This window comes from Pannonibacter sp. Q-1 (genome assembly GCF_054073275.1).
In genome coordinates, this window is the sequence record NZ_JBSXNB010000005.1 from 1 (window position 1) to 113008 (window position 113008).

At 63.4% G+C, this 113008-nt stretch carries 104 protein-coding genes, 1 tRNA gene and 2 riboswitches; of the genes, 44 read left to right on the top strand and 61 right to left on the bottom strand.

Annotated elements, in window-relative coordinates:
* The first annotated feature begins 264 nt into the window (after positions 1-264).
* Complete coding sequence (locus ACVNHC_RS14920; protein WP_457167731.1) at positions 265-1179, top strand: glycosyltransferase family 2 protein; 915 nt, start codon at positions 265-267, stop codon at positions 1177-1179.
* Here the strand turns inward: ACVNHC_RS14920 and ACVNHC_RS14925 are convergent.
* From ACVNHC_RS14925 to gmd, 10 genes are all read right to left on the bottom strand, one after another.
* Complete coding sequence (locus tag ACVNHC_RS14925) at positions 1169-2230, bottom strand: glycosyltransferase family 2 protein (protein ID WP_457167733.1); 1062 nt, start codon at positions 2228-2230, stop codon at positions 1169-1171. The genes ACVNHC_RS14920 and ACVNHC_RS14925 overlap by 11 nt on opposite strands.
* Entirely contained in the window at positions 2227-3135 is a 909-nt protein-coding gene (locus tag ACVNHC_RS14930) for an alpha-1,2-fucosyltransferase (RefSeq protein ID WP_457167735.1), read from the bottom strand. The genes ACVNHC_RS14925 and ACVNHC_RS14930 overlap by 4 nt, the downstream gene beginning before the upstream one ends.
* Positions 3125-4096 (bottom strand): glycosyltransferase family 2 protein, encoded by a 972-nt coding sequence (locus tag ACVNHC_RS14935; protein ID WP_457167737.1) that lies wholly within the window; start codon positions 4094-4096, stop codon positions 3125-3127. Before ACVNHC_RS14935 ends, ACVNHC_RS14930 begins: the two co-directional genes overlap by 11 nt.
* Positions 4097-4107: 11 nt before the next feature.
* On the bottom strand, positions 4108-5157 hold the full coding sequence (locus ACVNHC_RS14940; protein WP_457167739.1) for a glycosyltransferase family 10 domain-containing protein: 1050 nt from the start codon (positions 5155-5157) through the stop codon (positions 4108-4110).
* A gap of 62 nt (positions 5158-5219) precedes the next feature.
* Positions 5220-6053 (bottom strand): glycosyltransferase, encoded by an 834-nt coding sequence (locus ACVNHC_RS14945; RefSeq protein ID WP_457167741.1) that lies wholly within the window; start codon positions 6051-6053, stop codon positions 5220-5222.
* Positions 6054-6055: 2 nt separating this feature from the next.
* On the bottom strand, positions 6056-7315 hold the full coding sequence (locus ACVNHC_RS14950) for an ABC transporter ATP-binding protein (RefSeq protein ID WP_457167743.1): 1260 nt from the start codon (positions 7313-7315) through the stop codon (positions 6056-6058).
* 3 nt (positions 7316-7318) lie between these two features.
* Positions 7319-8167 (bottom strand): ABC transporter permease, encoded by an 849-nt coding sequence (locus ACVNHC_RS14955; protein WP_050473580.1) that lies wholly within the window; start codon positions 8165-8167, stop codon positions 7319-7321.
* Positions 8168-8196: 29 nt separating this feature from the next.
* Positions 8197-9384, bottom strand: a complete 1188-nt coding sequence (locus tag ACVNHC_RS14960; RefSeq protein ID WP_050473579.1) for a DegT/DnrJ/EryC1/StrS family aminotransferase — start codon at positions 9382-9384, stop codon at positions 8197-8199.
* The gene (locus tag ACVNHC_RS14965; RefSeq protein ID WP_457167746.1) at positions 9365-10309 is read right to left on the bottom strand and encodes a GDP-L-fucose synthase family protein; all 945 of its coding nucleotides are present in this window, start codon (positions 10307-10309) and stop codon (positions 9365-9367) included. The genes ACVNHC_RS14960 and ACVNHC_RS14965 overlap by 20 nt, the downstream gene beginning before the upstream one ends.
* A 3-nt stretch (positions 10310-10312) precedes the next feature.
* Positions 10313-11380, bottom strand: a complete 1068-nt coding sequence (gmd, locus tag ACVNHC_RS14970) for a GDP-mannose 4,6-dehydratase (protein WP_050473577.1) — start codon at positions 11378-11380, stop codon at positions 10313-10315.
* Positions 11381-11640: 260 nt separating this feature from the next.
* Here gmd and asnB point away from each other — a divergent pair, with 260 nt between their 5' ends.
* Positions 11641-13587 (top strand): asparagine synthase (glutamine-hydrolyzing), encoded by a 1947-nt coding sequence (gene asnB, locus ACVNHC_RS14975; protein WP_457167748.1) that lies wholly within the window; start codon positions 11641-11643, stop codon positions 13585-13587.
* Between the two features lie 25 nt (positions 13588-13612).
* Here asnB and ACVNHC_RS14980 read toward each other — a convergent pair whose 3' ends face one another.
* Complete coding sequence (locus ACVNHC_RS14980) at positions 13613-14086, bottom strand: Lrp/AsnC family transcriptional regulator (RefSeq protein WP_050473575.1); 474 nt, start codon at positions 14084-14086, stop codon at positions 13613-13615.
* A gap of 118 nt (positions 14087-14204) precedes the next feature.
* Between ACVNHC_RS14980 and ACVNHC_RS14985 the strand changes: the two genes are divergently transcribed.
* The 5 genes from ACVNHC_RS14985 (at position 14205) to ACVNHC_RS15005 (ending at position 22729) form a co-directional block, all read left to right on the top strand.
* A complete protein-coding gene (locus tag ACVNHC_RS14985; protein ID WP_457167750.1) occupies positions 14205-15644 on the top strand; it encodes an aminotransferase class V-fold PLP-dependent enzyme in 1440 nt (479 codons plus the stop codon).
* Positions 15645-15722: 78 nt separating this feature from the next.
* Positions 15723-16634, top strand: coding sequence for a methylated-DNA--[protein]-cysteine S-methyltransferase (locus ACVNHC_RS14990; RefSeq protein ID WP_457167752.1), 912 nt, complete (start codon positions 15723-15725; stop codon positions 16632-16634).
* Between the two features lie 151 nt (positions 16635-16785).
* Positions 16786-19182: an ATP-binding protein gene (locus ACVNHC_RS14995; protein WP_457167754.1), complete on the top strand. Its 2397-nt coding sequence runs from the start codon at positions 16786-16788 to the stop codon at positions 19180-19182.
* 278 nt (positions 19183-19460) lie between these two features.
* A complete protein-coding gene (gene olsB, locus ACVNHC_RS15000) occupies positions 19461-20357 on the top strand; it encodes a l-ornithine N(alpha)-acyltransferase (RefSeq protein ID WP_457168248.1) in 897 nt (298 codons plus the stop codon).
* Positions 20358-20545: 188 nt separating this feature from the next.
* Positions 20546-22729: a transglycosylase domain-containing protein gene (locus ACVNHC_RS15005; protein ID WP_457167756.1), complete on the top strand. Its 2184-nt coding sequence runs from the start codon at positions 20546-20548 to the stop codon at positions 22727-22729.
* Here the strand turns inward: ACVNHC_RS15005 and ACVNHC_RS15010 are convergent, their stop codons facing one another.
* The 7 genes from ACVNHC_RS15010 to rph form a co-directional block, all read right to left on the bottom strand.
* A complete protein-coding gene (locus tag ACVNHC_RS15010; protein WP_457167758.1) occupies positions 22730-23467 on the bottom strand; it encodes a M48 family metallopeptidase in 738 nt (245 codons plus the stop codon). It lies immediately after the preceding gene.
* A 248-nt stretch (positions 23468-23715) separates the two neighbouring features.
* On the bottom strand, positions 23716-24129 hold the full coding sequence (locus ACVNHC_RS15015; RefSeq protein WP_050473670.1) for a DUF2852 domain-containing protein: 414 nt from the start codon (positions 24127-24129) through the stop codon (positions 23716-23718).
* A 289-nt stretch (positions 24130-24418) separates the two neighbouring features.
* Positions 24419-26023 carry a polyhydroxyalkanoate depolymerase gene (gene phaZ, locus ACVNHC_RS15020; RefSeq protein WP_457168250.1) on the bottom strand — a complete coding sequence of 535 codons (1605 nt, stop codon included), beginning with the start codon at positions 26021-26023 and terminating at the stop codon, positions 24419-24421.
* Positions 26024-26489: 466 nt separating this feature from the next.
* Positions 26490-26708, bottom strand: coding sequence for a hypothetical protein (locus ACVNHC_RS15025; protein ID WP_457167761.1), 219 nt, complete (start codon positions 26706-26708; stop codon positions 26490-26492).
* Positions 26709-27130: 422 nt separating this feature from the next.
* Positions 27131-28288, bottom strand: coding sequence for a radical SAM family heme chaperone HemW (hemW, locus tag ACVNHC_RS15030; protein WP_019964187.1), 1158 nt, complete (start codon positions 28286-28288; stop codon positions 27131-27133).
* Complete coding sequence (rdgB, locus tag ACVNHC_RS15035; protein WP_457167763.1) at positions 28285-28926, bottom strand: RdgB/HAM1 family non-canonical purine NTP pyrophosphatase; 642 nt, start codon at positions 28924-28926, stop codon at positions 28285-28287. Before rdgB ends, hemW begins: the two co-directional genes overlap by 4 nt.
* Positions 28927-28934: 8 nt before the next feature.
* Positions 28935-29648, bottom strand: coding sequence for a ribonuclease PH (gene rph, locus ACVNHC_RS15040; RefSeq protein ID WP_122522363.1), 714 nt, complete (start codon positions 29646-29648; stop codon positions 28935-28937).
* Positions 29649-29844: 196 nt separating this feature from the next.
* On the opposite strand from rph, the gene hrcA reads away from it, so the two are divergent.
* Both hrcA and ACVNHC_RS15050 read left to right on the top strand, forming a co-directional pair.
* Entirely contained in the window at positions 29845-30894 is a 1050-nt protein-coding gene (gene hrcA, locus ACVNHC_RS15045) for a heat-inducible transcriptional repressor HrcA (RefSeq protein ID WP_058898193.1), read from the top strand.
* Positions 30895-30924: 30 nt separating this feature from the next.
* Positions 30925-31731, top strand: a complete 807-nt coding sequence (locus tag ACVNHC_RS15050) for a HesA/MoeB/ThiF family protein (protein ID WP_457167765.1) — start codon at positions 30925-30927, stop codon at positions 31729-31731.
* Positions 31732-31801: 70 nt separating this feature from the next.
* On the opposite strand, the gene secB is transcribed toward ACVNHC_RS15050, so the two are convergent.
* Positions 31802-32296, bottom strand: a complete 495-nt coding sequence (gene secB / locus ACVNHC_RS15055; RefSeq protein ID WP_050473564.1) for a protein-export chaperone SecB — start codon at positions 32294-32296, stop codon at positions 31802-31804.
* A 215-nt stretch (positions 32297-32511) separates the two neighbouring features.
* On the opposite strand from secB, the gene ACVNHC_RS15060 reads away from it, so the two are divergent.
* The 4 genes from ACVNHC_RS15060 (at position 32512) to ACVNHC_RS15075 (ending at position 38667) form a co-directional block, all read left to right on the top strand.
* The gene (locus ACVNHC_RS15060; RefSeq protein ID WP_457167768.1) at positions 32512-33870 is read left to right on the top strand and encodes an ActS/PrrB/RegB family redox-sensitive histidine kinase; all 1359 of its coding nucleotides are present in this window, start codon (positions 32512-32514) and stop codon (positions 33868-33870) included.
* 60 nt (positions 33871-33930) lie between these two features.
* Positions 33931-34488: an ActR/PrrA/RegA family redox response regulator transcription factor gene (locus ACVNHC_RS15065; RefSeq protein ID WP_050473562.1), complete on the top strand. Its 558-nt coding sequence runs from the start codon at positions 33931-33933 to the stop codon at positions 34486-34488.
* A 244-nt stretch (positions 34489-34732) separates the two neighbouring features.
* A complete protein-coding gene (locus tag ACVNHC_RS15070; RefSeq protein ID WP_157757091.1) occupies positions 34733-36529 on the top strand; it encodes a hypothetical protein in 1797 nt (598 codons plus the stop codon).
* 452 nt (positions 36530-36981) lie between these two features.
* On the top strand, positions 36982-38667 hold the full coding sequence (locus ACVNHC_RS15075; RefSeq protein WP_457167771.1) for a methyl-accepting chemotaxis protein: 1686 nt from the start codon (positions 36982-36984) through the stop codon (positions 38665-38667).
* Positions 38668-38745: 78 nt separating this feature from the next.
* On the opposite strand, the gene coaA is transcribed toward ACVNHC_RS15075, so the two are convergent.
* The 3 genes from coaA to hisF all read right to left on the bottom strand — a co-directional run bounded on the left by coaA (position 38746) and on the right by hisF (position 40992).
* Positions 38746-39711 carry a type I pantothenate kinase gene (gene coaA, locus ACVNHC_RS15080; RefSeq protein WP_050473560.1) on the bottom strand — a complete coding sequence of 322 codons (966 nt, stop codon included), beginning with the start codon at positions 39709-39711 and terminating at the stop codon, positions 38746-38748.
* A gap of 124 nt (positions 39712-39835) precedes the next feature.
* Positions 39836-40159 (bottom strand): phosphoribosyl-ATP diphosphatase, encoded by a 324-nt coding sequence (locus ACVNHC_RS15085; RefSeq protein ID WP_094462661.1) that lies wholly within the window; start codon positions 40157-40159, stop codon positions 39836-39838.
* A gap of 53 nt (positions 40160-40212) precedes the next feature.
* Complete coding sequence (gene hisF / locus ACVNHC_RS15090; protein ID WP_457167774.1) at positions 40213-40992, bottom strand: imidazole glycerol phosphate synthase subunit HisF; 780 nt, start codon at positions 40990-40992, stop codon at positions 40213-40215.
* 45 nt (positions 40993-41037) lie between these two features.
* Between hisF and ACVNHC_RS15095 the strand changes: the two genes are divergently transcribed.
* Entirely contained in the window at positions 41038-41775 is a 738-nt protein-coding gene (locus ACVNHC_RS15095) for a DUF3800 domain-containing protein (protein WP_457167776.1), read from the top strand.
* 141 nt (positions 41776-41916) lie between these two features.
* On the opposite strand, the gene hisA is transcribed toward ACVNHC_RS15095, so the two are convergent.
* The 4 genes from hisA to hisB all read right to left on the bottom strand — a co-directional run bounded on the left by hisA (position 41917) and on the right by hisB (position 44480).
* Positions 41917-42654 (bottom strand): 1-(5-phosphoribosyl)-5-[(5-phosphoribosylamino)methylideneamino]imidazole-4-carboxamide isomerase, encoded by a 738-nt coding sequence (gene hisA, locus ACVNHC_RS15100; RefSeq protein ID WP_457167777.1) that lies wholly within the window; start codon positions 42652-42654, stop codon positions 41917-41919.
* Between the two features lie 63 nt (positions 42655-42717).
* Positions 42718-43371 carry an imidazole glycerol phosphate synthase subunit HisH gene (gene hisH / locus ACVNHC_RS15105; protein WP_457167779.1) on the bottom strand — a complete coding sequence of 218 codons (654 nt, stop codon included), beginning with the start codon at positions 43369-43371 and terminating at the stop codon, positions 42718-42720.
* A complete protein-coding gene (locus ACVNHC_RS15110; RefSeq protein WP_457167781.1) occupies positions 43368-43874 on the bottom strand; it encodes a DUF2628 domain-containing protein in 507 nt (168 codons plus the stop codon). The genes hisH and ACVNHC_RS15110 overlap by 4 nt, the downstream gene beginning before the upstream one ends.
* Positions 43875-43886: 12 nt before the next feature.
* Positions 43887-44480 carry an imidazoleglycerol-phosphate dehydratase HisB gene (gene hisB / locus ACVNHC_RS15115; RefSeq protein WP_457167783.1) on the bottom strand — a complete coding sequence of 198 codons (594 nt, stop codon included), beginning with the start codon at positions 44478-44480 and terminating at the stop codon, positions 43887-43889.
* Between the two features lie 212 nt (positions 44481-44692).
* On the opposite strand from hisB, the gene pyrF reads away from it, so the two are divergent.
* Positions 44693-45421, top strand: coding sequence for an orotidine-5'-phosphate decarboxylase (pyrF, locus tag ACVNHC_RS15120; RefSeq protein ID WP_457167785.1), 729 nt, complete (start codon positions 44693-44695; stop codon positions 45419-45421).
* Positions 45422-45429: 8 nt separating this feature from the next.
* On the opposite strand, the gene ACVNHC_RS15125 is transcribed toward pyrF, so the two are convergent.
* Entirely contained in the window at positions 45430-46218 is a 789-nt protein-coding gene (locus ACVNHC_RS15125; protein ID WP_457167787.1) for a dioxygenase family protein, read from the bottom strand.
* A 230-nt stretch (positions 46219-46448) separates the two neighbouring features.
* Here ACVNHC_RS15125 and dut point away from each other — a divergent pair, with 230 nt between their 5' ends.
* Positions 46449-46910 carry a dUTP diphosphatase gene (gene dut, locus ACVNHC_RS15130; RefSeq protein ID WP_457167789.1) on the top strand — a complete coding sequence of 154 codons (462 nt, stop codon included), beginning with the start codon at positions 46449-46451 and terminating at the stop codon, positions 46908-46910.
* A 488-nt stretch (positions 46911-47398) separates the two neighbouring features.
* Here the strand turns inward: dut and ACVNHC_RS15135 are convergent, their stop codons facing one another.
* Positions 47399-48313 (bottom strand): AbiTii domain-containing protein, encoded by a 915-nt coding sequence (locus ACVNHC_RS15135; protein ID WP_457167791.1) that lies wholly within the window; start codon positions 48311-48313, stop codon positions 47399-47401.
* A 758-nt stretch (positions 48314-49071) separates the two neighbouring features.
* Here ACVNHC_RS15135 and cysK point away from each other — a divergent pair.
* Positions 49072-50034, top strand: coding sequence for a cysteine synthase A (gene cysK / locus ACVNHC_RS15140; RefSeq protein WP_457167793.1), 963 nt, complete (start codon positions 49072-49074; stop codon positions 50032-50034).
* 256 nt (positions 50035-50290) lie between these two features.
* Here the strand turns inward: cysK and ACVNHC_RS15145 are convergent, their stop codons facing one another.
* From ACVNHC_RS15145 to ACVNHC_RS15180, 8 genes are all read right to left on the bottom strand, one after another.
* Entirely contained in the window at positions 50291-51406 is a 1116-nt protein-coding gene (locus tag ACVNHC_RS15145) for a siderophore-interacting protein (protein ID WP_123193246.1), read from the bottom strand.
* On the bottom strand, positions 51403-52692 hold the full coding sequence (locus ACVNHC_RS15150; RefSeq protein WP_457167795.1) for a RhtX/FptX family siderophore transporter: 1290 nt from the start codon (positions 52690-52692) through the stop codon (positions 51403-51405). The genes ACVNHC_RS15145 and ACVNHC_RS15150 overlap by 4 nt, the downstream gene beginning before the upstream one ends.
* 61 nt (positions 52693-52753) lie before the next feature.
* Complete coding sequence (locus tag ACVNHC_RS15155) at positions 52754-54964, bottom strand: TonB-dependent receptor (protein ID WP_457167797.1); 2211 nt, start codon at positions 54962-54964, stop codon at positions 52754-52756.
* Positions 54965-55119: 155 nt separating this feature from the next.
* Positions 55120-56904 carry an IucA/IucC family protein gene (locus tag ACVNHC_RS15160; RefSeq protein ID WP_457167799.1) on the bottom strand — a complete coding sequence of 595 codons (1785 nt, stop codon included), beginning with the start codon at positions 56902-56904 and terminating at the stop codon, positions 55120-55122.
* On the bottom strand, positions 56901-57857 hold the full coding sequence (locus ACVNHC_RS15165; protein WP_457167801.1) for a GNAT family N-acetyltransferase: 957 nt from the start codon (positions 57855-57857) through the stop codon (positions 56901-56903). Before ACVNHC_RS15165 ends, ACVNHC_RS15160 begins: the two co-directional genes overlap by 4 nt.
* A 16-nt stretch (positions 57858-57873) precedes the next feature.
* Positions 57874-59721, bottom strand: coding sequence for an IucA/IucC family protein (locus ACVNHC_RS15170; RefSeq protein ID WP_457167803.1), 1848 nt, complete (start codon positions 59719-59721; stop codon positions 57874-57876).
* Between the two features lie 88 nt (positions 59722-59809).
* Positions 59810-61156, bottom strand: coding sequence for a lysine N(6)-hydroxylase/L-ornithine N(5)-oxygenase family protein (locus tag ACVNHC_RS15175; protein WP_457167805.1), 1347 nt, complete (start codon positions 61154-61156; stop codon positions 59810-59812).
* Positions 61153-62442 (bottom strand): MFS transporter, encoded by a 1290-nt coding sequence (locus tag ACVNHC_RS15180; RefSeq protein WP_457167807.1) that lies wholly within the window; start codon positions 62440-62442, stop codon positions 61153-61155. The genes ACVNHC_RS15175 and ACVNHC_RS15180 overlap by 4 nt, the downstream gene beginning before the upstream one ends.
* 395 nt (positions 62443-62837) lie before the next feature.
* On the opposite strand from ACVNHC_RS15180, the gene ACVNHC_RS15185 reads away from it, so the two are divergent.
* The 3 genes from ACVNHC_RS15185 to ACVNHC_RS15195 all read left to right on the top strand — a co-directional run bounded on the left by ACVNHC_RS15185 (position 62838) and on the right by ACVNHC_RS15195 (position 64446).
* A complete protein-coding gene (locus ACVNHC_RS15185) occupies positions 62838-63608 on the top strand; it encodes a PRC-barrel domain-containing protein (protein ID WP_160318750.1) in 771 nt (256 codons plus the stop codon).
* 112 nt (positions 63609-63720) lie between these two features.
* Positions 63721-64023, top strand: a complete 303-nt coding sequence (locus ACVNHC_RS15190) for a DUF883 family protein (protein WP_457167809.1) — start codon at positions 63721-63723, stop codon at positions 64021-64023.
* Between the two features lie 3 nt (positions 64024-64026).
* Positions 64027-64446, top strand: a complete 420-nt coding sequence (locus ACVNHC_RS15195) for a hypothetical protein (protein ID WP_457167811.1) — start codon at positions 64027-64029, stop codon at positions 64444-64446.
* A gap of 197 nt (positions 64447-64643) precedes the next feature.
* Here the strand turns inward: ACVNHC_RS15195 and ACVNHC_RS15200 are convergent, their stop codons facing one another.
* From ACVNHC_RS15200 to ACVNHC_RS15210, 3 genes are all read right to left on the bottom strand, one after another.
* Entirely contained in the window at positions 64644-65555 is a 912-nt protein-coding gene (locus ACVNHC_RS15200) for a diacylglycerol/lipid kinase family protein (RefSeq protein WP_457167813.1), read from the bottom strand.
* A 105-nt stretch (positions 65556-65660) separates the two neighbouring features.
* On the bottom strand, positions 65661-66248 hold the full coding sequence (locus ACVNHC_RS15205; RefSeq protein ID WP_050473528.1) for an RNA polymerase sigma factor: 588 nt from the start codon (positions 66246-66248) through the stop codon (positions 65661-65663).
* Positions 66245-66433, bottom strand: coding sequence for a NepR family anti-sigma factor (locus ACVNHC_RS15210; RefSeq protein ID WP_094462866.1), 189 nt, complete (start codon positions 66431-66433; stop codon positions 66245-66247). Before ACVNHC_RS15210 ends, ACVNHC_RS15205 begins: the two co-directional genes overlap by 4 nt.
* A 195-nt stretch (positions 66434-66628) precedes the next feature.
* Between ACVNHC_RS15210 and ACVNHC_RS15215 the strand changes: the two genes are divergently transcribed.
* The 4 genes from ACVNHC_RS15215 (at position 66629) to ACVNHC_RS15230 (ending at position 70737) form a co-directional block, all read left to right on the top strand.
* Complete coding sequence (locus ACVNHC_RS15215; protein WP_457167816.1) at positions 66629-67429, top strand: response regulator; 801 nt, start codon at positions 66629-66631, stop codon at positions 67427-67429.
* Between the two features lie 251 nt (positions 67430-67680).
* Positions 67681-67845, top strand: a complete 165-nt coding sequence (locus ACVNHC_RS15220) for a DUF1328 domain-containing protein (protein ID WP_072242536.1) — start codon at positions 67681-67683, stop codon at positions 67843-67845.
* Between the two features lie 88 nt (positions 67846-67933).
* Complete coding sequence (locus tag ACVNHC_RS15225) at positions 67934-68965, top strand: sensor histidine kinase (protein ID WP_457167818.1); 1032 nt, start codon at positions 67934-67936, stop codon at positions 68963-68965.
* 143 nt (positions 68966-69108) lie between these two features.
* Complete coding sequence (locus ACVNHC_RS15230; RefSeq protein WP_457167820.1) at positions 69109-70737, top strand: CHASE domain-containing protein; 1629 nt, start codon at positions 69109-69111, stop codon at positions 70735-70737.
* Positions 70738-70759: 22 nt separating this feature from the next.
* Here ACVNHC_RS15230 and ACVNHC_RS15235 read toward each other — a convergent pair whose 3' ends face one another.
* The 4 genes from ACVNHC_RS15235 to ACVNHC_RS15250 are packed head-to-tail and all read right to left on the bottom strand — an operon-like array spanning position 70760 to position 73383.
* The gene (locus tag ACVNHC_RS15235; protein ID WP_457167822.1) at positions 70760-71365 is read right to left on the bottom strand and encodes a thiamine phosphate synthase; all 606 of its coding nucleotides are present in this window, start codon (positions 71363-71365) and stop codon (positions 70760-70762) included.
* Positions 71362-72138: a thiazole synthase gene (locus ACVNHC_RS15240; protein WP_457167824.1), complete on the bottom strand. Its 777-nt coding sequence runs from the start codon at positions 72136-72138 to the stop codon at positions 71362-71364. Before ACVNHC_RS15240 ends, ACVNHC_RS15235 begins: the two co-directional genes overlap by 4 nt.
* A 1-nt stretch (position 72139) precedes the next feature.
* A complete protein-coding gene (gene thiS, locus ACVNHC_RS15245) occupies positions 72140-72337 on the bottom strand; it encodes a sulfur carrier protein ThiS (protein ID WP_050473521.1) in 198 nt (65 codons plus the stop codon).
* Positions 72334-73383 carry an FAD-dependent oxidoreductase gene (locus ACVNHC_RS15250; RefSeq protein WP_457167826.1) on the bottom strand — a complete coding sequence of 350 codons (1050 nt, stop codon included), beginning with the start codon at positions 73381-73383 and terminating at the stop codon, positions 72334-72336. Before ACVNHC_RS15250 ends, thiS begins: the two co-directional genes overlap by 4 nt.
* Positions 73384-73459: 76 nt before the next feature.
* A riboswitch (TPP riboswitch) is annotated at positions 73460-73575 on the bottom strand.
* Positions 73576-73808: 233 nt separating this feature from the next.
* Between ACVNHC_RS15250 and ACVNHC_RS15255 the strand changes: the two genes are divergently transcribed.
* Positions 73809-74258: a GNAT family N-acetyltransferase gene (locus ACVNHC_RS15255; RefSeq protein ID WP_457167828.1), complete on the top strand. Its 450-nt coding sequence runs from the start codon at positions 73809-73811 to the stop codon at positions 74256-74258.
* Positions 74259-74309: 51 nt separating this feature from the next.
* Here the strand turns inward: ACVNHC_RS15255 and ACVNHC_RS15260 are convergent, their stop codons facing one another.
* The 3 genes from ACVNHC_RS15260 to ACVNHC_RS15270 form a co-directional block, all read right to left on the bottom strand.
* A complete protein-coding gene (locus ACVNHC_RS15260) occupies positions 74310-74810 on the bottom strand; it encodes a GNAT family N-acetyltransferase (protein WP_457167830.1) in 501 nt (166 codons plus the stop codon).
* Positions 74807-75079, bottom strand: a complete 273-nt coding sequence (locus ACVNHC_RS15265; RefSeq protein WP_457167832.1) for a YjhX family toxin — start codon at positions 75077-75079, stop codon at positions 74807-74809. Before ACVNHC_RS15265 ends, ACVNHC_RS15260 begins: the two co-directional genes overlap by 4 nt.
* 469 nt (positions 75080-75548) lie before the next feature.
* Positions 75549-76157: a TetR family transcriptional regulator gene (locus ACVNHC_RS15270; RefSeq protein WP_050473513.1), complete on the bottom strand. Its 609-nt coding sequence runs from the start codon at positions 76155-76157 to the stop codon at positions 75549-75551.
* 116 nt (positions 76158-76273) lie between these two features.
* Here ACVNHC_RS15270 and ACVNHC_RS15275 point away from each other — a divergent pair, with 116 nt between their 5' ends.
* Together ACVNHC_RS15275 and ACVNHC_RS15280 are read left to right on the top strand one after the other, a co-directional pair.
* Positions 76274-77287, top strand: coding sequence for an NAD-dependent epimerase/dehydratase family protein (locus tag ACVNHC_RS15275; RefSeq protein ID WP_457167834.1), 1014 nt, complete (start codon positions 76274-76276; stop codon positions 77285-77287).
* A gap of 279 nt (positions 77288-77566) precedes the next feature.
* Entirely contained in the window at positions 77567-77701 is a 135-nt protein-coding gene (locus ACVNHC_RS15280) for a hypothetical protein (RefSeq protein WP_457167836.1), read from the top strand.
* A 69-nt stretch (positions 77702-77770) separates the two neighbouring features.
* On the opposite strand, the gene ACVNHC_RS15285 is transcribed toward ACVNHC_RS15280, so the two are convergent.
* Positions 77771-78592: an AraC family transcriptional regulator gene (locus ACVNHC_RS15285; protein WP_457167838.1), complete on the bottom strand. Its 822-nt coding sequence runs from the start codon at positions 78590-78592 to the stop codon at positions 77771-77773.
* A 188-nt stretch (positions 78593-78780) separates the two neighbouring features.
* Here ACVNHC_RS15285 and ACVNHC_RS15290 point away from each other — a divergent pair, with 188 nt between their 5' ends.
* The 5 genes from ACVNHC_RS15290 (at position 78781) to ACVNHC_RS15310 (ending at position 82461) form a co-directional block, all read left to right on the top strand.
* The gene (locus ACVNHC_RS15290) at positions 78781-79179 is read left to right on the top strand and encodes a hypothetical protein (protein ID WP_050473508.1); all 399 of its coding nucleotides are present in this window, start codon (positions 78781-78783) and stop codon (positions 79177-79179) included.
* 88 nt (positions 79180-79267) lie between these two features.
* Positions 79268-79462: a hypothetical protein gene (locus ACVNHC_RS15295; RefSeq protein ID WP_457167840.1), complete on the top strand. Its 195-nt coding sequence runs from the start codon at positions 79268-79270 to the stop codon at positions 79460-79462.
* Positions 79463-79672 (top strand): hypothetical protein, encoded by a 210-nt coding sequence (locus tag ACVNHC_RS15300; RefSeq protein ID WP_457167842.1) that lies wholly within the window; start codon positions 79463-79465, stop codon positions 79670-79672.
* Between the two features lie 1153 nt (positions 79673-80825).
* Positions 80826-81953, top strand: coding sequence for a HigA family addiction module antitoxin (locus ACVNHC_RS15305; protein WP_457167844.1), 1128 nt, complete (start codon positions 80826-80828; stop codon positions 81951-81953).
* Positions 81954-81972: 19 nt separating this feature from the next.
* On the top strand, positions 81973-82461 hold the full coding sequence (locus ACVNHC_RS15310) for a hypothetical protein (RefSeq protein ID WP_457167846.1): 489 nt from the start codon (positions 81973-81975) through the stop codon (positions 82459-82461).
* A gap of 46 nt (positions 82462-82507) precedes the next feature.
* Here ACVNHC_RS15310 and ACVNHC_RS15315 read toward each other — a convergent pair whose 3' ends face one another.
* The 4 genes from ACVNHC_RS15315 to ACVNHC_RS15330 all read right to left on the bottom strand — a co-directional run bounded on the left by ACVNHC_RS15315 (position 82508) and on the right by ACVNHC_RS15330 (position 88051).
* Positions 82508-84427, bottom strand: coding sequence for a UvrD-helicase domain-containing protein (locus tag ACVNHC_RS15315; RefSeq protein ID WP_457167848.1), 1920 nt, complete (start codon positions 84425-84427; stop codon positions 82508-82510).
* A gap of 2 nt (positions 84428-84429) precedes the next feature.
* Entirely contained in the window at positions 84430-86412 is a 1983-nt protein-coding gene (locus tag ACVNHC_RS15320) for an ATP-dependent nuclease (protein WP_457167850.1), read from the bottom strand.
* A gap of 13 nt (positions 86413-86425) precedes the next feature.
* Entirely contained in the window at positions 86426-87607 is a 1182-nt protein-coding gene (locus ACVNHC_RS15325) for a Fic family protein (RefSeq protein WP_457167852.1), read from the bottom strand.
* Positions 87608-87974: 367 nt separating this feature from the next.
* A tRNA-Arg gene (locus ACVNHC_RS15330) sits at positions 87975-88051 on the bottom strand.
* 410 nt (positions 88052-88461) lie between these two features.
* Between ACVNHC_RS15330 and ACVNHC_RS15335 the strand changes: the two genes are divergently transcribed.
* A complete protein-coding gene (locus ACVNHC_RS15335; RefSeq protein WP_457167854.1) occupies positions 88462-90093 on the top strand; it encodes a cryptochrome/photolyase family protein in 1632 nt (543 codons plus the stop codon).
* Positions 90094-90406: 313 nt separating this feature from the next.
* On the opposite strand, the gene ACVNHC_RS15340 is transcribed toward ACVNHC_RS15335, so the two are convergent.
* Positions 90407-90814 (bottom strand): septal ring lytic transglycosylase RlpA family protein, encoded by a 408-nt coding sequence (locus ACVNHC_RS15340; RefSeq protein ID WP_050473496.1) that lies wholly within the window; start codon positions 90812-90814, stop codon positions 90407-90409.
* A gap of 411 nt (positions 90815-91225) precedes the next feature.
* Between ACVNHC_RS15340 and ACVNHC_RS15345 the strand changes: the two genes are divergently transcribed.
* From ACVNHC_RS15345 to ACVNHC_RS15385, 9 genes are all read left to right on the top strand, one after another.
* Positions 91226-93430, top strand: coding sequence for an EAL domain-containing protein (locus tag ACVNHC_RS15345; protein ID WP_457167857.1), 2205 nt, complete (start codon positions 91226-91228; stop codon positions 93428-93430).
* A gap of 182 nt (positions 93431-93612) precedes the next feature.
* Positions 93613-94545, top strand: coding sequence for a helix-turn-helix domain-containing protein (locus ACVNHC_RS15350; RefSeq protein ID WP_457167859.1), 933 nt, complete (start codon positions 93613-93615; stop codon positions 94543-94545).
* A 124-nt stretch (positions 94546-94669) separates the two neighbouring features.
* Positions 94670-96109, top strand: a complete 1440-nt coding sequence (locus ACVNHC_RS15355) for an aldehyde dehydrogenase family protein (protein ID WP_374630016.1) — start codon at positions 94670-94672, stop codon at positions 96107-96109.
* Positions 96110-96120: 11 nt separating this feature from the next.
* Complete coding sequence (locus tag ACVNHC_RS15360; protein ID WP_457167861.1) at positions 96121-97770, top strand: GMC family oxidoreductase; 1650 nt, start codon at positions 96121-96123, stop codon at positions 97768-97770.
* 241 nt (positions 97771-98011) lie between these two features.
* Complete coding sequence (gene cobF, locus ACVNHC_RS15365; protein WP_457167863.1) at positions 98012-98824, top strand: precorrin-6A synthase (deacetylating); 813 nt, start codon at positions 98012-98014, stop codon at positions 98822-98824.
* A complete protein-coding gene (gene cobG / locus ACVNHC_RS15370) occupies positions 98821-100194 on the top strand; it encodes a precorrin-3B synthase (protein ID WP_457167865.1) in 1374 nt (457 codons plus the stop codon). The genes cobF and cobG overlap by 4 nt, the downstream gene beginning before the upstream one ends.
* Positions 100191-100823 carry a precorrin-8X methylmutase gene (locus ACVNHC_RS15375; RefSeq protein ID WP_457167867.1) on the top strand — a complete coding sequence of 211 codons (633 nt, stop codon included), beginning with the start codon at positions 100191-100193 and terminating at the stop codon, positions 100821-100823. The genes cobG and ACVNHC_RS15375 overlap by 4 nt, the downstream gene beginning before the upstream one ends.
* Positions 100820-101563: a precorrin-2 C(20)-methyltransferase gene (locus ACVNHC_RS15380; protein ID WP_457167869.1), complete on the top strand. Its 744-nt coding sequence runs from the start codon at positions 100820-100822 to the stop codon at positions 101561-101563. The genes ACVNHC_RS15375 and ACVNHC_RS15380 overlap by 4 nt, the downstream gene beginning before the upstream one ends.
* A complete protein-coding gene (locus tag ACVNHC_RS15385) occupies positions 101560-102324 on the top strand; it encodes a precorrin-3B C(17)-methyltransferase (RefSeq protein WP_457167871.1) in 765 nt (254 codons plus the stop codon). Before ACVNHC_RS15380 ends, ACVNHC_RS15385 begins: the two co-directional genes overlap by 4 nt.
* Here the strand turns inward: ACVNHC_RS15385 and ACVNHC_RS15390 are convergent.
* On the bottom strand, positions 102288-103100 hold the full coding sequence (locus ACVNHC_RS15390; RefSeq protein ID WP_457168252.1) for a cobalt-precorrin-6A reductase: 813 nt from the start codon (positions 103098-103100) through the stop codon (positions 102288-102290). The two genes, ACVNHC_RS15385 and ACVNHC_RS15390, sit on opposite strands and share 37 nt — an antisense overlap.
* Between ACVNHC_RS15390 and cbiE the strand changes: the two genes are divergently transcribed.
* Together cbiE and cobM are read left to right on the top strand one after the other, a co-directional pair.
* Positions 103051-104322 carry a precorrin-6y C5,15-methyltransferase (decarboxylating) subunit CbiE gene (gene cbiE, locus ACVNHC_RS15395; protein WP_457167873.1) on the top strand — a complete coding sequence of 424 codons (1272 nt, stop codon included), beginning with the start codon at positions 103051-103053 and terminating at the stop codon, positions 104320-104322. The genes ACVNHC_RS15390 and cbiE overlap by 50 nt on opposite strands.
* The gene (gene cobM, locus ACVNHC_RS15400) at positions 104322-105086 is read left to right on the top strand and encodes a precorrin-4 C(11)-methyltransferase (protein WP_457168254.1); all 765 of its coding nucleotides are present in this window, start codon (positions 104322-104324) and stop codon (positions 105084-105086) included. The genes cbiE and cobM overlap by 1 nt, the downstream gene beginning before the upstream one ends.
* Before the next feature lie 83 nt (positions 105087-105169).
* Here the strand turns inward: cobM and nrdF are convergent, their stop codons facing one another.
* The 8 genes from nrdF to ACVNHC_RS15440 all read right to left on the bottom strand — a co-directional run bounded on the left by nrdF (position 105170) and on the right by ACVNHC_RS15440 (position 112999).
* Positions 105170-106144 carry a class 1b ribonucleoside-diphosphate reductase subunit beta gene (gene nrdF, locus ACVNHC_RS15405; protein WP_058898239.1) on the bottom strand — a complete coding sequence of 325 codons (975 nt, stop codon included), beginning with the start codon at positions 106142-106144 and terminating at the stop codon, positions 105170-105172.
* A 129-nt stretch (positions 106145-106273) separates the two neighbouring features.
* Positions 106274-108478 (bottom strand): class 1b ribonucleoside-diphosphate reductase subunit alpha, encoded by a 2205-nt coding sequence (gene nrdE / locus ACVNHC_RS15410; protein WP_457167875.1) that lies wholly within the window; start codon positions 108476-108478, stop codon positions 106274-106276.
* Entirely contained in the window at positions 108472-108870 is a 399-nt protein-coding gene (gene nrdI, locus ACVNHC_RS15415) for a class Ib ribonucleoside-diphosphate reductase assembly flavoprotein NrdI (RefSeq protein ID WP_094462737.1), read from the bottom strand. Before nrdI ends, nrdE begins: the two co-directional genes overlap by 7 nt.
* 22 nt (positions 108871-108892) lie before the next feature.
* Positions 108893-109114 carry a glutaredoxin-like protein NrdH gene (nrdH, locus tag ACVNHC_RS15420; RefSeq protein WP_019963799.1) on the bottom strand — a complete coding sequence of 74 codons (222 nt, stop codon included), beginning with the start codon at positions 109112-109114 and terminating at the stop codon, positions 108893-108895.
* A gap of 290 nt (positions 109115-109404) precedes the next feature.
* Positions 109405-109619, bottom strand: a riboswitch (cobalamin riboswitch).
* A 71-nt stretch (positions 109620-109690) separates the two neighbouring features.
* Positions 109691-110152: a pseudoazurin gene (locus tag ACVNHC_RS15425; protein ID WP_457167878.1), complete on the bottom strand. Its 462-nt coding sequence runs from the start codon at positions 110150-110152 to the stop codon at positions 109691-109693.
* Positions 110149-110952, bottom strand: a complete 804-nt coding sequence (locus ACVNHC_RS15430) for an ABC transporter ATP-binding protein (RefSeq protein ID WP_457167880.1) — start codon at positions 110950-110952, stop codon at positions 110149-110151. Before ACVNHC_RS15430 ends, ACVNHC_RS15425 begins: the two co-directional genes overlap by 4 nt.
* Positions 110949-111974 carry a FecCD family ABC transporter permease gene (locus ACVNHC_RS15435; protein ID WP_186391532.1) on the bottom strand — a complete coding sequence of 342 codons (1026 nt, stop codon included), beginning with the start codon at positions 111972-111974 and terminating at the stop codon, positions 110949-110951. The genes ACVNHC_RS15430 and ACVNHC_RS15435 overlap by 4 nt, the downstream gene beginning before the upstream one ends.
* A complete protein-coding gene (locus ACVNHC_RS15440) occupies positions 111974-112999 on the bottom strand; it encodes an ABC transporter substrate-binding protein (protein ID WP_457167881.1) in 1026 nt (341 codons plus the stop codon). Before ACVNHC_RS15440 ends, ACVNHC_RS15435 begins: the two co-directional genes overlap by 1 nt.
* Between the last annotated feature and the right edge of the window lie 9 nt (positions 113000-113008).

The window sequence follows — 113008 nt, forward strand, 5'->3', positions numbered from 1 at the left end:
CGGAAGCCTGCTCCGGCGCCTGAACTTAACCATCTGACAAAAATAGCCTTTCCTAGCTATCTATGTCAGCCCCCACCTTTATATGAAGGCATTCGGGATGCTGAGACGGCACGCCTGGAGATGCTCGGGATCGCACAGGCTTGGCCATTTTTCAGCAAGTCAGGCACATCGGAAGATGACATCTATTCTCAGGATGTCCGAACGGCGTTGCCACAATTCCAGCCCGGAACCCGCACAAGTGCCGGTACAGCAACAGAGACCAACATGACGGCAACGATTCCGCTGACCTTTGTCATTCCCTCCTATGGCCGCCAGCAGAAACTGGAACGGGCGGTGGCGAGCATTCTGGCGCAAGGCGTGCTGCCGGAGGAGATCATCGTCGTTGATGATGCCTCGCCGGAACCTCTTGTGCTGCCGGAGGCGGTGGCTGCAACGGGCCGGGTGCGGCTGATCCGCCAGCCGGTCAATGGCGGGGCGGCGCAGGCGCGCAACACGGGGATTGAAGCGGCGCGCACGGACTGGGTGAGTTTCCTCGACAGCGACGACTGGCTGCTGCCGGACACGCTGCGGCCGCGCTGGCACTTTCTGCAGGAGGGGGAAGACCGGACGGCGGAAAAAGGACGAACGGTCTATGGCTGCGGCTGGCAGGACACTCTTCCCGATGGCACGGTGCTGCGCGAGCGCGTCCCCCTGCCCGCCCATGGGCCGGCGGATTTCTTCCGTGGCTGCTGGTTCTCGCCCGGCTCCTGCATCATCCTCAACCGGCAGGAGGTGCTGCGGCTCGCAGGCGGGGCGGATGGCAGCCTGCGGCGGCTTGAGGATTATGAGTGGTTCGTGCGCATCGGTCTGGCGGGTTTTGTGCTGAAGGTGCAGGACATGGCCGGAGCCGGCATTGAACGGGGCAGCAACACCAGCCTTGCCGCTGTCAGCGCGGCGGCAGATGCCATCAGCCTGCGCATTGCCGGTCTCACGAGGGACCGGCAGGACAAGGCGGTTTTGCGGCGGCGGGCCAATGCCTATCTGCGCTATGAAAGGGCGGCATCGGCCTGGCGGGAAAAGCGCCTTGCGGCCTTCGCCCTGCTGATGGCCGGCTCCCTTGCCGCAAGCCCCAGGCTGAAGCTCTCTCCCCTGCCCGGCTGGACACTGCGCCATGCCCCTGCACCCCGGGTCAGACCCTGACCCGTGCCTTCACCTTGCGCCACAGCAGGCCGCATGTGGCCCGCGGATGCCGGCGCATGGCCTCGGCCAGGGCCCGAAAGGCAAGGCCATGGCTGCGGTTGCGCACCGCGCCATTGAGCAGCCGCATGAGAAAATCGCACATCACCGTTTCGCGCCGTGCCTGCGGGCTCAGCTGCCCGTAGTGTTGCCAGGCTGTCTCCAGCTCATCACGGGCGGCGAGCGACAGATGCGCGTGGCGCAGCACGAAGAGGGCGGCCTCCACATCCTGGCGCAGATGCGCGGGAACGGCCTCGATCAGTCCCGCGTGCAGCTTTTCCGCCCCGGCGGTGGGGTCGGCCAAGCCCGCCACACGGGCCCGGTGCGCCAGCAGGGCGACCATGGTGCCCAGTTCCTGCGTATTCCTGTGGACAGCGGACACATTGGCGCCGTGCATGCGGTAGTTCAACAAGGGCTGCGGCAGGTTGGCGATGCCATAGCCCAGCTCGCTGATGCGCAGCCACAGGTCATAGTCTTCGCAATGGGAAAAGAGCTTGCGGTAGCCTCCGGCCTTCAGCACGGCCTCGCGCCGCATCATGACGGTGGGGTGGGCCACGGGACAGCCATGTTCCATGAAACGCGCTGCCTCCGCCACGCTGACCGGATAGTCCCCCAGACGGATGGTCCGGCCGGCCTTGTCCATGATGCGGATGAAGCTGCCCAGTACACCCAGTTGCGGCTCGGCTTCCATCCGGGCATGCTGAAGGGCAAAGCGCTTGGGCATGGCCACGTCATCGGCGTCCATACGGGCGATGAGCCCGGCCTGCGCCCGTTCGATACCCTCGTTCAGCGCCGAGACAAGCCCGCCGTTCGCCCGCTCCACCAGCACGATGCGCGGGTCCCGTGCGGCAAGCTCCCGCAGGATGGCACCGCTGCCATCGGTCGAGCCGTCATTGATGATGATCAGCTCGAAGTCCGTGAAAGTCTGCGCCAGAATGCTCTCCACGGCCTCGCGCACATAGGCTTCGCCGTTGTAGACCGGCAGAACGGCACTGATGGCGGGCTTCTGGCTCATTTCAGCAGGATCCAGTCATCGGGGTAAAGGTCGAGCACGTTGCAGCCGGCCAGCTTGTCCGGGGTGAACCAGCGGGCCGGGGCGATGACGCGCTTGTCCTCGGCGGGGTTCAGCCAGGCGCCCCACCAGGAATAGGAGCTGTTGGCCGTGATGTTGTGGCGGCAGCGCGCCATCAGGAACATGTCTTCCCAGGGGGCAGACGGATCGGAGCGCACCACATGGGCGCGCCGCAGGCCGGCAAAGGCCTCCGCGATGAAATCCGGCTCGTCGGAAAAGAGGAAGAACTCCGCCTCCGGCCCCGCCAGATTCTGCATCAGGGCGACGGCCCGGTCATAATAGCCCCGGTCCAGTGCCGCATGCACGGCGGAGGCCGCCGCCGTCAGATAGTCGCCCCGGCGCACATGCAGCGAAACGCTGCAGGGAGAGGCGGCAATCCTCGCCGCCCAGCCGGCTGCTGTCTCAGTCAGCGGAGCTTTAGGCTGGAACCGCTCGCGCAGCAGCGCCTCGGCGCCTTCGAAATAGCGCGGGCTCTGGAAATAGCCGTCGAGCAGGATTTCCTCTCCCGTCAGGCTGAAGACCGAGGGATCAAAATGGAAATGCGGCTCCCGGTAGACGCCTTCGCGGAAGCTGCTGCCGCCTTTCAGCTTACGGATTACACGGGCAGGCAGCGAGGCGGAGACAGGCCCGGCCAGCGGCGCGCCGGTGTAAAGATCCTGCGGCACCTTCAGGCAGTCCAACTGATAGGGCCAGGCCTTGTAGGCCTCAAAGGCGGACACATCCAGCAGCAGGGCCCTGCCCTGCCGCTCCGCCAGCCCCAGCGCGCCCGCATACTGGAACATCTGGTTCCCAAGCCCACCCAGCAGGCGGATGGCTACCGTGCCGTTCTTGCCAGAATTACCGCTCATTCAGCCCCGCCTTGCGCTTCATGCGCCGCCATAGAATACCAAGAACTGCCGAGCCTACTTCAAGCCAGAAATGCAGGGCATTGCGAAAGATCGAGCGGGCCAGCGCGCTCTCATCCGCCGCAAGGCTGCGGTAGAAGGCCGCCGCCTCCGACGGAGTGCGCAGGACCGGAAGCACCGCATCCACCGCCCGCTGCCGCAGGCTCTCACGGAAGCGCCGGTCCCCGCCGATCAGCTCTTCCCACTTTGAATAGACCAGCATGTGCTGACGGAAAAACCGGATGGCGCGCTCCGGCGCGGGACGGCGCTGTGCGCTCTGGTCATGCACCCGGATGCCAACCACGGCCTCGGGGGTGAAATCGACCTTGCTGATGCGGGCAAGCCTGATCCAAAGATCCCAGTCCTCGCCATGGAACAGCCGCTCATCGAAATGACCTGCCCTGTCCAGAACATCCCGGCGCACCATGACGCTGGAGGCAGAGCCGGACAGGACATAGCCTTCCAGCAGCAGCGGCATGAAGATGTCGCCGCGCTGCTTCGGCGGCACCACATTGCGGTCTGACAGGCGCCCGTCCTGTGCATCGATGAAAAAGTAGGATGAATGCACGAAGCCGGTCTCGGGCCCGCCGCGCTCGAAAGCCTCCATCTGCCGCTCCAGCTTCTCCGGTAGCCAGATGTCATCCGCATCCAGAAACGCAATGAACGGCGCCGACGAGGCCGCAATGCCTGCGTTGCGGGCAGCGGAGACGCCGGCATTCGCGCGGGAAAGACAAAGCACTCTGGCATCTTGCTCAGACAGCCTTGCCATCAGCGCCCCGGTTCCATCCGTTGAACCGTCGTCGACGACAATAATGCGTTCCGGTGGCAAGGTTTGGCGGCAAACAGACTGAATCGCTGCCTCGATATAGGCCTCACCATTGAACACCGGAATGATGACGTCGATGCCCGGCATCCGTTCGATCATGCCATCCCCACTCATCGGCGCAAGCGCCTTTTCACAGCGCGAATAAACTTGATCAAAGCAGGCAGATCTTCCAACAACTCCAAAACTTCCAATCGCAAGCGAACTGGAAATTTAAAAAATTTAATTTCCCGATAAATGACACGAGTTCTCGCTGAGTTTTCGACGAGTAATTTATGATGATCTATAGCGACTCTCGAAAGTAAATAAAATATATTATGTTCCGTCATTACCTTCTTGCGCGACTCAATCAACGCATCCTTGCTCTTTTCATATATATCCGACCTTATAACTTCATTTATTATTTCGATTGCCCTATCAGGTTTGTATATATCTATACGACGCAACGAGCTTTCCGGAAAATATTCCAGAATATTGGGGCGCCCATGGTAAATCGGGAAGGTTAAAGTCAGAAACGGATCTGCAAGTTTCTCAGTCCAGTAATCATCAATCGCGCAGTTCTCCAGCGCGATATGATACCGGTAAGCATCCAGAACATCCCGCTTGTCTGCAAAATCCGCAATGCCCCGGCCAAAAACGTCAACCAGATCCCCAAGAGCCTCCTTGAGCTTTGCAACAAAGGCAAGCCGCGCCCGATGCTCTTCAGTAAAGGCCTTGTCCGACGAGACGACAGAAACGAGCCGTGTCTTCACCGGATCATGCCGCTCGAACTCCTCAAAGCTCATGGGGTCCGGCAAAAGCTTGCCGTCATCCGTCATGCTGCCTGCATGCCATGGAAGCCCTGCCTGGACAAACACCCTGTTCGGATGCGGCGTCTGCCGGTCGGATGTGATCACCACATCGAACTGAGCCAGAAAGGCCTCATTGTAACGCTTGACGTTTTCAGGCTCGGAACAGACGAAAACCTTGAGTGCGCGGGCAGGCACGGCAAGGCGCGCGACGGGCAAGGCATCATACACAAAGACAACATCCGCCTGTTCGACCGGCACGAAGAACTGAACACCTTGCACTGTGTCCTGGCCTTCGGGAAGCTGCCGTTTCCATGGCCACTTCGTGTGACTTGTAACAAAAGCGGCGCGTACAAGCGGCAAATCTGTCTTCATTTGTAGAACGCCACCCTCGTATCTCCGGCCCAAATATTCTGGATTTTATCGGCAGGTGGTGCTCACCTGAAGTCTATCCCCATGACGACAATGAGGCTCATCAATCGCCAGTTGGACAAAACAGGTTTCAGACCTCTGGTCCGGTAGAAATGCTTTGCGACCTCGGCGACGCGCTCCCGGGCAAGATGCAAAAAGCCCGGCTTTCCAGCCAAAGAAGGCAGGCAAGAAAATATGATTCGGATAAGCTCGTTATACTCCCGTTCCCGCCCGTTTCTCGAATGGCCGGTCAGTGAGTCTTCATGCATCCAAAAGTTCTGCATCGGATAGGATGATGGATGAGCCTCCACACCAAGGCGGGCAAGCCGTAAGTTCAACTCAAAATCACCGGCAATCCTGTAGGAGGTATCAAAGCCCCCAAGGTCCGTCAGAATGTCCCGCCTCACCAGCATAGAAAAGAGAGGTGTTCGGCCATGGAAGACGCCTTCAAGGTCAAACGGGGAGGCAGAGCAGTGCCGCTGTGTATCGCCCGTATGATTGAGAAAATCAAATGTCAGAACCGGCGCGCCAGAAGTCCACTCGCCATCCGGCCGGAGAAACCGGTCAAAGAAAGATGCCGAGATAAAATCATCCGTCGCAAGGAAGCCGGTATACCGGCCCCGCGCCATGCGGATGCCCTTGTTGGCGGCATCATAGAGACCTTCATCCGGCTCACTCAGAAGGCGGACATGCGGATACCTGCGGATCAATTCAATGCTGCCATCCGTCGACCCGCCATCCACTATGATATGCTCCACCTGCCCACGAAAAGCCTCTGGAATGCTCTCTATGCAGCGGACAAGAAAGCTGCTCCGGTTGTAGCATGGCGTGACAAAGGAAATGACTGGCACTGCGGACATCCCTAGAGCCTCCGCCAATCAAGCTGCGGACCGATCAGACCGGGACGGCGCGTACGCCAATAGGGAGACCGCAGGCCCGTGAACTCGATGGTGATCCGGCTTCCGGCTTCGCTTTCTTCAGGATCGAGAAGCCAGCGCTCGTTATGCAGGCTGGCGACGAGGCGGATATTGTAGTCGCCGGCATTGAGAACACGCGCGGGCAGATAGGCCACAAGCCGGTGCCGCCCTTCCGACGTCACGGGCCAATCCTCTTGTGCGCCATCAGTCGTGAGTGAATAGAACAGGGCATTGCCGAGCCCGTCATGCACCTGAATGCCAAAGTTCAACTGTGGCACGTATGTGTGGACATCAACGTCAATCAGAACGCCGACTCTGTCCGCGTCACCAAAACTGGCAGAAGCGTTTTCGGGGTCATCAAGAAATGTCCGGAAGTCGTGAACCGTGAAGTGGTCCCGCCTGATCGGCAGTTGTGCCCGCCAGTCAGCTTGGGTGATTCCTGCCTGCGTATAGCGGGTCAAGCCGTCATCCACATCATGGGTGTCCATCTGCAAACTGCCGCCGGATAGCCAGACGATGCGCGAGCATAGCTGCCGGACGGCGCTCATGTTGTGCGAGACGAACAGCACCGTGCGCCCGGCGCTGGCGACGTCGCGCATCTTGCCGAGGCACTTATTCTGGAAATCCACGTCACCGACGGCCAGTACCTCGTCGATGATCATGATCTCCGGTTCCAGATGCGCCGCCACCGAGAAGGCGAGGCGCATCTTCATGCCGCTGGAATAGCGCTTGATCGGCGTGTCGATGAAGGCCTCGATGCCGGAGAAGGCGACGATCTCGTCAAAGCGCGCCTTGATCTCGTGCTTCCTGAGGCCAAGGATCGTGCCGTTGAAATAGACGTTCTCCCGGCCGGTCAGCTCCGGATGAAAGCCGGTGCCCACTTCCAGCAGCGAGCCCACCCGGCCGTTGAGGATGGCCTCGCCGGCGGTCGGCGTGGTGATGCGCGAGAGGATCTTCAGCAGCGTGCTCTTGCCGGCGCCGTTGCGTCCGACGATGCCGACGACTTCGCCCTCGTTCACGTCGAAGCTGACATCCTTCAGCGCCCAGAATTCGCGCGGCCCGGCCGGGGCCGTCTCTGCCGCCGGTTCGGGGCGCTTGCGGGAGACGAGGGAGGCCAGCATGTCACGCAAGGTGTCATGCGCGGGGCCTGATCCGTTCAGCCTGTATTTCTTGCCGATGCCGTTGACACTGATGATGGGCGCCATGCGTCAGATCCTGTCAACAATGGCCGGCTCAAGCTTGCGGAAGGTCCGGAAGCCGAGGGTGAAGATGAGGGCGGTCCAGACCAGCAGGATGCCATAGGCCGTGAGGGACGGGAACGGGCTGCCCAGCAGGACCGCGCGGGCCGTGTCCAGCAGCGTCGCCACCGGATTGAGCAGGAAGAGCCACTGCCAGGCCTGCGGCACGAAGCTGACCGGATAGATCACCGGCGTTAGATACATGCCGATCTGCACGAAGAAGGGCAGGGCAATGCTGATGTCCCGGTAGATGGCGTTGATGGGCGACAGCATCAGCCCGATGCCATAGCCCAGCAGCCCGCCGAAGAGCAGCAGCAGGGGCAACAGCACCACATAAGGCGTGGGAGCCACGCCATAGATCAGCATCAGCACCAGCAGGATGGCCAGAGATATGCCAAGCTCCACAGCGGCAGAGAGCGCCGGCACCAGCGGCAGGATCAGCCGGGGAAAGAACACCTTGGTGATGATGCCCTCGTTCTTGACGAGGGAGCCGGAGGATTCCACCACCACCTTGCTGAAATACTGCCAGAACAGCAGACCGGACAGGACAAACACCGGATAGGGCACGCCATCGGCCGGGATCTTCGCCAGAAAGCCGAAAATGAGCGTGAAGATCACCGTCGTCACCAGCGGCTGCATCACCGCCCAGGCCACGCCGACGACCGACTGCTTGTAGCGGATCTGGATTTCGCGCAAGGCCAGCGTCCAGGCGATGTCCCGGTTCGACCAGACATCATGGATGCTGTCGGCAATCGTGTGGCGAGTCCGTGGACGGATCACGACGCGGGTTGCGCCGTGATCTGCAGGCGTGTCGGGCATCGGTTCGCTTCCGGTTTCTGGGCCTGGCCTCAGCTATTGGCCGCCGTTGCCACCGCATCGTCAAGCGCCTGCCGCAGCAGCGCGAATTCCTGATCGAGCGGATAATGATGGTTGCCGATGAACAGGCCCGAGCTGTCGATGATCTCCGCATTCGGCAGGTTGCCGCTGATGGAGTAGTCGAACCAGCGCAGAACCTCGTTCTTGGCGAAGTTGCCCGCCACGATCGGCCGTACATCGATCTTGTGACGGTTGAAGGCGGCGATCAGGTCTTCGCGGCTGACGGGCGCATCCGGCCCTACCAGCATGGAGAATCCGAACCAGCTGCTTTCGCCGATTTCCTGCTGCGTGCGCAGGAAGGGGAAGTCCGCCAGAACAGCCTTGAAGCCTTCGGCATTCTTGCGGCGCTCGGCGACAAGGTTTGGCAGCTTGCGCAACTGCGCAAGACCGATGGCGCCGCTCATTTCCAGCGGACGCAGGTTGTAGCCCGGCAGCACGAAACGGAAGGATTCCGTGAAGGCGTCATCGCTCTTCGGCGTGGTGATCTTGTTGACCTTCGGCAGGTTCCGCGTCCAGCCATGGGCGCGCAGCGCCAGCAGGATGTGGTACAGCTCCTCGTCATCCGTCACCACCATACCGCCTTCCATGGTGGAAATGTGGTGGCTGAAGAAGGCGCTGAACGTGCCCATGATGCCATGCGTGCCCGCCTGACGGCCCTCGAAGGTGGCGCCCATGGACTCGCAGTTGTCCTCGATGATGTCGATCTGCCGGTCACCGATGATCTGGCGGATGCGGGCAAAATCGTTGGGATTGCCCAGAAGGTTCACCACCATGATCGCCCGCGTCGCCGGGGTGATCGCCCGTGCCAGCTGGTCGAGGTCATAGTTCAGCGTGTTGATGTCCACATCCACGAAGCGCAGCTTCAGGCCGTACTGGTAGAGCGGATAATAGGTCGTGCTCCAGGACACGGCCGGCACGATGACTTCCGCACCCGGCAGCAGCGGCGCATCCTTGCGGTAACGCAGCGCGCCCACCATCACCAGATTGGCTGAGGAGCCGGAATTGACCATGACGCAGTATTTGCTGCCGCACCAGTCCGCAAAGGCCTGCTCGAACTCGGCCACGCGCGGGCCCATCGAGAACATGCCCGATTCCGTCACGCTGCGGATCGCGGCGTATTCCTCTTCATCCCAGCTCGAATTAGCCAGCGGATAGGTCATTTGCGTCATCCAGTTTCAGGAAATACTCATAGGTCTGGCGGATGCCCTCGCGCAGCTCCGTGCGCGGGGTCCAGCCAAGATCCCGCTGGCGGGAAACATCCAGCAGCTTGCGCATCATGCCCACAGGCCGGGATGTGTCAAAGACGAAGCTGCCATCATAGCCGATGACATCGGCAGCGGCTTCGTAATAGTCGCGGACGGACAGGTCCGTGCCGATGCCGATGTTCAGGTCGCCGGGCAGCGCTTCGACGCGGTCAAGGCAGAACAGGATAGCTTCGGCCAGATCGCCTGCGAACATGAACTCGCGGCGCGCCGTGCCGTCACCCCAGATCTCCACCTCGCGCTGACCCGTCATCCGCGCCACGTGCAGCTTGCGGATCACCGCCGGCACCAGATGCGAGACCTTCGGGTTGAACTTGTCGTAGCGGCCGTAAAGGTTGCAGGGGATCAGCGTCTTGTAGTGCAGCGCCGGATCTTCCGCACGCATGTAGCTGCACAGGCGGGCGGTGACGCATTTGGCCAGCGCATAGCCCTCGTTCGTCGGCTCCAGCGTGCCGCTCAGCACGTCTTCCTCACGCAAGGCGTCCGGGCTGTTGCGCGGATACATGCAGGAGCTGCCGAGGTTCAGCACCGTCTTTACGCCCGCATCGCGGGCGGCCAGGAGCAGGTTCTGCCCCATCGCCAGATTGCGGGTCAGGAAGGCCACTGGCTCGCGGATGTTGGCCTGGATGCCGCCCACATGGCCGGCGCAGTGGACGACCACATCCGGCCTGTTCGCCCGCAACCATTCAAGAACGGCGGCCTGATCCAGCAGGTTCACGCTGGCACTTGATGGAGCGAGCACCTCGTGGCCCGTCCCTTCAAGACGGTCCAGCAGGTTGCGCCCGACCATGCCCGATGCGCCGGTGACGAAGATCCGCGCCATGTGTCAGACCCCGGCCGGCTGGCTTCCCGCAGTGCGGCGGGCCTCTTCGAGATCGCTCGCCACCATTTCCTTCACAAGGTCATGGAACGGCGTCGTATGCTGCCAGCCAAGCTTTGCCTTCGCCTTGGAGGGATCACCCAGCAGCAGATCCACCTCGGTCGGGCGGAAATAGCGCGGGTCGATCTTCACCAGCTCGGCGCCGGTCTTGCTGTCGAGGCCGACCTCGTCCACGCCTTCGCCCTTCCAGACGATGGTGCGGCCGAGCTCACCAAAAGCCAGTTCCACGAATTCGCGCACGGAATGGGTTTCACCCGTGGCCAGCACATAGTCGTCCGGCTCGTCCTGCTGCATGATCCGCCACATGCCTTCGACGTAATCGCGGGCATGGCCCCAGTCGCGCTTGGCGTCGAGGTTGCCGAGATAGAGGCTCTTCTGCTGGCCCAGTTCGATCGCGGCCACGGCGCGGGTGATCTTGCGGGTCACGAAGGTCTCGCCGCGGATCGGGCTTTCGTGGTTGAACAGGATGCCGTTCGAGGCGTGCATGCCATAGGCCTCGCGGTAGTTCACCGTGATCCAGTAGGCATAGAGCTTGGCGGCGGCATAGGGGCTGCGCGGATAGAAGGGAGTGGTTTCCTTCTGCGGCGTCTCCTGCACCTTGCCATAGAGCTCGGAGGTCGAGGCCTGGTAGAAGCGGGTCTTGCCTTCCAGCTTCAGCAGGCGGATTGCTTCGAGAATGCGCAGCGTGCCGATGGCATCCGCGTTGGCGGTGTATTCCGGCGTTTCGAAACTGACCTGCACATGGCTCTGGGCGGCGAGGTTGTAGATCTCGTCCGGCTGGATTTCCTGAATGATGCGGATGAGGTTGGTCGAATCCGTCATGTCGCCATAGACAAGGCGGAACTGCGTCTCGGACTCGTGCACATCCTTGTAGAGATGGTCGATACGTCCCGTATTGAACGAGGATGACCGGCGCTTCACACCCCAGACGGAATAGCCCTTGGAGAGGAGAAGTTCGGCGAGATAGGCGCCGTCCTGTCCGGTCACGCCAGTGATGAGTGCTTTTTTCTGCAAGGTTCGATCCGTTGTTCCGGGCGCCTGCCACCGGGGCGGCGCGTCTCATATCTGCTCAGGAAACCTGCAGTCGTTTACACGATGCATGGCCACAACGACAACAAGGAAGATGCCCGCTTTTTCCATGTATCATGTATTGCTGCCGTGGCACACCTGCTGACCGGGCCTGTCTGGCCGCCTGTTCCGGCTCCCCATCGCACCTTTGACAAAGGCCGCAGCCGTTGTAGGAAAAGCAGAAAGCGGCAGGATGGATCACAGGCATGTGCGGCATTGCGGGACTGATGAACTTGACAGCGGGAGGCGATGCCTCCCGGGCGGCCGCCCAGTCCATGATCGGCTGCCTGCACCATCGCGGACCGGATGACAATGGTGTCTGGGCGGATGACGGCATCGCTCTGGCGCAGGCGCGCCTGTCCATCATCGATTTGTCGGCCGCCGGGCATCAGCCGATGTTCTCCGCCTGCGGCCGCTTCGTCATCGTCTTCAATGGTGAGATCTACAATCATCAGGATCTGCGCGAGAGCCTGGACCGTGCAGGCACGGCACCGCAATGGCGTGGGCATTCCGATACGGAGACCCTTCTCGCGGCCCTCGCTGCCTGGGGTGTACGTGCGGCACTGGAACGGTCTACCGGCATGTTCGCCTTTGCCCTCTGGGACCGGCAGGCCCGGACGCTGACCCTGGGCCGCGACCGGCTGGGCGAAAAGCCGCTTTATTACGGCTGGCAGGGCGGTAGCTTTCTCTTCGGCTCGGAGCTCAAGGCGCTCAGGGCCCATCAGGACTTTCAGGCGCCGGTAGACCGGAACGCGCTGACGCAGTTCATGCGGCTCGGCTATGTGCCTGCGCCCCACACGATCTATCAGGGCATCTTCAAGCTGATGCCCGGCACATTTGCGGTGCTGGCGCAGGCCGCAGCACCCGGCACACCGCCGCAGGCGGAGACCTACTGGAGCGCGCAGGCCGCCGCAGCCCAGCCGCAGGACAGCGGCATGAGCGATGAGGAGGCCATCGCGACGCTTGACCGGCTTTTGTCTCAGGCGGTTGCCAGGCAGATGGTGGCCGATGTGCCCCTGGGCGCATTCCTCTCCGGCGGCATTGATTCCACCACCATTACTGCCCTGATGCAGGCCCACTCCACCCGGCCCGTGAAGACCTTCACCATCGGCTTCCATGAAGCCGGATATGATGAGGCCGTGCATGCAAAGGCCGTGGCGCAGCATCTGGGCTGCGATCACACGGAGCTTTATGTCAATGCCCGCGAGGCGATGGATGTGATCCCGCGCCTGCCGCAGATCTATGACGAGCCCTTCGCCGATGTATCTCAGATCCCGGTGTTTCTGGTCTCGGCGCTGGCCCGCCGCCACGTGACGGTCAGCCTCTCGGGTGATGCGGGAGACGAGCTTTTCGGCGGCTATAACCGCTACACCTGGGGCGCCAGCCTCTGGCGCAGGCTTGGCGGCATGCCGGCCGGACTGCGGTCGGCAGGCGGAGCGGCGCTGCAAGGGGTGCCGCCGCATGGCTGGGACAGGCTCTTCTCCCTTGCCTCCCCCCTGCTGCCACGGGCGCTGCGTCAATCCGCTCCGGGCGCAAAGATCCACAAGCTCGCGGGCCTTGCCGGAGCGCGGAACCCGGAAGATCTCTACCGGCGGCTCATCTCCCGCTGGCAGGAGCCGCAGGCTCTGGTCAGGGGCGGCACTGAACCTGCGCTCACCTCCGCCGGAGGCTTGCAGGCGGGCGGCGGCAGCCTGCCCGAGCAGATGATGCTCCTCGACCAGACCGGTTATCTGCCCGATGACATTCTGGCCAAGGTGGACCGCGCCGCCATGGCCAACTCGCTGGAAACACGCGTGCCGCTGCTGGATCACGGGGTGGTGGAATTCGCGTGGCGCCAGCCGCTCGACCGCAAGATCCGCAATGGCGAAGGCAAATGGCTGCTGCGGCGCGTTCTTAACCGGCACGTGCCGCCGGCTCTGGTGGAACGGCCCAAGATGGGCTTTGCCGTTCCGGTGGACAACTGGCTGCGTGGCCCCTTGCGGGACTGGGCCGAGGCCCTGCTGAAAGAGGATCGGCTTGAGAGCGAAGGCTATCTCGACGCAGGGCTTGTCCGCCGGACATGGCGGGAGCATCTCTCGGGGCGCCGCGACTGGTCGCACCAGCTCTGGATTGTCCTGATGTTCCAGGCCTGGCTTGAGAGCGTCAGCCTCTGACGTTTACACCAAAGACTGCCCGCCTTCACCGCTCCTTCGTCTCCCGCACTGGCAGGGGGCGTTGCTCCTCGATGGCTTCCATGGCGAAGTAGGACGTGACGCTGTCCAGTTCCACGCCGGAGATCAGGCGGCGGTAGACGGCGTCGTAGCTGGCCATGTCGCGGGTGACGACTTTCAGCATGTAGTCATAGTCGCCGCCGATGCGGAAGAAGTCGATGACTTCCGGGATCTGCACCACGTGGCGCCGGAAAATATCCAGCCATTCCGCCGAATGGTGGCGGGTGCGGATCATCACGAAGACGACCAGATCAAGGCCCAGCCGGGTGCGGTCAAGCTGCACCGTCTGGCCGGTGATCACGCCGTCCTTCTTCAGCGCCTGAATGCGGTTCCAGCAGGCGTTGGGCGACAGATGGACCTTCTCCGACAATTCGCGCTGGGTCAGGCTGCCATCCTCCTGCAGCGCCTTGAGGATGGCCTTGTTGAACTGATCAATCATCATGCGCCTTTGTCGAACAGATTCATGGCTATGAGGCGCAATGATGTGAAATATGGGAACATATCTCAAGTCTGATCGCATAATTTTCGATGCATCAGTCTTTTTCCGTTGGAACCATCCCATGCCGATGAGCCTTGAAGCCTTCCAGAGCAGCCTGCGCACCTCCCGCCCCGTCGAGGCGCTCAGCGCCGGGCTGATCGGGGAGGGGGCGGAGATCGAAGGCGCTTTCGGGCCGCGCAGGATCACCTATGCGGATTACACCGCCTCGGGCCGGGCGCTGCGGCAGGTGGAGGAGTTCATCCTCGCCGAGGTTCTGCCGTATTATGCCAACAGCCACACGGAGGCCTCCTATTGCGGGGCGCGGATGACCACGCTGCGTCGCGAGGCGCGGGCACAGATCGCGCGCAGCACCGGTGCGGATGAAAATTACACGGTGATCTTCACTGGCTCCGGCGCCACGGCTGGCATCAACCGGGCGCTCAGCCTGCTCGGCTTTGGCGGGGCAGGGCAGGAGGGTGGCCGCCCGGCGGTTCTCATCGGCCCCTATGAGCATCATTCCAACATCCTGCCTTGGCGCGAGAGCGGTGCGGAGGTGATCGAGATTCCCGAAGCCCCTGTAGGCGGGCCGGATATGGATGTGCTGGAGGCCGAGCTTCTGCGCCTCAGGGACCGGCCGCTGGTGCTGGGCGCTTTTTCTGCCGCCTCCAACGTCACCGGTATCCTGACGGATGTGGATGCGGTGACCCGCCTGCTGAAGCGCCATGGCGCGCTCGCCCTCTGGGACTATGCGGGCGGCGGCCCCTACCTGCCCATTGCCATGGCGCCTGAGGCGGACTGCGCCAAGGATGCGGTGGTGGTGTCGCCGCACAAGTTTCCCGGCGGGCCGGGGGCATCGGGCATCCTGATCATCCGCAATGCGGCGGTGCGCGCCAATAAACCCACATGGCCGGGCGGCGGCACGGTGTCTTTCGTGTCGCCCTGGGGGCATGACTATTCCGCTTCGCTGGCCGCGCGTGAAGAAGCAGGCACGCCGAATGTGCTGGGTGATATCCGCGCGGGCCTCGCCTTTGCGGTGAAGGATGCGGTGGGTTGCGATTTCATCCTCGCCCGCGACAAGGAGCTGGCCCGCATGGCCTTCGCGGCCTGGGACGGGCATCCTGCCTTGCGCATTCTGGCGGCGGATCAGCGGGACCGGCTGCCCATCTTTGCCTTTCAGGTGCTGGACCGGCAGGGTGCGCAGGTGCATCCGCAACTTTTCACCCGCATGCTGTCCGATTTCCACGGCATTCAGGCCCGTGGCGGCTGCGCCTGCGCCGGGCCTTATGCGCACCGGCTGCTGGGCATCTCTCAGGCGCGCTCGGAAAGCCTGCGCGTTTCGATCCAGGCCGGGGACGAGATCGAGAAGCCCGGCTGGACGCGGCTCAACTTCAGCTACCTGATGAGCGATGAAACCGCCCGCTTCATCCACCAGTCGGTCGCGGAACTGGCGGCCGAAGCGGGTGAGCGGGCAAAGCTTTATGTGGCCGACACGCGAACGGCCCGCTTCCGCAAGGCGGGCTGAAGGCTCGCTTATCGGGTGGCGCGGCAGCAGGGCCGGGGTTAGGGTCGGGATCTGACAATCACCGGACCTGCCGTTGCCATGACCCAGCTTTTCGACCTGAACCTTGCCGGACGCGAGGCGGCCGCCGTTCCCGAAACGGGGGAAGCCGCCGCGCGGGACTATGCCATCGTCCGCCAGACGCTGGAGCGCATTTCCGATACCTGGCGGGACCAGCCGGCACTGGAAGATCTTGCCCGCGAGGCCGGGCTGCAGCCGATCCAGCTGCAGCGGGTGTTCTCGCGCTGGGCCGGGCTGACGCCCAAGCAGTTCCTGCAGGCGATCACGCTGGATCATGCCCGTGACCTCTTGCGCGATGCCGCCAGCATTCTGGAAACCTCCTATGAGGTGGGGCTGTCCGGGCCGGGGCGGCTGCATGATCTCTTCGTCACCCACGAGGCGATGACACCGGGTGATTACCGCAACCGCGGGGCGGGCCTCACCATCCGCTACGGCTTTCATCCCTGCCCCTTCGGCCAGGTGCTGATCATGGCAACCGACCGGGGCCTTGCCGGGCTCGCCTTTGCCGATGAGGGCGAGGAAGCCTCCGCTTTTGCCGACATGTCCGGCCGCTGGCCTGCGGCCGTCTTCGTGGAGGATGACGTGGCAACAGCGCCTTATGCGGCGCGGGTGTTTGATCCGGCCAGCTGGTCTGAGGACACGCCGCTCAAGGTCATCTTCATCGGCAGCGATTTTGAAATCCGCGTCTGGCGCACGCTGCTGAAGATCCCCATGGGCAAGGCGACCACCTATTCCGACATTGCCCGCAGCCTTGGCAAACCCAGCGCGGCGCGGGCGGTGGGCTCGGCCGTGGGGCGCAATCCGATTTCCTTTGTCGTGCCCTGCCACCGGGTGCTGGGACGCACCGGCGGGCTTTGCGGCTATCACTGGGGCCTGACCCGCAAACGCGCCATTCTCGGCTGGGAAGCCGGGATCACCGGCATGGGAGGCTGAAGGGAAGACTGATCGGGGAAGATGAAAAGCCTAAAATTCGAAAGGCTTTTTCAAGGGATTGGACTGCAAGCTTGTTTCCGGCTGTGCCCGCAGAACCTTGCCGGGCCTTCATCAGGATCAGGCCTGCCGTGCAGGCCGCTGGGGACAGGGCATGCGACCGCAATCGGCAGACGGAAACGGCAGCAAGGCTGAAGCGGGAACGGGCCCGAAGGCACAACAGCCGGACGGCCCCGAGCGCCCGGAGGGGCAGAAGCGCCCGCAAAGCCCGAAAGACGCAAAGCGTCCGCCGAAGGGCAAGGCCGGTCAGCCCGGATCCGCGCCGGACGAGCCCGACGCCCTGACCCGCGCCGGGCGCCGGTTCGGTCACGAACGGGTTCTCACACTGGCCGCAGCTATTGGCGTTCTGGCGCTGATTGCTGCCCTTCTGCTGCTCGGCGGCGGGCCTTACGAGCGGCTTCTGGCGCTGGTTCTCGGTTTTGCCGCAGGCGGGCTCGCCATCGCCTGTGTCATTCATGATGACCGCCACCGCCTGCAGACCGCACTCGGCACAGCAGCAGTGGAGACCCACCGGCTGAACCAGCGCATCGAAGAGCTGGAAGATGCCGCCTGGGAGCTGCGCGAATCCGACGAGCGCCATGCCAGCATTCTCCATGCGCTGGGCGATGTGGTCATCCGCCGCGACATGGAAGAAAACGTCATCTATGCCAATCCGGCGGCCGGAAGCCTGTTCTGGCCGGAGCAGAGCCCGCGCCCCGGCGAAAAGCTGGAGCTGCCGCTGGCGGATACGCCGCAGGATCTGCTCAGCGCCGAAGCCACCGGCGTCTTTGGGGATATCCTGCTCGACACCCGCGAAGGCCCGCGCTGGTTCTCCCGCATCGACGTGACCGTGCGGGAAGGGCCGCGTGGAACGCCGGTACTGCAGACCGTGCTGCGTGACGTCACGGCGCGGCGCAAGATGGAAGAGGAGCTTCTGGCCGCACGCCAGAATGCGGAAAGCGCCAGCGAGGCCAAGTCCCGCTTTCTGGCGACGGTCAGCCACGAGGTGCGCACGCCGCTCAACGGCATTCTGGGCATGGCGGCGCTTTTGTCCGACACCCATCTCACCCATGAGCAGAGAGCCTATGTGCGGGCGCTGGAAACCTCCGGCGAAACGCTGCTGCTGCTGATCGACGAGCTGCTGGACTTCTCCCGCGCCGAAGCCGGCAAACTGACGATCCAGCCGGGACCGGTGGACCTCGAAAGCCTCGCTGAGCATGTGGTGGAACTGCTGGCGCCGCGTGCCCATGCCAAGGGGCTGGAGATCGGCTTCACCGCCGACCCGGCAATTCCCCGTATCGTAACGGCTGATGCCAACCGGCTGCGGCAGATCCTGTTCAATCTGGCCGGAAACGGCATCAAGTTCACCGAAGAGGGCGGCGTCCTCATCAGCCTCGCCATCACGCCGCAGGGCAGCGGCAGCCTGCTGACGCTGGAAGTGCGCGACACCGGCATCGGCTTTTCGGCGGCGGATGCCGAACGGCTGTTCGGCGAGTTCGAGCAGGTGGACCACGGCCCTGCCCGCCGCTATGGCGGCACGGGGCTTGGGCTTGCCATCGTCCGCCGGCTCGTGGGGCTGATGGAAGGCACGGTGGAAGCGGTGGCCGAGGAAGGCAAGGGTGCCGTCTTCCGCATCTGCCTGCCGCTGCCCGAAGCTCCCGATGCTGCCGGTGATGCCGGTCTTGAATGCCTGACAGGCCGCCGCATTGTGATCGTGTCACAGGGCGTGATCGAGGGCGAAGCGCTGGCGCTGCAGTTCACCACCCATGGCGCCAGGGTGCAGCTGGTGCAGCCGGGAGACGACACGCTGGCCGATGCCCTGCCCCATGCGGACCTCGTGCTGCTGGAGCATGGCGCGGTGGCCGATGGCGCGGGCTGGCTGGCCACGGCCCGGGCAGCGGGCTGCGTGGCGCCGGCTATTGTTCTCGTGACCCCGCAGGAGCGGGACCGGCTGGACCGGCTGCGCGAGGCAGGGTTCTCCGCCTATCTGGTGCGGCCCGTGCGCGGGCGCACGCTCCGGCGCATCATTGCCAGCCTCATGGGCGAAGGCGGTGAAACGCTGGCCTGGGAAGCGGCCGTGGATCTGCCGCCCGAGCGCATTCCCGGCGCGCCGCACCGGCTTGCTCCGGCCCGGCCGCTGCGGCTGCTGCTGGCCGAGGATAACGATATCAACCGGCTTCTGGGCGAAGCGCTGCTGCGCAAGCTCGGCCATGAGGTGACGGTGGTGCCCGACGGTCTGGAGGCCTGGCGCGCGGCCAGCGAGCAGAATTTCGATGCCATCCTGATGGACCTGCACATGCCGGGGCTCGACGGGCTGGATGCCATGGCCCAGATTCGCGAGATCGAAACCGCCCGCGGGCGCCCGCATGTGCCGGTGCTGATCGTCACGGCGGACGTGATGCCGGCCGCCCGCGACCGGGCAAGAGCGAGCGGTGTTGCCGGTTTCCTCACAAAACCGCTTTCCCGCGAAGCCGTTGAAGACGCATTGGAAAATCTGCCCTCCCGGACATAGTGCCGCTCCCGGATTGTTACCGTCACGAAATATTGTGAACGCTGGCCGTTGTCATGCTAGTGTTGGAAAACTATGGTCTACGGCAAGATCAGGGTTTCGCCGGTTAAGGGGATGAGAATCACTGCAGCGGCGCAGCAATCTGACAGGACAAACGAGGCCTGCGGCAACGGTTTCGCAGGGCCCCCGGTGGGAAACAACCGAGGCAGATAGGGGACCGAATCTCAATGATGCGGCCAGGTCTATTTTCTCCGCGCAAGCTCGTGCAGAAGTTCGTGCCGATGATGGGCGAACAGGGCATTTCCGCGCGCTTTTTCCCAGGTTTCGCCAAGTCTCTGCATGGCGAAACAGGCCTTTACGGCGATCTTTCCCTTGGCCGTGTCGGATCGCTGGAGGTGCGCCTCGCCCGCACCGCGCGTGAGGTGAAGAAGGCGCAGCGCCTGCGCTATCACGTCTTCTACGAGGAAATGTCCGCCATCGCCGATGCGCAGACCCTCGCCGCCCGCCGCGACATGGATGCCTTTGACGCCATCTGCGATCACCTTCTGGTCGTTGACCATGCCTCGATGAAGCGCAACAAGCTGGGCCGCCTGCAGCCGCAGATCGTCGGCACCTACCGCCTGCTGCGCCAGGACGTGGCCGAGGCAAACGGCGGCTTCTACACCGCCAGCGAATATGACATCCAGCCGCTGGTCGATGCCAATCCGGGCCTGCGCTTTCTGGAACTGGGCCGCTCCTGCGTGCTCAAGCCCTACCGCAACAAGCGCACGGTCGAGCTGCTGTGGCACGGCATCTGGGCCTATGTGATCCGCCACCGCATCGACGTGATGATCGGCTGTGCCTCCATCGAGGGCACGGATCCGGACCGGATCGCCAACCAGCTTTCCTTCCTGCACCACCATGCCCGTGCGCCGGAATCCTGGCGCGTGCGCGCCGTGGCGGAGCGCTATGTCGAGATGAACCGCGTTGCCCGCGAAGAGCTGAACGACAAGGCCACCTTGCGTGAACTGCCGCCGCTGGTGAAGGGCTACCTGCGCCTCGGCGCCTATATCGGTGACGGGGCCGTGGTCGACTATCAGTTCGGCACCACAGACGTTCTCATTGTCATGCCGGTGACGCAGCTGAATGAGCGCTACGTGAATTATTACGGTGCGGACGCCTCGCGCTACTCAAGCTGAGCTGGCGAACTATCCGCATCCAACGCCAAAGGACCGCTGCCTCTCCGGGGCGGCGGTTTTTGTTTGCGGGGCTCCGCATCCACGCCTCATCCGGCGCCCAAGGCTTAACGCCGCCTTAAACCAGCCGCTCTAGTTTGATGCAGACTGCCTGTGCTCCCCGCGCAGGCCCGCAGAGTGACGAGAGGCTCATGGCACGCCGCCCGGCAGGCAGCAATCGGATTGAACCGGCGTTTGGCTCTGCCAGCGGCGATCTTTACGATGTGCGCCCGGGAACCGGTGACGTTTCGGCAGAGCGCCCGGCCAGACGGCCCCGGCGCCCGCGCGCTGACGACAGCGACGCCCCCGCCCCCCGCCGCAAGCGGCCCGCAAAGGCAGGCGGCAAGGGCAAGGCCAAAAAGAAAGCCCGGCGCAGCCGCGCCCGCTCGTCCAATCCGCTGTTCTGGCTGATCCGCAAGCTGTTCTACTGGGGCTTCGTCCTGTCCATCTGGGGCGGTATCGCCGCCACCGGTGTGGTCGTCTATTACGCGGCCCATCTGCCGCCCACCTCCGAATGGAAGGTTCCGGCCCGCCCGCCCAATGTGAAGATCGTCGCCACCACCGGCGAGCTTCTGGCCAACCGGGGCGACACCGGCGGCGAGGCCGTGCGGCTGGAGCAGCTTCCGGCCTATCTGCCGCAGGCGGTGATTGCCATCGAGGACCGGCGGTTCGAAGACCATTTCGGGCTGGACCCGATCGGTCTGGTTCGCGCCTTCACCGTCAATTTCACCTCCGGCAATCTGGTGCAGGGCGGCTCGACGCTGACCCAGCAGCTGGCCAAGAACCTGTTTCTCGAGCCTGACCGCACCCTGAAGCGCAAGGTGCAGGAAGTGGTGCTGGCGCTGTGGCTGGAAGCCAAATACTCCAAGGATGAGATCCTGGAGATGTATCTCAACCGCGTCTATCTGGGCGCCGGCGCCTATGGGGTGGATGCGGCTGCGCGGCGCTATTTCGGCAAGTCGGCGCGGCTGGTCACCCTGCAGGAAGCCGCCGTTCTGGCGGGCCTGCTGAAGGCGCCCAGCCGCTATGCCCCCACGCGCAATCCCGAGCTGGCCTATGAGCGTTCCAAGGTGGTTCTGACCGCCATGCGCGATGCCGGGTTCATTGATGCAGCGGCCGCCCGGACCGCCATGAGCGAGCCCGCGCAGGTGGTCAGCGACAGGAACACCGCCAGCGCCAATTATGTGGCGGACTGGGTGATGGACCTGCTGCCGCAGTTTGCCGGATCCATCGACAGCGACATCATCGTCGACACCACCATTGATCCGGCCATGCAGCTGGCAGCGGAATCCGCACTTGTTGGCGCGTTGAACACCCATGGCCGGGAGCTCGGCGTCTCCCAGGGCGCCATCGTCATCATGGACACGGCTGGGGCCGTGCGGGCGATGGTCGGCGGCCGGAATTATCAGAAGAGCCAGTTCAACCGCGCCACCAACGCCCGCCGCCAGCCGGGCTCCGCCTTCAAGCCCTTCGTCTATCTGGCGGCACTGGAAAGCGGCATGACGCCGGACACGATCCGCCGGGACGAGCCTTTCTCCCTCAAGGGCTGGCGGCCGCAGAACTATACCAAGCAATATTACGGCGATGTCACGTTGACCGACGCGCTGGCCATGTCCCTCAACACGGTGGCTGCGCGGCTGGCGGTGGAGACCGGTCCGGCAAAGGTGGTGAAGGTGGCGCAGAAGCTGGGCATCCGCTCGCAACTGGCGGCCAATCCCTCGCTGGCGCTGGGCACATCGGAGGTGACGCCGCTGGAGATCACGGCGGCTTACGTGCCCTTTTCCAATGGCGGTTACGGGGTTGTGCCGCATGTCATCCGCCGCATCCGCACGGTGGAGGGCCGCACGCTCTATGCCCGGCAGGGGGATGGAACGGGCAAGGTGATCGACGGCCTGCGCCTTGCCCAGATGAACCACATGATGGCGCAGACGCTGGTCACCGGCACGGGCAAGAAGGCGATGCTGGCCGATCAGCGCCCGGCAGGCGGCAAAACGGGCACCAGCCAGGATTTCCGCGATGCCTGGTTCATCGGCTACACCGGCAACCTGACGGCCACCGTCTGGCTCGGCAATGACGACAACAGCCCGACGAAGAAGGCGACGGGCGGCTCGCTGCCGGCGGAGATCTGGAAGGCGGCGATGGACAAGGCGCATGCCGGTCTGCCCGTGGCGGGGCTTCCGGGTGTTGCCGAACAGCTGCCGCAGAATTACGGCCCCGTGCCCACCGACAATGCCCCCATTCCCCCGGCGGATGTGGGGGCCGATGGCCGGGTCATTCCGCCGCCGCCCTCGGAAGGCGGGCCGCTCGGCTTCATCGGAAGGCTGTTCGGCGGCTGATCAGCCGAAGAGATGCAGCTTGCCGCCCTCGTCCTTCAGCCACTGGCGGGCCTTGGGCGTGTGCGGGGCAAGCTGGCGGCACAGCGCCCAGAACCGGTCCGAATGGTTCATTTCCCGCAGATGCGCCACCTCGTGGGCCGCGACATAATCGAGGATCTCCGGCGGGGCGAGGATCAGCCGCCAGGAGAAGGACAGACGTCCGTTCGAGGCGCAGGAACCCCAGCGGCTGCGGGTGTCGCGCAGGGAAATGGCCGTGGCCTTCACCCCCAGCGTGGCCGTATGGCGGGCCACGGCTGCTTCGATATCGGCCCGCGCCTGCCGCTTCAGCCAGTCGGCCACCTTGCGGCCCGTATGTTCGGCAGCGCCGGGCACGCTGAGCACCGGATGACCTTCTGTATCAAGCCCCGCCGTCACCAGCCCGCGCAGGCGGCCGGAAGGCTCGATCCGGTGCAGGACGCCCCGGACGGGAACAACCGATCCGGCGGCAAAGGGGGTTGTTTGCGGCAGGGCCGCGAGCTTTTCCTCCAGCCAGCCGGCGTGCTTTTCGGCAAAGCGCTGGGCGGTGGAGAGCGAACCGCCCTTGGGGATGGTCAGCACCGGGCCGGACTGGTCATGCGGCAGGCGCAGCAGATAGCGCCGCGCGCGCGGATCAGGCCGCAGGCGCACGGCAATCTCGCCGCCGCTCAGCGGCAGCACGATGTGGTCCGGAAAAACAGGCCGCCGCAGCCGTGAGAACATTCCGCTTTCCTGCAAGGCCCGCAGACAGGCGCTGCGGGAGGTGATTCGACCGTATCAGAGGGTATCCGGTTTTGCAGGCGGGGGGAGTGGCTTGCAGCGCATTCACCCTCACCTTGTCAGCCCCGCGCAGGTGGGAATGACACCCGGTACCAAGGCACTGAGGCTCACTCGTTCCGTCTTGGTATAAACGGCGAAAGCGGCGCAAGGTGCGCCGCTTCCCGCGTGGTGCGCCGTACCGGACCGTACGGTCAGGCAGGGCCAGTGGTGCCGGAGCTGCGGCCGCGGGCAGACATGAAGCGGTCGAATTCTTCCTGATCCTTCGCCCGGCGCAGTTCGCGCAGAAAAGTATCGAATTCGGCGCGCATGGCATCGAGCTTGGCACGCTCTTCTTCCAGGCGCTTCAGCTCGCGCTCCCGGTAGTCGTCAAAGGCCACATTGCCGGTCCGGCCAAAGCTTCCCGTATTCATGGTGTTCACCGCGCTCTTGATCGGGCTTCTGTTCCACTGGTCACGCGCGTCCTGAAACAGCGTCTGGAAGCGGTCACCCCAAAGAATATAGGCAAGCATTGCCAGTCCGAGCGGCCAGAACAACACGAAGCCCAGCACCATCAGCGCGATGCTTGCCCCGTTCCAGCCAGGCCTCAACACAGTGTTCCCAGTCATCGTCATCCCCTTTCGGATTTCAACAGACAAAGACGTGGGGGCGGCGGCCCGGCCTTTCAAGAACATCATGAAGTCCTGTGCCGGTTACACGGGGTTCCGGCCTGCCTGCGGAATTTGACGCAAAGGCAGAAGGATTTATTGAATCAACGGCTTGGACGGAACGTTCGCCGTTCACCGGACCCGGCAGCAGACATGAAAAAACCCGGCCCCGCCCTGATCACCCACCGTAAAGCGGGCGTTTCGGGATGCGGGGCCGGGTCTGATCTCTGATCTGGTATCAGGCCGTGTCTCAGGCGACCGTTTCAGCCAGCTTGCGGGCCTGTTCGATCCAATTGTCGCGGGCCATGCGGCCCCGGAAGTCCAGACGGTCGTCCAGCGCCTCTATCTGCGCATCCGTCAGGCCTGCGATCTGCCAGAAGTGGAAGATGCCCGCTTCATTCAGGGCCTTTTCCAGCTTGGGGCCAACGCCGGTGATGGCCTTGAGATTGTCGGCAACGCCCTGCGGCTTGGCCAGCAGGATCTCGGCCAGCGGATCGGCCTTCGCAGCCACGGCAGCCTTCGGCTCTGGCTTTGCAGCGGCGGCAGCCGCCTCCGCTTTGGGCGCCGGCGCAGCTTCGGCCTTGGGTGCTTCGGCCACCGGCTTTTTCACCTCGGCCGGAGCGGCCGGCTTGGCGGCAGAAGCCTTCTTCAGGCGGTCGCGGTTGGCCTGGGAATGGGTCAGGATGAAGTCGATCATGCGCGGGGCAATTTCGGCGCGGAAGCGCGAGCCGTTGAACACGCCGTAATGGCCCACATTCGGCTGCTCGTAATGCACCTTCATGTCGTCCGGCAGGCTGGTGCAGAGCGTATGTGCGGCACGGGTCTGGCCACGGCCGGTGATGTCGTCCTTCTCGCCCTCGATGGTCAGCAGCGCGGTCTTGCGGATGGCGCCGCAATCCACCAGCGTGTCGCCGTGCTTCATCTTGCCCAGCGGCAGGGAGTGCTCGATGAACACGGTCTCCACCGTCTGCAGATAGAACTCGGCCGTCAGGTCCATTACCGCCAGATATTCGTCGTAGAATTCGCGGTGCTTCTCGGCGCTGTCACCGTCACCCTTGACGAGATGCTTGAAGAAGTCGCGGTGGGCGATGACGTGCCGGTCGAGGTTCATGCTCATGAAGCCCGAAAGCTGCAGGAAGCCCGGATAGACGTAGCGCATCATGCCCGGATGCGGGAACGGCACCTGCATGATGACGTTGCGCTTGAACCAGTTGATGCCTTTGGACATGGCCAGATCATTGACGGCAGTCGGCGCGACGCGGGTGTCGATCGGCCCGCCCATCAGCGTCATGGTCGAGGGCGAATAGGGGTCGTTGCGCGCTTCCATCACGGCGACAGCCGCCAGCACCGGCACGGACGGCTGGCACACGGCCACCACATGGGTGTCCGGCCCGAGGAAATGCAGCATGGAGATGACGTAGTCGATGTAGTCATCCAGATCGAATTTGCCGTCCGAGAGCGGCACCATGCGGGCGTCGATCCAGTCGGTGATGTAGACATCGGCGCGCGGCAGCATGGCTTCCACCGTGCCGCGCAGCAGCGTGGCATAGTGGCCGGACATGGGCGCCACGATCAGGATCTTCGGGTCATTGCGGCGCTGGGGGGTGCCGCGCTCGAAATGCAGGAGGTCGCAGAAGGGGCGGCGCCAGACCACGCGCTCGCTCACCGGCACCTTCATGCCGCCGATGGTGGTTTCCGGCAGACCGAATTCCGGCTTGCCATAGCGCCGCGTCGTGCGCTCCAGCACTTCGCAGGCCGCCGCAACCTGACGGCCGAGCTGCGTGTGGCTCATCGGGTTGAACGGGTTCTGGAAATAGAGCCGTGTTGCGTCCGCTGCGGCACGCACCGGGCCCATGGCGGCATGGTTGATCTCGTAGAGATGATAGAAGGGCAACACTTCTGATCCTTCGTCGCTGGCCCGGCGAACACGCGCTGTCTCACCCGCGTATATCAAGCCCGGCTTCTGGCATTGCAGCAGAATAGGCTGATATTGCCCTCTGCATCAATAGCCCGATTGTGAACAGCCTGACACCAACAGATTGACAGCCCGTGAAGCCAGTTGAGGGCCCTGTATCATACGAAAGACTATTTGCTGCACCGCTGTTGTCGCAGTGCAGCATGAAAATAGAGGGAAATCCTATTTTGCTTAAGGACTTATTGCCCGCGAGTTGAAGCCCCCGGCGGGGCTGTCCTGACGGCAGGCGGACGGATCGCCGGTTATCTGGTCTGGTTCCGAAAGGACAACACTGCCTACGACGTAAGGCCCTCGTGCATATTTTCCCGATGGGTAGGCCCCGCACATAGCGCGGGGCCATTGTTCATCAGCCGAACAGATCGCCTTGAAGAGGTTCAATCTCTGGGAATTTTTTTCCCGTATTGATCTCACTTACTCTTCCTTGGTTCATTTCGAGAAGAGCGGCGATTTCGTGCTGATACATACCGGTTTTAAGCAGCGCTTTGATGATCGCAGCTTTCTCCGGCGTTACGGTGGATGATTTCCGCTTGCGCGGAGGCGGCACAACAAGAGGGGGCATATCCATAGCGGATAAACTCCTTGAAATTGCGCTATCGCACTTGTCCCGGAAGGAGGGACACGATATCGTTTTTCCGTGTAAAGGGGGGCTGCGGATATCGGTTCCTTCTCTCCAGGTGACCCGTTTGCGATGGCTAGTTGCTTATGCGGGTCATTTTGATTCTGAGGTCGGCGCTGAAGGGTGAGATTTTCAACGCCGATCTCAGATGTCTCTCGATCATCAAGATCGAAACACACAACCCAAGCTAAGCTATAACGAGATTCGTTTGGAGTCGTATGGACGGTAGGCCACCTTTGTCCACAGAGCTAGCCATAAGGGACTAAGAATGTTCTTCTTTTGTTCTATATTTTGACGCGAAGCACAGATGCCCGTGAAAATTTTGCATTGGGGCACGAACACAATTCCTTAGCCACACATACACAATCCGCTCAGGCCGCCAGATCCGCCACGACTGCATCCAGCACGAAAAAGCCGTCGCGGGTGGCGCGGACACGGGTTTCGTCCAGCTTCTCGACCATGCCATGCTCCAGCAGGTCGTTGAGGCGGCGCGGGTCGATGGAGCGGCCGGACAGCCGCTCGTAGCGGCGCATGTCGACGCCCTCGATCAGCCGCAGGCCCATCAGCAGATATTCATCGCCCTGCTCTTCGTCACTCAGCGGCAGGTCTTCCACCATGCCGTGGCCACGCTCCTCCACATGGGCAAGCCATGTTTCCGGGTGGCGCTCGATGGCTGTGGCGCGCTTGGTGGCGCCCAGCGACAGGCGGCCATGGGCACCCGGCCCGACGCCCACATAATCGCCGTAGCGCCAGTAGACGAGATTATGACGGCATTCCGCGCCCGGGCGGGCGTGGTTCGACACCTCATAGGCCGGAAGGCCGAGATCGGCGGTCAGATCCTGCGTCAGCTCGTAGAATTCGGCGCCCAGATCCGGGTCCGGTACGATCAGCTTGCCCGCCTGATAGAGGTTGAAGAAGGGCGTGCCTTCCTCGATCGTCAGCTGATAGAGCGACAGGTGATCGGCGGCGAGTTTCACCGCCTGACGCAGTTCTGCCTCCCAGCCGGTCACCGTCTGGCCGGGCCGGGCATAGATGAGGTCGAAGGACAGGCGCGGGAAGGTTTCGCGGGCAATCTCGATGGCCTGCAGCGCCCCGGCCACGTCATGCAGACGGCCAAGCTGGCGCAGGTCCTGATCATTGAGCGCCTGCACGCCCAGCGATACCCGGTTGACGCCCGCCGCCCGGTAGCCGCGGAAACGTTCCGCCTCGACGCTGGAGGGGTTTGCCTCCAGCGAGATTTCCACGTCCGTATCAATCGCCCAGTGCCGGGCAATCGCCTCCAGAATGCGCTCCACCGTGCGCGGCAGCATCAGCGAGGGCGTGCCGCCGCCGAAGAAGATCGACTGCACCGTCCGGTTCGGCGTCCAGGCAGCAAAATGCGCCAGCTCCCGCTCAAAAGCCGCAACAAAGCGGTCCTGATCGACCGGCTGGTGCCGGACGTGGGAATTGAAGTCGCAATAAGGGCACTTGGCCGCGCAGAAGGGCCAGTGCACATAGATGCCGAAGCCGCCGTCCGGGGTGGTGGTCATTCTTGCTCCAGGCAGGCCTTCGAAAAGGTCACAAAGGCGCGGGCGCGATGCGACAGGGCGGGGGTGGTGGCCGACCAGCCGTGTTTTTCCGCCGAAGTCATCTCGCCGAAGGTGCGCTCGTGGCCATCGGGCTGGAACATCGGGTCATAGCCGAAGCCCTGCAGCCCGCGCGGCGGCCATACGATCTGGCCTTCCACTTCGCCGCGGAAGAACTCCACATGGCCATCGGGCCAGGCAAGGCACAGCACGGCGACGAAGGACCCGCGCCGGTCTTCGGCCGTCACGGCACCGGCCTGCTGCAGCTTTTCTTCCACATTGCGCATGGCCATGGAGAAATCCTTCTCCGGACCGGCCCAGCGGGCGGAATAGATGCCGGGATCGCCATTGAGAGCGGCCACGCAGAAGCCGCTGTCATCGGCCAGCGACGGCAGGCCGGAAGCCTCCGCCGCTGCGCGGGCCTTCAGCTCCGCATTGGCCTCGAACGTGGTACCGGTTTCTTCCGGCTCCGGCAGATCCAGCTCGCCGGCGGAAACCACATCGAAGCCATAGGGGCCCAGCAGCTCGCGGATTTCGCGCAGCTTTCCGGCGTTGTGGGTGGCCACGACCAGACGGCCCGGCTCCAGCTTGCGGTGTGCCATGGGGTGCCTCACAGGATGGACATTTTCTGCAGGTCGATCAGGCGGCCGATGCCGCTGCGGGCGAGATCCAGCAGCGCCTTGAACTCTTCCTCGGAGAAGGGTGCGCCTTCCGCCGTGCCCTGGATCTCGACAATGCCGCCAGTGCCGGTCAGCACGAAGTTGGCGTCCGTCTCGGCAGCCGAATCTTCCTCATAATCGAGGTCCAGCACCGGGTTGCCCTTGTAGATGCCGCAGGAAATGGCAGCCACATGGTCCTTCAGCACCGGCTTCTTGACGATCTCGCGGGCGCGCATCCATTCGATGCAGTCATGCAGGGCCACCCATGCGCCGGTGATGGCGGCCGTGCGGGTGCCGCCGTCGGCCTGGATCACGTCGCAGTCGATGGAAATCTGGTTCTCGCCGAGGGCTTCCAGATCGACCACGGCGCGCAGCGAGCGGCCGATGAGGCGCTGGATTTCCTGCGTGCGGCCGGACTGCTTGCCGGAGGAGGCCTCGCGGCGCATGCGCGTGCCGGTGGCGCGCGGCAGCATGCCGTATTCGGCCGTCACCCAGCCCTTGTTCTGGCCGCGCAGCCAGGAGGGCACGCGCTCTTCCAGGCTGGCGGTGCACAGGACGTGCGTGTCACCGAACTTCACCAGACAGGAGCCTTCGGCGTGCTTGGACACACCACGCTCCAGAGTGACGGACCGCAGCTCACCGGCGGCGCGTTTGGACGGACGCATATCTGGCTCCTGACTTGAAAATGGCCGGTACAGCGCACTGGCCCACAGATCTTTCCGCGCTTGTAGCCCTGAGACCCGAGAGCCGTAAAGGCCTGCTTGCACTCTGCGGCCATTTTGGTCCTATATCTTGCAGAAGAGCCGTGAATTGCCCGAAGCTGGCAGAGCACGAAACCCGGCAGAGGATGAGGTTGGATACGTGAGCCTGACCGATCTGGACAAGCGGTCCCGCGAGATTTTCCGCTCCATCGTCGAGACCTATCTGGACACCGGCGAGCCGGTCGGCTCGCGCAATGTGGCACGCGGCCTCGGCATGTCGCTGTCACCGGCTTCCGTGCGCAACGTGATGGCCGATCTGGAGCATCTGGGGCTGCTCTATTCCCCGCACACCAGCGCCGGGCGCCTGCCCACCGAAACGGGCCTGCGCTTCTTCATCGACGCGCTGCTGGAGGTGGGGGATCTTTCGCAGGAGGAGCGCGAGCGCATCGACGTGCAGGTGCGCGCCTCCAGCCACACCAAGGGCACGATGGAGCACGTGCTGACGGAGGCGAGCCAGCTTCTGTCGGGGCTTTCCAGCGGGGCGGGCGTGGTGCTGACCCACAAGCAGGATGTGCGCCTGCGCCAGATCGAGTTCATCCGCATCGAGCCGCTGAAGGCCCTCGCCGTTCTGGTGGGGGAAGATGGCTCGGTGGAGAACCGCATCATCGACCTGCCCGCCGGCCTGCCGCAGTCGGCGCTGATCGAGGCGGGCAACTATCTCAATGCCCAGATCCAGGGCCGCACCCTGTCGGATGTGCGCCGCGAACTGGAGCGCCTGCGCGAGGCCAACCAGGCCGAACTGGACAGCCTGACCCAGAAGATCGTCGAGGCCGGCCTTGCGGTCTGGGCCGGGGAGGGCGGTGAAAGCGACAGGCTGATCGTGCGCGGCCAGTCCAACCTGCTCACCGATGTGGATGTGGCGGAGGATCTGGAGCGGGTGCGCCTGCTGTTCGATGATCTTGAGAACAAGCGCGACCTCATCCAGCTGCTCGGCCTTGCCGAGAAGGGCGACGGGGTACGCATCTTCATCGGTTCGGAAAACAAGCTGTTCTCGCTGTCCGGCTCGTCGCTGGTGGTTTCGCCCTACCGGGACCGGGAGCAGCGCATCGTCGGCGTTCTGGGCGTCATCGGCCCCACCCGCCTCAACTATGCCCGTGTGATCCCGATGGTGGATTACACGGCCCGCCTCGTCAGCCGCATGCTCGGCTGACGGGCTTTCCAGACACAGACAGGATCCGTCATGTTTTCTCCCGCAGAGCTGGAGCGCTATGCCCGTCACATCGTGCTGAAGGAGGTGGGCGGGCCGGGCCAGCAGAAGCTGAAGGCCGCGCGCGTGCTTGTCATCGGCGCGGGCGGGCTCGGCGCGCCGGTGCTGCAGTATCTGGCGGCGGCGGGCGTGGGCACGCTGGGCATCGTCGATGACGACACGGTGTCGCTCTCCAATCTGCAGCGGCAGGTGATCCATGACACGGAGCATCTGGGCGAGCCGAAGGTGTCGAGCGCGGCCGAAGCGATTGCCCGGCTCAACCCCAATGTGTCCGTTGAGCCGCATCCGGTGCGGCTCGCGGGCCACAATGCCATGCAGCTGGTCCAGCGCTATGATCTGGTCATCGACGGATCGGACAATTTCGCCACCCGCTATCTGGTGTCCGATGCCTGTTTCTTTGCCCGCAAGCCGCTGGTGACGGCTGCCGTGGGGCGCTTCGACACCACCATCACCCTGCTGAAGCCCCATGAAACCGGCGCGGACGGCACGCCCAACCCGACCTACCGCTGCCTCTTCCCGAAGCGTCCGGCAGACGGCCATCTGCCAACCTGCGCCGAGGCCGGCGTTCTGGGGGCGCTGACGGGTCTTGCCGGGACGCTGCAGACGCTGGAAGCCATCAAGGAGATCACCGGCATCGGCTCCGGCCTGACCGGGCGGCTGCTGATGATCGACACGCTGGCCATGCGCTTCGAGACGATCAACTACCGCCGCTCGCCCGCCAATCCGCTCAACGGTGACAATCCGAAGACCTGGGCGGAGCTGCTGGAAGAGGCACACTGACCCTTGAAAAGCAAAGGCCGCAGCCCTGAGGGTCTGCGGCCTGAAGCCTTGCCGGAAATGGCTGTCCGGATCAGTTCGGAACCGGAGCCGCTTCCTGGTTCGCCATGTTCTGGCGGTAGAGCTGGGCGAAGTCGATCGGGTCCAGCATCAGCGGCGGGAAGCCGCCGTTGCGGGTCGCATCGGCCAGGATCTGGCGTGCAAACGGGAAGAGCATGCGCGGGCACTCGATCATGACGAAGGGGTGCAGGTGCTCGTTCGGCACGCCGTTGATGCGGAACAGGCCGCCATAGACCAGCTCCACGTTGAACATGACCATGTTCGGGCGCTCGGCCTTGGCGCTCAGCGACAGGACCACATCGAAATGACCATCGGCGACCGGCTGGGCGCTGACGTTCACCGAGATGTCGAGCTTCGGCTGTTCGCCCTGCTGCAGCGAGCGCGGCGCGTTCGGGTTCTCGAAGGACAGGTCCTTGATGTACTGGGCCAGGATGCTGAGGCCCGGTGCTTCGCCGCCCTGTGCATCGCTGCCCTGCGCCGCGGCGCCACCTTCGTTGATGTCCGTCATCTGTCTCGTATCCGTCTTTCAGTTTCAGGCCCGGCAGAATGCTCCGGGCCATCAAGCGGCAAGCCGGTGCCCGCTCGTCGGTCGCAGAACACCATCTGGACTGGCTGGCTAGCACGCGAACACCTGTTCACACAAGAGGCCAGGGCATACAAGAGGTGAGGGCACACAAGAGGAGAGGACTTGCCACGGCACGGATTTCGGCCCAGTTAGATGCCATGAACGACCCAGTTGAATCCGGTTTCATCCTTTCCCACCGCAGGCTCAGCCTGGATACGCTGGTGCGCCTGCGCTGGCTGGCGGTTGCGGGCCAGACCGTGGCCCTGCTCGTGGTGCAGCTGGGGCTGGGCTATCCGGTGCCCTCCGCGCCTGCCTTTGCGCTGGTCGCCTGTTCGGCCTGGCTCAACGTCTTCCTGAAGATCCGCTCCCCTTCCGCCAAACGCCTGCCGGACTGGGCGGCGGCCGGGCAGCTGGCCTATGACATCCTGCAGATGAGCGGCCTGCTGTTCCTGACCGGCGGTCTCGGCAATCCCTTCGCCTTCCTGCTGCTGGCGCCGGTGATGGTGTCGGCCACCGGCCTGTCGGGCCGCTTGACGCTGATGCTGGGCCTGCTGGTGACGGTCTGCGCCACGCTGCTGGCTTTCCTCCACCTGCCGCTGCCCTGGCCGGAGCCGCATGTCTTCTCGCTGCCGGATGTCTATTCGGTGGGCGTCTGGGTGGCGCTTGTCTCCTCCCTCGCCTTCATGGCCGTCTATGCCTTCCGCGTGGCCGTGGAAGCGCGCCAGCTGGCTGATGCGCTGGCCGCCAGCGAGCTGGTTCTGGCGCGCGAGCAGCATCTCAATGCCCTCGATGGTCTTGCCGCCGCCGCCGCCCACGAGCTGGGCACGCCGCTGGCAACGATTTTCCTGACGGCCAAGGAGCTCTCGCGGGAATTTGATGAGGGGGATCCGCGCCGCGAGGATGTGGTGCTGATCCGCGCCCAGGCCGAGCGCTGCCGCGATATCTTGCGCCAGCTGACCACCCTGTCGAGCGACAAGGACCAGCTGTTCCAGCGCATGCCCATGTCGCAGCTGATCGAGGAAGTGGTGGAGCCGCACCGCGGCTTCGGCATCGACATCAAGGTGGGTTTCGCCGGCAAGGAGCCGGAGCCGGTGGGCGTGCGCAATCCGGCGATCCGCTATGGCCTCGGCAATCTCCTTGAAAACGCGGTGGATTTTGCAGCCTCCGCCGTTCAGGTGAAAACCTCCTGGGATCACCGGACCGTCCGGATCGAGATCCGCGATGACGGCCCCGGCTTTACCCCGGACGTTTTGTCGCGGATCGGCGAGCCCTACATCTCCTCCCGCGCCTCCCGTTCCCAGACCGGCGGTGGCCTGGGACTTGGCTTTTTCATTGCGAAAACCTTGCTGGAACGGACCGGCGCGCGGCTGATGCTGGAGAACCGCCCGGCCCCGGAAACAGGGGCTGTCGTGCGTATTTCCTGGCCCCGCAGCAGCATTGAAGGCGCCACGGATATGGACCCGGCCGCGGTTTCTGGCCATATAAAGGACACTATTCACGAGCGAGGGGCTCCGTGAGCGGCCAGACACCATGCTGGCAGCGGAGCTGATCACGTCTGTAAATACAGGACGGCACCCATGAGTGACACAGAGCTTCGCAAGATCGAGGCGGAAGACAAGAGTCTGCTGCTTGTTGATGACGACAAGGCCTTCAACCAGCGCCTTGCCCGCGCCATGGAAAAGCGCGGGTTCGAGGTGGAAACAGCGGAAAGCGTGCGTGAGGCCATCGCCAAGGTGGGGGCCCGTGCTCCGGCCTTTGCCGTGGTCGACATGCGCCTTGAAGATGGCAGCGGCCTTGACGTGATCGAGGCGATCCGCGAAAGCCGCCCCGACGCCCGCGCCGTCATCCTCACCGGCTACGGCAACATCGCCACGGCGGTGACGGCGGTGAAGCTCGGCGCCATCGACTATCTCTCCAAGCCCGCCGATGCGGATGAGGTTTTTGCCGCGCTGACCCGTGAAGGCGACGAGAAGGCCGTTCCGCCGGAAAACCCCATGTCCGCCGACCGCGTCCGCTGGGAGCATATCCAGCGCGTCTATGAAATGTGTGAGCGCAACGTCTCGGAAACGGCGCGCCGGCTCAACATGCACCGGCGCACGTTGCAGCGGATTCTGGCCAAGCGCGCCCCGCGCTGATGTGAGACCGTGCGGCGCATGAGCAATTTCAAGGCAGGATGCGTCAGCATCTCTGAGCCTTGGTGTAAGCCGGGCCGCCAGCCTCGCACCAGATGCAATTGATAGCGCTGGGGCACTTCCGGCGCTTTGGGTGCGGGCGTCAAATGAGCAAAATCCCGCCCCAAGTGTTTGCGATATTGCCGTGAGTGGCACGGCAAGGCTAAAAGCGGCTCGCGCCGGGCTTGTCCCGGACGGGTGCAAACGCATGAAGATGAGGGACGACATGGGGTGGATGTTCAGCGGCGGTGCCCGGGGTGCGACGGCCGGACTTCTGACGCTTCTGGCGGCCACGTTCCCTGCGCAACCCGTCTTCGCCCAGAGCCTGCCGGAGCAGATCCGGGTGCAGGTCGTTCCGGCCGAGCCGGGCATCCGCTCCATTCTGGTCAACAAGCGTTACCGCCCGATCATCTCTCGCGGCATTGAAGGCGCCGTGGTCGAGACTGTGACGGGCGCCGTTGATCCGTCCACGGTCGGCTGTCAGGTCGAGCTTGAAATCACGCTGGAGAACAGCCGCGTCCTGCGCGAGAGCGCCGATATCTGTGCTTCCGGTGGCGCGGTGACGGTGGATGTGAAGCGTGAGGTTGGCGGCCGTCCGCGCGTCGTCGGCGGTGCAGGTGTCACTCCAGCGCCGGCCAGCCCCTCGGGCTCCTCTTCCTCGCAGCCAGCTCAGAGCCAGAGCACGCAGACCCCGGCCGCAACGGCTCCGGCGGCGCAGGCGCCCCAGACACAGCCGCAGACACAAACCCAGCCTCAGCCGCAGGTCCAGACGCCGCCGCAAACGCAGGCCCAGCCGCAAACCCAGAGCGAGCCCCAGAGTGAGTCCCGGCCGCAAGTTCAGGCTCCCGTTCAGCAGAGCCAGCCGGCACCGCTGCCGCCGCTGGATAGCCCCGTCCAGCCGGCCGCGCCGGTGGAGCGGGAATGGACGGTCACCGGCACCGAGCTTGGTTCGACCCAGGCTCAGCTCGTGCATGGCTCGGCGCAAGGCGCGGATGCCGATTTCATTGCCCGCTGCACGCCGCAGTCCGGCTTCATTACCGTCAGCGTGCCCCAGACCGCCGCTCCGGTCTATCAGGGCAGCCCCGTCTCCGTGGCGCTGAAGTCGGAAGAGTTCTACACGGGCTATGATGCCACCGGCTCTGACGCGAACAACCCGCAAGGGCGCCCCCTGCCGGAGTTCACCGTGGCCGCCACCGATCCTGTCTGGGATGTGATGGCGCGCAAATCCGTGCTGGAGGTGATTGTCGAGGGGGCTGTCACGCCGGTGTCCCTGAAGGGCAGCGCCCGTTCCGTGCGCCTGTTTGCCGCCGCTTGCGCCTTGCCGGACCAGATCGTGGACCCCAACTCCAACCCGGCCATGGCGGGCGGCATGGGAGATCTGGCTTGCGCTGAACTTGGCGGGATCCGCTCGCTTGACGGCGGCTTCCGCGGCCGCATGCTGTTCCGCAACGCCCGGGGCGGACCCATTGATGTGTTCTGGATCGATTATTCCGGCATCCAGCAGTTCTATGCGCGCCTTGAGCCGGGGCAGGTGCTGGATCAGGAATCCATCATCTCGAATGCCTGGCTCGTCACGACCGATGTGGGCCAGTGCCTCGGCATTTACATCAGCCGCGAGCCGCAGCAGACCGTGGTGATCGGACAGTCGAATGCAGGCCCCATACCCGGTCAGCAAGGCCTGCCGCAGGGTGCCTTCACTCCCGCTCCGCCCGTGCAGCCCATGCAGCCGCAGGCTCCGGGCATGCTGCTGCCGCCCGCGCCCATCGGCAATGTCAGCACCACGAACTATGTCTGCACCGCCGGTATCGACCTGCAGGTCGTCTATGACACCGCCCGCGGCGTTGCCATGGTGACCGAGTTCGGGCAGGTCTCCGTCACGCTGCCGCGCGTCAATGGCGGGACAGGCTTCCGTTATGAATCAAACGGCTATGTCCTGCAGGGCCAGCGGGACAACGTCACCTGGTCCCGCCCGGGTCTTTACGACGTCTTCTGCGGGCGGGGGTGAGCTCAGCCAGGCCTTCTGCTGGATTTCAGATACGCCGCAGGGCGACTTTTGAAATCCGGTGATTGGCATCCTTGGTCAGGATCAGGTCGGCGCGCGGTCTGCGACCCGCCGGTTCGATGCCGCAGGCCATGGCCGGGGGCGTTAATTAAGTCAATTATCTTTGTAAAGGCGGCATTAATCTTGAAGTGTAGTTTGGCGGAACGAGGGACATTGCTGTCGTAATCGAGTTTGACCAAGTATCCGTGACATTGCCCCGGGGGGTGAAGTGGTTCCGGTTTCCGTTACGAGAGAAAAGGTTATATTCTTTCCGGACATCGTGAAAATGCAATCTGGACGCGACCTGGTTTTTTCTATGCATTTTGTGATGGTAATTGATCTGAAAAAAGTTCAGGAAGAGTTTACCCGTTTTACCTAGTGTACCTTTAGGTAAGAAATGACCGGGAAGTCAAAAGATGTTCTTCACACGTCTGCCCTTGGTTTGGAAAATCTCCATCCCTATCGTTACAACATTCATCTTCATGGCAATTTTGGGTTTTGTCAGCCTGATCGCTCTTGACAAATCCATGCTGGATGAGCGGTTGAATTCGATCCGTGAACTTTCCAAAGCATCGCAGGCTATTGCGGCGGCGTATCATGCCAAGGAACAAAGCGGCGCGCTGACCCGCGACGAGGCTCAGGCAGCCGCGAAGGAAGCGATCGGTGCGATCCGTTTTGACGGCGACAACTACATGTTTGTCTATGACGAGACGGGCAAGAATCTCGTTCACGTCAATGCCAAGCTCATTGGCACAGATATGAGCGGTGTCAAAAGCCGGGACGGTAAGCTTATTGTCATGGATCTGATCACTGCTGCACGCAAAGGTGGCGGGTCGGTGGTTTATGACTGGCCGCGCCCTGGCAGCGATGTTGCTATCGACAAGTGGAGCTGGGCTGAAGGGTTTGCCCCCTGGGGCTGGATGATTGGCACGGGGGTCTATGTTGACGATCTCGATGCATCCTTCTGGAGCCAGGCGATGTTAGTCATTGCCATTGCTGTCATTGGTGCCGTCGTTGCCGGGATTGTTGCAGTCATAACAGTGCGCAGCATTGGCCGTCCGATTGCCAACCTGACGGCGAACATGGGCCGGCTGGCGGAGGGTGACAGCAACATCACGATCGAGGGTGCCAACCGGGGCGATGAAATTGGTCACATGGCTGCTGCCATGCAGGTGTTCGTGCGGAACGAGCAGGCCCGCAAGTCGCTGGAGAGCGATCAGGTGGCCCGTCAGGAGGAAGCATTGCGCCGTGGCGAGGAAGTGCAGCGGCTGAGCGCCGACTTTGACAGCCAGATCACTCAGATGATGAGTACCATCGAGCTTTCGGTCAAAAAGCTGCAGGACGCCTCTCACGAGATGATAAGCGGCGCGGAGCAGACCACACGCCAGACCGAAACCGTTACCTCCGCATCAGAGCAGGCTGCACGCAACGTTGAGACCGTGGCGGCTGCTGCCGAGGAACTGTCAGCCTCCGTTGCCGAAATCCGGCGCCAGGTGCAGCAATCGACCCAGATTGCCTCCAAGGCTGCGGCGGAAGCCAGTTCCAGCAACAGGCGCATGACGGGCCTGTCGGAAGCGGCTGGCCGCATTGGTGAAGTTGTGACGCTGATCCAGGCAATTGCAGAACAGACCAATCTCCTTGCCCTGAATGCGACGATTGAGGCTGCTCGGGCGGGTGAGGCTGGACGGGGCTTTGCGGTTGTGGCCGCGGAAGTGAAGGAACTCGCCACCCAGACCTCAAAGGCAACGGAAGAGATTTCGTCTCAGATTTCCGCCATTCAGTCGGAAACCGAAAAGGCGGCCGAAGCGATTTCCTCGGTGACGCAGATTATCGACCAGATGAACGACATCGCAGGGTCCATCGCCTCATCTGTTGAGGAGCAGGGTTCGGCGACCTCCGAGATTGCCCGCAACGCGACCGAAGCCTCGCGCGGTACGATGGAAGTGACGTCTAACATCGGGGAAGTGTCGCGCGCTGCGGAGACGACCCGCGTGACCGCGAGCACGGTTGATGCTGCCGCGCAACAGCTCGAGCAGAATGCCGGCCAGCTGCGCCGCCAGGTGGCAGACTTCCTCGGTGGTGTCCGCCGCCAGGCTTCCTGACCGTCAATCTGACAAGAAGACCCCGCCGTGCAGAACACGGCGGGGTCTTGCTTTTCGGGCCAGGCCTTCTCCCGGATTTCAGATGCGCCGCAAGGCGACTTTTGAAATCCGGTGATTGGCATCCTTGGTCAGGATCAGGTCGGCGCGCGGGCGCGTCGGCAGGATGTTTTCCTGCAAATTCAGCAGGTTGATGTTGGTCCAGATGGTCTTGGCCGTGGTCAGGGCTTCCTCATCCGTGATCCGCGAGTAGCGGTGGAAATAGGAGCCGGGATCGCGGAAGGCGGTTTCACGCAGGTGCATGAAGCGCTCCACGTACCAGGTCTCCAGAATGTCCTCCGGCGCGTCGATATAGACCGAGAAATCGAAGAAATCCGAGACGAAGGGCACGGCACGGCCATCCTTGGGCAGCTCCCGCGTCTGCAGCACATTCAGGCCTTCGACGATGAGGATATCCGGCTGGTCGATGGTGACCGAGTGGCCGGGCATCACATCGTAATAGAAGTGGGAATAGAGCGGCGCCCGCACGTTGCGCTTGCCGGCCTTGATGTCGGACAGGAAGGTCAGCAGCGCCGTGCGGTCAAAGCTCTCGGGAAAGCCCTTGCGCTGCATCAGGCCTTCGGCTTCCAGCACCGCATTGGGGAAGAGGAAGCCATCGGTGGTGACCAGATCCACCTTAGGGCTTGCCGGCCAGCGGGCGAGCAGGGCGCGCAGGATGCGCGAGGTGGTGGACTTGCCCACCGCCACGGAGCCTGCAACGCCGATGATGAAGGGCGTCTTGCTCTCCGCCACGCCGAGGAAGCGCTTGGTCGCCTGATGCAGGATCAGCGTGGCTTCGGCGTAATAGGCCAGAAGCCGCGACAGCGGCAGATAGATGCTCTCCACCTGCGCCATGGAAATGGGGTCGTTCAGGGCCCGCAGCTCGCTCACCTCGGCAGAGGTCAGCGTCATGGGCGTGTCGGCGCGCAGCCGCGACCATTCGTTTTCCGTGAAGACCCTGTACGGCGACAGGTCCATGGTTTCGGGGCGGATGACAGTCTGGTCCATGGGCGGCTCTGTCCCGGTTGTTCCAAGGGATTGCATGCGGGCCTTTCCGGTCCGGATGCTGTGTCTCAAGGCATCCGCGATGCCGGCGCATCACGCCTTGAAAGGCTCAGGCGCCGCACGGGCGTCAGCTTGCAGGCCGCGAGGCCTTTTCCTCAAGGCCGGTCTGCCCGGTGCGTGCGGCCAGTTCCGCCATGACCTCGTCAAGGCTCACATCGCAGACTTTCAGCACCACCATGAGATGATACAGAATATCCGCCGCCTCACCCTTGAGGCCATCCCTGTCGCCCTGCACGGCGGCAATCGCTGCCTCCACGGCTTCCTCGCCCAGTTTCTGGGCGCATTTGCCGATGCCCTTGCCCACCAGCTTGCGGGTGTAGGACATGTCGTCATCGCTTGCCGCACGGGCCGCTACGATGGCTTCCAGATCGGCCAGAGTGAATGCGGTCATCAGAGCAGTCTTTTCCCGTAACAGGTGAAACTTACACCGGATTTCGGCCGAAATCAGGTATCCATTCGCATAGGTATCCCTGCGGCAGCCATGTGGGTTTTTGCCTCACCGATGCTGTAGGTGCCGAAGTGGAAGATCGAGGCGGCCAGAACGGCCGTCGCATGGCCATCGCGCACGCCTTCGACGAGATGATCAAGCGTGCCGACGCCGCCAGAGGCAATCACCGGCACCGGCACCGCATCGGCAATCGCCCGCGTCAGGGCAATGTTGTAGCCGGACTTGGTGCCGTCCCGGTCCATGGAGGTGACCAGCAGCTCGCCCGCGCCCAGCTCCACCACCTTTTGCGCAAACTCCACGGCATCGATGCCGGTGGCGTTGCGCCCGCCGTGGGTGAAGATCTCGAAGCGCGGCGCTTCACCTTCCGCATTCACCTGCTTGGCGTCGATGGAGACGACGATGCACTGGGCCCCGAATTTCTCGGCAGCCTCGCGCACGAAATCCGGATTGTTGACCACCGCCGTGTTGATCGACACCTTGTCGGCGCCCGCGATCAGCAGCTTGCGGATATCCTCCACCGTGCGCACGCCGCCGCCGACGGTGACGGGCATGAAGCAGGCCTCCGCCGTGCGCCGCACCACGTCGAAGATCGTGTCCCGGCCCTCATGGCTGGCGGTGATGTCGAGGAAGCACAGCTCGTCGGCGCCAGCGGCATCATAGGCCTTTGCCGCCTCCACCGGGTCTCCGGCATCCACCAGATCAACGAAGTTGACGCCCTTGACGACACGGCCGTCCTTGACGTCGAGACAGGGAATGATGCGGGCCTTGAGGGTCATGCGCGGGCCTTTGCAATTTCATGGCCACGCAGATATGGAATCTGAATGGCAGAGACGGACAGTTCTTACATCTTCTATGCGGACGAAAGCGGCGATCATTCGCTGACGTCCATCGACGTGAACTTTCCAGTTTTTGCCTTGTCGCTCTGCGGCTTCAAAAAATCAAGCTATTGCAGCCAGATCGTTCCCCGCTTCCAGCGGATCAAGTTCCACTACTTCGGCCATGATGCCGTCATTCTGCATGAGCACGAGATCAGAAAGCAGAAGGGCGATTTCAGGCTTTTCACCGATCAGAGGCTGCGTCAAAGCTTCCTGCAAGATGTGTCGGATTGCATCGAGGCTTCGTTCTTCCGGATCGCCGGATGTGTCATCCTGAAAAGTGAGCTGAAGCTGGATTTCTTTCCGGACAATCCCTACGCCATCGCCCTTGGGATCTGTCTCGTCAAAGTCCATCAGTTTCTGAAGGCAAAGCAGGAAACCGGCAAGCGGACGTTCTTCATCTTCGAGAAACGCGGGACTCGGGAGGATCAGGAGCTTGAACTGGCCTTCCGGCGCATCATTGCCGGAGACAACCAGATCCGGACGCCAATGCCTGGTTTCGAGGCGATTTTTCTCGACAAGAAATCCAATTCGATTGGCCTGCAGATTGCCGATCTGACCGCAAGGCCCATGGCCCTCAGCGTGTTCCGCAAGGATCAGCCGAACCGGGCTTTCGAGATTCTGTCCAGAAAGATGATCGGCGGCACCTCTCTGGGTGCGAAGGGGCGCGGAATCTTCGCCTGAAAAGCGAAAGGCCCCGGATTACTCCAGAGCCTGACGCCGACCGGGAACCCCCAATCCATTTGGTTCAAAGATAAGGGATTTTCAGATTTTGTCAAGCCTTTTCATAGGCTTAAGCAAGAAGTCCCAACCCCTTCATCTGATTCAGCTTTCCCTTGCCGCCCGGATCAGGGCCATGGCTTCGGCCGGGTCGAGGCGGCCGTCGTAGAGGGCGCGGCCGGAGATGGCGCCTTCCAGGATGGCGCAGTCCGGCTGCAGCAGGCGCTTGATGTCCTCGATGGAGGCAAGACCCCCCGAGGCGATGACGGGAATGGACACGGCAGCGGCCAGTTCCAGCGTCGAGGGGATGTTGAGACCCTTCAGCACGCCGTCCCGGTCGATATCCGTGTAGATGATGGCCGAAACGCCGGCATCCTCGAAGCGTCTGGCAAGATCCACGGCGGTGAGTTCGGAGGTTTCCGCCCAGCCTTCCACCGCCACATGGCCGCCCTTGGCGTCGATGCCGACGGCGACCTTGCCGGGGAACTGGCGGCAGGCCTCGCGCACCAGCTCCGGATCACGCACGGCGACAGTGCCGAGAATGACGCGGGTGATGCCCTTGGCCAGCCAGCTTTCGATATGGGCGAGCGTGCGGATGCCGCCGCCCAGCTGCACCGGGTTTTTCGTTGCGCCGAGAATGGCTTCCACCGCCGCGCCGTTGACGCTTTCTCCGGCAAAGGCGCCGTTGAGGTCAACCACATGCAGATACTCAAAGCCCTGATCTTCAAAGGCCTTGGCCTGCGCTGCCGGATTGTCGTTGAACACGGTGGCCTGGTCCATGTCGCCCAGCTTCAGGCGCACGCACTGGCCGTCCTTGAGGTCGATGGCGGGAAAAAGGATCATGGCAATGTCTTTCTTGCGGCGCCTGCCGCGCCTTGGTCGTGCATCGGGCGTGAAAGCCGGGTCTCAGGGCTTCCAGTCAAGGAAGTTGGCAATGAGGCCGAGGCCGAGCCGCTGGCTCTTTTCCGGGTGAAACTGGGTGCCCACCATCGTGTCGCGCGCCACCATCGCGGTGAAGGTACCGGCATAGTCGAAGGTGGCCAGCCGGTCTTCCGGACGGGCGCAGGCGAAATGGAACGAATGGACGAAATAGGCATGCAGCCCGTCCGGCCCGATGGCCAGTCCCTTCAGCACGGGGTGCGTGTCAGGATGCACGCTGATCGTGTTCCAGCCCATGTGCGGAATCTTCAGCGACGGATCAGCCGGCTGCATCGCCGTAACATCGCCGTCGATCCAGCCGAGGCCTTCCACCGTTTCGAATTCCAGCCCGCGCGAGGCCATGAGTTGCATGCCGACGCAGATGCCCATGAAGGGCTTGGCCTTGCGGCGCACGCTTTCTTCCAGCGCCTCGCGCATGCCCTCGACGGCCTCAAGCCCCCGGCGGCAATCGGCAAAGGCACCGACGCCCGGAAGGACGATGCGGTCAGCCTTCAGCACCTGGTCCGGATCGGAGGTGACGATCACATCCGGCACCTTCGCATGGTCGCGGGCGGCGCGTTCGAAAGCCTTGGCAGCCGAGCGCAGGTTGCCCGAGCCATAGTCAATTATGGCGACAGTCATCTTGCACTTTCTCCTGCAAAACCGGAGCCGGACAGCGTCAGGCCGATCACCTGCTCACGGCCAAAGCGCGGCACAAAGCCCTGCGGCTGCGGGGCAGCCGGTGTGTCCACCGGGCGCGGGGCCGGGCGGTAGGCGTTGAAGAAGCGCAGCTCGGCCTCTTCTCTGTCCTGCCCCGTGACAACGCCGGCAAAGATCCAGCCCTTGCGCTCCAGCGACCAGCGCCGCAGGTTGCCGCTCTCAAGGCCGATGAGAATGCCGGTCAGGAAGGCGAGAACGCCGGGGATCGACTGGCTGAAATTCTGCGCAATCAGCTCCAGCACCAGCGAAACGGTGAGATAGGCCAGAAACGGCAGCCACAGCCGGTGCACCAGCATCCAGATGCCGGTGAAGACCAGCGCCGGGGTGGAGAAGCCGTCGCGCACGAAAACCGCCTTTTGCGCCATGGCGGGCGTCAGTTCACGCCCCTCCGCCTCCGGTGGCAGCATGACCATATATGTGCTCATTGCCCTGCCTCCTCAGCCGCCCAGCTGGCCCTTGGTGGTGGGCACGCGGCCCGCCTGGCGCGGATCGATCTCGATGGCCTTGCGCAGCGAACGCGCCACGGCCTTGAAACAGGTTTCCGCGATATGGTGGCAGTTGCTGCCATAGATGTTGGCAACATGCAGGGTGATGCCCGCATTCATGGCGAAGGCGCGGAAGAATTCCTCGAACAGTTCCGTGTCGAACTCGCCCACCTTGTCGCGGGAGAACTCCACCTGCCAGACGAGGAAGGGCCGGCCGGACACATCCAGCGCGCAGCGCGTCAGCGCCTCGTCCATGGCCAGATGCGTGTCGGCATATCGGGTGATGCCGGACATGGACCCCAGCGCCTGAGACAGGGCCTGCCCCAGCGCGATGCCGGTATCCTCCACCGTGTGATGGAAGTCGATATGAGCGTCGCCCTCGGCGCGCACCTTGATGTCGATCAGCGAATGGCGCGCAAGCTGTTCCAGCATATGGTCGAAGAAGCCGACCCCCGTCGCCACGTCATAGGCGCCGGTGCCATCGAGATTGATCTCGACCTCAATGCGGGTTTCCTTGGTGTTGCGCGAAATTGCCGCTGTGCGCATCTGTCATCCTTCCATCGGCCAGCCTTACTACCTGCCTGGCGAAACCGCGCCGTTTTAGCAGGCGGTGCCACGCATTGAAACACAAATGGGCAATCTGGCCAGAGACTTCTTTGCCAGAACATGGATGCCGGGGAAACGTGCGGTTCTGGCGTTGCCGCAGCGGGCCTGCTAGGAAGCGGCAACGCCTCACCTCCCGATGAAAGGAAACCCGGATGGCCGCCTCCAGCCGTTTTGCCCCCAAGTCCGCCACTCACCGCCTGATGCTGCCGCTGGATGTGCCCACGGTTGAGGAGGCGCGGGCGCTGATTGCGGCGACGAAGGGCGCCGTCGGGGTCTACAAGATCGGCATGGAGCTGCAGTTTGCAGGCGGGCTGAAACTTGCCGAAGAGCTGGCGGGCGAGGGCATCGAGGTGTTCCTCGACGTGAAGCTGCTCGACATCGACAACACCATCGCCAGCGCCGTGCGCAACATTGCCCGCATGGGCGTGCGCTTCGTCACGCTGCATGCCTACCCCAAGACCATGCGCGCCGCCGTTGCCGCCTTGCAGGAAACGGATGCCAAGGACCTCTGCCTGCTCGGCGTCACGGTTCTGACCTCCATGGACGAGGAGGATCTGGTGGCAGCCGGGTATCGCGGGCCGGTGGCGGGCCTTGTCGAGGCACGCGCCGGGGATGCACGGGCGGCCGGCATGGGCGGCATCGTCTGCTCGCCGCTGGAAGCGGGGCTCGTGCGTCAGGCCGTGGGCGGCGAGCTTGTGGTGGTGACGCCGGGCGTGCGGCCCGCCGGCAGCGACAAGGGCGACCAGAAGCGCGTGATGACGCCGGGCGATGCCATCCGCGCCGGGTCCGACTATCTCGTCATCGGCCGTCCCATCAGCCGCGCGCCCGACCCCCGCCGCGCCGCAGAGGCCATCGTCGCGGAGATCGAAGCGGCGCTGTGAGCGCTGCTTCAGACAGCTTTTCCGAACCGGTAGTAGGACATGGACAGGGTGCCGTATTCGTAGGTGCGGTGAAGCAGCTCGCCTCTGGCGCCCTTGCCGCCCGCCCCGAGCGCGAAGAATACGGGCAGAAGGTGCTCCTCCCTCGGGTGCGCCATCCGGAAGCCGGGGGCGGCGTCGAGATCTGTGATCCGTTTCGCCTCGCCGGTCAGAAGCCCTTCATCCAGCCAGGCATCAAAGGCCGTGGCCCAGTCCGGCGCGGGGCTGCCTTGTGGCAAGATCTGGCGCAGGTTGTGGGTGGTGCTGCCGGTGGCGATGATCAGCACGCCGCTGTCCTGCAGCCCGCTCAGCGCCGCGCCCAGTTCCAGGAGCTCCTGCGGGCCGTAGCTCAGCGGCAGGGAGAGGGCAACGACCGGAACATCCGCCTGCGGATAGGCGAGAGAGAGCGGCACCCAGGCGCCGTGATCCAGCCCCCAGCTGGGGTCGATCTCTGCCTCGATGCCTGCGGCATTCAGCTTGTCCATCACCTCGCCGGTCACGTCCTCCGGCGCGCTGGCCGGATACTGGATCTCGAACAGGGCACGCGGAAAGCCGCCGAAATCATGGATAGTGCGCAGCGGGCCGGGGGCGGAAACCCGGAGGCCCTCTGTCTCCCAGTGGGGCGACAGCACGACGATGGCACGCGGGCGCGGCAGGCTGGGCCCCAGCTCCTTCAGAAACCGGTGCGCGGCGCTGTCCGCAATCGCCAGCATGGGCGAGCCATGGGCCAGAAACAGCGGTTCAAATCCTGTGGCAGACATGTGATCCCTCCAAAGGACACAGGGGTGTCGATCTTGGGTCTGAGAATAGGAACGTTTCCGCCGTGAATAAAGAGGCGCAAATGCGACGGATCGTTCACTCAAGGGAAACAGAAGCCATGCCCCCAGTCCCGCGCCCTGCCGCATGACCTGTTGACCGCAGGCCGCGAGGCTTGCGCTGGGCCGCCAATGCTGACAGCAAGAGGGCCGTATTTCCTTCAAGGAGAATTGCCATGTCCGTTCCTGCTTCCGTCACCGTTGAACTGCTGCGCCTTGAGCATGGCGCCGACCTGCCGCTGCCCGCCTATCAGAGCGCCGATGCAGCTGGGTTTGATCTGCTGGCAGCGGTGAGCGAAGATCTGGTGCTGCAGCCGGGCAAGAGGGCGATGGTGCCGACCGGCCTTGCCATGGCCATCCCGCGCGGCTTCGAAGGCCAGGTCCGCCCCCGCTCCGGCCTTGCCGCCAAGAACGGCATCACGGTTCTTAACTCCCCCGGCACGGTGGATGCAGACTATCGCGGCGAGGTGAAGGTCATCCTGATCAACCACGGCGACGAGCCCTTCACCATCACCCGCGGGTTGCGCATCGCCCAGATGATCATCGCCCCGGCGATGCAGGCCAGCCTGACCGAAGTCACCACCCTCGACGCCACCCAGCGCGGCGCTGGCGGGTTTGGGTCGACTGGGGTGGGGTGAGTGGGTTTTTGCAGGGCGGGGGAAGGGAGAAGCAGGTGGTTTCGGAGGCCCGCTTCTCAGGTTGAGAGGGGAATTCCCGCCTGAGGCGCAGAGTTGATATTGGGCGCAAGGAAAAGGCCACTTCCTCTCGTGGCCACCGGATTCACACATCAGGTTCGGACACTGCCCGCAATGATGCAGCTGATTTGTGGAAGGGCCTCTCCGCCCCCCTCCCCCTCGTGGGGAGGGGTAAGGGGTGGGGGGCTCTGAACCCGCAACTATTTGAAAATCAGATATTTTCCTGAATAACTCTCAAGCGGACCAGCTGCCTGCAGTCCTTGAACTCTCTGCCAGCCGGAAAGGCCTCCCCCCACCCCTAACCCCTCCCCACCAGGGGGAGGGGAGCTGAAGCGCTGTGCCGGGGCGACCAGATTGCAGGCCTTTCGCGAGCCGTGATTTGCTTCAAAACGCGGAACTATCAGGTGGCTACCGTCTTTGTACAGGCGGAGTTAGTTGAAGCCGTAATATTGAAGAAGGGCTGTTGCTAGGATCGAGCCGCTAGCTCCAACTCCTACATCCCAAGCACCAGATGCTGACTTCTGCACCATTCTCCCAATCCAAGCTGTTACATTCGGGCCGAACTTCTTGTCTTTTCCGATTTGCGGCTCAGAATTTAATGCGGCTTCCAATTCTGTAAGGTCGTCTTTATTTATGCCGTTTTCTTCAAAGTGCTTTGTAAGCGATCGAATATTTCCAGTTTCTATTTGTACGTTGACCGTAGAGTGGCTTGCATTGCCTACGAACCCCACGTTCCCGTAGATTGAGTTGTTGAAAATTGCTTGTATAGCATTTCGGACTTTTTGATCTCTTTCGTCCATGCCACCGACCTCTCCTGCGTTTGGATATTTCTTTTCCAGCGCCAGTGTGAGTTCGAGAACACGGCTTTTGACAGCCTCAATGATGCCAATGACGCTCATTGATGGCACTTCGCCCCAAACCTGAACTGCGCTGTATCCGCTGTAAACCCGTCGCCCCACGAACAAGGCTAAGTTATCGAAATTGACATACAGTACACCGGAGTTACGCGCCTTCTCTGTATCAGCAATCGTAGTGATTGGTTGTCGAGCTAGGAACCGACTAAAGCTGTCGTCCCCTACGATCTGCTTAATGACATGGGGAGCAATTGGTGCATTCTTGATGTGGGCGCCCATTGGGCCAGAAAAATGCCCCTTAAAGGTTAGTTGCAAAGACCGATAATCAGGCACATCTACATCTTTAGGGTAGCCATTCAGTTCGTACTTAACCCAGTCCTCAAGTAAGACGCTATCAACCCGCGCTGCCAATATGAGGCACTTTCTCAACATAGCGGCTACGTTGGAGCTACTGCTTACCGCGTCATTTTGGATTTCACTCAGTAATCCCAAAAGCTTGCTCCCCGGAGTTGATTAATCAAAAATGCCCGTTCGCAATGGCTGAGGCAATTTAACCTACTATATGCTCTACAACTCTGGATGTCGGGGTTTATCCACAGTCCTGCGATCTCTTTTTGTTCTGTTGCTCGCTAAGCGTAGGACGGCCGTGTCACTCACGGGACGTTAAAATCTACGAGGGGTATTTAAGCAACCGTGTGCGATCATTTCCCCCATGGAGCCTTAAGGTTCTGGAGGCCAGAATTGAATGGCGGCAGGGACTGCAATTGTTTGTGTTAAGGGTTCGCTTCTGTTCTGGTAGCATAAGGCGGGGTATGAAGAATTGTCAGCAAGGCTATACCCTTGCGCATCTGAAAGGCTCAGATTTCCCAATCGAACAGTCAAGACAAAGGACACGATCCTTTCGGACACCCGAACCTCTGACAAACCTCCGGCCTCTCCATCGTCATCCTCGGCCTTGTGCCGAGGATCTATACACATCAATGGCTTGCAGATGGCCGGGACAAGCCCGGCCATGACGAAGGAGAGGGAGACCTGCTTTGTCATGATCGTCAGCACCAAAGCCGGCGCCCCATCGCTTACTCCCCTCCCCCCAAACCACCCCCGTTTGGCACAACTTTCCTTATTCCTCGGGCTTTTGAGCATGAGAGCACTCGATTCCGGCGTGAATTGTTCCTAGGTTAGGGTTCAGAATTCCGACAGAAGAACAGGTGCCCCGCATCACGGTGCCGGGGCCAGGACGGGAGATGAGAATGACCGACAGGAAGCCGGGCCGCGGCCGGATTTACAGCTCGATCACCGAAACCATCGGCGACACGCCGCTTGTGCGGCTGGACCGCCTTGCGGAAAAGCACGGGGTGAAGGCCACTCTGCTGGGCAAGCTGGAGTTCTTCAATCCGATTTCCAGCGTCAAGGACCGTATCGGCGTTGCCATGATCGAGGCGATGGAAGCTTCCGGCCAGATCCAGCCGGGCAAGACCACGCTGGTGGAGCCGACCTCCGGCAACACCGGCATCGCGCTGGCCTTCGTGGCCGCCGCCAAGGGCTACCGGCTGATCCTCGTCATGCCGGAGACCATGTCCGTCGAGCGGCGCAAGATGTTCAAGATCCTCGGCGCCGAGCTGGAACTGACGGAAGGGCCAAAGGGCATGAAGGGCGCCATCGCCCGCGCGCAGGAGCTGGTCAGCGAGATCCCCGGCGCGGTGATGCCGCAGCAGTTCGAAAACCCGGCCAACCCGGAGATCCACCGCCGCACCACGGCGGAAGAGATCTGGAACGATACGGATGGTCAGGTGGATGTGTTTGTCTCCGGCATCGGCACGGGCGGCACCATCACCGGCGTGTCGCAGGTGCTGAAGAGCCGCAAGCCGGGCCTGCATGTGGTGGCGGTGGAGCCGGCCGACAGCCCGGTCCTGTCCGGCGGCAACCCCGGCCCGCACAAGATCCAGGGTATTGGCGCCGGTTTCGTGCCGGGCGTGCTGGACACGTCGGTCTATGATGAGGTGGTCAAGGTCACCAATGACGAGGCCTTTGCCACGGCCCGTGAGGTTGCCCGCACCGAGGGCGTGCCGGTCGGCATTTCCTCCGGCGCGGCGCTGACGGCGGCCATCAAGGTTGGTCAGCGCGACGGCATGGCCGGCAAGACCATCGTCGTCATCATCCCCTCCTTCGCCGAGCGCTATCTCTCCACGGCGCTGTTTGACGGGCTGGAGTGAGACAGGGCTGCAACGGCCAAGCGTAACAAAGCCCCGGCGGATGCTGCATCCGCCGGGGCTGAAGAAAACCCTCTCCGCCGTCATCCCGGACGCGCCCTGCGCGATCCGGGACCGGTGAGCCGGGGCGGATGCTGTTTCAACGTGTTTTGACCGAGAGGCTCGGGCTCACCGGTCCCGGATCTCCGCTTCGCTGCGTCCGGGATGACGGCGTTGAGGCAGAAAGAAAATGCGGCTCGTCGCCGTCCCCGCCTGACGCTTACCGCTCCATCCCGGTCTTGCCCTTCGTCCAGTAGGCAATCGCATACTGGCTGCCCTTGCCGAGGCCGAAGTCCTTGCGGAACAGGGGGCGGAGCTGCTGGGCGGTCTGCTGTTCGCCGGCAAACCAGGCAAAGGCAGGCTTCGTGCCCGCAAAGGCCGTGCGGATGGCCTGTTCCAGATCCGCATCGAAGCTTTCCGGGGCAAGGCCATGCACGGTCAGGCCGAGGCGGGCAACCTTGGCGGCGGCAAGATAGGCCAGCGCCTCCTCATCCGTGCCCAGCCCGAGGATCACGTGGCCGCCGCCGGAAACAGGCGCGCCTTCCCGCTCCATGTCCGCCGCCAAAGCCTCGATCATGCGGGCAACGGCCGGCGCGCCGGTGCCATCGGCGGCAAGGAGCAGCGGGCCTGCGAGCGGCGGATGCTGGAAGCCGGAGGGGCCGAGCAGGCCGATCACATCGCCTTCGCGGCAGGCCTCGGCCCAGTCCGAAACCGCGCCGCCCGCATGGCGGACAACGTCGATATCGATTTCGCCGGCCTGCGTGCGGGTCTCCTTGAGGGTGTAATAGCGCATGTGCAGCCCGTCCGGCCCTTCAGGCAGGATCAGCGCGCCATTGGCGGCAAGCTTAGGCCAGACAGGGGTGCGGCCTTCCGGCGGCAGCAGCAGTTTCACATGAATCCCGTCGCTGCCAAAGCGCTCCATCCCCTCCACCTTGAAGGTGAGGCGGAGCAGCACAGCGCTGAGCGCCACCTTTTTCAGCACCGTCAGCTCGTGGAAATAGGGCGGGGCCACCTCGCCATCGCGCGGGCCATCGTCGGACCAGCGCAAGGCGGCGGTCGTGCCGGGCTGCAGCTCTTCGAGATGCTCCATCAGCCACTGCTTCAGCCGGTGCAGCGGAACCAGCCCGTTTGCCTGCACCGTGATGCGCAGCCCTTCGCCCTCATGAACGGTGAGGCCAACGGTGTTGGGGTCAAGGTTCAGCACCACTTCGGCCGGGGAGGGGCGGGTGATGTCCATGCCGTTGCGGAGCATTTCGGACACGAGCGTTTCCAGCAGGCCGGCGGGGGCGCCGCTGGGAAGCGTGGTGAAGGCAATCAGAGGGGCAGGGCCGTTCATGGGCGGACTTCCTCAAACATCGGCGGGGCGGGCTTGCGGCGCAGGAGTGTTGCCGTCAGCAGCACGGCAAGGCCGGACAGGGCCGTGGAAAGGGTGAAGAGAGCGCCATAGCCGAGCTTGTCCGCCAGCATGCCGGAGGCGCTCGACCCGGCCAGATAGACCACCAGCTGGGCGCAGGCGAGAATGGTGAAATCCGTACCGGGCTGGTCCTTCGAGGCGACGGACATGAACAGCGAATAGAGCACGACGATTTCCATGTAGCGGATCAGCGTCTGGAACCCGGCCGCACCGATGACCGTGTAGAGACTGTCCGACAGACCCAGCGCATGCAGGGCAAACATCAGGAAGCAGATGGTTCTGAGGCCGCCAAGGGTGATCAGGGCCGTGCGGGTGCCCTGCCAGCGCATGAGCCCCACGGCCACCACGGAACCGAGGAGCCCGGCCGTCGCCGCCGAAGCCCCCGAGAGATAACCGATCCAGGACAGCGGCAGCTTGATGTCAACGAGGTATGACCCTTCCATCGCCTTGACGAGGCCTTCGCTGGCGCGGAACACCAGTGCCACGATGAGGATCTGCACGGCCTCCGGGCGGCGGAAGAAGGCGCGGAGCGAGGGCCGGTGCGTTGTCTGCGCAGCGCCACTGTCTTTTGCGGGCCGGTCCCCGGCCTCTTCCATCAGAACAGTGACGGCAAGCGGGATCAGGGACAGGGTGGCCACGAAGATCAGGGTCGGCTGCCAGCCCCAGTTTTCGAACAGATAGAGCGAGAGACTGCCACCGATCACCACACCGAAGGCAACCGCGCCGCCCTGGCAGGCGTTGCCGATGCCCCGGTCCGCTTCCGTCAGCTTCTGCGTGGCATAGCCATCGGTGGCGATATCCTGCGTCGACATGGCGATTGAAATGACCATGCACATAAGGAAGAGGCTGACCACATCGGCCGGCTGGATGAAGGCCATGGCAAACAGAGCGGCTGAGCAGACAAGCTGCATCGGCACGATCCAGCCGCGCCGGTGGCCGATGGGCAAAAGGCGGATCCGGTCGACGAAGGGCGCCCAGGCGAATTTCACCACCAAGGGCAGCATCAGCAGCGAGAAAAGCCCGATGGCCGTACGCGAAACGCCCTGCTCGCGCAGAACGGGCGGCAGGGCGGCGGCGATCAGATAGGTGGGAATGCCTTGCGCCAGATAGAGCCCGGCCAGCGTCACATAAAGACGGATCCGGCTCTTCTCTGCTGGTGCTGTCTGGGCTGGCGCTGTCTGGCTTTGGGGCGCTGGTGCATCCCGCATGGCACTGGTCTTTCCGGAAAAAAGGCAAGCCTCCCGCAATCGCTTGCGGGAGGCCTCAGGATCAGAAGGTCACGCGGTAGGTGAGGGCAACCGTACGGCCAAGGCCCGGCACTTCCGCGCCGCGCACGGCGCTGGCAACCGGGTTGACGTAATAGGTGTCCAGCACGTTGCGCACGCCCAGTGACAGCTTGCCGGACTTGCCCATGTCCTTGGACATGCCAAGGTGCAGCAGGGTCACATTCGGCAGATGCTGGCTCGTCTGCTTGCGGCCGGACAGATACTCCACCTCGGCGCGCGCCATGATGTCGTACATGAACCGCATTTCACCATAGAGGTTGATCTTGTAGGTGTTGGGGATGCGGTTGTTCGGCAGGTATTCGCCGGCATCAATCTTGCCATCGCCATTGGCGTCATACTTGCCTTCCACATAGGCGAAGACGGTGCCGATCTTCAGCCGGTCGGTGGCATCCGCTTCGGCAGTGAGGTCAAAGCCCCAGATCTTTTCCTTCTGCTGGGAAACGCTGTTTGTGGTGGCGTCGAAGGACGTGCCCTTGTCCGAAGTGGAGATATAGGCGCTGGCGGTGCCGCGGAACCGGCCCCAGTCTCCGCGCAAGCCCGCTTCATAAGTGTTCACGAGCGCCGGTTCCGGGGCGATGTTCGCATAGCTGATGTTGAGGTTCGGCGCGCCGGTTCCGCAACCATAAGCAGCCAGAATAGAGCCGTATGTCGCGCAGATGTCGGCAACGGAATTGGCGCCGGCCCGGCGTGTGAAACCGCCAATGTCCGCGAGGGAATAACCTTGCGAGAAATTGGCGAAGGCCTGCGCTTCCTCGGTCAGATCAAACACACCGCCGATGTTGTAGGTCGGCGAATTATAGGTGAAGCTGCCGCCGGTGACGCTGACTTCGCGCAGCGGGACCCGGAAACCATTGTACAGGAAAATACCCGACGGCCGGGTGAAGTCTTCGACATCAAGGTAGAACTGGTCGAAGCGGGCGCCACCCTGCAGGGTGAACCGGTCTGTCACGGGCACTTCCAGCTGGGCAAAGGCGCCGATCTGGTTCTGCGTCATCGGTGCAATGACAGCGGCCCCATCCACGCGCTCCTGCGTCGTGTGATCGTAAGTGTAGTCGGCACCCCAGGTGATCTTCGCGCCGTCACGGATGAAGTCCAGGTCACTGTTGACCGTTGCATTGATCCCGGCGCGGTCGCTTTTGAGAATGGTCTGGTTGTAGGGCGATACAACGGTGGACCCATTCGATGCGCCATAGACGAACGAGTTTGCAGTCGAAAGAGTGTTGAACAGGGACTGCTTCCGGATGGAATTGTAGAATGCCGCCACGTTCAAGGTGCCGAAGATGAAGTCATTCTCGGTGAATGTTCCAGTAAAATACTTGGAATCTTCCTTCAGGCGCTCGCCGGTATAGGGTGAGTTGAAGTCCGGGCTGATCGGGTTGCTGGAGTAGTTGGTCAGCCAGTCGGGCTTCTGGTCGAGATAGGTCCAGTCGAAGGACAGGCCGAAACGGCGGCTCTCATTCTCGTATCCGAGCGAGGTGAACATGTTGCCCTGACGCGTCCGGTCACTGCCGCCCTGCCCGATCATGGCATCAGAGGGCATTTCGTTGCCGCGGCCATCATAGGTCTTGCGGGTCATGTCGCCGGAGAGGGAGAAGAAATAGTCGAACTGGCGGATACGGCCTTCCACATTGGCACTCACGGACGGGGCAATGGAATTGCCGATGTCCTGGGTGTAGGCGGATGCCTGGGTGGTGATGGTGGTGCGGATGCCCTCTTCCACCCCGCGCTTGGTGATGAAGTTGATGGTGCCGCCGGTTGCGCCTGCGCCATAAAGGCTGGAAGACCCATTCACCACTTCGATGCGCTCGATCGTGTTGAGATCGATCATCGACAGGATGCGGGAGTTATCGCGCAGCGGCGTGTTGCGCGGCACGCCATCGACCATGATCAGCACGCTGCGGCCACGGAAGGTTTCCGAGGCACCCGAAAGGGTCTGGTTCGACGGGGCAAAGCCCGGAACAAGGCGGGAGATCAGATCGGTTGGATCGGTGGAGCCAAAACTGGCAGCCTCGATCTGTTCGCGGTCGATGACGACAACCGACTGCGCCAGCGTGCTGACTGCACTTTCACTGCGCCCCGCAGTGATGACGATCTTGTCGAGGGTGGACGTCTTCTGCGCGGTCTCATCCTGCGCCAATGCCGGAAAGGCTGCGATAAGCGCCGTTGTCGTCAGCGCGAGTGTCTTCAGATGCATGGCCTGCCACCTTTTGCATGTGTGTTTCAAGTCGGTTGGCGGTGGCTTGGCCCTTGCGGCCTGGCTTCCTGATATTGGCGCTACAACTGCATATATGAATTATGGATTCAAGTTTTGTTCGGTATGTGCGCCTTGCAAAAGTTGTGCTGTTGCGTTCACGCAACATTTCCGCAACGGCACAATGGGTTGCGTAGATCCGTGCCGAGGGCTGGCATCGGCCGCTGGGCGGCATCGCCATAGCCAATGGCAAAGCGCACCTTGTTGATGCAGACCCTCGGCATTGCCGGATTGAACAGATCGAACATCTTGTGCCGTTCCGCCAGCTCCGGATGGGCCGCCATGTAAGCCTCAAGCACATCCGCCAGAAGCCGGTAGAACCTGTCTTCCGGCAGCACGCCGGACGCCTCGAGCCGGGCAGAGAAGAAGCGCAGCACGGTGACGAAATGCGCCGTCTGGATGTTGTGAACGATATAGGCCGGAGGCTTCGACGGCAGCACCGCCCTCACTTCGTCCGGCAGGTCCGCCTGTTCGGGAAAGACCACATTGACCAGATCCACGTCGCCCTGCAGATCCTTGATGGCAATGCCAGCCGGCACGTCCCTTTCCAGCACCACGGTGATGTTCTGCCCATGGGCGATGAAGCCCGTGCCGAAGCGGCAGAGCATGTGATAGAGCGGCACCACGCTGACCTCGAAGAGGCGCTTCAGCCAGTCCTCGAAGTCCAGTCCCGCCCGGCGGGCATGGGCCACGGCCAGCGGCCGCCCCTCCGCATCGGGATGCAGCAGCGCGGCATAGAGACAGGCGCGGCGGTTTGGCCCCACCCGGCCGGAGGCATTGTCGCGCCAGATCACGCCCAGCGTTTCGCCATGCTGATAGGGCGCATCCTCCATCTGGCCATAGAGCGGGTGCCGGTACCAGATGCCGCGTGCCTCGCGCAGGATCGTCACGTGCCGGGCCAGCAGATCATCTGAGGCCACGATGCCTTCCAGCCAGTCAGAGAGCGCAGCGCCGATGGCGATGTATTTGCCCGGAATGCCGCGCCAGGCGGAGGTGTTGAGGATGGTCAGCGCCACCTTCACATCCGCAGAGCCGGGCCGGTCGATGCTGGTGAGCGTGCGCAGGCTGGGACCGGCCACATAGCGCCCGCCGAAGCTGCCGAGAAACACCAGATCGCCGGTGGCAAGATCCGTGACATAGGCCTGCTGGATCACATTGTCCCACTGCCAGGGATGCACGGGGATCAGCGTGTGGGTCTCAAGACTGAGCCCTTTTTCCGTGAGGCGGGCGAGAAGCTTTGCTGCCTCAGCTTCGCCAAGCTGGCGGCGCAGGAACGCCGCTTCATAGTCATCACCGCCCAGACGGCAGTTCTGCCGGGTGGCTGCCAGCCAGAACAGGGAGAAGGGTTCGGCCGATTCCGGCGAGTAGCGGGCAAGGTCATCCGCGCCCCAGCCGAGGCGGCCCTTGTTGGCCACCGCCTTGGGGTGGCCTTCCAGCAGGCCGTGCAGCACATGCACGGGCAAGTCGAGCAGCCGGTCCGCCTCAAGGCCTTCCGTTTTCTGATGCAGGATCATGTCCTGCCGCAGGGTGTTGGAAAGTTCGCGCAGGAAGGTGGCAAGGGTTTCCGGCGCCATCCCGAGCTCGGCCCTTGCGTCCAGCGTGAACTGCAGCGGCGAGATGGCCCCCTCCGGCTCACGGCGGATTGTCCGGCTGTCCGTCAGAAGGTTGCCCCAGGCGCCCGTGCGGGCGGCAAAGTGCCAGGTGATGCCGGATTTGAGGCGCAGGGCATAGCTGCCCTCGCCGTCTGCTTCCGGCGCCAGCACTTCCTCATAGGTCAGCTCATCCAGCATCTTGGCGAGTGCGGTCCGGCAAACGGCGTTCCAGCGGGCGTCAGCGGCGCTCCGGCTGTCTGCCGGGGTGGAGACTGCAAAGGGCGCGTTCACAGCCGCACCTCCGAGAAGAACCGGTCACGCGGGCAGCGCATCAGGGCCGAGCGCTTGTGCGGGAAGTCGAACTCCTTGACCTTCTCGTAGCCGACTTCAGCGGCGTAGTTCAGCAGCTTGGCATTGTCGACGCGCGGCTCGCCCATGATGTTTTCCGTCATCGGGCAATCAAGGAAGAGGTAATGCAGCAGGCCGCGCAGCCAGGCGCCGGTCTTGGCCCGGCCAAGGTGGCGGCGCTCGCCGATCAGCCCATGCCAGGCCCGGTCCCAGGGGCCGCTGTCATAGAAGGGGCCAAGCCGGTCCTCCCGCACCCAGTAGGTCTCGAAATAGCCAGCATCCTCGCCGTTGAAACAGCCGATCAGCGGATAGGTATGCGGCCGCTCCGCGAAGGCGGCGAGATAATCGCGCAGCTTCGGCTTGTCCCAGGCCAGTTCCCAGAAATAGGCGACGCGGCCATCGTTCATCCAGCGGTGGAAGGTGTCGAGGTCCCGGTCGATGTCCACCGCACGGAAGGAAACGGTGAGATCGGCCACCGGGTCATACCGCTCGTAGACCACGCCCACAGGATGGGGCGGGCGCAAGGGGTGATCGCGGCCATCGGGGCCGGGCACCAGACCGGTGCGCAGCCGTCCCGTGGGCCTGTGCCCCAGCCAGAGCTGGTCTGTCTGATAAAAGCCATCGCGGCGCACCTCCAGCCCGCCCGCAACCGGATGGGCAAAGGGCAGATCGCGGACGGTGAGCGGCAAGCCGACCGGATCAAGGATCAGCCGGTGAAGGCTTCCGTCAGCGGCAAAGGCCGCTTCCAGCGCCCGCAGCACGGCGCCGGTCAGCTCGTCCGCGCCCGGCGTTGTGCCGTTCAGGCGCAGCGACAGAACCGGTGTTTCCCGGGTGCTGTCGAGACGGGTGGTCACGAGGGCTTCCGCCCGGGTGGTGCTGGCAGCATGAATGTTCATGGGCTGGGTCTCCGTGTCACTTACCGTCCGCGCGCATCAGCGGCAGCAGCGGGTTCGGCATTTCAAGGAAGGCGGCGAGCTGGCCCGAACCATCGCCCGAGGCCTCGTTCACGTTGCTGAGGCTGGTGCGGTAGTTGCCCTTGCTCACCCAGGTGGGGCGGTTCAGCAGGAAATCATGCAGGCTGGTGTCACCCCGGCTCTGCGCCTTCTCCCGCTGCAGGAAGGTCAGAAGGCAGCGGTTGGCCCGCTCTTCGGCGATAAGGCCATCCAGCACCAGCGTGGCGATCACGCTCATCAGATTGTTGATGATGACGTAGTAGCAGACGAGCCCGTCGCCCAATTCGGATGGCACCACGTTTTCCGCATGGCGGCCGATATCCGGCAGGTAGCGGGCCAGCATGTCGTGATGGGTGGTGAGGTGGCCGGTGCCCTGGCAGTCGCGCAGCCATAGATGCGCGGGCCAGCCATGTTGATCGAGCGCCAGCGTCATGTTCTGCTGATGCGCCCCGAAGAGAAGGCCGTAGCGGGCCCGGATTTCCAGAAGCGGATGGATCGCCACATCCAGGAAGCCCTGCAGCCAGCTTTCCGCCAGATCCTCCGCCGCGCTGCCATCGCGGGCGGCGCGGGCAAGGATCAGCTCGCCCAGCGGAGAAGCGCCATCCGGGCGCTGCTCGCACAGGCCCGCCATCATCACCGGACCGGCGGCGGTTTCATCACGGAACGGGTTGTCGCGCAGGACAACGAAACTTTCCTCCAGCGCCCCGCCATCGGCATCCTTCAGCGCCACATAGGCAGGCTCGCGCAGGATCGAGGCCTTCGGGAATTCGGCGGCAAGGCTTTCCCCGACCGGGCCATCCAGCAATTCGGCCAGTTGCAGCCCGCGTTCCACCTCCTTGCGCGCCAAGGTGCGCCGCGAGTTGGTGAGCCGCAGGGAGAGCGAGAACTTCAGCATGGACGGTGCATGCCAGGCATGGACACCCCGGAACGAGCCGGTGGCGGCAAAGGGCTGGCCCAGCTCGCCCAGCGGCCGCAGCAGGCCTTCGCGCAGGAGGGCGATGACATCCACCCGGGCAAGAAGCTTCGGCGCCTGAAACGGATGCCAGGGCAGCGGCACGAAGCCGTCTTCCGGCTGGTGCAGCTCTTGCGGCAAGGACGGATCGCTCTGTGCCAGTGCCCGCAGCATCTGTTCTGCCGGGGTCAGCGTGCCGCTGGCAAGAACAAGGATGGAGCGGTGGGCGAGGCACCAGAACAGCGGGAAACGCCCGCCCAGATCCGGCGCGAAGCGGCGTGCCTCCTCCAGCTCCAGCCCGTCGCGGCTGCGCGGATTGGGATGGGTGGCGTGGCCGCCGGTCAGGGCCTGCTCCCCCTGCTGGAAAGTCCAGCCTGAGGCGGGCCCCAGCGGCGGACGGGCGCGGAAGGCTGCTTCGGCGGCAAGCCGGCTGTCCATCACCCGCTGCAGCAGCTTCATCTGCAGGGCTTCATCGCCCGCGCTTGCCACAGGATCAGTAACGAGCAGGGCCAGAGCCGTAGCCAGCGGCACCTTGCGCAGGCTGCCATCAGCGCCCATCAGGCAGAAGGGCAGGCGAACGGCGGTGCGGAAGGGGGTGCGGGCCGGGGCGTGGATCAAAAGCGCATCGCCGCCCGCAAGCGGCAGTTTCAGGATTTCCCCGCCCGGCGCGGCAAAACCGTCCGGCTGGGAGGTCTCAAGGCTTGCCCGCTCACCGGGGGCAAGCGCAGACCAGCCGTCCCACTCGCGCAGAAGGGCATTCAGGAAAGCGCTGGCGGCGGAATGATCGGCCAGCGCTGCGGCATCCATGGGCGCGGCAGCGGGCGTCATCCGGTTTGAAGGCAGAAGCTGGTTCATGCCGGGTCCTCGTCAATCGGGATCAGATCCGCCGCCGCCGCCAGGACCGGGGCGGGTCTGGCAGGCGGCGGCGATGGTGGCGGCCGGGTTAGCCGACGGCCCGGGTGAGCGGGGCTTCATCCGGGAGGCGCTTCGGCCAGTCCACCAGTTCCGGTCCGGCGCTGACATCGAAGAGGTCTTCTCCGGTCAGGGCGTTGATGATGACGGCGCTGCGCCAGGCCATGAGGCTCATCTGCGGATCGACGATGCCATGCGACGACAGGCCGAGATTGAGGCCGAAGAGGCCGATGCTGGAGGGCCCATCCCATTGCAGGCGGTAGCTGGCATCCAGAACCGGCAGGCCATTGGCATCGAGATCCAGCCGGTGGCGCAGGGGCTCAAGGCAGGCGGGAAGCGCGGGGCGGGCGCCGGTCGCCAGGATCACCGCGTCAGCGCCGAAAAGCTCGCTCTCGCCGCTGGTGATGGCGTGGGTATGCAGCAGGAACCCGCCGTTCTGCCGTTCGAGCAACTCCAGATTGCGGCCCGGCAGCAGGGAAATGCAGTTCTCGCCCAAGAGATGGCGGCGGCGGTAGATCTCGGCAAAGAGTGTGTCCACCGTAGCGGGCGTCAGTCCGTCGCTGGCGAGCTTCTGGCCGGAAATCTCGTTGCGCTGGGCCTCGAAGGGGAGCGTCTGATAGGCGGCGACATAACCCGGCGTGAACACCTGATCGACAAAGCCACCTTCCTCCAGCGGCGAGAAGCGCGGCAGATTGCTGATCCAGCTCACATGCGCGGGCGCGCCCTCGGCACGGGTCAGAAGATCCAGCACGATTTCCGCGCCGGTCTGACCGCCGCCGATCACGGCCACGCGCTTGCCCGTGAAGCTGCGCGGCTGGGTCAGGTAACTTCCCGCATGGAAGCAGTCGGCCCCCAGATGCGCGGCCGTGCAGGGCGGCACAAACGGCGCCATGCCTGCACCTGCGATGAGATTGTGCGCCAGCTCCGTGCGGCCGCTGGCAAATTCCAGCCGCAGGCGGCTGCCGTCCAGATGCACGGCCGTGGCTTCCTCGCCAAAGGTGAGAGTGTCGAGCCGTCCGCTTACCCATTGCAGATATTCGTTGAACTCCATCCGGGTGACGCCGGTGAAGCGGCCGGAGAGGAAATCGTAGAAGCGCTTCTTCTCCACCAGAAAGGCGGTGAAGGAATGCGGGCTCGTCGGCAGGACGGGCGTCACCAGATCCTTGAGGAACGAGGTCTGCAGGATCGAGCCGGGGAACATCAGACCCTGATGCCAGACGAATTGCTTCTTCTTTTCGAAGAAGCGCGCATTCAGCCCCGGCACGCTGTCGAGGAGCGCAGCAACGCTGAGATTGAAGGGGCCGATGCCAATTCCGGCCACATCAAGCGGCAAGGCGGGGGTGCCGGCATGGGGGCGCATTTCGAGCACGGGGTTCATTCGGATGCTCCTTTATGAGGGGCGTGGGCAGGGGCGGCGGCGGACAGATCCGGGAGGGGGAGCTGAAGCGCCGGGCCGCTGCTGCGGCTGAAACGGGTGAGGATTGGGATGAGAATTGCGGTGAGCGCGGTTGCGCCCGCCAGAACGGCAAGGGCCATGTCGAGGCTGATGGAGCCCAGAACACCGCCCGCAAGGGAGCCCGCAGCAAGCCCTGCAAATTGCAGGCTGCTGAGGCGGGTGGAGGCCAGGGCGCGGCCTGACGCTGGCATGCCTTCGGCAGACAGCGTCAGCGCCGTATTGGCGCCCAGGGCAACGGAAAGACCGGCAGCGGTGAGCGCTGCGGCAAGCGCCAGCACCGGCAGGCTGGCGGCAAAGGCGAGAAGGCCAAGCCCGGCAGCGCAAAGCACTGCCCCGGCCAGGCGGCCTGCCTGAAGGCGGTGGCCGATGATCCGCTCAAGGCCGAGTTGCACGGCAATGCCCACCGCGACAGAGACGGCAAGGCACAGTCCGGCTGCGCTGGCCGCTTCCGAAGGAGAGAGGGACAACCGCTGCGCGATGACGGGGCCAAGGAGCACATAAGCCGCGCCCGTGGACAGCTGCAGCAGGAAACCAAGAGACAGAGGCCCCGCCAGCGGGCGCCAGCCCAGTCTGGCTGCACCGGCTTCCATCTTCGGAACCGGGTGGACGGCAGGTTTTTCGCCGCTGTCTTTGCGCAGGAAAAGCACAAGCGCCGCCAGATAGACCGGCAGGGGCAGCAGAACGGGCGCCCAGGCGCCAAGCAGAAGCAGGGGCGCGATCAGGGCGTTTCCGGCGAGGCGGCCAATGCCGTTCATGGCATTGAGCCGGCCGATGTGACCGGCCAGCGCCGCGCCCTCTGTTCCGGTGTCCTGCGGTTTCCGGACCGTGCCCGCGCTTTGTGCCAGCGGCAGAATGGCCGGGGCGCTGAGGCTGTAGATCAGGCGTCCGGCAGCCAGAAGCGCGAAGGCCGGCAGGGCGGCGAGCCAGCCATATGCTGCTGCGGCAATGCCTGCGCCCATCATCATGGCGCCGAGGCCGGCACCTGTCAGTGTCAGCTGCAGGGCCCGGTCAAGCCCACCGCTGGCTGCCACACGGCCCCAGCCCGGAATGGCAAGAGCGGCCGCGAGCAGGCCAAGCCCGACCAGGGCCCCGAGCGTTGCGAGACTGACACCGAAAAGATGCTGCAATACCGGCACAAGGGCGATCAATGCCGCCTGATGGAATGCATTGGCCGCCAGGGCCAGCATCAGCATCCGGAGTTTTGCCACGGGTACGCAACCTTGAGTTTTTGATTTTGCCTTCGATACCTGAGTTTTTGATTCAAGTAAAGGTGGTTGATGATCCCGGCCCGGCGAAACGTGCAGCAAAAATTTTTGGAACAAAGTTCTCCGTGGTGTGTTTTGCTACCGTGTGTGGGAAAAACAGGATGGCTTTCAGTTGTTTCTCAATTCAGGGATCAACAAGGCCATCTGCAAGAAATGGAGGATAAATAATGATCCAAAGGATTCTTGCTACAACCGCTCTTGTTTCTGTACTTGTTGCCGCTCCGGCAATGGCGCAGGACATGAATAATGCGCCGGGGACGGCGCCGTCTGTCGAAAACCCTGCAGTAATGCCAGGTGCTCCGATGGATACACAGCCGGGCGTGATGCCTGAGCAGGACATGAGCCAGCCCTCTGGCACGATGGCTCCGTCCGGCCTCTCCGGCATCACATCCGAGGTTGTCGCCAGCAGCCTGATCGGTGAGGACGTCCATGCGACCGGTTCCACCGAAGGCGAGCGTATCGGCAGAGTGTCCGATGTGGCGATGACCGAGACCGGTGAGGTCAACGCCGTGATCATCTCGGTTGACAGCACCGCTGAGGCCGAAGGCAAGGACGTTGCCGTGCCCTTCGATCAGTTGACCTGGATCGACCAGAACGGCGAAAGCCGCCTGATGGTGCAGATGACGCCGCAGCAGCTGAATGCAGAACCTGCCTTCGACAAGACCAGCCTGACCGGCCCGTCGGTGATCGATGAGCTGAGCGAATCGGTCGGTTTGACCGACGATACCGCCGGCACCACCACGGCGATGCCGGGGGCAGGAGCCACGGGCCAGGTGGATGGCAGCCAGGCAGCTGGTGTCAATGTGATCAGCACTGACAACCTGATCGGCACCAATCTGGTCACGGCAGACGGCAGCACCGCCGGGAAGATCTCCGATGTGGTGATCGCGCCCGCCGGCAAGGCCGAGGCCTATGTGATCAACGTGGGCGGCGTGCTTGGCATCGGCAGCAAGCCGGTGGCCGTTGAAGCCTCCAACGTGATGATCCAGCGTGATGCCGAAGGCACCATTCAGGCCACCACGTCAGTGACGCCGGAGGCCATCGAGAACGCTCCGGCCTACACGCTCGAAGCCTACAGACAGAGCCCGGAAACCACGGTCATCCGCTAACCCTGCCTGAACATAGGTCAAACCCTGCGTGGCGCCCGCAATCGTGGGCGCCACCGGCCGGACTATTTCCCTTCATCCGGGCCGGCTTCCGGCCCTGACACAGGAGCACATCATGCCTGCAGCAGTTCAGAATGCCGCAAATGACACCAGCAAGTCTGTTTCCGCCAAGGATCTGGAAGAGCGCATCGCCCGCGTCCGGGCCGATGTCGCCGATCTCGGCAAGGCCGTCGCCAGCTATGGCAGCAGCAAGGCCGATGACCTGAAGGTCGCCGGTGAGGATGCGCTGGAAACGCTCAAGAAGGAGCTTGCCGATCTGGAAGGCAAGGTTGCCACACAGGTTCGCGCCCGCCCGCTCCAGTCGCTGGCCATTGCCGCTGGCGCCGGCGTGCTCGCAGCCCTGCTGATGCGGCGCTAAACCATGCGCCTTCTGGCTTCCCTCGCCCTGGACACCCTGGGTGATGCAAAAGGAAGGCTGCGGCAGCTTCGCCGCAGCGTCCTGCTGCTTGGGGCCTGTGCCCTGCTGGTGCTCACCGCCTGGGGCTTCGGCGCCACCGCCGCCGTGATCTGGGTGATCCGCACCGGATATGATCCGGTTGCCGTCCTTTTCGTTGCTGCGCTGCTGCTGCTGTCTCTGGCTGCGCTTCTCGTGGCCATCATGGTGCTTTTGAACCGGCAGGACCGGCGCAAGCGTGAGCAGAAACGCGCGCTCAACGCCATCGCCCTTGCCGCGGCCGCACCCCTTCTCGCCGGAGGGAAGGGCAAGACCATGGGCCTGGCAGTTCTTGCAACAGCCGGCCTGTTCCTCGCCACCCGCACCCGCTCGTCCGGCAGCGAATAACACCACCCACTGAGCTTGACTCAGTGGGTGGTAACCAAGTCCGCGCGGTGCCAGAGCAATGTTCCAGAGCAATTTCCTGCCGTGATGCGCCTGCATCGGGAGCCTTGGAACAAACCCTTACCAAGCCAGCCATCTGCATTCGTCCCGGTCTTGTGCCGGGATTTTCCGTTGTCAGGAGAACGGAGCCGGAGGGGGGCTCACGCTGCCCCGGCCGCAGCTGGCCGCAGCACGGCGAGAGCCTGCGGCTCGATCTTCACGGTGATCTTCAGCGGCAGGTCGATCAGCTCGCCATCCAGCACGCCAATCTTGCGGCGCATGGAAGGGGAGAGTTCCACCTCGACCTCGCGGGCGCGGTCATACATCAGATTGGCGTTGGAGCGCCACGCACCACGGGCAAGGTCGGCGGCCAGCAGCGTTGTTTCCAGCGAGGACAGCCGGTGGACGCTGTAGACCCCCAGAACCCCCTCATCCAGCCGCGCCGCATAGGGCAGCGTGCCCTCGCCATAGACGTTGTTGGACACGGCAATGATGCTGAAGCGCCCGCGCCGGACCTCGCTGCCGGTGCGCAACCTTGCCCGGAAGGAAAAGGGGCGGAAGGTGGAGCGCAGGAAGGCGCGGAAGCTGCCCCACATCTTGGCAAGGCGCGAGGCATGTTCCGCCTTGTCGCGCTCCCGGATCATCTGCGCCTGCAGGCCGAGGGAAAACTGATGCACGAAGGGCCGGCCGTTCATCAGGCCGATGTCGGAGCGCACCACCTCTGCCTTCGCCAGTGCCGCGATGGCCTTGTCGAGCGGCAAGGGAATGGAGAGGGAGCGGGCAAAGAGATTCATGGTCCCGGCCGGAAGCACGCCCAGCACCTTGCCGGAGCGGTAGGCCATCGCAGCGGCAGCCGAGATGGTGCCATCCCCGCCGCCGGCAAGGATGACCTCTGCCGCCGGATCATCCGCAATGCGCTTCAGATTGTCTTCAAGGCGTGCGGAGGAGGTGACGATACACTGCACCTCATGGCCTGCGGCGGAGAACTCCGTCTCGATAAGGCTGCAGACCGCCTGAATATCGGCCGTCTTCAGGGTGCCGCCATCCCGGTTCAGGAGAGCTGTAACGCGCATTCAAACTCCCTCTCGTGCCGCAGCCGGGACATCCAGACAGCACAAGCGGGCAGAACGAAGGACAGTTCTGCCCGCCGCAGGCAAGGCCACAGGGCTGCTTCGCGGTCAGCCGTGAAATAGCTGCTGGGTGACAGGCGCAGACAGGCTGTCGGGGCCGTAATCTTCTTCGCCGCTGATCTGCAGCCGTTCCTGCAGGCGGTTGCGGGCGCGGTTGACCCGGCTCTTGATCGTGCCGATGGCACAGCCGCAGATCTCCGCCGCTTCCTCATAGGAAAAGCCGGAGGCGCCGATCAGAATGATGGCTTCGCGCTGATCGTCGGGCAATTCTTCCAGCGCCTTGCGGAAGTCCTGCAGGTCGAGCGAGCCATACTGGCCCGGATGCACGGCGAGGCGTTCGGTGAACAGGCCGTCGCTGTCCTGCACCTCGCGGCCGCGCTTGCGGGCCTGGCTGTAGAATTCGTTGCGCAGGATGGTGAAGAGCCAGGCCTTCATATTGGTGCCCAGCTCGAAGCTTTCCTGCTTGGCCCAGGCCTTCATGATGGCGTCCTGCACCAGATCATCAGCCCTGTCGGCGTTCCCGGCCAGCGACACACCAAAGGCGCGAAGGCTTGGCAGGCAGGCGAGCATCTCACGCTTGAAGATCTTGCGCGGGTCTGCCGCCTGCGCCGTGTCTGCCGTCCCCGCTGCCGTCATTTCTTCAAGCTCCTCTCCTCAGCTTCGTCGAGGCGCTCCAGAAGATCGAGGAACCGGTCGGGAATCCCCTCATTCTGTACCGTGTCGTAAAGCTGCCGGAGGCGGGCCGAGATCTGCTGCGCATGGGCGCCATCCAGCGCTCCAGTGCCAGCGTCCGGTGTTCCGGGCTTTTTCCAGTCGTTCATGGGCATCGTGCATCCGTTTCGTATCTGTCAGGAAAATGCAGACCGTCAAAAAAAGTTCCAGGCAGGAGGAACTTTTTTTGGAACCAGCCGTTCCTTTCCCAAGATGCCCGTGCGTGCGGGCGGTCACAATCCGGTTTCTCCCCGGCACAGTTCCATTCCGGACGCCACACGGGGAGCCCTATGGAGCGTTTTTTAATGTCGCTTTCGACCCGTATTGCACCTCACCTGAGCTATCTGCGCCGCTACGCCAGAGCCGTGACCGGCTCGCAGGCATCAGGCGATGCCTATGTCGCGGCGACCCTCGAGGCCTTGATTGCCGATGTGTCGCTTCTGCCAGAGGCGCAGGACGACCGGGTTGCGCTTTACAAACTCTTTGCCACGCTTTTTGGTTCCACGCTGATCAAGATCGAGACGTCGGAATCGCCGTTCCTGTGGGAGCGCCGGGCCTCCAGCTACCTTGCGTCGCTGCCGCCACGCAGCCGTCTCGCTTTCCTGCTGGTGTCGGTGGAGGAGTTCACCCCAGCCCAGGCAGCCGATATCCTGTCCGTGACGGAAGCCGAGTTTGGCGCCCTGCTGCGCGAGGCGGCGGAGGACATCTCCCGTCAGGTCGCCACCGATATCATGATCATCGAGGATGAGCCGCTGATCGCCATGGATATCGAACAGATGGTGGAAGGGCTGGGCCACCGGGTCACCGGCATTGCCCGCACCCATACGGAGGCCGTGGAACTGTTCCGCGAGACCCGGCCGCGCATGATCCTCGCCGATATCCAGCTGGCCGATGGCAGCTCCGGCCTGGATGCTGTGAACGAGATACTCGCCGACGTGACGGTGCCGGTCATCTTCATCACCGCCTTCCCCGAACGCCTGCTGACGGGCGAGCGGCCGGAACCGGCGTTCCTTGTGACCAAGCCTTTCAATCCGGACATGGTGAAGGCCCTGATCAGCCAGGCCCTGTTCTTCGACGAAAGCGCCAGGGCTGCGGCGGCGGAGTAATGCCATGCCGCATGGCGCTTCCGCCTTCCAGGGCTTGATGCGTCAGCGCCGCAGGGTCTTGCTATAACAGGTTTCACCCCTCGAGAGCCGGATGCGATGGAACCACACGGGAGTTCAGCCGTTACATGATCAGCACCTTGCCTCTGCACTGCATACTATCGTTGCAAAGCAGAGGTGGTGAAAGTCTCGAAGCTGGAGAGCGGAAAGTCCTGTGGCAATGCAGGACTTGTGTCTTTCAGAAGGAGTTGATCATGCTGTATTATGCGGCTGTATTTCTTGTGATTGCGATCATCGCAGGTGTGTTGGGGTTTGGCGGCATTGCCGGTGCTTCTGCCGGTATTGCACAGATTCTATTCTTCGTGTTTCTGGTCTTCCTCGTCCTGTCCCTGATCGCTGGTGTGCTGCGCCGGGGCTAGGGCAGAGGTGATGTTCCGGAGCGAACAGCAGGAGGGGCTGGCTGCAAGAGCAGCGGAGCCCCTTTCTGCGAGAGTTGGAGTGGCGCCGGTGGTTCATCGGTTGATCTGGAAGGATCCGGGGCAGCCGGAGACCCATCTGCGTGAATATCTGCTGCTGGCGCTGGAGCGGTCGGGCATCTGCCTTACCCTTCAGGACAGCCAGCTGAACTATGTCTATGCCGCCAATCTCCCCGCGCCCTGGAGGCTGGATCCGGAAGCAGGCCATCCGACCGATGCCGCCATTTTCGGTGACGAGGTGGCCGGAATGCTGGCGGCCAGCAAGGCTCAGGTCATGGCCTCGGGCGAGCCGGCTTTTCTTGAGGCCGATCTCGGTGAGGCCGGGGTTTTTTCCTTCAATGTGGAACAGGTGACGTCCTTCGGCGCGCGGCCCTATCTGCTGACGACGATCGCCGACCTCACCGAAAAGACCCGCCGCGAGAAGGTGCTCCGGGCGCTTCTGCGCGAGGTCAGCCACCGGTCCAAGAACCTTCTTGCCATCATCCAGAGCATTGCCTCGCAGACGGCGCGGCATTCCACCCGGATGGACCAGTTTCTGGCCAAGTTCCGGGGGCGGTTGCATTCGCTGGCGCAGTCTCAGGATCTGGTGACGGACTCCAATTGGCATGGCGCCTATTTCGAGGATCTGGTGCGCCAGCAGGTCAGCCGCTATGTGCCGCAGAATCCGCATCTGGTCGAGGTGCTGGGTGACAACGCCCTGCTGGACCCGAATGCGGCCTTGCATGTGGGCCTGGCCCTGCACGAACTGATGGTCAATGCGGTCAGCTACGGAACGGCGCTGACCGTTGGCCCGCCGGTCACGGTGCGCTGCCGGCTGAGCAAGCAGGACGGTGTACGGATGGCGGAAATCGTCTGGATCGAATCCGTGACGCCGCAGGCCGGCGCACCGGCCGCCGGGACGGGCGCCGGCCAGACATCCCGCACGGCCTATGACCGCCATTTTGGCAGCACCGTGCTGGAGCGGGTTGTACCGCTGGCTGTCAACGGCAAGGCCAGCTACAGCCTTACGCCGCGCCTGGTGACATACAGCATCGAGTTTCCCGTGGAGCCCCATCCGGCCTGATTTCTCCGGCCAGATGGGGTTAACCCCGAAAATTCAGCACATTGTCCTAACGTAACCTATTGAAAACTGACAAGGCACACCGTTTACTCCCTCAACCGGCAGGGTGTCTTCACCCCTGTCCCCCGAGCACGGTTGCAGATGTCATGAGGAAGTATCTCCCCCCGGCCGTGTTCCTTGCCGTGGCCTGTGTTGGGCTGTGGCTGACCTGGGCCGTTTTTCAGGCTGAAACAACGGCAGAACGGCAGCGGTTTGAAGCCGTTGCCCGGGAGGCCGTGGACAGGGTCAGCAGCCGCATAGAGCAGCAGCTTGGTGTTCTGGCGGCCACCCAGGCCTTTTTCGAGGCTGCGGGGGGCATTGCCAAACATAACGAGTTTCGCACCTTCGTTCTGGGCCTTGAGCTGACAGGCCAGCTCCGCGGGCTGCAAGGCGTCGGCTTTGCACAGTTGGTCCGCACCGGGGCAGAGGCCCCTGTGAATGAGGCGCTGTCCGTCCATTTCGGGAGTGAGGCTGCCGTCTGGCCCAAGACCACCGCAGAAGACTGGCGCACGCCCATTGTGATGCTGGAGCCGCAGGATCCGCGCAACGCCCGGGCCATCGGATATGACATGTTCAGCGAGCCCCTGCGCCGGGCCGCCATGTCGCGCGCCATGGAAACCGGCAAGCCCCATGCCTCGGCGCCGGTCGAACTGGTGCAGGAGACCGGAACAGAAAAACAGGCAGGCTTTCTGGTCTACAGTCCCTTTCGCGGAACGCAGCCGCGTGTGCTGGGCGATGAGCCCGGCGGGCAGCCGGACGGTTTCATCTATGCTCCGGTGCGCGCAGGAGATCTGATCCTTGCGTCTTTGACGCATCCGCTGGAACTGCCGGTCGAGGTAGAGGTGACGGACACCGGTGCCGACAGTTCCGCGCAGCCCGTGCTGTTCCGGTCTGACGGTTTTGTGAAGCTGTCGGAAAAGGACTTCCAGTCCATGACGGGAGAAATCACCGTTGCCGGCCGCGACTGGCTCGTGCGGGTGCGGCAGCCTGATGCGAAAAACGGCATCGCGGCGCATTGGCGCTCCCTGCTGATCTGCACGTTTTCGCTGCTGTTCGCGGCGGCGCTGGCGGTCTCCATCCGCAATCAGAGCCGGGCCGTCGAAGCCCGGCGTGAGCTGGAAACCATGTCGCAGCAGGTCATCGCCGAGAAGGATCTGATGCTTCAGGAAATGAAGCACCGGATCAAGAATTCCATTGCCCGCATTCTCGCCATTGCCCGCCAGACGGCCAGCAGTTCTCCCTCACTGGAGAGCTTTTCTTCGTCCTTTGCCTCCAGACTGCAGGCCATGGCCAATGCGCAGGACCTCCTGACCCGGTCCCGCTGGCAGCGCGCCGGGCTCAACGAGCTTCTGGAGCAGGAACTGGAGCAGGTGTTCGGCGAAGCGCTCCAGCGTGAAAAGCTGTGCGGCCCCCCGGTGGTCCTCAACGAAAAGGCTGCCCACGCGCTGAGCCTCGTCTTCCACGAGCTGGCAACCAACGCGCTCAAATATGCCCGTGTCGGCGATGACGGGGCTTCCCTGACCGTGGACTGGACGCTGGAAGCCGCTCCCAAGGGCAAGCTTCTGCAACTGGTGTGGACGGAGAAATCCGCGCAAGCCGTGGAACCAGGGACAGCCAAGGGCTTCGGCACACGGCTGATTGACGCCAGCATCCGCGGCGAGCTGGGCGGCAAGATCGAGCGTGAATTCACCGGCCATGGCCTTGTCGTGCGCATGACCGTACCGCTGCAGGCCTGAGACTCGATCCCCCCGCTGGCGATCAGCGCCAGCGGGCCGTGGCGGCGAGCCATTCCCGCACGCGCGCTTCCGGATCTGCATTGCGGGTGATGTCGGTGGCAACCGCTGCACTGTCAGCCCCTGCGGCAAGCGCCGCTTCCGCTCGCTCCGGTGTCAGCCCGCCAATGCCGATCAGCGGCAATGCACCAATGCGCTGCTTCCAGATGCCAAGCTTCTCCAGTCCCTGCGGCGCCCACTTCATCTCCTTCAGGATGGTGGGATAGACCGGACCCAGCGCCACATAATCGGGCTTGGCGGCAAGCGCCGTCTCAAGTTCGGCCTCGTCATGAGTGGAAAGGCCCAGCTTCAGCCCGGCGCGGCGGATGGCGGCAAGATCGGCCTCCGCCAGATCCTCCTGCCCCAGATGCAGCCAGCTGCAGCCTTCTTCGATGGCCATCTGCCAGTAGTCATTCAGCACCAGTGTGGCGCCATGGGCCTCGCAAACGGCTTTTGCGTCGCGGATCTGGCGTCGCAGCTCTTCAGGTTCGCAGTCCTTGACCCGCAACTGCACCAGCTTCACGCCCTGCGGCACAAGGCGGACGATCCAGTCCGCGCTGTCGACGATGAGATAGAACGGATCAAGCGTCATCCGAAGGCTCCCTTGCCAATGATGGGGGTTGATGGCACGGCCATGTCCCTTGGTTCAAGCAATCCGGCAAGATAGCCTTGGCGCCCGGCCTCCACCGCCCCGGCAAAGGCTTCGGCCATCAGCTCCGGATCCGCGGCTCCCGCCACGGCCGTGTTGAGCAGCACCGCATCAAAGCCCAGCTCCATCACCGTGGTGGCATGGGAGGGGCGGCCAAGCCCGGCGTCGACGATCAGCGGCACATCCGGGAAGGCGGCACGCATGGACCTGAGGGCAGCAAGGTTCTGCGGGCCCGCCGCCGTGCCGATGGGCGCGCACCAGGGCATCAGCACCTGGGATCCGGCGGCCAGCAGCTTCTCCCCCACGATCAGGTCATCGGTGGTGTAGGGAAACACCTCGAAGCCTTCGGCGCTGAGAATGCGCGCGGCCTCCACCAGTTCGAACACATCCGGCTGCAGTGTGTCGTGGTGGCCGATCACCTCCAGCTTGATCCAGTTGGTGGCGAACACCTCACGCGCCATTTTCGCCGTCAGCACCGCCTCGGACGCGCTGTGGCATCCGGCCGTGTTGGGCAGAACCTTGACGCCCAGATCGCGGATCATCTGGAAAAAGGCGCCGCCATTGCGCCCGCCCGCCGTCTCCCGGCGCAGCGACACGGTGACGATCTCGACCTTCGAGCGGCGCACCGCCCCGGCCAGAACGGCAGGGGAAGGATAACGCGCCGTGCCCAGCAGCATGCGGGATGAAACGTCGCTGCCATAAAGCGTGAGGCTCATCTCAGCCTCCCTGCATCGGCGACAGGATCTCGATCCGGTCGCCCTCGTTCAGCCGGCAGGTGTCCCGCGCTTCGCGCGGCACCAGTTCGCCGTTGACGGCGGTGGCCAGCCAGTCGCCTTCATAATCGAGTTCCTGCAGCAGGGCGGGCAGGGTTTCCGCCGCACAGGCCACGGCCTCGCCATTCACCAGCACATTCATGGGTTTGCATCTCCCTTGTTTTCCATCAGCCGCCGTGCGGCCATATCCGCTGCCTGCCGGGCGAGGGCCGGGGCGAGCAGGAAACCATGCCGGTACATGCCGGCCACTGCGAGATCCGTGCCTTGCGGCAGGCGCTCCCGCTCTGCCACCACGCGCGGCATGTTGTCGTCAAAGGCCGGGCGCACACCGGCACCCAGTTCCACGATGCGTGCTTCGCCAAAGGCGGGATGCAACGCATAGGCGGTGTTGGTCAGTTCCATGACCGAGCGGGCAGTCACCGGGCCGCCGTCGTCGCTTTCGATCATGGTCGCCCCTACCATGAAGCGCCCGCCGCCGCGCGGCACCACATAAAGCGGATGGCGCGGATGCAGCAGCCGCACGGGCCGCGACAGGGAAATCTCGCCGGTCTCCAGATACAGCATCTCGCCGCGCACACCGCGCAGGCCCTGTACCCGGTCTATGGCGCCGGGCCCCGTGCAGTCGATGACGAGGGATGCGTCCGTCTCAGCCCCTTGCGCCGCATCGCCCAACCGGAAGGTGACGCCTTGCGCTTCCAGCTGCTTCCACAGCGCCGTCATGGCAAGGCGCGGGTCGAGATGCGCTTCGCTCTCGAAGAACAGCCCGGTCATGAACCGCCCGGCCAGCGCAGGTTCCAGTTCGGCAATCTCCGCCGCATCTACCATTCGGTGGCCTGCGGACCTGCTGGCAAAGCGGCGCAGTTCCGCCTGATCGCGCGGCGGGCACAGAACCAGCGTGCCCTTGCGGGAGACAAGCCCCGGCACGGCCGCCTCCCACCAGTCTGCAGCTTCCAGTCCAAGCTTCAGCACCTCGGGCCCGGCGGTCTCTGCCTCGCACCAGGGCGCCAGCATGCCGCCGGCATAGAAGGAAGCCCCGTGTCCCGGCGCCGGACTGGTGTCCGCCACGGTGACGGCAAGTCCAAGGCGGGACAGTTCGAGCGCCGCCGCAAGCCCGGCAACCCCGGCCCCGCGCACGAGCACCGTGGAGGAGCCTGACAGTCTGGAAAGGCGAGAGTGTGTCTGGCGCATCCGCTTCCGGCTTCCGTGGCATTTGTCTCACGGGCGGAAGGGATTTGTGAGGCGCCCGCCGGCAAACGCCAGACCTCCGCGCATCACACACCATCCCTCCGCCAGCGTGAACTGGATCAGGTTCAACGGGTCACTGCGCTGCATCGCCAGCAGTATCTCAGCCCCTTGCACGGGACTCCCCAAGGTGGAGCCCAACCTTTGCGCCGGGCGGCCGGGATTGTCAATTGCATGACAGGAGCTGCATGGCAGGGGCTGCATGAAGGCGGCTGCGTTGACAGGGATTGGCCGCGCGTCTAGGACAGGTTCAGTCAGTCAGGGAGATTTATGCGCAGAAGCTTCAATCCAGTTTGACCCTGCGGGGTGAGCGGCCATCCGGCCGGATGATTGAGTGTGCGCATTTGCGCCTGACTGACGGAAATATGAACATGACAGACCTTTGCATCAGGCCGTACCGGCCGGATGATACCTCCTGCCTGCTCCGCATCTGGCGGACAGCCTCCGAGCTGGGCCATCCCTTCTTGGGCAAGGACCAGCTCGATGCCCAGGAGAAGCTGACCGCAGAGATCTATCTGCCCATGGCCGAAACCTGGATCATCGAGGTGAATGGCCAGCCGGCCGGCTTCATCGGCCTCCTCGATGACTTTATCGGCGGCCTTTTTGTGGACCCGGCCCAACATGGGCGCGGCCTTGGCAAGGCGCTTGTGGCCCATGCACTCAAGAGCCGCAGCAGCCTGGACTTGGAGGTCTATGCCCGCAACGAAGCCGCTCACGGCTTTTACCGCAGGCTTGGCTTCCTGGAGGTGGGCCGGCGTCCGGAGGATGACAACGGCTTGCCCTTCGAAGTGATCCGGCTTCGCCTCGACAAGCCCTTCTGACGGCAAGGGATGACCGGGCCGCATCCTGTGACGATGCGGCCCGGCCAAGTGTCAGTCCGGCTGATTCAGTCCGAAGGCGGGGTGATGGATCAGCTCTCCCTGCGGGGCCTGCCCGCCGAAAGGCAGCGCCAGAACCACGCTGGAAGGAACGCCCGTGACACCCAGCCCGGGAAAGGCCCGGAAGCCAAACCGGGCATAATAGGCCGGGCTGCCTACCAGCGCCGCCCCGCGCGCCAGCGGCCTGAGCTGGCGCAGTGCTTCGCGCATCAGGGCCGTGCCGGTGCCCTGACGGTGCCGTTCGGGCAGCACCGCCAGAGGGCCGATCAGCCCCCAGGGGCCATCCGGCCCTATGCGGGCCCAGGAGGCGGCGAGATAACCCGTTACCTCGCCGTCCTCTTCGGCGATGAGTGAAAGCGCAAGGGCCCCATCGGCCCGCAGCGCCTCGACAATCGCGGCCTCCGTGCCGGTGGATTGCGCCAGCATCTTGAGCGCTTCGGTGACCACGCGGCGGATCGCCGGAGTGTCTGCGGCCATTTCGGTGCGGATGATCATGCGAATGCCTCCTGACGGTTGTCGGGCTGAGCCCGGACGCTGAGCCGTCCCTTGCCGGAAATCCGGTAGGGGCTTGATGCCCTGGATTCAATGAGGCGCTTGCGCCGCAGTTTGGCAAAGACCTCGGGCGTGCAATCGGACAGGAGAAGGCCGTCGCGCGTGAAGCACTGCACGTCTGTTATGCGGCCGTTGCCGGACCGGTGATGACGGATATAGCCGCCTTGCGCCAGCACGTGCAGAACGCGCTGTTCGCTGCGAGAGATGTTCATGGAAAAGCCTGTGTGCAGAAATCACCCTGGCACCCTTCGGGCACGGCAAAATCGCCGCTGCGAAACGGTGCATCTGGATGTCCCGGTCGATCGGGACAGTCAGCGGGTGGTCACAAGCTCCAGCATCTACAATCCCCTGTTGGCTTGGATTGGACGGCCACGATTTAACGCAAGGGCAGGCAAACCGTCAACAGCGAACAGGCAATGGCCCTTCCCTTCCCTTCCCGGCTTTTGCAAGAAGATCTGTTCTCTACCCTCCGCAGGAGAATGGCGTGTCGCACGGGCGAAGGTGAGAACCATGTCTACGCCATAGCCTTCCTTTAGCCGGCTTCGCACCCGGGATTTCAGCAACCCTGCCGGCCGCCCCGTTGCATAAAGCGGCCAGCGAATGGGAATGCCCCGCCCCTGCAGCGCCTCCAAACCGGCAACTGCCCTGAGGGATTGCGGGCCATTGAACGATCCGCGTTGCCTACATGTCCGGCTGGCTGGCTGCCGCGAAAGCCGTGACCAATGTATCGATCACCGCATGAAGCCGCGGCTCCAGATCCAGACCAGCGACGGCGGCCTGCTCCACGTGAGCAGGATGGACGAAGACCGTAACAGCATCCCGCACCACACCGGCAGCCACGTCGAGGTCGGGGATACGGAACTCGCCCCGCACCACCCCATCCTCCAGCACCTGCCGCACGAGCCCGGTCATGCGGCGCGCATAGTCGCCGACGAGGTCCGGGCGTTCGGCGATAATCCGGCGGTAGAGACCGTGGATCTCCGGATCGTCCCCCAGCTTGGCCCGCTTGCTGCGGTGGAGCGCCAGGACAAGGCCGCGCAGCCTTTCTGCCGCAGATCCATCGGCTTTGGCGAAGCGGGCCGCCAGTTCGGCCTCTTCGGCCATCGTCCGCGCCGCAAGGGCGTCAAAGATATCCGCTTTCGACCGGAAGTGCCGGTAGAGCGCCGAATGCGACAGGCCCATGGCCTTGGCGATGTCGACAACATTTGTCTTGGCCTCGCCGAACCGGCGGACCTGTTCGGCGGCGGTGTCCAGAATGCGGTCGCGATGATCGTGGGCGTCGTTCGTCATGCGCAGCTTTTAGCTGACACATCGCATGCATGCAACATGTAACAAATTTCATATTTTGTATTGTGTAACGTTTTTGGATGTGACACGTTGGGACAAACGGCCTTCAGGAGATAGTCATGAGCCAGTTTCCTTCCCAGCAGACACCCCGCCTCGCCCTCGTCACCGGAGGCTCCGGTTTCGTCGGCGGGCATCTCATCCGCCGCCTGCTGTCGGATGGCTGGCGCGTCCTTGCGCTTGGCCGCAGCGACAAGGCGCGGGCGGAGATCGAGGCCCTCGGCGCCGAGCCGGTTGAGGGCGACCTTCTGGACCGCACGGCGCTGGCCGGCGCGATGGAAGGGATCGAGGTGGTGTTCCACGTCGCAGCGCATTTCAAGCTCTGGGGGCCAATGTCCCTGTTCCGCCGGATCAACGTGGAGGGCACGCGCAATGTCGTGGACGCAGCTGAGCGCGCCGGTGTGCGCCGCATCGTCTATGTCAGCGCCGCCGCCGTCGTCATGGGCCGCCCCGAACCGATGCGCGGCGTGACCGAGGACATGCCCCTGCACAAGATGCCGTTTGCTCCCTACGCCGCATCCAAGGCCGAAGCGGAGGAAGTGCTGCTGGCGGCAAATGGCCGCCGTGCAGGCTTCTCCACGGTGGCCATCCGGCCGCCTTTCATCTGGGGGCCGGGCATGCCGGCGCTTGACCGCATGGTCGAAACCGTTCGCGCAGGGCAGTTCCAATGGGTTGCTGGCGGCGGGCAGGCACTTTCCACCTGCCATGTCGATAACCTGTGCCACGCGTTGATCTTGGCCGCCGATCGCGGGTCAGGCGGAGAGGCCTTCTTTGTGAGCGATGGCGAGGACACGACGCTGAAGTCCTTCCTGACGCGCCTGCTCGCCAGCCGCGGCGTGACGCCCAAGGACCGCGCCGTGCCGTTTGGCATCGCCTGGACGATGGCGGGTGTGATGGGTGCGGTCTGGCGGATCTTCCGCCGCAAGGGCGAGCCGCCGGTCACCCGGCAGATGCTGCGGTTCATCGGCAAGGATTTCACCATCGACGTGAGCCGTGCGCGAAATCAACTCGGTTACGCTCCGGTCATCTCGGCGGCTGATGGCATGCGCGCAATGCAGGCGAAAAACCTTCGCTGACATCAGCTTGCATCCCCTTCACGAGACGGACGCGGCCTCTCCGGTTGTGGTGTTTTCGATCTTCCGGCATGTCCGTCCCTTCGCGGAAGGGCAGGGGGCTTATACCGGCTGGGCCCCCCATCGCCCCCATCCTGTCCGGCTGGTGGCACTGCTGATCCGGCGCGGTGCATGGAAACTCTTCGAGCATACCCTGCTCCTCCTCCTTGAGGGGACATCCGGTAACGCCGGGTGTCCCGGTATCTCGGCCCATCCTGGAAAAGCGGTTCCGGGCATCCAGACGTGAACCATATTCAAGTCTGGTCGCTGACCTCCGTTCGTGTGTTGGCGGCGCACATCGGCGAGGATCACGCCGGGGGAGTGATCGCGGCCGGACCGGGCCGCACCGCCGGGCTCTGGATCACCGGGAGCTTCTGATCGTGAGCACGTCGAGTGTCGGGACGGCCGCCTCGCTGTGCGGCGAACGTGGATGAAACCCAGCAGTCCCTATCGCTCGCCATGATCGTGAAGTGCAGGCCGGAGCCGCTCGAGCAGATAGCGGCTTGGCGGCTTGCCGGCCATTTTTCGGAACATGGTCACGAAACTGCTGGCGCTTTCATAGCCGAGATCCATCGCGACGGCCTGGACCGTCTGGCCGGCGCTCAGATGCCGCAAGGCGAGGACAACATGCAACTGCCGGCGCCAGCGGCCGAAACTCATGCCCACCTGTTCCGCCAGCAGGCGGCTCAGGCTGCGCTCGCTGAGCGCGATGCGGGCGGCCCACTCCGCGACGGTCGCATGATCCGCAGGTGCGGCGATCAACAGATCGGTCAGCTTCTTCAGGCGCGGATCACTGGGGATCGGGAGGCGGAGGTCTTCGACCGGCGCCGCAGCCAGCTCATCGAAGATAACGGACACGATGCGGCCGTCCGGACCTTCGACGTCATAGAGTTCCGGAAGCTCGTTGGCCCTGATCAGCAGATGACGGAGCAGGCCCGACACAGTGATCGTGCAGCATTGGTCCGGCAGGTTCGGAGCCTCAGGCGGTTCGATGAAGAGGGAGATGCACTCCACCTCACCTGAGCCGAAGACGGTATGGGGCAGCCCGCCGGGAATCCACACGGCGCATTGCGGCGGCACGATCCAGACAGCGTCTTCAACCTCGCAGTTGATGACGCCACGGACCGTGAAAAGCAGTTGCGCTTTCTGATGCGAGTGCCGGGGCGATTGCTCCAGGCTTTCAAGACTGGCGACGGCATTGGCCGCGACGAGGGCGCGCGGAATCTCATCAACATAAGAAAGCCAATCGCTGCGGACGTCTACATACATCAAAGGCCCCGGCGTTTTCCATCTTGGCCGGATTGAAACATACAATGGCAGAGTTGCGCAATGACGCCATTCTTCAGTTGACCTATTGCTTTCAGGCAGAAGGGACACGCGGCAATCATGATCGCGTGTCCCTTCGATAGGGCAGTGCTCAACTGCCCTATCGAGCAAATTCGGATAGGAGTGTTGATGTGATCGCAAAGAAACCAGTTGAGCTCGCACTCGCGTGGCTTGTTCCTGCGGCCGGTGCCGCAATCTTTGTCACGATCCAGTGCTTCTCTTATCTCAACGATTACGTCAGAAGCGGCGGGACGATGCAGGCCATGACGTTCGGCCCCGCCGCGTTGTGGGGCGTATCTGTTTTTTACGGCGCCTGGGTTGTCCCGCCGTTGCTGGCGCTTGCCGGAAGGCGCGCGGCCGACTGGGCCATGCTCGTCCTCGGCGGTCTCCTTTTCGCCATGAGCACGCTCGCCGGCGTGGCGGATGGCTTGCGCGACGGCGGCCATCTCGTTGCCCTGGAACTGCTGGCAGTCACGCTTCCGGGCGCGGCCGCGCTGCTCATGTCGTGGCGGCACATCCGCTCGCATTGAAAGCATCCATCCCGGCTTGAGCAATTCCAGGTGAAGTGGACACCGGTTCACCGTCCGGAATTGCGCAGAAACTCTAAGGAGACGATACATGCCTTTGGACAGCACGAACTTCCCGCTCGTCTGGATGAGTTATGACCACGGTCCCGATCACGGCCACGACGAGGACTTCGAGGCGTTGGAGGCCAATCTGCAGCGCGGCGCGCCGTTCGTGATCCTGACAGATTCCGTGCCGGCCGAAGAGCACGAGCACAGCCAGGAAGAAAAGAAGCGCACCTCGCTGTGAATGAAGAAGCACAAGGCAGAACTGCGCACGCTCGTGCTGGCGATGATCGTGATCGAGCCGAGCGCCGCCAAGCGTCTGGCCTTCAAGCCTTTCGGTGTGGCCTTCGCCAAGTTCTGGGGCTATCCGATGAGGCTCGCCTCGTCTCGCGAGGAGGCCCTGGAGATCGCGGGGAAACTGCTGTCGGAGCGCGCCGGGTCTGCAACAGCCTGACAAACGGCTGAGCGGACGGTGCGAAGACGAACTTCAGTTCACGCTGGCCATGAAGGGCTATTGCTTGGGGATGGCCACCGCCCACCTCTCGGTACGCGCATTCCGCTGGCGGCATTGATTCAGACGTTGGCGGTGGCGGAACACCTGAACTTCCGTCATCAAGCCGCTCGCAACATTCCAGTGGATCAACCCGGCATGGTGGAGCGGCGATCACGGCAATGATCCCGCTGCGGAACGGAGCCGCTGGAGAGCCAAAACGTTCGATCCCGCCGGGCACGCAACCAGTGCGATCGATTTGTGATCCGGATGTTCGCTAAGGGCAGCCATCTATGATGGGCTCCAGATCAAACACCCTTACGCGCCTCACCTCGTGCAATCATTCCGGCCAAAGGCGTTTCGAACTTCTTCACCGCCAAACGCCGCCGTTTCTACGCTCTTCCGCGCACGCGCCAGCCTCTGCCGGATACAAGGGCGTACGCTCGGCGGCAAAAGCGCATTGTGAAGGGAAATCGACAGTATTTGGCGCGCCGCACCGGGTGAAGACGAGAACTATATCTACGCTATAGCTCTCCTTTAAGCGTGGTCCGAATCCCGCCCGCTCCGTCGTGGCAAGTCTCGTGGCGGGCAGTGCCCGACGAAGATAAGCACTATGAGAGCGTCATATCCATATGACATCATTGGAGAATTTCCAGATAATTCGACCATCAGCGGTGATGGGTGCCTTTTGGAGGCCTATCGGCAACGATATCGGGCATTCGGCGGCCATACAGGCTACATCGATTTCGCAACTTAACGCCTTGCGTTAAGTTGCGTTGACGGCTTTGCGCGACTCAGCTATGGTTCACCTTATGGAGATCGAGTTCGCAGACCAGCAGTTGGCCCTAATTGAAACGGAGCGTGCGGCAGACACAAAGCTGCCGGTCGCCGTAATTCAATCTGCTCGTCAGCGGTTGAGCATAATCCGAGCCGCCCCTGATGTTCGCACCATGCAGAACTGGAGGAGTCTCGGCCTAAGAGCGCGAGCGGCTGGTTCTCCAGAGCATTTGGTTGTTTTAGCCCCTCAGTGGGCGATGGTCTTACGGATTGAGGAAAAGAATAGTGCTATGACAGTGATCGTAAGGGCGATGGAAGAGCAAACAAGGGGGGCGGCATAATGGCCAGCACTAACGCCGTCGCTATTGATCCACCTGGAGTCTTCATCAAGCTCGAACTGGAGGTTCGTGGCTGGTCGCAGCGCGATCTCGCCTTCATTCTCGGGCAGACCGAGCAGCAACTTAATCCCTTGTTGTCAGGAAAGCGCGCGATCACGCCGGATATGGCACGTTTGCTTGGGGATGCCTTTGACGCGTCCCCTCAATTCTTCTTGAATCTTCAAAGTCAGTACGATTTGCAGAATGCGAAGGAACCTGATCCGGCTGTTAAAACAAGGGCTGAACTGCAAAGCTTGTATCCTGTGCGCGATATGATCCGTCGGGGGTGGATTCAGGACGGGGAGTCATCCCTGCTTCAGCTTCAGATGGACAGGTTTTTCGAGGTCGCCAACGATCAAGGGGCTGGCGCGATCGCTTTTGCCGCCAAAAGGACGCATTACGACGAAACTCCCCCTCATCAATTGGCGTGGGTTTTTCGGGTTCGGCAACTCGCAATCAATATGTCGGTGCAGACTTTTTCATCGGACAAGCTCCGCAGCGCGCTCCCAAAACTTCGGGCTTTGATGATTGATCCTGAAGCGGTTGGGACCGTGCCAGCATTGCTCGCAGACTGCGGTGTACGGTTTGTCGTTGTTGAGGTTCTACCCAACGCGAAGATCGATGGCGTGTGTACCTGGCTCGATGACCAGTCCCCCGTCATTGGAATGTCGACGCTGTATGATCGCCTTGATAACTTCTGGTTTGTTCTACGACATGAAATCGAGCACGTCCTTCAGGGGCACGGAAAGCACTCAATCGGAATGGTCGACCACCTAACAGGTGATAACGCGTCAGATGACAAGAATGAAAGCGATGAAGAGCGTGTCGCAAATTTAGCCGCCGCTGATTTCTGCGTTCCAAGTCAAAAGATGGATTCATTCTATACACGAAAGCATCCATATTTCTCCGAACGGGATGTTATCGGATTTGCGTCGCTGATGGGCGTTCACCCAGGGATCGTAGTGGGACAGCTCCAAAAGCGAATGAAGAGGTATGATTACCTTCGTAAATATCAGGTGCCGGTGAGGCGTTATGTAGTGAATTCGGCGGTAACTGATGGCTGGGGCCATGTTGCCGAAGCGCATCTCTAAATTTCAATGATGGTGATGAATGGCAAAGTTTTCTGAGCAAATGCAGGCGATTTTCGATCGCTATACCGAAGAGGTAGATTCCTCTCCGGTATCGCTCGACAACGTTGCTGCGTGGGCGATCGAACAAGGGCTTTACCGCCCGCAACCGCGCGACGTGGTAAAGCTTTGCCGTGAGGCGCTGGCCGAAAGCCTACGGCAAGAGAAACGGATCGACGCCCAGGGCAGGAAGTACAGAGCCAAACACTCTGTACGAACCAATATCGGCGGCGTTCAATTGAGCCTTTGGGCGGACATCGACAACGCTCCCCGCTCATTCATGGAAAAATCCTTTAGTCAGCGTCGAAAGGCCATCGCGGACGACTGCTTCCAGGTTAAGCAGGATGTTGATCACTTCAACGACGAGAACCCCACTGAATTGCCTATTCAGATAGTGCTCGATTTCACTGATGACGTTGCCGAAATGGAAGCTGCCGCACGTCACCACAGAGACGATGACGAAGCCGCTTGATCGGCCCGGTATCCATAGTCGGAGAGCTGGCGATCAAGCCGTCAATTCAAGTCATTGAGAATGTTCGGACACCTGCCTTCGCCAGCAAACCGTACAGCGTCGCAATCTTGCTTCGTGCGCCTCTGCGAGCGCAGTAGGTAAAGACAACCCGTTGCTTCGCGCGAGTGAAAGCGACGAAGAAGCCAGCCGTGGCCTCGATCTGGTCGTTGGCAAAACTCCACCATGCGCCATCGTCAAGACCGACGAAAATGACGCTGTGGTATTCAAGCCCCTTGCTCTTATGGATCGTCATTAGCGGGACCGCGTGGACGCCTTCATATGCGTCTAGCGTCGTTGACCAGTCGCCGTCGCTGGATGACGATCCAGATAGATGCACGGCGGCTGCATCCAGCACCTTTTCCAGCCAACCTCCCTGACCATAGGCGGGATGAACTGCGATCAGCCGATCTCGACCCAAGAATGCTACGATGTCGTCAATGATCGCCCGCGCCGCCGCTTTCGACTTTGGCGGAGCAGGATGATTTTTGGAAAGATTGACCGTGTAGGCGTCTAACTCGTGGGCAAGTTTGGACTGCGCGCCCTCGTCATCAGGTGTGATGCCTCGCAGGGCCGCAAGCGCTTCTTGGCATTCGGTCCAATAACGACCAGCGCGCTTGGTCATGGCGAGGCGCAAAATGACCATCGGCAGTTGAGACGCTTCTTCCGCGAGCAACTCTTGCAGCATAACCGCCCCAACGGTTCCGGCTTCGTTGCGCAGTGGAATGCCGGCGGCATTGAAGGCTGGCTCAAGGACGGCCGCATAATCAGCAGCCTTCTGGCGAACCAACAAAACGAAATCACGCGGGCCGAGGTTGTGTGTTTTCATCTCGGCGGTGACGAACGCAGCCAAGCGATCCGCCTCGACCTCCGGCGTAGCGAAATCCCATATCGCACAACTTTCCCCGCCGATCGTACCGGTGGTCTTTGAGATTGGCGCTACGGCGCGAGCATCCAGAGCCTGTGCAAGGACATGCTGGATGCGTACCAGCTCCGGCGAAGAGCGATAATTGTTATAAAGCGGTGTTCGCTTGCCAGCGAAGTCAGCATCAAAGGCGGCGAACGGATCATCCATCGCCATTGCCCAGCGCATGATCTGCTGCTTGTTGTCACCAACGGCCGTGATAACCGTATCGGTGCCAAGGAAGATCGTGCTGACCAGATCATATTGGATCTGGGTCGTATCTTGAAACTCGTCCATGAACAGATGCGAATAGGTCAGACGGAGCGCATCGCGCGCCATCGGATTGACCCGCAAAAGGAGCTCGGCGAGCCTCCCGATCATTGGAAATGAAAGGACACATTTTTTGCCTTCGTGGAGCGACATTTGCCAGAAGCGATCTGCCGCCCATTGGCTGACGGATGGATTTACCCAGCCATCCACGGGCAAGGGTGAGCCAACCAGATGGCGGCGCTCGAATGTTTTCGTCGCTATTGCTTGTATGTCCGCATAACTCCCGACCGAAGATGGAGGCGAACCGACTTGCCGATATAGAAAGTTAGCAAAAAATTGCCCACGATACATCGGGTCATACGGATTCAATATTTCGTAGTCTGGCCTTGGCCGCCAGCGTTCAGGCAACGCCTGACCAAAGCGATCGATCAATCCCTTAGCAAAGGCATCAAAGGTCATCGAGTCGAAGCGCCCTGCATGATTGCGATGGCAACGCTGACTGACGCGCGCGGCGAGGTTGGTCGCCGCGTCTCGCTTGAAGCTGATGGCGAGAATGCGCCTTGGCGCGGGTGCGGTGCCTGTCTGGAGGAGGTAGGCGGCGCGTTGCGCCAGCAATTCCGTCTTGCCCGCGCCGGGGCCAGCGATAACGGACCGATTGTCCGTCGAACGCACAACTTTCAACGCATTCGCTTCGAGCGCATCCACCCCCACGGGCTTCCAATCATCCGGTCGTACACGTCGCGAGAGCACCGCCATGACTAATCCCGCCGCAACGACTTGGCGATGTGATTGAGGACCTCGGCCAAAACCGGAGGCATTTTCTCAGCCAAGTCCTTTTTCTTGATGTGGGTCAGAGCTGCGAGATGCGTTGCAGGCTTGCTGTTGGTGAGGAAGTGATAACGGTAGGCTGGCAGAAGCGCCGGATAGTCCTTGAACGGACCGGTGTAGAGCGTGAGCCCCGGTCCCGCTGTCCCGAGCACCACTTCCGCCGCCTTGTCGGCGGCCATCTTCGGACCGCCACCCTTCGGGATGATCGCTTTATAGGCGTCCGGGAAAGCTTCGAGCATGGCCAGATCGAGGTCGAGAGGCGCTGAAAAGTAGACGCCATGCGGCTTCAGGCAATCGACCCAACCCTGCAGAATTTTACGATCCTCCGGGTCCTGCCAAGTGTGCATCGTGGCAAACCGTTCGTCGGACAACACGCCCCCATCGATCTTCAGAAGCGTGGCCTTTGACACGCCGAATTCGATGAGGTTCTCGATCGCCGTCTTCACGCGACCAAAGCCACCGCCGTCGCGACCCAGATCGAGATCGAGAAGGGTCGCGTGCGGAATGCCCAGATGTTTCAGCAATCGCCAGAAATGCTGCACATGCCGCCCGCCCAAGGGCACGATGGCGACGAAGGCAGGATCGATCAGGAGATCGAGCGCATCGGCCAAGGGCGGCAGGACGATCCGTTCCGAGTCGCCTTCGGCCAGCAGAACGAACCGGGCGAAGTAGAGTTCTGGATAGGCGAGCATCGCGCCACGGACGAACTTCGACGCCTCGTCAATGCCCGGCGGCATCTTGATTTTCTTGACCGTCGAGACCCGCGTCTCTGGATCACAACGGCAGTAACGGACCTCACGCGGATTGACGCGGCTCAGCACCGCCGGCGAATGGCTGGTGACGATCGCCTGCGCGCCGCCGGCGTCGGTCAGCGACCGGACCTGGCGGACGATGCGCGCGAGGAAGTATGGGGAGAGATGGTTTTCCGGCTCTTCCAGCGCGAACAGCGTGAGCGCCGGGATACGCAGGGTATCGTCACGGAAGCCGTCCACGGTGCCGGCGACAACCTGACGCTCCAGATCGAAAACGGCTGCGGCCAGCGCGAAATAGAAGAGCGATTGCTGACCATCGCTCAGGGCGTCGAGGCCGCGTTCCTGGCCATCCGGTCCCTGCTCAAAGATCACGGCAATCTTGTTGACCACTTCCTCAAACCGGCGACTGACCAGACTAAGCCGTGGTTTTGTATCGACGACATCGTCGTGGAGCCCTGACCAGCGCGCCTGCAAGGCTTTGCCGATCGCGGCGATCGCCGACTCCCCCTCGAATGCGGTAGCCAGATTTTCAGTTGCCGTTTGAACAGCCTTCCCCGTTTTGGATGACCATTCGATAGCGCGAAGAAGGCGAGCGGCGAGCGCGCCGGTCGTTGCCTTAATCTGGGCCGCCGCGTCCCGGCTGGCAGGCGTGTAATAGAGTTGGATGAGACCGCGATCCGCCGCCGAGACCGGATGGCATTTGTCCTCGGCGGGATCGTCATCGAGCGTATCGACCCAGAACAGTTCCTGCGAAACCTCGCCTTCGACGGTCCCGTCATCTTCCCATCGAGCTTCTAGACGCAACCGGCAGACTGGCGATTTGCCCTCCCGCTCGATCTGCATGTGCCGGAACGACGGTGCGATGGTCTCCGGTGTCGCGGTGCCATCGGCCAGCTCGGGCAAGCCGATCAGCACGTCGATGAACATATCCCTTGGTTCACGGTCCTCGGGATCGTCATCTGCGCCAATATGAAAATCGGATCGCTGAACGGTGCGCTGCGCCCGCGACACGCCGAACAGCTTCGACAGAGCATGGAGCAGCGCGGTCTTGCCCGCCGCATTCGGACCGACAACCGCCGTGATCTCTGACGAGATCGGAACCGTGATTGGATCTGGACCGAAGCAGCGGAAGCCGGACAGGGTCACAGATTCTATACGCACAGACTTCCTCCCGTCAGGCCGTAGTGGGGAGCGGGTCGGTTCCCTCGCTCAGGATGGCGAGATAACGCCGATAGCTGAACACGCGGCCCCGTTTGCGCCCGGTGATTTCCTCAACGATACCGAACCGCTCCAGATCGGCGAGCGCCGCATTGACGGTTGGGGCCGAGAGGCCAGTCTTTTGAACAAGCTGGTTGGCGGTCAGGAACGGATTCTGCTGAAACAGATCATGAATACGCAGCGCTGAACCGGCCCGATCGCTCTCCGCCGTAATCCGTTCACGGTCTTCCTTGAACAGATCGACGATACGGGTAGCTGCGTCGAACGCTTGATTGGCGGTATCCGCCACGCCCGTCAGAAAGAAGTCGAGCCATGCTTCCCATGCGCCGTGTTCGCGCACTTCCTGAAGCAGGCGGTAATAGTCGGCACGATGGGCTTTCAGGTAGAGGCTCAGATACAGCAGTGGCTTGCGCAGCACCCCGTTGACGCAGAGATACAGCGTGACAAGCAAGCGGCCGATCCTGCCGTTGCCGTCCAGAAACGGATGGATGGTTTCGAACTGAACGTGCAGCAACCCGGCCTTGATGAGGGCGGGCAGACGCGAGCCTTCCTCGTGCATGAACCGCTCAAGCGCATTGAGGCAGCCTTCCATCTCGGTCGGCGGGGGCGGCACGAACAGTGCGTTGCCTGGGCGGGTGCCGCCGATCCAGTTTTGCGACCGCCGGAATTCGCCGGGATTTTTCGTACCGCCACGCCCGCTTTGCAACAGCCGCGCGTGCATCTCGCGGATCAGCCGTAAAGACAAAGGCAGTTCTTCCAGTCGCTCCAATCCATGCATCATGGCGTCGACGTAGTTCGAGACTTCGCGAATGTCGTCGATCGGCTGGCCCGCTTGCGCCTCGGTTTCGAAGCGGAGCAGATCCGAAAGAGTCGATTGCGTGCCCTCGATCTGAGATGAGAGCACGGCTTCCTTCCTCACATACATATAGAGGAACAGTTCTTGACGCGGCAGCAGCATGGTGATGCCGTCCAGACGCCCCAAGGCCCGTTCGGCTAGGCTCAGCCTTTCCAGCAGGGCCAGCACGTCGATCGATGGTTCAGGCGGCAGTGGGGGCGGCACGAAGGCGCGCACCATTTCGCCCGCCACAGGGGTCTCGACGAAGCGGCCTAGCCGAAGGTTGGAAGCTGATTCGGACATGCCCAATTATGCAGGCGCAGCGTTATTTAAGCAATTGGCGCTTGGCTTAAATAGGAGTTGAGCTAAGATAAGCGCCCTTAAATAGCGGAGCGATACCATCGGCGGGTATGTGCGTCAGCCGAATGGCTACTTCGGGCTTAGCGGAAGATTGCTCAATCACCGATATGAAGGCACGTAGCGGTCATACAAAGCTCCAAACGCGAGGCCTTTGTAGAACAAGCATCCTAATTGACCGGAGACGATTCGAACTTGTTACCGCCAAGCACCGCCGATTCTACGCTTTTCTGCATATAGGTTGCCCACTACCTTGATGCAAAGGAGTACGTTCGGCGGTTAAAGCGTAGTGTAGAGGGCAATCGGCGGAATTTGGCGCACCCGAAGGGATTCGAACCCCTGGCCTCTGCCTTCGGAGGGCAGCGCTCTATCCAGCTGAGCTACGGGTGCTGACCGGGCGCCGGTTGGGACCGGCCGGTTCGGTTCTGATACAGGAATGAAACCGTCTCGGCAACGGCTTTTCTGTTCTCCCGCGTGGATAGCAGGAAGGCGCAGAGTTGCGAGGTTCCGGCAAGACCTTGCGGCCTCATACATATGCCGGGTTCAGGCCGCCCTTGTCCTGCGGCACGCGGCCCTGTTGGCGGCGTGGCGGGCTCCTCCCGTCAGTCAAGCCGGCAAGGAAAGGCTTGTGTCCATCTTCCGGCCATGCGGCGATGTTTCTTCGCCCGTATCAGTGATACAGCGCTGCGCCGGTTGCGTAGAGGTGGAAAAGGGAGGGGGGCTTGCCCGATCTCTCGCCATGCCCCCTCCGGCACCCTGCTGAAGGCAGGGCCTGCCGGACAAAAGAGCTGCCTTTGCCCATGTCCCATCTGCCGGAAGCTGACGCCGCGATTGCCCGTATCTCTACCTTGGCGGATGCTCCGGCCTTTGCCGCTGCCCTTGCTGCTGAACCGCATGTTCAGGCAGGTCCGGTGGAGACGCTTGTGCCCGTGCTGGGTGACCAGCTGTCGCTGAACCTGCCCTCGCTTGCTGCCGCAGACAGGGAGCGGTCTGTGGTGCTGATGGCGGAGGTGATGCGCGAGGCGAGCTATGTTGGTCATCACAAGCAGAAGATCGCCTTCATCTTCTCGGCCATGCGCCACTTTGCCATTGCTCTGCGCAAGGCCGGCTGGCGGGTGGACTACATCACGCTGGAGGACCCGGACAATACGGGCAGCCTTGCCGGAGAGGTGCAGCGGGCAGCTGCCCGCCATGGCTGCGACAGGGTCCTCGCCACAAAGCCCGGGGAATGGCGGGTGCTGGAGGACATGAGCGGCTGGGGCGCATTGACCGGATGCGAGGCCGTGCTGCTGGAGGACGCCCGCTTCCTCTGCCCGCTGGATGAGTTTGCCGCCTGGGCGGAAGGGCGCAAGCAGCTGCGCATGGAATATTTCTACCGCGAGATGCGGCGCAAGACCGGCCTTTTGATGGAGGGAGACGAACCGGCAGGCGGGCGCTGGAACTTTGATGCGGAGAACCGCAAGCCGGCGGAAGGCAGCCTGTTCCTGCCGCGCCCCTTCCGGGCCGTGCCCGATGCGGTGACGAAAGAGGTGCTGGCGCTGGTGGCTCAGCGCTTTGCGCAGAATTTCGGGCGGCTGGAGGGCTTTGCCTATGGCGTGACGGCGCAAGACGCGCAAGCAGCGCTGGACTGGTTCCTGCGCGAGGCGCTGCCTTGCTTCGGCGACTATCAGGACGCGATGCTCAAGGGCGAGGCCTGGCTCTATCATTCGGTGCTCTCGCCCTATCTCAACACCGGGCTTCTCGATCCGCTGGAGGTCTGCCGCCGGGTGGAGGCCGAATGGCGGGCCGGGCGGGTGCCGCTCAATTCGGCCGAAGGCTATATCCGCCAGATCATCGGCTGGCGCGAATATATGCGGGGCCTCTACTGGCTGAAGATGCCCGGCTATACGGACGAAAACGCGCTGGCAGCGCACCGGCCCCTGCCGGCCTTCTACTGGACGGGCGAAACGGACATGCTCTGTCTGCGCGAGGCCATCACCCAGACGCGCGACACAGCCTATGCCCATCACATCCAGCGGCTGATGGTGACCGGCAATTTCGCCATGCTGGCGGGGATCAACCCGCGCGAGGTGCATGAATGGTATCTGGCGGTCTATATTGATGCCTTCGAGTGGGTGGAGGCGCCCAACACCATCGGCATGAGCCAGTTTGCCGATGGTGGACTGCTCGGCTCCAAGCCCTATGCGGCGGGCGGCAACTATATCAACCGCATGTCGGATTATTGCGGCAGCTGCCGCTATGACGTGAAGCAGCGGACGGGGCGTGATGCCTGCCCGCTCAATGCGCTCTATTGGGACTTTCTGGTGCGCAATGGCGAAAAGCTGCGCGGCAATCCGCGTCTGGCACAGGTCTTCCGCACCTACGACAAGATGGGGGAAGAGGCCAAACGCGATCTGCACCGGCAGGCTTTCGCTTTTCTCAAGGCGCTTTAACACCGGGGCATGCGGGAGGCCGACGCCTCACGCCTAGAAATTGCTCAGGCGCCGCAGGGGCTTGAGCAGACCCTCGTGAGCCAGGCGCATTGAAGCTTTTGCATAATTCCTGGGCAGTCTGAAGCAGATGAAAAAAGCCGCGCCCTTCGGACGAAGGTGCGCGGCTCAAGTTTTGTGCACATGGCCCCATCGACCACGACGGCGAAATGTAACGTTCGCCTCTGATGCTGTCATTACTTAATGTCAGAGATCATCATAAATAATGCTTCGCTCTTGCGGCGGAAGATAAAATGGCGCCTGTGCACCCGCATTATTAACAGTGCTTGCCGGCCTTAAGCTCACCATGCGGACCAACGACCTTGACTCGGGCGGTCCCCTTGCCGGTGAAGCCCAGCTCGTTCGCGGCCTGCCGGGTCACGTCAATGACGCGGGACCGGATGAAGGGACCGCGATCGTTGATGCGGACCTTCACCTGCCTGCCGTTGTCCAGGTTGATGACCGTGACCACGGTGCCGAAGGGCAGGGACCGGTGGGCGGCTGTCAGCATGTTGGGATTGGCGCGCTCGCCGCTGGCGGTCTTGCTGGTCATTGCATACCAGGATGCCATGCCGCACTGGCCGGATGTGGCGGCAGAAGCTGTCGCAGAGGCGGCCGCAGCCATGGAAAAAGCCAATGCTGCCAAAGACCTGGCGTATACCGCGCGCGAGGCGCTGGTCTTCATTTCATATTCGGACTCTATTGTCTCATCCCCCGGTGATCTTCCTGCGGCGGCGTTCAGCACAAGGCTGAAACGGAATGGTAAATCCGCCAGGAGGGGCACGCGGCTACAGCCAGCCCTCACAGGATAGTCAGCAGTTCATCTGGAGCCAAACCTTCGATGACTCCGGAAGTCGATGGCGGCCTGATGCCTATACAATCGGGCCATATTGTGACGCTGCGTCTGAGCGCATCGTGGCCGGGTGCGGCGGAAACCCTCGCCAGCGCGTTAACAGTTTGTTAAGGTCACGAGGAACGCCATTGGGAAAACTGTCCGCGTCCCGGTTGCCCGCAGCGCGGTGGTGGTCCACTTCTGGAGATCGATTTGGGGGGAGAGAGGATCAGGAAGCCTGGTCCTTTTGCTGAGGGACACGGTTTGACTGAAGAGACCTCGATTTCTCCGCAGACCCATGTAGATGTCAGGCCGCTGACGGAACTTGATCTCGCCTGCGCGGCGGGAACATTGCTGCACAGCGTGCGCCATCCGGCTGCCCTGCTCACGGCGCGGGGAAGGTTTCTGCTGGCCAATCAGGCCTTGCTGGAAGAGCTGGCCTGCAGCAGCGCGCTTCTGACCGGGCGTCCCCTTGAAGCTGTGATCAACGAGCCGGCCCTGCGCCGGCTGAGACCTCTGATCGAGATGGCGGCTCGCGGCAAGCCCGCCATGGCCGAAGGCATGTTTGCCTTTGACGAGGGGCGCGGGGCGCCGATGCGGCTGACCTGCACCCCCTTGCGCACCGCCGCTGCGCCGCGCCAGACGCAGCTGCTGTTTCTGGAGTTGCGCGAGCTTGCATTTGTTGGTCCTGCCGAGCGGCGCATGCGCATTGCCCAGCAGGCGGCGCATCTGCTGGCCGGGCGGGTGCTGATGCTGGGGCGCAATGGCCGGGTGGCCGATGTGCTCCCCGTCGACGACCATGACCCGCAGCTGGCCACGCTCCAGGATATGGATGAGAGCGCCCTCACCGGCATGCATCTGGCAGAGCTTGCCGGGCATGAGCTTTTCCGCCGGGCGCTGGAGCCGGCCTTTGCCGCCGCGCTGGAGGGCGAGTGCACCCATGTCACCCTGCCGTCCGGTCAGGTGACCGGTGCGCTGGCGCAGCTGTGCCAGCGCAAGTCCGGCACGTCAGGCGGGGCGGAAATGCTCAAGGATCTGGTGCTGACCTTTGCGCCCAGCCGTGACTGGGTTGGCCGCGCCGACGGGGTGATGGTGCTTTTGGGCACCGCTGCCGGAGCCGGGGCAGGCCGCGAGCCGGAAGCGCGCACGCGGGAGCTTGAGCGCCTCGCCATGGAGGACCCGCTGACGGGCCTTGCCAACAGGCGCGCCTTTCAGCAGGCGCTTGAGGATGAGTTGACGCGGGTGCGGGCGGGCGCCTCTGCCGGCATTACGGTGCTGGTGGTGGATCTTGACCAGTTCAAGATCATCAATGACCGGGCCGGGCATATGGCAGGCGATGCCATGCTGGAGCGTATCGCCGCCCAGCTCCGTCAGATCGCCGGAGAAACGGCGCTTGTGGCGCGGCTCGGCGGAGACGAGTTTGCCATCATCCGCTTCAGCGCCGATGAGGATGGCGCCCATGGCTTTGCCGGCACCATCGCAGCCTCTCTGGCCCAGCTCAACTTCCCGTGGGACGGCGCGGTTTACCGCACCGGCGGCAGCATCGGTTTTGCGGTTCTGGACCGGCAGTTTGCCCGTACGCTCAATGCTTCGGCAGCGGATGTGCTGCGCTGGGCTGATCAGGCCTGCATCTCCAGCAAGGCGCTGGGCGGGGGCAAGGTGCTGCAGTTCCGCTTTGATGAGCATCTTCTGGCCTCCTACAAGACCTCGCGCTCCAATCTGGAGCGGATCGAGCAGGCGCTGGCCGCTGACCGCCTGCAGCTCTTTTCCCAGCCGGTGTGCTGCACGGCCACGGGCCGCACGGTGATGACCGAATTGCTGCTGCGGGTGGACGATGAGGAACTGGGCCTTCTGGAGCCGCAAGGCGTGCTGTCCGCCGCCGCACGGCATGGCCTGCTGCCGCAGGTGGACCGGCGGGTGGTCGAACTGGCGCTGACGCGGCTGCGCCGGGGCGGCCGGGCCGCAGCCGGGCAATTCTCCCTCAACCTGTCGGAGCAGGCGCTGGGCGACGGCGGATTTCTGGAGTTCCTGGATGGCGCTCTTGCTGGAAACCGGGGCATCGCCACACGGCTGGCCTTTGAGGTGTCCGAGCTGGCGGTCGCGCGCGAGACCGCAGGCATGACGCGGCTTGCCGCCATCCTCAGGGCCCATGGCGCAACGCTCATTCTGGATGATTTCGCCGGCAACTGGCCGAGAACCACGCATTTGAAGGGCCTTGGCCTCAAGTGGCTGAAGATCGACGGCAGCATGACGGCGAGCCTGCTGAGCGACCGGGTGCAGCGGGTTCAGGTGAAGGGCATCGTGCTGGTGGCCGCCTCGCTGGGGGCAAGGGTCATCGCCGAAGCGGTGGAGAATGAGGACACCGCCGTTTGCCTCGCCGAGCTTGGCGTCTTCACCGCGCAGGGCTTTCATTTCGGCGCCCCGCAGCCCTGGACCAGCGCCGCCGACCTCCTGAAAAAAGCCGCGTGAGGCGCCCCCGCAGAGCCGGAAGGCTGGGCTCTGCGCAGGAGCGGCTTGACAGCGCGGTTGCGCAAGGGCTCAATGAAGGCGGCTCAGGAATAATGCGTAGAGGCGGATAACCGCCCGCAAGCGCAAGGCACAGACCGGAATGACCGGAGCCACCTTCACATGCGGATGGGGCGTGGCACGCCATGAGGGAGCATTTCGCAGCACACGATTTTTCCGGCATCGGGGCCTTCCGGGAGGGGATCGCGAAGGTCTGCGGCTGCTTTGACGTGCGCGCAGCAGAGGGCGGAACGGATTCCGCCAGCCCGGCCTTTCAGGCCAGCACGGCCTTGCGCCAGTCGAACGGGCTGGAGCTTGCCTATGTGGCGGTGGCGGGCGCCAGCGTGCTGCGCAGCGGGCAGGCCTACCGCACGGATCATCTCGATCACTTCGTCCTGACCATCCAGAACCGGGGTTCGGCCCGCATGCGCCAGCTGGAGGGGGATGTGGTCATGCGTCCCGGCGACATGTTCCTGATGGATGCGGCAAGGCCAAGCCACTTCAACTTCGAGCAGGGTTTCAGCGAACAGCTCTCCGTGCATCTGCCGCGGGAGGATCTGATCCGCCGCATTCCGGGCCTGCCGGGCGGCGGAATTGCGATCCGCCGGGAGGACAGCATCGCCATTGCCATGCAGGCGGTGCTGAACCGGCTCTGCGAAAGCCGGGAAGAGGCGGCAACGCCGCTGCAGGAGGCCTTGTTCGCCCTCTTCGGCAGCTACATGCATGATCTTGCCCGCGGCTCTGCGGACCATGGTGTGCAGGGAGAGGGGCTTTTCGGCGAGGCGCTGCGGCTGATCCGGCAGAATTTCCGTGATCCTGATTTCAGCGCCGGCACCCTCTGCGCGCTTCTGGGGGTTGCGCCCCGGCAGCTGCAGCGGGCTTTTGCCCGTCACGGGGACAGCCCGCGCGAACAGATCCTCGCCATTCGGCTCGATGCAGCGCGGCGCCGCCTCATGGCCGAGCCGCAGCGCACGGTGGCCGATATTGCCTATGATCAGGGCTTTGGCGATCTGTCGCATTTCTACCGCGCCTACCGCCGCCGCTTCGGCCATGCACCGGGGGCAGCCAGCCATCACTGAAAACGGGCGGCGGATGTCTCTGTTGTGACGCTTCACACCAAGGCATCTGTCGCATGCGCCCAAGACCGCACCCGGCAGGCGCGCCTAACCTTCCTTCATAATAATCCTGAAGGAGGGAACTCACATGACCTTGCATGCTTCGGATGCCGCTGCATCCGCGCCCGTCTATCCGCTCATCATCAATGGCCAGAAGGTCAATCTGGACACTGTTTTCGCAGTTGATGATCCTGCCACCGGTGCGGTCGTCGGCTTTGCCCCCAATGCGGGCGAGGCGGAGCTGAATGCCGCCGTTGCCGCAGCCGCTGCGGCCTTTCCGGGCTGGGCCGCACGCCCGGATGCGGACCGTGTGGCTGCCTGCCATGCGATTGCAGACAAGCTGGAAGCCCATGCGGATGAACTCTCGCGCCTCATCACCCGCGAGCAGGGCAAGCCGCTCAACGGTGTCGGCTCCCGTTTCGAGGTGCAGGGCGCTGCGGGCTGGTGCCGCTACACGGCCGGCCTGACCCTGCCGGTGGAAGTGCTGCAGGACGGCGAGGCCGGGCGCGTCGAGATGCACCGCAAGCCGGTTGGCGTCGTCGGTTCCATCACGCCGTGGAACTGGCCGATGATCATTGCCGTCTGGCACATTCTTCCGGCCATCCGCAGCGGCTGCACGGTCGTGTGCAAGCCCTCGCCCTACACGCCGCTGTCCACCCTGCGCATGGTGGAACTGATGAACGAGGTTCTCCCCGCCGGTGTTGTCAACGTGGTGACCGGCGATGACAAGGGCACCAGCCTTGGCGGGCTCATTTCCGCCCATCCGGACATCCGCAAGGTGGTCTTCACCGGTTCGACGGCCACCGGCCAGAAGGTAATGCGCTCCGCCGCCGGCACGATGAAACGCCTGACGCTGGAGCTGGGCGGCAATGATGCGGGCATCGTACTGCCCGATGCCGATCCGCAGGCCATTGCCGAAGGCCTGTTCTGGGGCGCCTTCATCAACATGGGCCAGACCTGCGCCGCGCTGAAGCGGCTCTATGTGCACGACAGCATCCATGATGCGGTGGTCGAGGCGCTGGCCGCCTATATCCGCAACATCCCGGTCGGCAATGGCCTGGAGGAAACCTCGGTGATGGGGCCGGTCGCCAACAAGATGCAGTTCGACAAGGTGGCAGCGCTGGTGGAAAGCGCCAAAGCCAAGGGCACTGTCGTCACCGGCGGGGCTCCGGGCGAAGGCCTGTTCTTCCCGCCGACGGTGATCACCGGCCTGTCGAACGGGGATCCGCTGGTTGATCAGGAGCAGTTCGGCCCGGCGCTGCCGGTCATCCGCTACACCGATCTGGAAGAGGCGATCCGCGCCGCCAATGACAGCCCGTCCGGCCTTGGCGGCTCGGTCTGGTCGTCGGATCCGGAGAAGGCGCGGGCGGTTGCCTCGCGGCTTGAATGCGGCACGGTCTGGATCAACAAGCACGGCATGATCCAGCCCAACGCCCCCTTCGGCGGCACGAAGATGTCGGGCCTTGGTGTCGAGTTCGGCCAGGAGGGGCTGCTCGAATACACGGACATTCAGGTGATGATTCTCTGAGGGGGGCAGGCATGACCAAAGAGATGAACAACGGGCTCACCCGGCGCAGTTTCATAGGTAAGGTTGCCGTCGCCAGCGGTGTGCTGGTGCTGGCCAACGGCCTGCCGGGCGCATCCATCAACACGGCCGAAGCGCTGGACGGCAGCTTTGACTACATCATCTGCGGGGCAGGCAGCGCGGGCTGCGTGCTCGCCGCAAGGCTCAGCGAAACGGGGGCCAAGGTGCTGCTGATCGAGGCGGGAGGCCCCGACAACAGTGAAGCCATCTCCACCCCTGTCCGGCTGATCGAGCTGTGGCGTTCGGACTATGACTGGGCCTACCGCACCGTGCCGCAGAAACATGCGAACGGACGGCGCATCGACTGGCCGCGCGGCAAGACGCTGGGCGGATCGTCCTCGCTCAACGGCATGATCTATGTGCGCGGCGCGCCGACCGACTATGACCGCTGGGCCTCCTTCGGCAACGAGGGCTGGGCCTGGAAGGACGTGCTGCCCTATTTCCTCAAGTCCGAGGATTACGATGGCGAGGCCTCGGCCTATCACGCCAAGGGCGGGCCGCTGCATGTGCGCTCGAAGATCACCCCGCACCCGGTCTGCAAGGCCATGCGCGATGCGGCCATCGAGGCCGGGCACGCGGACAATCCGGACTGCAATGGCGAAAGCCAGATGGGGGCGGGCTACTGCCACCTCAACATCAAGGACGGCAAGCGCCAGTCCACGGCGGTTGCCTTTCTGCGCCCGGCGCTGGAGCGGCCCAACCTGACGCTCATCACCAATGCCCGCGTGCTGAAGGTGGAGATCGAGAATGGCCGCGCCACCGGTGTCACCTACATGCAGGACAGCCAGACCCATACGGTCAAGGCGGCCAAGGAAGTGGTGCTGACGGGCGGGGCCATCGAAAGCCCGCGCATGCTGATGCTGTCGGGCATTGGCCCGAAGGCGCATCTGGAAGAGATGGGCATCGAGGTGAAGCTCGACCTGCCCGGCGTGGGCGAGAACCTGCATGACCACACGCTGCTGCCGGTCATCTGGGAAGCGTCCCAGCCCGTGCCGCCGCCGCAGGATCCGGGGATGACCGTACTGCATGTGCAGCTCTTCGCCAAGACGAAGCCGGATCTGCCGGAGCCGGACCTGCAGCCGCTCGGCTTCCACGTGCCCACCTATGTGGAAGGGCAGGATGCCTCGGTCAGCAACGGCTTCACCTTCAACGCCGGTGGCGTGCGGCCGGTTTCGCGCGGCACGCTGCGGCTGTCCTCGGCCGATCCGGATGCGGAATTGCTGCTGGACCCGAACCTTCTCTCCGCTCAGGAAGATGTGGACGCCCTTGTCCATTGCATCCGCCTGCTGCGCGAGGTGGCGGAACAGCCGTCGATGAAGACCTGGGTGAAGCGGGAAATCTATCCGGGGCCGGAGGCCCAGTCGGATGAGGCGCTGGCAGACTATGCCCGCTCGGCGCTGGTGACCTATCACCACCAGTGCGGCACTTGCAAGATGGGCGAGGATGAGCTGTCGGTCGTGGATGCGCAGCTGCGCGTGCGCGGGATTGACGGCCTTCGCATCGCCGATGCCTCGATCATGCCCGATGTGCCCACCGGCAACACCAATGCGCCGGTCATTATGATCGCTGAAAAGGCGGCCGACATGATCAAGGCGGACGCCTGACCCCCGCAGCCTGAAAGGCATGCCTCGCGCCCCGGCTGCAGGAGACTGCGGCCGGGGTTTCTTTTTCCCGGCAGCCTGTTGGCCAAAAGGAGGAAACTGCCGCAGGTCTTGCGGCTGGCCTTCGCGGCGGGGGCAGGCTAATGTCGCGGCTCAGGGCGCGGGCCAGTTCCTGCGCCGCAATGACTTCCCGCGGGACCCATACAGGGACGCGGACCGGGAGCGCTGGGCGCACGGGGGAATGATGACGAGACGGGTTCGGGTCATCGGGATTGGCGCAGGCAATCCCGAGCATTTGACCATGGAAGCGGTCAATGCGCTGAACAGCTGCGACGCGTTCTTTCTGCCGAGGAAAGGCGGGGAAAAGGACTTCCTCGTCCGGCTGCGCGAACAGATCTGCGGCCGCTACATCACCCGCAAAGACCCGAAACTCGTGCATTTCGACATGCCCGTCCGCCGCAAGGACAGCAACTATCCGGCGGCCGTGGACGACTGGCATCTGGCGATTGCCGGAATCTACGAGCAGCTTCTGGCCGAAGAGATTGGCCCGGAAGGGACCGCAGGGGTGCTCGTCTGGGGCGATCCCATGCTCTATGACAGCACCATCCGCATCATGGAGCACCTGCGCGACCGCGGGCGGATCGCCTTCGACTATGACGTCATTCCCGGCATCAGCAGCCTGCAGGTGCTGTGCGCAAGGCACAGGATTCCGCTCAACCGCATCGGCCAGCCGGTGGAGATCACCACCGGCCGCCGGCTGGCGCAGGGCTGGACCACAGGTTCTGCGGATGTGGCGGTGATGCTCGACGGGGTTCAGGCCTATGAGGGCGCCGGTGAGCCGGACGCGCAGATCTTCTGGGGCGCCTATCTGGGCACGGAGATGGAAATTCTCGTCTCGGGCCGGCTGGGAGACGTGGCGGCGGAGATTTCCCGCCTGCGGCAGGCCGCAAGGGCAAAGCATGGCTGGATCATGGACACCTATCTCATCCGCCGCCCGGCATCCGGTCTGACGGCGCAGGATGAAACCGTCCCCCTGAACCGGGAGGATGCGGCATGAGCGCGCTGAAGACACCGGCTCTGGCCGTTGGGGAGGCTCCACGTGTTCCGGTCAGGCGGGGGGCGTGCCCGTCGCTGGCCGCGCCCATGGCCACGGGCGATGGCCTTCTCGTGCGGCTGCGTCCGCAGGCGCCCGGCCTCAGCCCGGCCGGATGGATGACGATGGCAGGGCTTGCCCGCCGCACCGGCAACGGTCTTCTGGAGGTGACCGCGCGCGGCAATCTGCAGATTCGCGGCCTGACGCTGGAGAGCGCCGCTCCGCTGGCCGAAGGGTTGCAGGCAGCCGGCATCGTGACGCGCACGGGCACGGCCATCGAGGTCCCGCCCCTGTCCGGGCTTGATCCGTCTGAAACAGCGGATGCCACAGAGCTTGCCGAAGCGATCCGGCAGGGCATTGCCAGCCATGTTCCGCCGCTCGCCCTTGCGCCGAAATTGGCAATCACGGTCAACGGCGGCGGCTGTTTCAACCTGTCCACGGCCAGCGCGGACATCCGGCTCGATGCGGTGAAGGCAGAGGGCGGCGTGCTTTGGCGCGTGGCACTGGCGGGCGATGCCGGATCGGCAAAGCCCGTTGCCCTTCTGCCGGAGGAAGCTGCAGTGGCCCGGGTGATGGAGCTGCTGCGCGCCCTGTCGCAGCGCGGCGGCCACGCACGCGGGCGGGATATTGCCCCTGATATCGAGGGGAGCGAGGACGGCGCAGGTCCTGAGGCAGGCTTCCCCGCGCCGGTCAGGCCGGCCGGTGTGATCCGCAGCGGCGCTCTCCTCGTGCTGGCGCTCCGGCTCGCCTATGGCCGCATCCACGCGGATGAGCTGGAAGCACTGATGGCCGGGCTTCAGCGCCTTGGCGCCACGGAAATCCGGCTTGCGCCGGATCACGCGCTGCTGGTGCTGGGGCTGACGGAAGAGACGGTGGAAGCCGCCGCAGCGCTTGCCGCGGCGCAAGGGCTCATCACCTCGCCGTCTGATCCGGCGCATTTCATTTCCGCCTGTCCCGGCACCGGCTTTTGTGCGGCGGCAAGGATCAACACCCGCCAGCAGGCGGAACGTCTCATCAGCGCCGCTTCAGCCGCAGAACCGGGTGTGCTCGACGGCTCCTGCCGCGTTCATGTTTCCGGCTGTTCCAAGGGCTGCGCCCATCCGCAGGCGGCGGCGCTGACGGTCACCGGCACGGAGCAGGGGGCGGCCATCGTGCTGGGCGGGCGGGCGGACAGCCGGCCGGACCTGCAGCTTTCTCCGCAGAGGCTGGAAACAGTTCTGCCCCGCCTGCAGCGCGGGATTGAACTGAACCGCCAACCGGGGCAAACAGCGCAGCAGGTGCTCGGCGCAAGCGGAGCCGCCATCCTCGCCATGGCCGGGGCAGAAAGGGCATGATGCATTACGACTATATCAAGGACGGGACAGCCATCTACGAGCAGTCCTTCGCCATCATCCGCGCGGAGGCGGACCTGTCGCGGTTCTCCGTGGCTGAAGCGGATGTTGCCGTCCGGATGATTCATGCCTGCGGCCTGGTCGAGGCCGCCGCGCATTTCAGCTTCTCACCGGATTTCGTGTCTGCGGCGCGTCAGGCGCTGCTTTCGGGCGCGCCGGTGTTCTGTGATGCGGAAATGGTCGCGCGCGGGGTCACCGCGGCCCGTCTGCCGGCCAACAATGAGGTCATCTGCACCTTGCGCGATCCGCGCACGCCGGAGATGGCGGCTGAGATCGGCAACACCCGCTCGGCGGCGGCCATGCGGCTCTGGCTGGACAGGCTCGCCGGTTCGGTCGTCGCCATCGGCAATGCCCCGACGGCGCTGTTCTATCTGCTGGAGTTGCTGCGCGATGGCGCGCCGAAGCCCGCAGCCATCATCGGCATGCCGGTGGGATTTGTCGGCGCGGCGGAGTCCAAGGAAGCGCTGGCGGATAACCCCTGGGGCGTGCCCTTTGCCACGGTGCACGGACGGCTGGGCGGCAGCGCAATGACGGCTGCCGCAGTCAACGCTCTGGCGAGGCCCGGCCTATGAGTGCGCAGAACGCTGCCCCCGGCCGCCTTTACGGCGTGGGAACGGGGCCGGGTGATCCGGAACTGATGACCGTCAAGGCCGTGCGCATATTGGGTGAGGCGGATGTGATCGCCTGGTTCGCCAAGGCCGGGCGCACCGGCAATGGCCGTCGCATCGCGGACAGCATGATCCGGCCGGGCGTGGAAGAGCTGCCGCTCTACTATCCGGTCACCACTGAGATCGACAAGCATGAGGCGGCCTATACCTCCTGCCTTGAAGCCTTCTACGAGGAGTCGGCCGAGGCCATTGCCGCGCATCTGAATGCCGGCCGCACGGTCGCTGTCCTGTCCGAAGGCGATCCGATGTTCTACGGCTCCTACATGCACATGCATGTGCGGCTGGCGGACCGGTTTGCAGTCGAAGTCATTCCCGGTATCACCGCGATGTCCGGCTGCTGGTCGCGCACCGGCGTTCCCATTGCGCAAGGGGACGACGTTCTGTCCGTGCTGCCGGGCACCATGGCAGAAGCGGAGTTGCAGCGCCGGCTTGCCGATACGGAGGCGGCGGTGATCATGAAGATCGGCCGCAACCTGCCGAAGGTCCGGCGGGCGCTGGCGGCTTGCGGGCGCCTTGAGGACGCGATCTACGTGGAGCGCGGCACCATGGCGGCGGAAAAGGTGGTGCGTCTGGCTGCCAAGCCGGATGACGCGGCGCCCTATTTCTCGCTGGTGCTCGTGCCGGGTTGGAGCGGGCTGCGATGAGCGGGCGCCTCTATGTGATCGGCACCGGGCCGGGCAACCCCTTGCAGATGACGCCGGAGGCCCAGGCTGCCGTGGATGATTCAACCGCCTTCCTCGGCTATCTGCCCTATCTGGAACGGCTCACCCTGCGCCCGGATCAGATGCGGATCGCTTCGGACAACCGGGAAGAGCTGGCCCGTGCTCGCGATGCGCTGGAGAGAGCCGCGAGGGGCGAGCGGGTCTGTATGGTCTCCGGCGGTGATCCGGGCGTCTTTGCCATGGCGGCTGCCGTGTGCGAGGCCATCGAGCATGGGCCGGACAACTGGAAGCAGGTTGATCTCGTCATCGTGCCGGGCATCACCGCCATGCTGGCCGTCGCCGCCCGGATTGGCGCGCCGCTTGGCCATGACTTCTGCGCCATTTCCCTGTCCGACAACCTGAAGCCATGGCCGCTGATTGAAAAGCGGCTGCGCCTTGCCGCCGAAGCCGGGTTCGTCATGGCCTTCTACAATCCGGTCAGCAAGGCCCGGCCCTGGCAGCTGGACCGGGCCTTCGAGCTGCTGCGCGAAGTTCTGAAACCGGAAACGCTGGTCATCTTCGGCCGCGCTGCGGGGCGCCCGGATGAGCGGATCGTGGTTGCTCCCCTCTCGGAGGCCCATGCCAGAATGGCGGATATGGCCACCTGCGTCATCATCGGCTCGGCGGAGACACGGCGCGTGCCGCGTGAGGGCCTGCCGGATCTCGTCTACACGCCGCGCTTTGCAGCATCTTCAAGCCAGTGACTGATCAGGGTCATGGCTTCATCGGCACTGCCGGCACTGAGGGGCGCCTCATGAGCACTGCGTTCGATCATCGTCACCGGAAGGCCAAGGCGGCGGGCGGCCTCCAGCTTGGCATAGGTGGCTTCGCCGCCGCTGTTCTTGCAGATGATGACTTCGATGCCGTGGCCGGTCAGAAGATCCAGTTCCGCCTCCACCGTGAAGGGGCCGCGCGCCAGAATGTTCCGGGCAAAGGGCACGGCAGGCGGCGGATCGACGGGATCGACGCTGCGGATCAGGTAGTGATGCTGCGGCGCGGCCTCGATGGCCGAAGCCCCCTGCCGCCCCGTTGCGAGAAAGACGCGGCGTGGCACGGCGCCGAGGGCTTCCACCGCCTCCCGGATCGAGCGGAACGGGGTCCAGTTGTCCCCCGGCTGCGCCGTCCAGGCGGGCCGCTCCAGCTTCAGCAGCGGTACTCCGGTCTGCCGGCTTGCTTCCACCGCATTGGCCGTCATGCGCCGGGCGAAAGGATGGGTGGCATCGATGAGCAGGCTGATATTCTCCTGCCGCAGATAGGCGGCAAGCCCCTCCGCCCCGCCAAACCCGCCGGAGCGCACCGGTGCGGGCAGGGCGGCAGGATCCAGCGTGCGGCCCGCAAGCGACAGGGTGACTGTCAGGCCGGGGTGCTGCACGAGCCGTTCCGCCAGTGCCCGCGCGTCTGCCGTGCCTGCCAGAATGAGGATATGACTCTTGTCCAAGCGTGATCTTCTTTCATCCGCCGTGCGCCCGTGGCTGACCATCATCGGCATCGGTGAGGATGGTTTAGCGGGCATTGGCGAGGCTGCCAAGGCAGCGCTCGCAGCGGCAGAAGTGGTCTTTGGTGGTGTCCGGCATCTCGATCTGGCCGCGGCGGTGATCACCGGCGAAGCCCGCCCCTGGCTCAGCCCGTTCGAGCGCTCGGTCGAGGCCGTTGCCGCCGAACGCGGGCGGGCGGTGGTTGTGCTGGCCTCCGGGGACCCGTTTCTTTATGGCGCAGGCGCGACGCTGGCCCGGCGGATACCGGTGAGCGAGATGCGGGTCATTCCGCACCCGTCTTCCTTCAGCCTTGCCGCCTCACGCCTTGGCTGGGCGCTGGCGGAGACGGTCTGTGTATCCGTGCATGGCCGCCCCGTAGAGCTGATCCGCCCGCATCTCCATCCCGGCGCCCGCATAATTGCGCTGACCTCGGATGAGCACGGACCTGCCGCCATCGCAGACCTTCTCACCGGGGATAGCTTCGGCGCCTCGCACATCCATGTGCTGGAGGCGCTGGGCGGGGACAGGGAGCGCATCAGCCGCCAGACGGCAGAGGCCTTTGCGCCTCAGGATTTCCATGCGCTGAATGTCTGCGCCATCGAGGTGCTGGCAGGTCCGGGGGCGCGGGTGCTGGCCTATGCGCCGGGTTTGGATGACAGCCTGTTCGAGCATGATGGCCAGATCACCAAGCGCGAGGTCAGGGCGCTCACCCTCTCCGCCCTTGCCCCGAGGCGCGGGGAACTGCTTTGGGACGTGGGCGGCGGCTCGGGTTCGGTCAGCATCGAATGGATGCTGGCTGATGCTTCACTCAGGGCCATTGCCATCGAAAGCGATGGCGAACGCGCCTCCCGCATCCGCCGCAATGCCGCAAGCTTCGGCGTGCCCGGCCTGCAGGTCATTGAGGGTGAAGCGCCAGCATTGCTCGCGGATCTGCCTGCGCCTGATGCCGTCTTTGTTGGCGGTGGTGGCACGAACCCCGGCGTCATGGAAACGGTCATCGAACGGCTGAAGCCGGGCGGCCGGCTTGTGGCCAATGCGGTGACGACAGAGATGGAAGCGGTGCTTCTTGCCCTGCATGCCCGCAACGGCGGCTCGCTGACGCGCATTGAAATCGCCCGCGCCTCACCCATCGGCTCGATGCACGGCTGGCGGCCGGCCATGCCCGTCACCCAATGGAGCTGGACGAAGCCGGGTGCGGCTGCAGACCCAATCAAAGAGGAAGAATGATGAAGGTCCATTTTATCGGCGCAGGTCCGGGCGCGGCTGATCTGATCACTGTCCGGGGCCGCTGCCTGATCGAAAGCTGCCCGGTCTGCCTTTATGCCGGGTCTCTCGTCTCGCAAGAGCTGCTGGCCTTCTGCCCGGAAGGTGCGCGGATCATCGACACGGCGCCGCTGTCGCTGGACGAGATCGAGGCCGAGTTCCTGCGTGCCTCTCAAAACGGGCAGGATGTTGCCCGCCTGCACTCAGGTGACCTCTCGGTCTGGAGCGCGGTGGCCGAGCAGATCCGGCGGCTGGACCGGCTGGGCATCGGCTATACGATGACGCCGGGCGTGCCTGCCTTCGCGGCGGCGGCGGCGGCGCTCGGGCGCGAGCTGACGATCCCGGCCGAGGCCCAGAGCCTTGTGCTGACCCGCGTGTCAGGCCGGGCCTCGCCCATGCCGGAGGGGGAAACGCTGGACCGGTTTGGCGCCACCGGCGCGACACTGGCAATCCACCTCGCCATCCATGCGCTCGATAGGGTGGTGGCGGAGCTGATCCCGCTCTATGGCGCAGATTGCCCGGTTGCCATCGTCGTCAAGGCGTCCTGGCCGGACGAGCGGATCGTCTCCGGCACGCTGGCGGATATCTGCGCGAAAGTGGCCGAAAACCCGATCGAGCGCACGGCACTGATCTTTGTGGGCCACGGGCTTGGCGCCAAGGAGTTCCGCGAAAGCGCGCTCTATGACCCCGGCTATCAGCGCCGCTTCAGGGGCCGGGAAGGCTTGTGACGCCGCAAGCCGCAGCTTGAAAAAGATCAGGGCCTCACGCGGCAGCGTAAGGCCCTGCAATCATCCAAGCCTCTGGCCGGGGCTCAGAAATCCCAGTCTTCGTCTTCCGTCGCCACGGCCTTGCCGATGACATAGGACGAGCCGGAGCCGGAGAAGAAGTCATGGTTCTCGTCGGCATTCGGCGAGAGGGCCGAGAGGATCGCCGGGTTCACCTTGCAGGCTTCCGCCGGGAACAGGGCCTCATAGCCCAGGTTCATCAGCGCCTTGTTGGCGTTGTAATGCAGGAACTTCTTCACGTCCTCGGTCAGGCCCGCACCGTCGTAAAGCTCTTCGGTGTAGCGGGTCTCGTTGTCGTAAAGCTCCAGCAGCAGGTCAAAGGCGAAGTCCTTGATCTCCTGACGGCGGGCTTCCGGCTCCCGGTCCAGCGCGCGCTGGAACTTGTAGCCGATGTAATAGCCATGCACCGCTTCGTCGCGGATGATCAGGCGGATGAGGTCCGCGGTGTTGGTCAGTCTGGCGCGGCTCGACCAGTACATCGGCAGATAGAAGCCCGAGTAGAACAGGAAGCTCTCGAGGAAGACCGAGGCAATCTTCTTCTTCAGCGGATCGCCGCTCCCGTATTGCTCCATGATCAGCGCGGATTTGCGCTGCAGGAACTCGTTCTCCTCCGACCAGCGGTAGGCCTCGTCCACGTCCGGCGTCAGGCACAGGGTGGAGAAGATGGAGGAATAGGAGCGCGCATGCACCGCTTCCATGAAGGAGATGTTCGACAGAACCGCCTCTTCATGCTGGGTGACGGCATCTTCCATCAGCGTCACCGCGCCGACGCCATTCTGGATCGTGTCCAGCAGGGTGAGGCCGGTGAAGACGCGGATGGTCAGGCGCTGCTCTTCCGGGCGAAGGGTGGCCCAGGACTGGATGTCGTTGGACAGCGGAACTTTCTCCGGCAGCCAGAAATTGCCGGTCAGGCGGTTCCAGACTTCCAGATCCTTGTCGTCCTCGATGCGGTTCCAGTTGATGGCGCGCACGCGGGAGGCGGGCTTGATGTGCATGTTCATGATGCTTTCTCCACGGACCGGAGGCTTATACCAGCACTCGACGAGCTTGCCTCATTGAGTGCTGGTCAAGCCCTTGCGGCGCTTGAGCATTTTCAAGGCGTGATGCGTCAGCATCTCAGAGCCTTGGTATTAGAGAGTGCAGGACACGCAGCCCTGAACCTGCGTGCCGTCCAGAGCCATCTGGCGCAGGCGGATGTAATAGATGGTCTTGATGCCCTGCTTCCAGGCGTAGATCTGCGCCCGGTTGATGTCGCGGGTGGTGGCCGTGTCGCGGAAGAACAGCGTCAGCGACAGGCCCTGATCCACGTGCTGGGTGGCCGCGGCATAGGTGTCGATGATCTTCTCCGGCCCGATCTCGTAGGCATCCTGATAATAGTCGAGGTTCTCGTTCGACATGTAGGGCGCCGGATAATAGACGCGGCCGATCTTGCCTTCCTTGCGGATCTCGATCTTCGACACGATCGGATGGATCGAGGAGGTCGAGTGGTTGATGTAGGAGATCGAGCCGGTGGGCGGCACGGCCTGCAGGTTTTGGTTATAGAGCCCACCTGCCATCACCTCGGCCTTGAGGGCGCGCCAGTCGTCCTGCGTCGGGATATGGATCCCGGCATCAGCGAAAAGCTGCGCCACGCGCTCCGTCTTCGGTGCCCAGACCTGATCCGTGTACTTGTCGAAATATTCGCCGGAAGCATACTTGGACTTCTCGAAGCCCTTGAAGCTGCGGCCCTTTTCAACAGCCAGGCGGTTCGACGCACGGATGGCGTGATAGGTCACGGCGTAGAAGTAAATGTTGGTGAAGTCGATGCCTTCTTCCGAGCCGTAGAAAATGCGCTCGCGGGCGAGATAGCCGTGCAGGTTCATCTGGCCAAGGCCGATGGCATGGCTCTCCGCATTGCCGCGGGCGATGGAGGGCACGGAGGTGATGTTGCTCATCTCGGCAACCGCCGTCAGGGCGCGGATGGAGGTTTCGACCGTGCGGCCGAAATCATCCGAATCCATCGTTTTGGCGATGTTCAGCGAGCCGAGATTGCAGGAAATGTCCTTGCCGAGGTGCGAATAGGACAGATCCTCCTCATAGAGGCTCGCCTCGCTCACCTGCAGGATTTCCGAGCACAGGTTGCTCATGGAAATGCGGCCGGCAATCGGGTTGGCGCGGTTCACCGTGTCCTCGAACATGAGGTAGGGATAGCCGCTCTCGAACTGGATCTCGGCGATGATCTGGAAGAACTCGCGGGCCTTGATCTTGGACTTGCGGATGCGCGCGTCCTCGACCATCTCGCGGTACTTTTCCGTCACCGAAATCTCGGAGAAGGGCACACCATAGACCCGCTCCACGTCATAGGGCGAGAACAGGTACATGTCCTCGTTGTTGCGGGCGAGCTCGAAGGTGATGTCCGGCACGACGACACCCAGCGACAGGGTCTTGATGCGGATCTTCTCGTCCGCATTCTCGCGCTTGGTGTCGAGGAAGCGCATGATGTCCGGGTGGTGGGCGTTGAGATAGACCGCGCCCGCGCCCTGACGGGCACCCAGCTGGTTGGCATAGGAGAAGCTGTCTTCCAGCAGCTTCATCACCGGAATGACGCCGGAAGACTGGTTCTCGATGTGCTTGATGGGCGCGCCCGATTCGCGCAGGTTCGTCAGGCACAGGGCCACGCCGCCGCCGCGCTTGGACAGCTGCAGCGCCGAGTTGATCGACCGGCCGATGGACTCCATGTTGTCTTCGATGCGCAGCAGGAAGCAGGACACCAGCTCGCCACGGCTCTTCTTGCCCGCGTTGAGGAAGGTCGGCGTTGCCGGCTGGAAGCGGCCGGTGATGATCTCTTCCATCATCGCCATGGCCAGGGCTTCGTCGCCGCGCGCCAGCGCCAGCGCCACCATGCAGACGCGGTCCTCGTAACGCTCCAGATAGCGCTTACCGTCAAACGTCTTCAGCGTGTAGGACGTGTAATACTTGAAGGCGCCAAGGAAGGTCGGAAAGCGGAACTTCTTTGCATAGGCTGCGTCAAATAGGTCGCGCACGAACTCGAAGGAATACTGCGCCAGAACCTCGGGCTCGTAGTAGCCTTCGGTAACCAGATAATCGAGCTTCTCCTTCAGGTTATGGAAGAAGACTGTGTTCTGGTTCACATGCGAGAGGAAATACTGGCGCGCGGCCTCGCGGTCCTTCTCGAACTGGATCTTCCCCTCATCATCATAGAGGTTCAGCATCGCGTTCAGCGCGTGATAGTCCAGCGCCGTGGACTGGCGGGCATTGCTGCCGCCGGAAGCCGGGGCAACGGCTGCGGAGTGGGTCTTTGCGCCCGCGTCCTGCGGGGAATCCGTGTCTAGCATGTCCAAAACCGTTCCAGTCCGAGGGTGACGTTCTCGACATCCTCCGCCGTGCCCAGAAGCTCGAACCTGTAGAGGAACGGCACGTTGCACTTGGCGGAAATGATGTTGCCGGCGATGGCATAGCCTTCGCCGAAATTGGTGTTGCCCGCTGCGATGACGCCGCGGATGAGCTTGCGGTTCTGCTCCTCGTTGAGAAAGCGGATCACCGGTTTCGGCACCGCGCCCTTCGCCGTGCCGCCGCCATAGGTCGGCGTCACCAGCACGAAGGGCTCGCTCACGAGGGGCACGGGCGCGCTGGCGTCCACGGGCAGGCGGATGGCGTCAGTCCCGAGCTTCTCGACGAAGCGGCGGGTGTTTTCCGACGTGCTGGAAAAATAGACGAGCCTGCCCATGGTGCATGCGCCCTTCAGTGGTTCAGCCGAGGCCGCCGATCAGGTCCGGACGGAAACCGGCCCAGTGGTTTTCACCGGCGACAACCACCGGCACCTGACGGTAGCCAAGGCCGGTCACGTAGTCATAGGCCGCCGTGTCTTCGGAAATGTCCACCAGCGTGTAGTCGATGCCCTTGCGCTCCAGGGCGCGGGTGGTGGCATTGCACTGGACGCAGGCGGGCTTGCTGTAGACGGTGACGGTCATCGGTCGATCCTCATATGACGGACGTGACAAAGGGTTCGGCCACGCTTCTGCGCAGCCGGAGGCAGATAAAAACTCAAGGACAATTCCCGCGCTGCGGCACCCGGAGCAATCCGGTGGAGCGGAGGAAAACGGGCCGCAGGTGACTACCCGGGCGGAAACTCGAAAACGGCTCTCTTGATCATGCCTGCACCCCGAAGCACTGCTGCCGAAGCAGATGGCACGGACCAGAGGGAGCGGACAGCCCGGCAGAGCCGGACATGAACTGACCACACCCCTCCGGCACCCCGCCGGTGGACGTTACGCTCAAGGCAGGTCTCCTGGCTCACGGGTCATCACGCCGCCCCGCCTTCCCAAGCCTTGCGGCCAAGTGGCAGAATGGGACGAACGCTCACCGTTCACAGTTGCGGGGGCAGCCTGGGAATTGCCGGATTTCCGCCGGGTTCACCCTGTTCCCGTCTTAGCTCATCGGCGTTTCCGCCGGAGAACCCTGAACAGGACTCAACATAGCGCAGATTCGATTTTTATCAATCCCTATGTGAGCCGACACAGGATACCCACAACATGTAGTTATCTGGCTCAGAGGCCGGAGCGGGCCAAAATCTCTTCAAAGCGCTTGAGGGAAGCGGGGGGAACGCTTGGATCCGGGAAGCCCTCGGGCCGGGCGGCATCGCCAACCCGAATCACCATCACCATGCCCATGGTATAGTGCGGTGAGCATTTGATGCCATAGAGCCCCGGTTGATCAAAGGTGATGGAAATCTCCTCGTTGATCTTGCCGGTGAAACCGGCAAAGCCCTCGGGCACCATTGTGGCAATGGAAGCGGCATTGTGGCTCTTGTGGCCAACCCGGAAGGTCACCGTATCGCCCGGCGCGATCTGCACGAAATCGGGCTCGAACACCATGGAGCCATGGGCGCCCCGGTTCAGCATCTGGACGTCGACAGTCCCGGCGCGGGTTGCGGCGGTGCTTGCCACGAGCAGGGACTGGGCAGAAACAAAGCTGAGGAAAAGGGTGCGGGCGAGGCTGCGCATCATCATGCTGCGGCTCCTTGAAGCGGGTGTTTGCGGCGGCGGCTGGATGGCCGGGCATACCGGATATGGCACTCGCCCTCCGGTCCTGTTTCCACCGTGGCCTCGACCTTGAAGACCCTGGCCAGAAGATCGGGGGTGAGAATGCTGCCGGGACAGCCCTGCGCAGCGATCCGGCCAGCGTCCATCACGATCAGCCGGTCGCAGAACATGGCCGCGTGATTGAGGTCATGCAGCGCGGCAATGACGCTGAGCCTCTGCGAGCTGACAAGATCCAGCAGGCCGATCTGGTGCTCGATGTCGAGGTGATTGGTGGGTTCATCCAGGATGAGGACCGCCGGCTGCTGTGCCAGGGCACGGGCGATCTGCAGCCGCTGCTTTTCCCCGCAGGAGAGGGTCAGCCATTCCCGTGTCTCGAAATCCTGCATGCCGGCCGACGCGATTGCGTCCGAGACGATGGCATCGTCCTCGCCGGACCATTGCCGCAGAATGCTGAGATGCGGGGTGCGGCCAAGCTCCACGACCTGGCGCGCGGTCAGCCGCTCGGTGGTCTCCGCATGCTGCTCGACCACGGCAATCCGGCGCGCAATGTCACGCCGGGACAAATCCGTCATGGGCGTGCCCATGACGGTCACATGTCCGGACGCGGGCTTGCGCAGCCCCGCGAGCATGGACAGAAGGGTCGATTTCCCCGAGCCGTTCGGTCCGGCAATGCCCAGAAACTCGCCTTCTGCGAGATCAAGGCTGACCTTGTCGTTGATGAGGCGGCCTTGCGCGCGCCATGTCAGGTCATGAGCTGTCAGCATCATCGTGTCACTGGCCTGTGGATCAGGAGAAGGGCAAAGGCAGGCGCTCCGGCAAGGGCGGTCATCACGCCGATGGGCAGCACCTGACCGGGGATCAGGATTCGCGACAGAATGTCGGCAAAGATCATGAACACCGCACCGAGCCAGGCCGAAACCGGCAGCAGCAGCCCATGCCGGACGCCAACCAGAAGCCGGGCGGCATGGGGAATGACCAGTCCGACGAAGCCGATCGACCCGGCTATGCTGACCATGACGGCGGTCATGATGGCCGCCGTGGCGATCAGGATTATGTAGACCCGGCGCACAGGAACCCCGGCAGATGCGGCGGCGTTGGTTCCGAAGGCAAAGGCGTCCAGATGCCTTGCATGAAGCAGGCAGACGAGGAAACCGGCCAGGGCCACCGGCACGGCCAGCCCGGCATCCGGCCAGCGCACGCCCGAAAGATTGCCGAGCAGCCAGAACATGATGCCGCGTGCCTGATCGGCCGTCGCCGACTTGGTGACGATGAAGGATGTGACCGCGTTGAAAAGCTGCGAACAGGCGATACCAGCCAGAATCACGGCGGCACTGCTGCGCCCGGCGAGGACGGCCAGCAGGCTGACCAGGCCGAAGGCCGTGAGCGCACCGGCAAAGGCCCCGAGGGGAAGGGACAGCAGCCCGCCCCCGAGCCCGAGAATGGCAACACTGACCGCACCGGTGGAGGCTCCCGCCGAGATGCCAAGGATGTAGGGGTCGGCCAGGGCATTGCGCAGCAGCGACTGGAGGATTGCCCCGCACAAGGCCAGGGATGCCCCGCAGGCCGCAGCAGCCACGGCACGGGCGACCCGGTAGTTCCAGATCACCCCTTCGTCGATCGGGTCAAGGACATAGCCGGCTGCCCAGAGCCGGTTGGCGGCCGTCTGGAAGACGGTATCAACCGGGATGGAGGTCTCGCCAATGGCAGCCCCGGCGGCAAGAGCTGCAATGAGAGAGACGGTGCCAAGCGCACCGCCTCCCCATTTTCCGGCGTGGAAAGGAAGCGTCATCACTTGGCGAGGCCGAAGCCAGCCAGCGCATCGGCCAGCACTTCCATGCCTTCGATGGTGCGGATCGTCGGGTTCATGGCCTGCGCATCCATGACGATGATCCGTCCTTCCTTGACCGCAGGCATCAGGCTGGTGACCGGATCCTCCTTGAGGAACTTCTGCTTCAGCTCCACGTCATCGGCGGGGAACCGGCGGCGGTCCATCTTGCCGGCGACGATCACCGTGGGGTTGGACCGGGCAATCGTCTCCCAGCCGGCGGTCGGCCACTCTTCGTCGCTCTCGATTACATTCTTCAGGCCGAGGCTCGCGGTCATATAGCCGGGTGCGCCCTTCTGGCCCGCCACGTAAGGGTCGATCGCCAGATCGGCACTCGAGAACCAGAAGACCGCCGAGACTTCGCCATTGACGGCTCCGATCTTCCGGCGTGCGGCCTCCTCCCGCTCCTTCAGCTCTGCGATCAGGGCAGCGCCCCTGTCCTCGACATCGAAGATGCGGGCGAGGTCATCGATCTCCTGGTAGATCAGGTCCATGGAGAAGCTGGCCTTGCGCAGCCCGTCATCACCGGCAGAATTGTCCTTGCCGGTGCAATCGGCCGGAGAGGTGTAGACGGTGATCCCCAGTTCCTCGAACTGTTCCACAGTGGCAACGACGCCCTGCGGGCCGATCTGCCACTGAAACTGGGTGGTCACCAGCTCCGGCCGGGCTCCCGTCACGCTTTCAAAGCTCGGCGCATTGTCTGCAAGGCGCGGCACCATGGCGTTGACCTCCTCATAGCCCTCAATAACCGGGCCGATCCAAAGGGCTGTCCCGGTGATCTTGTCCGCCTGTCCCAGCAGATAGAGAATCTCGGTGGTGCTCTGACCCACGGAGACGGTCCGCTCCGGTGCCTTGGTGAAGGTCAGTTCCTTGCCGCAGTTCTCCAGCGTCAGCGGATACTGGGTCTTTCCGGCGTGAGCGGCGCCAGGCAGGGCGAAAGATGCGCAGGCAGCAAGGCCTGCGGCGGCAGCAAAATTGCGCAGAAGCACGGGAGGTTT

Coding starts and splice junctions, on each gene's coding strand:
- ACVNHC_RS14920 (WP_457167731.1), top strand. CDS start 265: ATGACGGCAACGATTCCGCTGACCTTTGTCATTCCCTCCTATGGCCGC.
- ACVNHC_RS14925 (WP_457167733.1), bottom strand. CDS start 2,230: ATGAGCCAGAAGCCCGCCATCAGTGCCGTTCTGCCGGTCTACAACGGC.
- ACVNHC_RS14930 (WP_457167735.1), bottom strand. CDS start 3,135: ATGAGCGGTAATTCTGGCAAGAACGGCACGGTAGCCATCCGCCTGCTG.
- ACVNHC_RS14935 (WP_457167737.1), bottom strand. CDS start 4,096: ATGATCGAACGGATGCCGGGCATCGACGTCATCATTCCGGTGTTCAAT.
- ACVNHC_RS14940 (WP_457167739.1), bottom strand. CDS start 5,157: ATGAAGACAGATTTGCCGCTTGTACGCGCCGCTTTTGTTACAAGTCAC.
- ACVNHC_RS14945 (WP_457167741.1), bottom strand. CDS start 6,053: ATGTCCGCAGTGCCAGTCATTTCCTTTGTCACGCCATGCTACAACCGG.
- ACVNHC_RS14950 (WP_457167743.1), bottom strand. CDS start 7,315: ATGGCGCCCATCATCAGTGTCAACGGCATCGGCAAGAAATACAGGCTG.
- ACVNHC_RS14955 (WP_050473580.1), bottom strand. CDS start 8,167: ATGCCCGACACGCCTGCAGATCACGGCGCAACCCGCGTCGTGATCCGT.
- ACVNHC_RS14960 (WP_050473579.1), bottom strand. CDS start 9,384: ATGACCTATCCGCTGGCTAATTCGAGCTGGGATGAAGAGGAATACGCC.
- ACVNHC_RS14965 (WP_457167746.1), bottom strand. CDS start 10,309: ATGGCGCGGATCTTCGTCACCGGCGCATCGGGCATGGTCGGGCGCAAC.
- asnB (WP_457167748.1), top strand. CDS start 11,641: ATGTGCGGCATTGCGGGACTGATGAACTTGACAGCGGGAGGCGATGCC.
- ACVNHC_RS14980 (WP_050473575.1), bottom strand. CDS start 14,086: ATGATGATTGATCAGTTCAACAAGGCCATCCTCAAGGCGCTGCAGGAG.
- ACVNHC_RS14985 (WP_457167750.1), top strand. CDS start 14,205: ATGCCGATGAGCCTTGAAGCCTTCCAGAGCAGCCTGCGCACCTCCCGC.
- ACVNHC_RS14990 (WP_457167752.1), top strand. CDS start 15,723: ATGACCCAGCTTTTCGACCTGAACCTTGCCGGACGCGAGGCGGCCGCC.
- ACVNHC_RS14995 (WP_457167754.1), top strand. CDS start 16,786: ATGCGACCGCAATCGGCAGACGGAAACGGCAGCAAGGCTGAAGCGGGA.
- olsB (WP_457168248.1), top strand. CDS start 19,461: ATGATGGGCGAACAGGGCATTTCCGCGCGCTTTTTCCCAGGTTTCGCC.
- ACVNHC_RS15005 (WP_457167756.1), top strand. CDS start 20,546: ATGGCACGCCGCCCGGCAGGCAGCAATCGGATTGAACCGGCGTTTGGC.
- ACVNHC_RS15010 (WP_457167758.1), bottom strand. CDS start 23,467: ATGTTCTCACGGCTGCGGCGGCCTGTTTTTCCGGACCACATCGTGCTG.
- ACVNHC_RS15015 (WP_050473670.1), bottom strand. CDS start 24,129: ATGACTGGGAACACTGTGTTGAGGCCTGGCTGGAACGGGGCAAGCATC.
- phaZ (WP_457168250.1), bottom strand. CDS start 26,023: ATGGGCCCGGTGCGTGCCGCAGCGGACGCAACACGGCTCTATTTCCAG.
- ACVNHC_RS15025 (WP_457167761.1), bottom strand. CDS start 26,708: ATGGATATGCCCCCTCTTGTTGTGCCGCCTCCGCGCAAGCGGAAATCA.
- hemW (WP_019964187.1), bottom strand. CDS start 28,288: ATGACCACCACCCCGGACGGCGGCTTCGGCATCTATGTGCACTGGCCC.
- rdgB (WP_457167763.1), bottom strand. CDS start 28,926: ATGGCACACCGCAAGCTGGAGCCGGGCCGTCTGGTCGTGGCCACCCAC.
- rph (WP_122522363.1), bottom strand. CDS start 29,648: ATGCGTCCGTCCAAACGCGCCGCCGGTGAGCTGCGGTCCGTCACTCTG.
- ACVNHC_RS15050 (WP_457167765.1), top strand. CDS start 30,925: ATGTTTTCTCCCGCAGAGCTGGAGCGCTATGCCCGTCACATCGTGCTG.
- secB (WP_050473564.1), bottom strand. CDS start 32,296: ATGACGGACATCAACGAAGGTGGCGCCGCGGCGCAGGGCAGCGATGCA.
- ACVNHC_RS15060 (WP_457167768.1), top strand. CDS start 32,512: ATGAACGACCCAGTTGAATCCGGTTTCATCCTTTCCCACCGCAGGCTC.
- ACVNHC_RS15065 (WP_050473562.1), top strand. CDS start 33,931: ATGAGTGACACAGAGCTTCGCAAGATCGAGGCGGAAGACAAGAGTCTG.
- ACVNHC_RS15070 (WP_157757091.1), top strand. CDS start 34,733: ATGAAGATGAGGGACGACATGGGGTGGATGTTCAGCGGCGGTGCCCGG.
- ACVNHC_RS15075 (WP_457167771.1), top strand. CDS start 36,982: ATGTTCTTCACACGTCTGCCCTTGGTTTGGAAAATCTCCATCCCTATC.
- coaA (WP_050473560.1), bottom strand. CDS start 39,711: ATGGACCAGACTGTCATCCGCCCCGAAACCATGGACCTGTCGCCGTAC.
- ACVNHC_RS15085 (WP_094462661.1), bottom strand. CDS start 40,159: ATGACCGCATTCACTCTGGCCGATCTGGAAGCCATCGTAGCGGCCCGT.
- hisF (WP_457167774.1), bottom strand. CDS start 40,992: ATGACCCTCAAGGCCCGCATCATTCCCTGTCTCGACGTCAAGGACGGC.
- ACVNHC_RS15095 (WP_457167776.1), top strand. CDS start 41,038: ATGGCAGAGACGGACAGTTCTTACATCTTCTATGCGGACGAAAGCGGC.
- hisA (WP_457167777.1), bottom strand. CDS start 42,654: ATGATCCTTTTTCCCGCCATCGACCTCAAGGACGGCCAGTGCGTGCGC.
- hisH (WP_457167779.1), bottom strand. CDS start 43,371: ATGACTGTCGCCATAATTGACTATGGCTCGGGCAACCTGCGCTCGGCT.
- ACVNHC_RS15110 (WP_457167781.1), bottom strand. CDS start 43,874: ATGAGCACATATATGGTCATGCTGCCACCGGAGGCGGAGGGGCGTGAA.
- hisB (WP_457167783.1), bottom strand. CDS start 44,480: ATGCGCACAGCGGCAATTTCGCGCAACACCAAGGAAACCCGCATTGAG.
- pyrF (WP_457167785.1), top strand. CDS start 44,693: ATGGCCGCCTCCAGCCGTTTTGCCCCCAAGTCCGCCACTCACCGCCTG.
- ACVNHC_RS15125 (WP_457167787.1), bottom strand. CDS start 46,218: ATGTCTGCCACAGGATTTGAACCGCTGTTTCTGGCCCATGGCTCGCCC.
- dut (WP_457167789.1), top strand. CDS start 46,449: ATGTCCGTTCCTGCTTCCGTCACCGTTGAACTGCTGCGCCTTGAGCAT.
- cysK (WP_457167793.1), top strand. CDS start 49,072: ATGACCGACAGGAAGCCGGGCCGCGGCCGGATTTACAGCTCGATCACC.
- ACVNHC_RS15145 (WP_123193246.1), bottom strand. CDS start 51,406: ATGAACGGCCCTGCCCCTCTGATTGCCTTCACCACGCTTCCCAGCGGC.
- ACVNHC_RS15150 (WP_457167795.1), bottom strand. CDS start 52,692: ATGCGGGATGCACCAGCGCCCCAAAGCCAGACAGCGCCAGCCCAGACA.
- ACVNHC_RS15155 (WP_457167797.1), bottom strand. CDS start 54,964: ATGCATCTGAAGACACTCGCGCTGACGACAACGGCGCTTATCGCAGCC.
- ACVNHC_RS15165 (WP_457167801.1), bottom strand. CDS start 57,857: ATGAACATTCATGCTGCCAGCACCACCCGGGCGGAAGCCCTCGTGACC.
- ACVNHC_RS15170 (WP_457167803.1), bottom strand. CDS start 59,721: ATGAACCAGCTTCTGCCTTCAAACCGGATGACGCCCGCTGCCGCGCCC.
- ACVNHC_RS15175 (WP_457167805.1), bottom strand. CDS start 61,156: ATGAACCCCGTGCTCGAAATGCGCCCCCATGCCGGCACCCCCGCCTTG.
- ACVNHC_RS15185 (WP_160318750.1), top strand. CDS start 62,838: ATGAGCCAGCCCTCTGGCACGATGGCTCCGTCCGGCCTCTCCGGCATC.
- ACVNHC_RS15190 (WP_457167809.1), top strand. CDS start 63,721: ATGCCTGCAGCAGTTCAGAATGCCGCAAATGACACCAGCAAGTCTGTT.
- ACVNHC_RS15195 (WP_457167811.1), top strand. CDS start 64,027: ATGCGCCTTCTGGCTTCCCTCGCCCTGGACACCCTGGGTGATGCAAAA.
- ACVNHC_RS15200 (WP_457167813.1), bottom strand. CDS start 65,555: ATGCGCGTTACAGCTCTCCTGAACCGGGATGGCGGCACCCTGAAGACG.
- ACVNHC_RS15205 (WP_050473528.1), bottom strand. CDS start 66,248: ATGACGGCAGCGGGGACGGCAGACACGGCGCAGGCGGCAGACCCGCGC.
- ACVNHC_RS15210 (WP_094462866.1), bottom strand. CDS start 66,433: ATGAACGACTGGAAAAAGCCCGGAACACCGGACGCTGGCACTGGAGCG.
- ACVNHC_RS15215 (WP_457167816.1), top strand. CDS start 66,629: ATGTCGCTTTCGACCCGTATTGCACCTCACCTGAGCTATCTGCGCCGC.
- ACVNHC_RS15220 (WP_072242536.1), top strand. CDS start 67,681: ATGCTGTATTATGCGGCTGTATTTCTTGTGATTGCGATCATCGCAGGT.
- ACVNHC_RS15230 (WP_457167820.1), top strand. CDS start 69,109: ATGAGGAAGTATCTCCCCCCGGCCGTGTTCCTTGCCGTGGCCTGTGTT.
- ACVNHC_RS15235 (WP_457167822.1), bottom strand. CDS start 71,365: ATGACGCTTGATCCGTTCTATCTCATCGTCGACAGCGCGGACTGGATC.
- ACVNHC_RS15240 (WP_457167824.1), bottom strand. CDS start 72,138: ATGAGCCTCACGCTTTATGGCAGCGACGTTTCATCCCGCATGCTGCTG.
- thiS (WP_050473521.1), bottom strand. CDS start 72,337: ATGAATGTGCTGGTGAATGGCGAGGCCGTGGCCTGTGCGGCGGAAACC.
- ACVNHC_RS15250 (WP_457167826.1), bottom strand. CDS start 73,383: ATGCGCCAGACACACTCTCGCCTTTCCAGACTGTCAGGCTCCTCCACG.
- ACVNHC_RS15255 (WP_457167828.1), top strand. CDS start 73,809: ATGACAGACCTTTGCATCAGGCCGTACCGGCCGGATGATACCTCCTGC.
- ACVNHC_RS15260 (WP_457167830.1), bottom strand. CDS start 74,810: ATGATCATCCGCACCGAAATGGCCGCAGACACTCCGGCGATCCGCCGC.
- ACVNHC_RS15265 (WP_457167832.1), bottom strand. CDS start 75,079: ATGAACATCTCTCGCAGCGAACAGCGCGTTCTGCACGTGCTGGCGCAA.
- ACVNHC_RS15270 (WP_050473513.1), bottom strand. CDS start 76,157: ATGACGAACGACGCCCACGATCATCGCGACCGCATTCTGGACACCGCC.
- ACVNHC_RS15275 (WP_457167834.1), top strand. CDS start 76,274: ATGAGCCAGTTTCCTTCCCAGCAGACACCCCGCCTCGCCCTCGTCACC.
- ACVNHC_RS15285 (WP_457167838.1), bottom strand. CDS start 78,592: ATGTATGTAGACGTCCGCAGCGATTGGCTTTCTTATGTTGATGAGATT.
- ACVNHC_RS15295 (WP_457167840.1), top strand. CDS start 79,268: ATGCCTTTGGACAGCACGAACTTCCCGCTCGTCTGGATGAGTTATGAC.
- ACVNHC_RS15300 (WP_457167842.1), top strand. CDS start 79,463: ATGAAGAAGCACAAGGCAGAACTGCGCACGCTCGTGCTGGCGATGATC.
- ACVNHC_RS15305 (WP_457167844.1), top strand. CDS start 80,826: ATGGCCAGCACTAACGCCGTCGCTATTGATCCACCTGGAGTCTTCATC.
- ACVNHC_RS15310 (WP_457167846.1), top strand. CDS start 81,973: ATGGCAAAGTTTTCTGAGCAAATGCAGGCGATTTTCGATCGCTATACC.
- ACVNHC_RS15315 (WP_457167848.1), bottom strand. CDS start 84,427: ATGGCGGTGCTCTCGCGACGTGTACGACCGGATGATTGGAAGCCCGTG.
- ACVNHC_RS15325 (WP_457167852.1), bottom strand. CDS start 87,607: ATGTCCGAATCAGCTTCCAACCTTCGGCTAGGCCGCTTCGTCGAGACC.
- ACVNHC_RS15335 (WP_457167854.1), top strand. CDS start 88,462: ATGTCCCATCTGCCGGAAGCTGACGCCGCGATTGCCCGTATCTCTACC.
- ACVNHC_RS15340 (WP_050473496.1), bottom strand. CDS start 90,814: ATGAAGACCAGCGCCTCGCGCGCGGTATACGCCAGGTCTTTGGCAGCA.
- ACVNHC_RS15350 (WP_457167859.1), top strand. CDS start 93,613: ATGAGGGAGCATTTCGCAGCACACGATTTTTCCGGCATCGGGGCCTTC.
- ACVNHC_RS15355 (WP_374630016.1), top strand. CDS start 94,670: ATGACCTTGCATGCTTCGGATGCCGCTGCATCCGCGCCCGTCTATCCG.
- ACVNHC_RS15360 (WP_457167861.1), top strand. CDS start 96,121: ATGACCAAAGAGATGAACAACGGGCTCACCCGGCGCAGTTTCATAGGT.
- cobF (WP_457167863.1), top strand. CDS start 98,012: ATGACGAGACGGGTTCGGGTCATCGGGATTGGCGCAGGCAATCCCGAG.
- cobG (WP_457167865.1), top strand. CDS start 98,821: ATGAGCGCGCTGAAGACACCGGCTCTGGCCGTTGGGGAGGCTCCACGT.
- ACVNHC_RS15375 (WP_457167867.1), top strand. CDS start 100,191: ATGATGCATTACGACTATATCAAGGACGGGACAGCCATCTACGAGCAG.
- ACVNHC_RS15380 (WP_457167869.1), top strand. CDS start 100,820: ATGAGTGCGCAGAACGCTGCCCCCGGCCGCCTTTACGGCGTGGGAACG.
- ACVNHC_RS15385 (WP_457167871.1), top strand. CDS start 101,560: ATGAGCGGGCGCCTCTATGTGATCGGCACCGGGCCGGGCAACCCCTTG.
- ACVNHC_RS15390 (WP_457168252.1), bottom strand. CDS start 103,100: ATGGTCAGCCACGGGCGCACGGCGGATGAAAGAAGATCACGCTTGGAC.
- cobM (WP_457168254.1), top strand. CDS start 104,322: ATGAAGGTCCATTTTATCGGCGCAGGTCCGGGCGCGGCTGATCTGATC.
- nrdF (WP_058898239.1), bottom strand. CDS start 106,144: ATGAACATGCACATCAAGCCCGCCTCCCGCGTGCGCGCCATCAACTGG.
- nrdE (WP_457167875.1), bottom strand. CDS start 108,478: ATGCTAGACACGGATTCCCCGCAGGACGCGGGCGCAAAGACCCACTCC.
- nrdI (WP_094462737.1), bottom strand. CDS start 108,870: ATGGGCAGGCTCGTCTATTTTTCCAGCACGTCGGAAAACACCCGCCGC.
- nrdH (WP_019963799.1), bottom strand. CDS start 109,114: ATGACCGTCACCGTCTACAGCAAGCCCGCCTGCGTCCAGTGCAATGCC.
- ACVNHC_RS15425 (WP_457167878.1), bottom strand. CDS start 110,152: ATGATGATGCGCAGCCTCGCCCGCACCCTTTTCCTCAGCTTTGTTTCT.
- ACVNHC_RS15430 (WP_457167880.1), bottom strand. CDS start 110,952: ATGATGCTGACAGCTCATGACCTGACATGGCGCGCGCAAGGCCGCCTC.
- ACVNHC_RS15435 (WP_186391532.1), bottom strand. CDS start 111,974: ATGACGCTTCCTTTCCACGCCGGAAAATGGGGAGGCGGTGCGCTTGGC.